We start from the raw sequence: 100,199 nt of genomic DNA on the forward strand, positions 1-100,199 counted from the left end.
AAAGAAAAATGTTAGATTTAATTCTAGAACATAACGACGGACCGTTTGATACGGCGACGTTAAAACATATTTTTAAAGAAATTTTTAAAGCAGGGCTTGATTTGCAAGAAGATGACCATAAAAAGGCGTTGCTTGTATCAAGAAAGAAAAAGCCGGAGGATACGATTGTCGATGTAAAAGGGGAAAAAATCGGCGATGGTAATCAATATTTCGTTATGGGACCATGTGCGGTTGAAAGCTATGAACAAGTAGCGGAAGTTGCACAAGCAATTAAACGCCACGGCTTAAAATTGTTGCGCGGCGGCGCTTACAAACCACGTACGTCACCGTATGACTTCCAAGGACTTGGCGTAGAAGGATTGAAAATTTTAAAGCGTGTAGCAGATGAATTTGATTTAGCAGTCATTAGTGAAATTGTAACGCCAGCAGATATTGAAACAGCGCTCGATTATATTGACGTTATTCAAATCGGAGCGCGCAATATGCAAAACTTTGAGTTGTTAAAAGCCGCGGGTCAAGTGAATAAACCGGTATTATTAAAACGGGGATTAGCTGCAACGATCGAAGAGTTTATTCATGCAGCGGAGTACATTATGTCGCAAGGAAATGGGCAAATCATTTTATGCGAGCGTGGCATCCGCACATATGAAAAGGCGACGCGCAACACGCTTGATATTTCAGCCGTACCGATTTTGAAAAAAGAAACGCATTTGCCTGTTTTTGTCGATGTAACGCATTCAACAGGACGTCGTGACTTACTTTTACCTTGCGCGAAAGCTGCGCTTGCCATCGGAGCAGACGGGGTCATGGCGGAAGTACATCCAGATCCTGCGGTTGCGTTATCTGATTCCGCACAACAAATGGATATTAATCAATTCAATGAGTTTATGGAAGAATTAAAATCATTCCAAAAACAATTTGTCAAAGCATAAGAAAAGCTGGTGATTGTTCACCAGCTTTTCTTATGAATTTATTTGTGAAAACGTTGCACTTAGGCAATCATTTATCGTATGATAATTTTACATAAAATTGCGATGTACGACAGTTTTCGATATATAGAGCGTAAAAAAGGAGTGTATGTGATGAATGTAACAATTTATGATGTAGCAAGAGAAGCAAACGTGTCGATGGCAACCGTTTCACGTGTTGTGAATGGGAACCCAAATGTAAAGCCTTCGACGCGCAAAAAAGTGTTGGAAGTGATTGAACGGCTTGGTTATCGTCCGAATGCGGTAGCGCGCGGATTAGCAAGTAAAAAAACGACAACAGTCGGCGTCATTATTCCGGATATTTCGAGCATCTTTTTTGCAGAAATGGCACGCGGAATTGAAGACATTGCAACAATGTACAAGTATAACATCATTTTAAGTAACTCGGATCAAAATAAGGAAAAAGAATTGCATTTATTAAACACGATGCTCGCTAAACAAGTTGATGGTATTTTATTTATGGGTGGCGACGTAACGGAAGAACATGTCGAGCAGTTTAAAAAGTCAGATGTACCGATCGTATTAGCTGCCACAATTGAAAAAAATAATATTATTCCGTCCGTCAACATTGACTACGAGCAAGCAGCGTATGATGCGGTACATATGTTAATCGAAAAAGGGCATAAACGCATCGCTTATGTAACAGGCCCTTTAAATGATCCAATTAACGGATTAAAAAAATTAGCTGGCTATCGTCGTGCCTTGGAAGAAGCGAGTATTGCTTATGATGATGCGCTTGTTGTTGAAGGGGATTACACATATGACTCTGGCATCGAAGCGTATGACAAGTTAGCCGAACTTGCAGAGCGTCCAACAGCGATCTTTGTTGGAACAGATGAAATGGCTCTCGGGGTCATTCATGGTGCGCAAGATCGCGGCGTACGCATTCCTGATGAATTGGAAGTTGTCGGTTTTGATAATACACGTTTAGCAACAATGGTTCGTCCAAAGTTGACGACGGTTGTACAGCCGATGTACGATATTGGCGCTGTGGCGATGCGTTTATTAACGAAATATATGAATAAAGAACATGTTGACAATCATATCGTTGTGTTGCCGCATCGCATTGAATATCGTGATTCGACAAAATAGGCGGCGCAGCTAACTGTGCGTACGAACATAGAAAAGGGTGTTCGCTACTTTCGGAACACCCTTGTTATTTTGTTATAAGTTTAATCGTTGTTTATTACTTCGAATAGGATGAAGTGCTTTCATGACAGTTTGGGCATTTTTTTCTGTAATTTCAGCCTTTCTCGGAATAGGTGGGTATAAGTCTTCTGGATCGTCCCACTTGAGTGGTAAAGAAACGGGAGCGTGCCGTTGCCAGCGGGCAATCCATTCCTCCGGTAAAGCTCCAGAAATATCGGATTGTTCTGTCATTTCAAGCCATAATAACGCCCATGCACGTGGAACAACGCGCCAAATGTCATACCCTCCTCCTCCGACCGCAATCCAACGGCCGTTGCAATATTGATGCGCGATTTGATGCGCGATTTTTGGAATTTCGCGATAAATACGCATCGTTGCACACAAATGTGTTAATGGATCATAATAATGTGCGTCCACTCCATTTTGAGTCAAGATGACGTCCGGACGGAAAAAGTCAGCAATTTCGATTAGCGCTTCTGTATATGCTGCTAACCACGACTCATCTTCTGTAAACGCATCAACGGGAATGTTGAAAGAGTAGCCATATCCTTTTCCTTGTCCTCGTTCATTCACATTTCCTGTTCCCGGAAATAAATAGCGTCCTGTTTCATGAATCGAAAATGTACACACATTCGGATCATCATAAAACGTCCATTGTACTCCGTCGCCATGGTGGGCATCTGTATCCACATATAAAACACGCACACCGTACTTTTCTTGCATATATTTAATGGCGACAGAGCTATCATTGTAGATGCAAAAACCTGATGCTTTGCCACAAAATCCATGATGGAGCCCTCCCCCTAAACTGAGCGCATGCTCAGCCTTGCCGGAAAGTACGTAATCAACTGCTGTTAATGTTCCGCCAACAAGAAGAGCGCTCGCTTCATGCATATTTGGAAAAATGGGTGTATCTTCTGTACCTAATCCATAATTGAGGGCAACTTCTTCTGGCAGTTGTCCTCTTCCTGCTTTTTTTACTGCTTCAATGTAATCGGTATCATGAACAAGTGCCAGCTCTTCGTCTGTTGCTAGACGTGGTGCTACAATTTGTGAATCATGAAGCGCGCCCAGCGTCTGTAATAAGTCGTACGTGAGTTTGACGCGCAGCTGGTTGAACGGATGGCGATCATGGAACTTGTATGTTTGGAATGCATCAGAATAAATAAATACGCTATTTTTACTCATGATGAAACCCCCGGCAAGTTCGGCCATAAAACGTCGTATCCTTGTGCCTTTAAATCATGAATAATCGCCATCGGGTTCATCGTTTGAATACGAAAAACAAGTACTTTATACATTTCATTTTGATCAGGATAGATGAGAACACTTGAAATATTGATGTTACGTTTTTGGAAAACAGAAGCGACTTCGCTTAACATTCCTGCCCGATTCGGCACTTTAATTTCGATTTGCGATCCAGGTTGGTGAGCCCCTGTCAGTTGCACAAGTGTGTACAACAAATCGCTTTCTGTAATGATGCCGACAAGTTTATTTTCTTTGACAATGGGCATGCAGCTAATGCGGTGTTCGTAAAATAAAGCGGCTATTTCTTCGACGAAGTCAAGTGGATGTCCTGTAATGACGTTTGTTTTCATAATGGTACTTAACGGCTTTTGTAAATCTTCGAGATGTTCATTTGCATGGAAAATCGATGGACTTGCATCGCGCAAATCGCGATCCGTAACGATACCAACAACACGATATTCATCATCAACAATCGGTAAATGTCGAATATTTTTTTGCTTAACAATGTTTAGTGCGTCAGCGATTGTGTTTGACGGCTTTAGTGCAATGACATCCGTTTTCATCATTTGTTCGACAATCATTTCCCCATCCCCTTTATTTTTAATACATGAAACGGTTCATAAAACGTAGCTGATCGAATTTTTGAATCGATTGTTGATCGACCCGTTTTCCAATACGCGCCATTAAGCAGTTCGCTGGATGCGAACAAATTTCCGGGTCATCGGTCGCGTACCAAACAAGCCCACCTGCGTTCATCATTTTCTCCATGACCTTTCGATATTCCCATACGTTTAATCCGGTTCGTTTTAAATCCCAATGCCAATAGTACTCTGTTGTAATAATGATGTAATCTTCCATCGCATCATCCATCATAGCCACTTTCAATAAATTTTTCCCAACCCCGCAACCTCTAAAATCAGGGATGACTTCGATGGCCCCAAGTTCGATTAAGTTTTCCATTTTTCCTTGTGACCATCTTTCAAGTGGATCGGGATATAAAAACGTGACATAACCAACGATCGTATGACCGTGGCGGGCGATAATAATGCGTCCTTCTGGAAGGCCAGCAATCTCGATGAGTGCTCGATGTTGTTGATGCGGTTGCCGAAATGCTGTTAAGTCATGGTGAAATTCATAGCTAGCCAATGTTTTAGGAGAAATTGGTCCCTCAATAATTAACGTTCCTTTTGGCGTTTTTAATTGTTTTGCGTTATATGTTTTTCTATGTTCCATTGCCCCACCGCCTACTGAAATAATCTCACTTCAATTATACATAAAAAAATAAAAATTAAATCGTTTTCATAATAAACATAAATGAAAATTTTTTAAAAATTGAGAAATTGTTTGTAGTATAATATAATACGAGTGTAACAATTCAAACAAGGGGGAGTTTGGGATGATTAAAGTGGAAACGCTACCAGTCATTCAAGGGGATTTCAACCTGAAAAACTATGAAGAAACGTATCAAACGTTTGACTGGGCTGAAGCAGAGAAACATTTTTCGTGGTATGAAACCGGGAAAGTAAACATGGCGTACGAGGCGATCGATCGCCATGCGGAAACGTTCCGAAAAAACAAAGTAGCTCTTTATTATCGTGATGCGACAAGAGAAGAAAAGTATACGTTTAAAGAAATGAAAGAGTTTTCAAATAAAGTAGCCAACGTATTAAAAGAAGTAGCTGATGTAGAAAAAGGTGATCGCATCTTCATTTTTATGCCTCGCTCGCCTGAACTGTACTTCTCTGTGCTTGGTGCAATTAAACTTGGTGCAATTGTTGGCCCTCTTTTTGAGGCATTCATGGAAGGAGCAGTCCGTGACCGTTTAGAAGATAGCGAGGCAAAAGTGATTATTACAACGCCTGAACTTTTACCGCGCGTACCGGTAAATGAGTTGCCAGCATTAAAATACGTATTTTTAGTTGGCGATGACATTAAAGAAGAAGGTCCATTTTTTGATTTGAAAAAACGAATGAACGCAGCAAGCAAACATTTTGATATTGAATGGGTCGGACGTGAAGATGGACTCATTTTACACTATACATCTGGATCAACAGGAAAACCAAAAGGTGTATTGCATGTGCATAACGCCATGATTCAACATTATCAAACAGCAAAATGGGTATTAGATTTAAAAGAAGACGATGTATATTGGTGCACAGCTGACCCAGGTTGGGTGACTGGAACATCATACGGCATTTTCGGTCCGTGGCTTTGCGGAGCTTCCAACGTCATTGTCGGTGGACGTTTTAATCCTGAAGCATGGTATAAAACGATTGAAGATTATGGTGTAACAGTATGGTATAGTGCACCGACAGCGTTCCGCATGCTAATGGGTGCTGGGGACGAGCTTGTGAAAAAATTTGATTTACGTTCACTTCGCCATATTTTAAGTGTCGGTGAACCGCTCAATCCAGAAGTCGTGCGCTGGGGAATGAAAGTATTTAATCGTCGCATTCACGATACATGGTGGATGACAGAAACAGGAGCACAACTCATTTGCAACTATCCGTGTATGGAAATTAAACCAGGATCAATGGGGAAACCGATTCCAGGAGTCAAAGCAGCGATCGTTGACGATCAAGGAAATGAGTTGCCGCCATATCGCATGGGGAATTTGGCGATTAAAAAAGGTTGGCCATCGATGATGCGCGCAATTTGGAATAATCCACAAAAATACGAATCGTACTTTTTACCGGGGGATTGGTACGTTTCTGGAGACTCGGCATATATGGATGAGGATGGATATTTCTGGTTCCAAGGGCGGATTGATGATGTCATTATGACAGCTGGAGAGCGCGTTGGCCCGTTTGAAGTAGAAAGTAAACTCGTTGAACATCCAGCCATAGCTGAAGCGGGTGTCATCGGAAAGCCAGATCCGGTGCGCGGCGAAATTATTAAAGCATTTGTCGCTTTACGTGAAGGGTATGAGCCGTCTGAAGAGCTAAAAGAAGACATTCGCAACTTCGTGAAAAAAGGTTTAGCTGCGCATGCAGCGCCACGCGAAATCGAGTTTCGTGACAAACTTCCAAAAACGAGAAGCGGAAAAATTATGCGCCGCGTCTTGAAAGCTTGGGAGCTAAACTTACCGACAGGTGACTTATCAACAATGGAAGATTAAAAAAATCGGGCATGGCCCGATTTTTTTAGTTTGTTGATGACTGTTCTTCTGCTGGTATTTCTATCGGTTGTTCATCGGTTGATTGCTCAGATGGTGTAGCAGGCAGCATGCGAACGATATTTGACGGATTCGATTCCAATCCAGCAATATCGACAGCAGTAACGTAATATATGCCTTGTTTTAACAGTATGCTCTTTTGTTCTCCTTTACGTATCGTCGCCGTGACTTGAAACGGTGCTGTTTCTGATGCTGTATAATATACGCGATATCCAATGACATCTTGTTCGTGATGTTCGCCCCAGACGAGCGTTGCTCCTTTTTGTTGCACTGCAAGCGGATCTGGTTTTTTACCGTTTTCTTGAAGTGTTTTTGCTACAAATACATGTTTCCACTTGTCGTTTCGAGGAAGCAGTTGGCTCATATCTTTTATATGTTGAATTCCCCATTGTTCAAGCAATGAACCGTCAATCATTACGCCTTCCTTTGTAAATTCCCTCGGTGTTGATGGAAGCGCAACGTATCGTTCTCCGTTTAATTCGACGAAAGCCCCGCTCACTAAATACTGATCTTCTTGTTTCGGTACGAAGGCGGTATTGAATAAATCACTTTCTATAAGTCCGAACCGTTTGCACGTTTTTGACGGAAGTAATCCGGAAATGACACAATATGAACGTTGTACAATGCCACCTGGCATGTGAAATCGCTCTTGTGGCGCAATCAGCTCTGGACGAATGTCGTATGCCCCGTTTATTAATTGCGCCCATAGTAGTAAGTTTCTTTGGGAATATGATAGTCCTTTATAACTTTTTTCGAGTGGCTTTGGTGTATCATATCCCATCCATATACCGAATGTAACATTCGGGTTTGTTGCTACGAACCAAGCATCTTTCGTATTTTGGCTCGTTCCAGTTTTTCCTGCCCAGTCAGCTGAAAACTTTAGCTTACCGTTCAAAAAGGCGGCCGTGCCTGAGCGGATGACATCGCGCATCATATCAATTGTTAAGTAAGCTGTCTGTGGCGAAAATACTTCGACTTGTTTTGGTTCATGTTCATATATGACTTTGCCGTTTTTATCGACAATTTTTTCAATTAAATAGGCGTCAACAAACTTTCCTCCGTTTGCAAACGTAGCATATGCATTTACATTTTCCTCAATCGTTACACCTTTTGTTAATCCGCCAAGCGCAAGCGATAAGTTGTGTCCATCTCCTGTTGTTAAACTTGTAAATCCCATTTTTTCCAAATATGAGATTGGTCGTTGGTCGATGATGCGCGCATATGTCCGAATAGCAGGAATGTTATACGATTTTTTCAGCGCATGACGTACGGATGTTAAGCCATGCGTTTTTCCATCCGCGTTTTTCGGTCGGTACGGACCTTGTTTCGTTGGGATTTCCAACGCGACATCTGGAATAACGGACCCCGGCTGAACGATCCCCATTTCCATTGCTGGTGCATAAACAAGAAGCGGCTTCATCGTTGATCCGTTTGAGCGATATGCTTGTGTAGCGTGATTTAGCTGCTCGCGTTTATAATCTCTTCCTCCAACAAAGCTAATGATGCGTCCCGTTTTGTTTTCGATGAGCATCGCACCGACTTCTACCGGTTGACGTACGGAAACGATTTGTCCTGTTTTTTCGTCTTTTTTTCGTACGAGTGTATCGCTTCCGAAGTAAGGATATTTTTCTACGATTGCTTGCATGCGCTCATATATATCTTTGTCGATCGTTGTGTAAATCGTGTAACCGTTTTGTCGTAATTGTTTTTCAGCCTTTTCCGCATATTCCCTATATAGTTGATCGTTCAAACGCACATCTTGCCGTTCATAGCCATCTTTTTTAGCTAGTAAATCAATGAAAATGTCTTTTGCACGACGCTCAATTTCAAACGTTAACCACGGGTATTTCTCTATTGGAGAAGGTAAGGAAGAAACAAAATCTTTCGTAATGTCGTATGCAATCGCTTCCTCATACTGCTCTTTTGAAATATACCCTGCTTTTTTCATGCGCGATAATACAGTTTTCATCCGATTTAACGCTGGGGATAAATCGTTTTTCAACTCCCCTTTGCTTGTAAACGGCGTATAGCGAAACGGACTTTGTGGCAATCCTGCTAAAAATGCAGCTTGCGGCAATGTTAATTCTTTTGCATCAACACCGAAAACGCCTTTTGCGGCAGCTTGAACGCCAGCAATATTTCGTCCAGATGCGTTTCTACCGAAAGGTACGACGTTCATGTATGCCTCTAAAATTTCATCTTTTGAAAAAAATTTCTCAAGCCGTAAAGCAAGTAATACTTCTTTTGCTTTTCGTTCAAATGACACTTCATTTGTTAAAATTTGGTTTTTAACAAGCTGTTGTGTTAATGTACTCCCACCGCTACGTGTTGAGGAGTTTGTTGCTTCTTGAAAAATGGCACGTATAATTGCTTTTGGTACAACCCCTTTATGCTCATAAAAATGTTCATCCTCCGTCGCGATAATCGCTTGAATGAAATAAGGGGAAACTTCTGAAAGTTTAATTTCGTCTCGCTCTAAATCGGATCGAAAATAACCAAGATATTGATGATTAGCAAAATAAATATGTGTCGTTTCTTCGTAGTTATAAATATCTTTTTTCATTTCTTTGTAAGGAATCGGTTCGGCATCTTTCACAAGCGAAGCGAAATACCCGGCCCCGACACCAAAGGCAAAACTGAACGCACATAAGCTAGCAATGAATATAATTAAACATACGTTCCAAATGACTTCATATGTAATTGTGAAATGGCGCCATAGCTTTTGCCAAGAAAATCTGACTTGTTTTTCAGACATAGTGACCTCCCATCCGTATTGTATTTTCATTATTATATCATAATTTGTCTTTTCATATCGGTAAATGTCTAAATTTGTTTCAATATCTTGACAACGATGAATGTTTTATGATAAAAGAGGATATACCGACATGTAAATAATTGAGCGATGATCGGAATGAGTAGTGCTTATCTCCCTGCGACCAGAGAGCTAGTGGTTGGTGCGAACTAGCGCATAGATGAGCATGAATTACCTCCGGGAGCATCTTTTGCGAACGGCGTGTGCCAAGTAGCAAAAGACGGTGTCGACCGTTATGGCAATGAAGTGAGAGAACATAGGTGTTCTCTAAGTAGGGTGGTACCGCGATATAAACTCGTCCCTTCATGTGAAGGACGAGTTTTTTTGTTGTGACTATAGACTAGAAAGGGTGATTGCAATGGATTTGCTCCAAGATTTACAATTTCGCGGTTTAATTAATCAAATGACGGATGAAGAAGGTCTGAAAGCATTGCTATCAGAAGAGCAAGTAAAAGTATATTGCGGTTTTGATCCGACGGCGGATAGTTTGCACATCGGTCACTTGCTTCCGATCTTAATGTTGCGTCGCTTTCAACAGGCGGGACACCAACCGATTGCGCTCGTCGGTGGAGCGACGGGGCTCATTGGGGATCCGAGTGGGAAAAAAGCGGAGCGAAAGTTGAATGAAAAAGAGACAGTTGCTCATTACAGTGAACGAATTAAACAGCAGTTAAGTCGTTTTTTAGATTTTGAAAAAGAAAATAACCGAGCGATTATTGCGAATAACTACGAGTGGATCGGATCGCTTGATGTCATTACCTTTTTGCGTGACGTTGGAAAAAACTTCGGTATTAACTATATGCTTGCGAAAGAGTCTGTTCAATCACGATTGGAAACAGGAATTTCGTTTACAGAATTTAGCTATATGATTTTGCAAGCATACGATTTCTTAAAGTTATATGAAATGTATGGTTGTAAATTGCAAGTTGGTGGAAGTGACCAATGGGGGAATATTACAGCAGGGTTAGAGCTCATCCGAAAAACAGAAGAAGATGCCAAAGTATTTGGACTAACTGTCCCACTCGTAACGAAAGCGGATGGAACGAAGTTTGGGAAAACGGAAGGTGGAGCAGTATGGCTTGATGCTGATAAAACATCCCCATATGAATTTTACCAATTTTGGATTAATACAGATGACCGTGATGTCGTAAAATATTTGAAATACTTCACGTTTTTATCACATGAAGAAATTATCGAATTGGAAAAGCAAACAGCTGAAGCGCCAGAAAAACGGGCAGCGCAAAAAGCGCTAGCTGCTGAGATGACGCGCCTCGTTCATGGGGAAGAAGCGTTGCAGCAGGCGATCAACATTTCTGAAGCGCTCTTTAGCGGAGATGTAGCCAAACTAACAGCGGATGAAATTGAACAAGGGTTTAAAGATGTGCCATCGTACGTCTGCGATGAAAAAGAGATGGCGCTTGTTGATTTACTTGTAGCAAGCGGTATTTGCCCATCGAAGCGTCAAGCTCGTGAGGATGTCACAAACGGAGCGATTTATATCAATGGTGAGCGTGTGCAAGATGTGAATAAAATGATGACAGAAGAAGACCGTATGGAAGGACGTTTTACCATCATTCGTCGTGGTAAGAAAAAGTATTACTTAATTCGTTATGCATAAAAAATCCTCTCTGCCGAAGCAGAGAGGATTTTTTCATTAACGAGAGTAGAACTCAACGATTAATGCTTCGTTAATTTCCGCAGGCAACTCAGAGCGTTCAGGTAAACGAGTGTAAGTACCTTCTAATTTGTCTGCGTCAAGTGTTAAATAGTCAGGTACGAAGTTGTTCACTTCAAGCGCTTCTTTAATGATTTGAAGGTTGCGAGACTTTTCGCGAACAGAAATCGTTTGGCCTGGCTTTACACGGTAAGAAGGAATGTCAACGCGGCTGCCATCAACTAAAATGTGACCGTGGTTAACTAACTGACGAGCTTGACGGCGAGTGCGTGCGAAACCTAAACGGTAAACAAGGTTGTCTAAGCGAGACTCAAGTAAGATCATGAAGTTTTCACCGTGTTTACCAGCCATTTTACCTGCTTCTTCGAACGTTTTACGGAATTGACGTTCGTTTACACCGTACATATGGCGAAGTTTTTGCTTCTCTTGAAGCTGAATGCCATATTCAGATAGTTTTTTGCGTTGTCCTGGACCATGTTGACCTGGTGGGTAAGGACGTTTTTGTAACTCTTTACCTGTGCCGCTTAATGAAATGCCAAGGCGGCGAGAAATTTTCCATGTTGGACCTGTATAACGAGCCATAAATGCTCCTCCTTTGTTTTTATTTTTGGTAAAATAAAAACAGTCGTGCCTCACTATTTATCGCCATTTTGTTTTCATGTATCCTCGCCCTAGCAGCTGAGAGTTACACGATACAACCTCCAATTAGAGACGCACGTCTCTAAGGGGAACAAAATGGACATACAAATGTGAGCACAAAGGCTGCAATATTTTACACAAAGGCTATTATAGTTTTTTTTTGCGTCTGAGTCAATCATTTTTGTATGGTCTTTGTAATAAGGATTATGGTATGATATAATTAATAGGTCTTAAGTTTTAGGGATATTACAGAAACTCTCATTTTTTTATTTATATGGTTTGTACATATAAAGAGAGGAAGTATGTGCGGGTGAGTGAAAAAAATGGACGTTCAAGAGCGCGATCAATACGCAATATTTAAACAAAAGTTTTTTGATTGGTTTTTAAGTGAAGAAGATTTTACCGATTTACCTCGCATCATTCAAGCGCTCATCACCTTATTGCAAAAAGAGTTTCATTTGTTAGATGTCACCTTTTACGTACTTAACCCGTTTAAACATGCTTTTGAGCCTGAAGTGACGACTGACTGTATGATTAAGCAGCGCCGGGAACATGCCTCGATTCCATTTGATAGTCATCTAAAAGAACAGTTTGACGACGTTATGATTATTGATGACGGAAGCGAGATTAAAACGGTGCAGTTCGGGGTGTATTTTTCAGAAGATTCATGCAGTCTCGTTCGTTTTCGCATACATGAGCGGGATATGCTACCAACATCGTCTATTAAACAAATGAAACACGATTTTTTAAAAGTGTTTGCCCGTATTCGTAAAGTATCTGAAGTATTGAGTGAGGAAAAAAGATATGAACAGTTGCATCGAGCGACAACAAAAATTCATGCCTCGATGAATATTGGTGATGTGCTTGAAGAAATTGTGAAAACGTTAAAGGACGTGTATCCGGCGTTTACGTGCCATCTATTTTTATCACACGATAGTACAACAGATCGTGATTTGCCGATTAAATTGCTCACATTTGAAAATGAAGATGAGCATATGGGAGCAATGCAGGCGTACGTGACGGGGCAAATTCAGCTCCACGATTCGCTTGTCCATAAAAAGTCTGTCATTTATGCTCCGATTAAAGGGGCGCAAGGGATTTATGGCGTCATCGAAATGATTGCTCCGACAGTTATGGAACTTCCAGAGCGAGAGATGCGTTTTATTTCCTTGCTGGCAAATACAGCTGGTAGCGCCTTAGAAAATGCAAAATTGTACGAACAGTCGAAACGATTAATTGCTGACTTACAACTCATTAATGAAACGATTCACCACTTGAACACAAATTTACGTTTCCAAGACGCCTTGCAGTTTATGATCGAAAAAATCAAAACATCGTTTGATGCGGAAGAAGTCGGTTTTATTATTTTACAAGAAAAAGAGCGAAAAGTGCTTCCGGGTAGTACATCTTTTTTCCAATCGCGTGAAGCAAAAGCATATGTAGATTTCGTTTTTCATCGTATTCAACATCCACGTGATACGTTATTTTTAGGTGATGTGAAAATCCATAGCAATGATACGAAACGTTTTCGCTCGCTTATGGCTGTGCCGATGATGCGTGGTATGATGAAAGGTGTAGCAATTGTATTGCATCAAGAGGCGTATCATTTTTCGTTTGATATGTTTAAATTGTTGCAGTCGCTTATTCATCACTCGACGTTGGCGTTTACAAACGCGGCGTTGCGTGAAGAACTCGAACGGATGGTCATTACCGATCGGTTAACGAATTTATACGCACGTCATTACTTAGACGAACGCATCCAACGTTCGATGGAAGAGGACGGATTAGGTACGTTTATTTTAATAGACATTGATAATTTCAAAAAAGTAAACGACACGTACGGACATCAAGTAGGTGATGAAATCATTATTCAAGTGGCAAACATTATTAAAGCAAACATTCGCCAAAACGATATTGGAGCTCGATGGGGTGGAGAGGAACTTGCTATTTATTTACCGAAAGTGTCCATTCATGCGGGTGTATCGATCGCCAATCGTTTAGTACAAAAAGTTCGTGAACTAACGAATCCACCTGTGACCATTTCTTGTGGCGTGTCGTATTGGAAGAAAAATCGTGTTGACTCTGTGAAAGAGCTATTTAATCGTGCGGATGAAGCGCTGTATACAGCGAAACGGGCGGGAAAGAACCGAGTTGTTGTGCAAGAATATTAAAAGAGGCCAATTCATCGGCCTCTTTCTTATATGTTGAGATGCTGAACAAGCGTTTCAACAAAACGTTGTAAATATTGTTCATCTATTTCATCAAAGCGATTTTTGATCGGGCTGTCAATATCGAGCACACCGATGACAACACCGTTTTTCATCATTGGGACGACAATCTCAGATTGAGATGCCGCATCGCATGCGATGTGACCCGGGAAGGTGTGAACATCGGCAACACGTACTGTGCGCTTTTCAATAGCAGCCGTTCCACATACCCCTTTGCCGAACGGAATGCGCACGCAAGCCGGTAACCCTTGAAACGGCCCGAGAACGAGTTCGTTTCCTTCGGTTATATAAAAACCGACCCAATTAATATCGTGCAGAAAATAATTCAATAAAGCGGAAGCGTTCGCTAAGTTCGCTACAACATTTTTTTCATCTGAAATTAACGCTTTCAGTTGTTCGATGACAAGTGTATAATTTTCCTCTCTTGTCCCTGTGTATGCTTGTGTATGAAACATGTTTTTCACTCCTTATACATCAACATATGTTCAATCCCTTGATGAAGTCCAGCGACTGAATGGGCATCCGAGCCGTAAACGAGCGGAACGCCGAGCTCCAATGCTTTTTTGACGACCCAATGGGGTGGATAAGGCTCTAGACAAAGTGGTTTTACTGCTCCAGCCCCGTTATAATCAAGCTCTAATTGGCGGGATTTCATTTCTTTTAAAATACGTGCGATGATGTTAGATGCATCATATTCACACGGGTATGCCCGATGAAACTTTCGAACGAGCGTGATGTGACCGATCCGTTTTGGTTTGTACGGTCCTAAGTCCGCAACAACGGACGCTAACACGGCGTTATAATATGCGTCGTACACTTGTTCAACGGAACCGAGCGAGGCGACGATTTCACCAAACATCTCCTCGCTGTAATCAACACACATATAGCCGTTGCCGACAGCTAAAAAATGAACAGATAAAATGCTATCGTCCAATTGTGGGCCAACTTCATTTAAAAATGCTGTCGTTTCTCGTTCATAACCGACGATGAAATCAACTTCGAGCCCGATGCGAATACGAATATGTCTTTCGTACTGTTTTTTTAATGATTGTAAAATGGATACGTACGACGCTAGTTGCTCTTCTTTCATTGCACTATCTTGGTAAGGGGTTGGGTCTATAAATCCTTTTGGAAGCGGTGCGTGCTCGGTGAATGAAATGTCTGTATAGCCGAGCGAAATAGCCTTTTCAATATATTCATGTAGCGCATCTTTGCTTCCGTGGGGACAGAAAGGTGTATGAATATGTCCATCGCGCACGTTTTTCCCCCCTTTTTGCATGCACAGTTCGACAAAAATCACGTTTTTTAGGAAAAAAATTAAAATTTTTGCTCAAAAAATGTTGCTAACATGGTATCATAAAATCATTGAAAAGAAAATGCCTTCTCCATAAAAAAAAAGAAAGATTGACAACAAGGAGGCCCATTATGGAATTTGTAGCGATTAGTGCGCTCCTCGTCATCGGAGGACTTACATATACATATGTGCATCGAAAACGTTTATATAAACAAATTGACGAATTAGAACAATGGAAAATTTCCTTGATGAATCGACCTGTGCCAGAGGAACTGTCTAAAATTAAGTCGTTAAATATGATGGGGGAAACAGAGCAGCTGTTTGAAAAATGGCGAAATGAGTGGGACGATATTGTTGCTGTTCAGCTTCCGAATATAGAGGAAAAGTTGTTCGACATTGAGGAAGCGGTTGTCAAATACCGATTTATGAAAGCAAAAGAGGCGTTACGTCAAACGGAGCAACAACTACGAGAAATTGAAGGGAACATTCAACGTATTTTATTAGAGTTGCAAGAATTAGTCGGAAGCGAAGAGAAAAATCGAGAAGAAATTGAGCAACTGAAGGAAAAGTATCGTCAAGTAAAAAAAGCGATGCTTACTCAACGTCATGCATTTGGTTGCACAGAAGTTGCGCTTGAGGAGCGATTAGATGATCTTCAAAACCAATTCCAGACATTTGAACAGTTAACAACGGAAGGGAATTATTTAGCTGCTCGCGAAGTCGTAGTGGTTATTCAAAACGAGCTACATGAATTGAACCGTTTTATTGAACAAATTCCGCTTTTATTAAGCGACGCACAAATTGAAATCCCTGCGCAACTCGACAACATTGTCGAGGGATATCGTGAACTGTTAGAAAAAGGGTATGTGCTTGACCATCTTCCGGTTGATAAAGAGGTTGAAGAGGTTCGAGGAAAAGTGTCTCAAGTGGTTGCATTATTAGAAGAGCTTAAAGTCGATGAAGCAGAAGCGCTCCTTCGTGAAACACAAGAAGATGTCGATACGTTGTACGACTTATTAGAAAAAGAAGTGTATGCTGAACGGTTCGTTCATGATGAAACAGAAAAGATCGAACAAACGCTTTACGATTTGGAAGAAGAAACGAAAGAAACGCGTGATGAAACATTATTTGTGCAACAAAGCTATCATTTATCGCAAAGCGACTTAGATAAATATCGACAAATCGAGAAGCAAGTACAACAACTAATGAAACGTTTTATGCTCATCCAAACGAAAATGGCCGAGGAGCGTTTAGCTTACTCGCTTATTCGTGAAGAGCTTGAAGAAATTTTAGCGCAAATTGCTACAGTAAAAGAGAAGCATGCCCAGTTTCGCGAGCATTTATATGCGTTACGCAAAGACGAATTAGCAGCGCGCGAGAAGCTGTCGGAAATGAAAAAACAGTTATCGGAAGCGATTCGACTTGTGAAAAAAAGCAAGCTCCCAGGTTTGCCAGAGTCTTATATGTTACAAGTGAGTGAAGCGCGCGAAAGCTTAACACGCGTTTCCCTTACGCTAGATGGAAAACCATTGAATATGGAGGCGGTTCATCAAGCGTTAGATGAGGCGATCGTTTTTGTGCAAAACGTGTATGATCAAACAAAAGAAATGATTGAACAAGCCCAATTAGCAGAAAGAGTTATACAGTATGGCAACCGCTATCGTCGACGTTTTCAGGTGGTAAAAGAAGGATTAGACGAAGCGGAACAACTGTTTCGAAGATACGAATACGAACTGGCATTACAAAAAGCAATCGCTGTGGTCGAACAAGTCGAAGAAGGGGCATTTGAACGTATTCGAGAGTGGCTAAAAGAAAACGAGTGAAAGGATGTCCTTTCACTCGTCTTTTAACTTACTTTTCTTTCGGTACGTGTGACACGATTTGTTTTGTTTAGTAATAAACCGATGACCCCGCCAATGAGTGCTGGTGTAAGCCAGCCGATCCCTTGTTCAAAGAGCGGCAATGTTTTTTCGTATACATGTAAGATGGACGATACATCAAATCCTGCTGCCTTCAGTCCATCAACGATGCTGACGAGAAGCGTACCAGCGAGCGCCCCGATGTAAACGGTTTGTTTTCCCCTGAAATAGTCATGGAGAAACGATAGGGCGACGAGGGTAATGGCTAATGGATAAATAATAATAAGCACAGGAACGGATAACGAAATGAGTTTCGTTAAACCGACATTTGCGGTGAATGCGCTAAAGCAGCTCATAACAATGGCGAGCATTCGATAGGAAAGCTTTGGCGAAATTTTCGAAAAATAACTTGCGCAAGAAGATAATAAACCAACTGATGTCGTTAAGCACGCAAGCATAATGATGATCGATAAAATGATTGTACCCGCTTGACCGAATAAATAGGTCGCGGTTTGACTAATGATTTCGCCGCCGTTATTGCGATAACCGATCGCTTGTACGCTCGATGCTCCAATAAAAGCGAGCGATACATACACGAGCGTTAATCCAGAAGCAGCCACGAACCCGGCCTGAATACAAAGCTTCGTTAATTGTTTTTTATTTGTAATTCCTTTTTGTTGAATGGCTTGAATGACGATGATACCAAAAACGAGTGCCGCGATGGCATCCATCGTTAAGTACCCGTCAACAAACCCTTTAAAAAACGGGGCGTCTGTATATGCATCCGTTGGCGGTTGAATGTCTCCCATAGGCGTCCATATGCTTTTGACAAAAAATAAAGCAAGACCGATGAGTAAAAGAGGTGTTAACAACTTGCCAATTCGGTCAACTAATTTCGAAGGGTTTAACGCTAACCAAAGGGATATGCTAAAATAAACAACAGTATACACCGCTAACATGACGGATCGATCGACCGTTTCAGGTAAAAATGGTGTCACACCAATTTCAAATGATACCGTACCTGTTCGTGGAATACCAAAAAACGGACCGATCGCTAAATACATAACGATCGTAAAGATGACACCAAATACTGGATGTGCTCGGCTAGCTAATTGTTGCAAGTCGTTCCCTGTTCTTGCAATCGCGATTATTGCTAAAACTGGCAATCCGACACCGGTAATTAAAAAACCTACGATGGCAAGCCACATGTTTTCCCCTGCTGCTTGCCCGAGAGCTGGAGGGAAAATCATGTTACCAGCGCCAAAAAATAAAGCAAATAACATAAAACCGACAGCTATTAAATCTTTTTTCGACATGCTGATCCTCCTTTGTTGTCTCCGTACCAGCATATATACTACCATACAAAATAAAAATTTTGTCGTTTTTATAAAAAGTTTCAATCTTTAAAATATTCTTTGATTATTTCTTTTTTGAATAAAGATGTGATAATATAAGAAGGCTGTTTGTATACGAACGTAATGGAGGTTTGGGCGATGATATATTTAGATAATAGCGCCACAACAAAACCGTTTCCAGAAGTGCTACAATCTTTTTTAAAAGTCGCGAGCGATTATTTTGGCAATCCGTCTTCGCTACACGGACTAGGTATGCAAGCCGAGCGACTGCTCACGCAAGCGAGAGAACAAATCGCACGTTTGCTCGAGGTGAAGCCGACCGAAGTGATTTTTACATCAGGTGGGACGGAAGGAAACAATTTAGCCATTAAAGGTGCGGCTTGGCAACATCAGCAGCGCGGCCGCCACATCATTACAACAGCGATTGAACACCCATCTGTCACCGAGGCGTGCAGACAGCTAGAACAACTCGGTTTTCAAGTTACATATGTACCTGTTGATGAACGTGGTATCGTTTCTCCAACACATATTGAACAAGCGTTGCGCGATGATACAATTCTCGTTTCTGTCATGCATGTAAATAACGAAGTAGGCTCTATTCAACCGATTGAACAAATTGGTGCGATGTTGAAAAAATATCCGAAAGTGCTATTTCATGTTGATGGGGTGCAAGGTGCGGCGAAAGTACCACTTCATTTGAAACAGGCAAACGTTGATTTATATACGGTATCGGCGCATAAATTTCACGGTCTAAAAGGAGCAGGAGTTTTGTACGTTCGCGAAGGTGTGCGCCTTTCTCCGCTTTTATCGGGAGGGGCACAAGAAATGCAATTGCGCTCAGGAACAGAAAATGTCGCTGCTATTGTTGCGATGGCGAAAGCGTTACGATTATCGGTGGAAAAGTATCATGAGGCATATGATCGACTTGAGAAAATGAAACGAGCGCTCATCGAACGCTTACAAACGATTGAAGGTATTCGTGTTCACACGCCATTTGAACAATCAGCTCCACATATTATTCATTTTTCACTAGAAGGAATAAAATCAGAAACGTTTGTTCACGAATTAGAAAAGCAACATATATACGTATCGACAACATCAGCTTGTTCATCCCGTAAAAAAGCGCCAAGTAAAACATTGTTAGCGATGGGAATCGAAAAAACGCGGGCGGAGCGTTCGATTCGCATAAGTTTATCATACGAACAACAAATGGAGCATGTCCCAATCATTATTGAAGCCATTGAGCAAGCATATGAACGATTAAAAATAGTAGTGAGGGGAACGAAATGACGTATGATCATATTGTAATTCGTTACGGTGAAATGTCGACAAAAGGAAAAAATCGTTTACAATTTGTACGATGTTTAAAACGAAATATAGCAAAAAAATTGAAACATTTTCCGAACCTTCAAATTGAAGCGTTGCGCGATCGGATGTACATTCGACTACATCATACACCACCGCAACCTGTCATCGAAAAATTGCAAGAAGTGTTCGGTATTCAATCCTTAAGTTTGGCATTAAAGACAGAGAACGACTTGCAAAAAATAAAAGAAGCAACATTATTTTTCGTGAAACAATTTCCATACGAAGGGAAAACATTCAAAATATCAGCAAGAAGAGCAGATAAACAATTTCCGATCACAACAAATGAATTAAACTATGAGCTCGGTAGTTATGTGCTGAAAAACACAACGGGCTTAACGGTCGACGTCCATCATCCAGACATTGACGTTCGTGTTGAAGTACGAAAGGAAGGAACGTACATTACTGCATATGACGTACCAGGAGCGGGTGGTTTACCTGTTGGAACGAGTGGGAAAGCGATGCTTATGCTTTCTGGTGGAATTGATAGTCCAGTAGCTGGATATTTGGCAATGAAGCGAGGCTTGCAAATTGAGGCTGTTCACTTTTTTAGCCCCCCATTCACAAGTGAGCGAGCGAAGCAAAAAGTGATCGACTTAGCGCAGCGTTTAACGGAATTTGGTGGTACGATTCGTCTTCATATTGTACCGTTTACCGAGTTGCAACAAGCGATTTATAAACAAGTGCCGGAAAATTATTCGTTGATCGCTACGCGGCGTGCGATGTTGCGCATTACAGATGAAATTCGCAAAAAAGAAAATGGATTGGCGATTGTAACTGGGGAAAGTTTAGGGCAAGTTGCTAGTCAAACACTTGAAAGTATGGTCGTTGTCAACGATGTTACAACGACGCCAATTCTTCGTCCGCTCGTCTCAATGGACAAAACGGAAATTATTGCGATTGCTGAACGAATTGGTACACATCACATTTCTATTCGTCCATATGAAGATTGTTGTACGATTTTTACGCCAAAAGCACCGAAGACGAAGCCAAAAAAAGAAAAAATTATCCAATACGAAAAGTTTTTGCCTTTAGATGAAATGATTACAGAAACGGTTGCGCGTGTTGAAACGATCACGTTAAAACCGAATGAGCCATTGGACGAGCTCTTTTAGACGTATGAAGTTCATTTGTTTTGCACAACCTATAGTTGCGAGGGGGTGAAAACAAATGGCAAATCGAAATCGATTGCTCGTCCCTGGTGTGCAACAAGCGATTGATCAAATGAAATATGAGATTGCTCAAGAGTTTGGCGTGCAGTTAGGCTCAGATACAACTGCGCGAGCAAACGGTTCTGTCGGTGGCGAGATTACGAAACGCCTCGTGAAAATGGCAGAACAACAATTGAGTAGCCAAAAATAAATGTTAGGTGACAAAACTCGGTAGTTGACCCTACCGAGTTTTTTATTTTTAAAAATTTTTAGAAAAGTTATACAAAATTATTCGATTTTTTTGTATAATTTTTTTGTATCATACGGTAAGGGGGAGAGGAAAATGAATTTAATTGCACCAGAAAAGTACAATTTAACAAGCGAGTTTGAAAAGTATGCGGACGATCCAAACCGAATGGCGTTGAAATGGGAGAGTGAATCGGGAGAAACAAAAGAGCTTACATATGTTGAGCTAATGAAACAGGCGAATAAAATTGCAAACGCTTTCGTTAATCATGGATTGCAAAAAGGAGATAAAGTGCTTGTGATGCTCCCGCGTTTGTTAGAAGCATATGCGGTATATATAGGTGCGTTGAAAGCCGGGCTTGTCGTTATTCCGAGTTCCGAGATGTTGCGTACAAAAGATTTGCAATATCGGATTTCGCATGGGGAAGTGAAAGGGGTTATTGCTTATTTTCCATATGTTGAGCAATTCATTCCTATTGAGGGTATGGAAAATATGGTCGCATTTTCGGTCGGCGGTTCGACTGAGCGATGGCTCGATTTACATGAAGAAATGGCAAAACAAAGTGATGCATTTGTTGCTGTAGAGACGTCTCGTGAAGATATGGCATTTTTATCTTATACATCGGGGACGACAGGAAATCCGAAAGGTGTAGTGCATACGCACGCTTGGGCATATGCTCACTTAAGAACAGCAGCAAAAAATTGGCTTTGTATTGAAGAAGGGGATCTTGTTTGGGCAACAGCAAGTCCAGGGTGGCAAAAATGGGTATGGAGCCCGTTTTTATCAACGCTTGGATGCGGGGCGACAGGTTTTGTGTACCATGGCCGCTTTGAGCCGGAAAAATATTTGCATCTGCTAGAGAAGTACCGTATAAATGTACTTTGTTGTACACCAACCGAATATCGTCTTATGGCGAAGGTGCCGACGATTTCTCAATATAAGTTGCCGCACTTGCATAGCGCTGTATCAGCAGGTGAACCGTTAAACAGAGAAGTCATTGATACGTTTGAGCGGTATTTTGGTGTTCAAGTTCGCGATGGATATGGACAAACAGAAAATACGTTGCTTGTCGGCGTGATGAAAGGAATGAACATAAAGCCAGGTTCGATGGGGAAACCGACACCAGGGAATCGTGTTGAAATTATTAATGAGTTCGGTGAGCCTTGTGCGGTTGGAGAAGTCGGAGATATTGCGGTTCACGTCGAAACGCCAGCTTTATTTAAGTGTTATTATAAAGACCCGGAACGAACAGCGATGCAGTTTCGTGGAGAATATTATATTACTGGCGATAAAGCGAAAAAAGATGAGGAAGGGTACTTTTGGTTTGAAGGTCGTGGCGACGATATTATTATTAGCTCAGGTTACACAATTGGTCCGTTTGAAGTGGAAGATGCATTAGTGAAACATCCATTTGTGAAAGAATGTGCGGTTGTCGCTAGCCCGGATGAAATTCGGGGGCACGTTGTTAAAGCGTTTATTGTGCTACGAGAAGGGGTAGATAAAAACGACCCGAATTTAATTCCGCAGCTTCAAGAGCACGTGAAACAACTAACAGCGCCGTATAAATATCCGCGCAAAATCGAGTTTGTTGATGATCTACCAAAAACAACTTCTGGGAAAATACGTCGTGTTGAATTGCGTGAGCGTGAAATGAAAGCTATGCAAAAGTAATATATTCCGCTCCGATTTATTCGGAGCGGAAAAAAGCTTGACGAACAAAAAAAATTTTTGTATTATTCTTTTTAGAATTTTCTTAAAATTAAGAAAATGTTTTTATCTCTCTTTTTGGTAACGCTTACATTTTGGTTTTTCGATGTGTAAAGTCATAAACATATGAAAACGCCCATAAAGTGTTATCGAAAGAGAGAGAAATAAAGAAAAAAAGGGGGGGATGAAATGGGCATATTAAACGTGCAAAACGTATCTATTCGTTTTGGTGGTGTTTTAGCGCTTGATGCTGTTTCTTTCGAAGTAAAAGAAGGGGAGATTTTTTCCCTTATTGGACCAAATGGAGCCGGGAAAACGAGCATGTTGAACTGTATTAGCGGCTTGTACAAACCGACAGAGGGGGACATTTTTTTCAAAGGTGAACGGATCACGCATGTCAAACCACATAAACGTGCAGCTTTAGGGATTGCACGGGCGTTTCAAAACATTGAATTGTTTCCTCATTTATCTGTTTTGGACAATCTTATGCTTGGCAGACATGTGCGTATGAAAACAGGCGTGCTTGCGGGGGGATTGTACTGGGGAAAAGCGCAAAAAGAAGAAGTAGAGCATCGTTATAAAGTCGAAGAAGTGATCGATTTTTTAGAGCTTGAACATGTACGCAATGTGCCTGTTGGTACGCTATCTTACGGTTTACAAAAGCGGGTAGAAGTCGGTCGGGCATTAGCGATGGAACCAGATTTACTGTTGCTCGATGAACCAATGGCCGGCATGAACAACGAAGAAAAGGAAGATATGGCGCGCTATATCATCGATATTCACGAAGAAAAAAAGACGACAATTATTTTAATTGAGCACGACATGGGTGTTGTCATGGATTTATCCAATCATATTGCTGTGTTGGATTTTGGAAAATTGATCGCGTACGGAACGCCAAAAGAAGTACAAACAAATCCGCGCGTCATTGAAGCGTATTTAGGAGAAGAACATGCGGTGTAAAGGGGGAGTTTTATGGAACAAATGACGTTTCCGCAACTATTAACCGCTCGTGCGCGGCAAAAAACAAATCAAGTCGCATTGCGCGAAAAAGATTACGGCATTTGGAACGAATATACGTATGGCGATTATTATGAACAAGTGAAAGCGCTCGCATTAGGGCTTGCTTCGCTCGGTTTTCGACGTGGAGATAAACTTGCGATCATTGGGGATAACCGTCCTGAGTGGGTGTTTAGTCAGCTTGCAACGCAAAGTTTAGGAGGGGTGTCGGTCGGCATTTATCAAGAGTCGTTGCCGAATGAACTTGCTTACATTATTGACAATTGTGATGCGACGTTTGTCGTCGTTGAAGATCAAGAACAAGTGGATAAGGTGCTTGAAGTAGAAAAAAATCTTCCAAAAGTGAAACATATTATTTACTATGATCCACGTGGTATGCGAAACTACAAGCACGATAAACTATTGTACTTTCAAGATGTGCAAGCGCTCGGTTGCCAATTTGAACAAACGCATCCGACATATTTCGATGACGAAGTACAGAAAGGATGCTACGATGATATCGCTATTTTATCGTATACATCTGGAACGACAGGCAATCCAAAAGGGACAGAACTTTCTTATCGCAACTTATTTGAAATGGCAAAGAACCTCGCAAAAATCGACCCACTTGACGAACAAGACGAATACCTTTCATTTTTACCACTCGCTTGGATAGGCGAACAAATGATGACCATTTCCATGGCATTCCACTGCAACATAGTTGTGAACTTTCCAGAAGAACCTTCAACGGTGTTTGAAAATTTACGAGAAATTGGACCGCATGTGATGTTTTCACCACCGCGCATTTATGAAGATATCGTTTCAAAATTTCAAGTACGCATTCAAGATGCAAGTTGGCTCAAAAGAAAAATATACGAATGGTGCAAACCAATCGGAGAAAAAGTAGCAGAAGCTCACTTTACAAAAAGCGATGTTTCATTTTGGACGAAATGTTTGTATAAATTGGCTGATTATTTTGTGTTTAGTGCCATTCGGGATCATTTTGGATTGTTGCGTCTAAAACGCGCATACACGGGCGGTGCGCCGCTAGGTCCAGATGTATTTCGCTTTTTTCATAGCATTGGTGTGAATGTGAAAAGTATTTATGGTCAAACCGAAGTATCGGGCATTGCGATCGTTCATCGCGATGGGGACATTAAAGTGGATAGCGTTGGCATGCCAATCCCAGAAACGGAAGTGAAAATTTCTGAGCAAGGTGAAATTTTGTTAAAAAGCCCTAGTGTATGTTGTGGTTATTATAAAAACGAAAAAGCAACGAAAGAAACGATTGAGGACGGCTGGTTGCATACAGGCGATGCAGGGTATATAGATGAAACCGGTCATTTGTATGTTATTGATCGTTTAAAAGATGTCATTCGTTTACAAACGGGTGAGATGTTTTCGCCACAATTTATTGAAAACAAATTGAAATTTAGCCCGTACATTCAAGAAGCTGTGGCCATTGGGCGCGATCGCCCGTACGTTGTGGCGATCATTAACATCGATATGGCGAACGTCGGACGCTGGGCAGAAAAAAATCAACTCGTTTATACGACATATTCCGATTTGTCTGCGAAACAAGAAGTGATTCAGCTTATTCAAGAACAAGTAAACGAAATTAATCAATCGCTTCCGGAGAAAGCGCGTGTGAAAAAGTTTGTGTTGCTTTATAAGGAGCTTGATGCGGATGATGAAGAGCTAACGAGAACGAAAAAAGTGCGCCGTCAATTTATCGCAAAAAAATATGCTCTACTTATTGAAGGGATGTATTCAGAAACAGATCACATTGCTGTAGAAGGAACAATCAAATATCGCGATGGCAAAGAACAAGTGATTAAAACGACATTAAAAGTCGTCTCGATTGATGAAGGGGAGGGAGCGGCGTAAATGGCTTTTTTCTTACAAATGCTTGTAACCGGCATCGTTGTCGGCAGCGTATATGCACTTGTTGCGCTAGGGTTTGTACTCATTTACAAATCGAGCGACGCCATTAATTTTGCGCAAGGTGAGTTTTTACTTATCGGGACATACGTTTGTTTAACGCTTGTTGCTAGCTATAATGTTCCGTTTATTGCAGCGTTATTGCTTGCATTAGCATTTAGTGCATTGCTCGGTTGGAGTGTAGAAAAAGTGGTGTTGCGTCCTTTCATTGGAAAACCGGTCATTTCTATGATTATGGCAACGATCGGGCTATCAAGTGTACTTGCAGGAATCGTCCATATCATTTGGGGACATGAAACGCGTGTATATCCACCTGTTTTTTCTGAAAAGCCATTGCAGTTTGGTGAAGTCATTATTGCTCCTGTATATGCATGGTCGTTTGTCATCGTAATGATTTGGCTCATCATTTTTACGTTATTTTTCAAATATTCACGGTTTGGGATCGCGATGCGGGCGACGGCAGACGATCAACAAGCAGCTTTGTCTATGGGAATTAGCGTAAAAACGATTTTCGCGATTGCATGGGCGATTGCAGCAATTGTATCAGCAGTTGGCGGAGTGCTATTAGGAAATATTAATGGAGTGAACTCTTCGCTTTCGCTGATCGGATTGAAAGTGTTACCTGTCGCCATTTTAGGTGGGCTTGACAGCATTCCTGGGGCGATTATCGGTGGGATTTTCATCGGGATCATTGAAAGCATGACAGGAGGATATTTAGATCCGCTTGTCGGCGGCGGTTTGAAAGAAGTCATTCCGTTTGTCATTCTCGTCATCATTCTTATGGTCAAACCATACGGACTATTCGGTAAAAAAGAAATTGAAAGGGTGTGAGAAATGGTGCGAAATCCGTTTGTAATGCAATGTGGTGAGTTCCATGTCGATTATAAGCAAGATATGACGATTTGGAAAATTGCACGTGTGCGCTGGCGTATTGTAACGATTGTTGCGCTATTTGCACTTTTTCCTATGGTCGCGACAGACTGCGTAGTCGGTTTGGCGACATTATGTGGTATCGCAGCCATTGGGGCCATCGGATTAAATATTTTGACAGGGTTTACTGGTCAAATTTCAATCGGGGTTGGTGCATTTTTAGGAGTAGGAGGATATACATCCGCCATCTTAACGACAAAGCTAGGCATTAGCTTTTGGATCGCTTTCCCGCTTGCTGGTCTCATTACAGCGCTTGTCGGTGCTTTATTTGGGATCCCGTCATTGCGCTTAAAAGGTTTATATTTAGCTATCGCGACATTAGCTGCGCAAGTGATTATTTTGTTCGTTATTTCTCGTTGGGATTCGTTAACAGGAGGAACAGCGGGGCTTGTATTAAGTCGTCCGCAAATCGGTTCGTTTACGTTTATGAGTGAAACGAGCTATTACTATTTAATGTTTGTCGTCTTACTCATCACGATTGTTTTTTCGCTTAATTTATTTCGCACGCGTGTCGGACGCGCATTCATCGCTGTGCGCGATCGCGATATTGCTGCCGAAGTGATGGGGATTGATTTATTTAAATACAAAGTGCTTGCCTTTTTCGTTAGTTCATTTTTCGTTGGTATTGCTGGCGCGCTTCTTGGGCATTACACGATGATCGTTAGCCCAGAACTTTATAGCATTTCCGTTTCAATTGAATATTTAGCGATGATTTTAGTCGGTGGCTTAGGAAGTGTGTTTGGTTCATTGTATGGGGCTGTGTTTATTACACTTATGCCAGTTGTTTTACGGAGCGTTGTCGATGTATTAAGCGGTACGTTTCCTGGGTTAGAAGCTGTTCTCATTGGTATGAAAGAAGTTGTCTTCGGGGTTGTGATCATCTTATTTCTCGTGTATGAGCCAGATGGACTAAATAAAATTTGGTCCAATATAAAAAATTATTTTCGCCTCTGGCCATTTTCTTATACGAAGTAATAAAGCGGGATAACCGCTTTATATAAAAATGAGAAAACATAAGGGGGGATGAATGAATGAAGAAAAAAGGTGCGTTACTCGCCACATTGCTTCTTGGGGCAAGCATGTTGTTTGGATGTTCAGGAGGTGACAAGGCAGCGACAGAACCGACAAAAGAGGGTGGAAAAGAGCAAGGAACGATTAAAATTGGTGCACTGTTTGATATTACGGGTGCAACCGGTGATGTTGGTACACCGTATGCAGAAGGAGAGAAAGCGTATATTGAATACATTAACTCAAAGGGGGGAATAAACGGCTACAAAATTGAGCTTGTTGGTCAAGATTATGCGTATAAAATTCCTGAAGCACAAAAGTTGTATCAAAAATACAAGTCAAGCGACAAAGTATCCGCCATTTTAGGATGGGGAACAGCCGATACAGAAGCGTTACGACAACAAGTGACAGCGGATGAGCTACCGTTTTTTTCCGCTTCTTATTCAGAAAATTTAAAAAATATGAAAGAAAGTCCATACAACTTTTTAACAGCTGCATCGTATTCCGATCAAGCTCGTTCGGTGCTCCGTTGGATTAAAGAAAATCATACAGGCGGCACGCCAAAAGTTGCGCTCATTTACAACGACACCGCATTTGGAAAGTCGCCAATTCAAGATGCAAAAGATTTCGCGAAAGAAATTGGAGTAGAGATTGTGGATGAACAAATTGTTGACTTAAAAGCGCTTGATGCCACATCTCAACTGTTGAACATGAAGAAAAAAGCACCGGATTATGCGATTATTCAACAAACATGGGGAGCGACAGCAACGATTTTAAAAGATGCGAAAAAACTAGGCATTGAAACACAATTTATTGGTTTAAACTGGGCAACTGGTGAAGGATTGCTTCCAATTGCAGGGGATGCGGCAGAAGGGTTTATCGGTGTTGTTACACATGCGTTTCCATATGAAGATTTACCAGGCATGGCTGAAGTGAAAGAGTACTTAGCTAGCAAAGGTGAAAAGTTAGAGGATAAAAACCAAAAGTTTATTCAAGGATGGGTGACAGCAAAAATTTTAGTGGAAGGAATTAAGCAGGCGGACGATCCAACGAGTGGAGAAGGCATTCGTCAAGGATTAGAAAAAATAAAAGATCTTGATTTGGGAGGCTTAGCTGCACCAGTTACGTTTACGGCTGACAACCATGCGGGAACAAATCAAATTCGTCTAGCAAAAGTAGAAAACGGACAGTTTAAAGTGTTTACAGACTACTTCGGATATTAAAGTGAATGAAAGGGTGTTTTCAACGGGAAGCACCCTTTTACTTTCAGAAAGGGGGAGACGGATGCTTACGTTAAACAACGTGGAAGTGATGTATAATCGCGTCATTCTCGTGCTTAAAGGAATGTCGATGGTCATTCCAGAAGGAAAAATTGTCGCGTTGCTTGGCAGTAACGGGGCAGGAAAAACAACAACGCTAAAAGCAATTTCGGGACTGTTAAGAAGTGAAGACGGTGAAGTGACTGATGGTTATATTGAGCTATATGGGGAACGAATCGAAGGAAAAGATGCAGAAGAAATTGTGAAAAAAGGTATTTTTCAATGTATGGAAGGAAGGCGGGTGTTTGAACATTTGACGGTAGAAGAAAATTTAATCGTCGGTGCTCATACGCGTAAAGATCGCCAAAACATAAAAGCTGATTTGCAAAAGGTATATCATTACTTTCCGAAGCTTCATATGTTACGTCATCGACAAGCTGGATATTTATCAGGTGGAGAACAACAAATGTTAGCGATTGGTCGAGGAATGATGGCAAAACCGAAAATTTTATTGCTTGATGAACCGTCGTTAGGAATTGCTCCGCTACTTGTGAAAGAAATTTTTTCGATCATTAAACGAATTAACGAAGAAGAAGGAACGACCATTCTCGTTGTTGAACAAAATGCCAATATCGCGTTGTCGATTGCGCATTACGGATACATTATGGAGAACGGTCGCATTGTCATGGATGGTCCTGTTGAGAGACTGCTTGAAAATGAAGATGTAAAAGAATTTTACCTCGGCATAAGTGAAAAAGGACGAAAAAATTATCGGGAAGTGAAGTCGTATAAACGGAGAAAGCGGTGGTTGTAGTGGAAAGATGGAAATCATTTTTAATTGAGGCGTATGAGCAGTCGCCTGCATTGCGCAAGCGATTAGACGCTGAAAATATCGATCCGTATGAACTAGAAGCGATTGAACAACTTCATCGTATTCCTGTATTAAAAAAGGAACAATTGCCTATTTTCCAAAAACATGCGTTGCCATTTGGAAATATGATTACAAAACGATCGAATGAATTGGCGCGCATATTTATGTCTCCAGGACCGATTTATGATCCACAAGGAGACGATCAAGACGTTTGGGGATTTGCAGAGGCGCTTCAAGCAGCAGGTTTTACGAAAGATGATATTGTTCAAAATACGTTTTCTTATCATTTATCTCCAGCAGGTTTTATGTTTGATAGCGCCCTTCGTCAGATCGGAGCGACAGTCGTTCCTGCAGGACCGGGCAATCGCGAACTGCAAGTGCAACTTATGAGCGATTTACAAGTGACGGGATATGTCGGTACACCAAGTTTTTTACATTTATTGTTGCAGTACGCGGATGAAAAGAGAGTGCGTGTCGCAGTAGAAAAGGCGTTTTTTACCGCAGAGAAGTTAACAGAAAGCATGCGTGAACAGTTTGAACAAAGAGGTATTCGCGTTTTTGAAGGATATGGCACAGCTGATTGCGGATGTATCGCGTTTGAAGATCGAGAGGGATCGGGCTTAAAAATTAGTTCACGTGCGATCGTGCAATTATGCGACCCGATTACAGGCGTACCGCTTGATGAAGAAGGGGAAATTGTTGTTACGATATTTGATCGGACGTATCCGCTCGTTCGGTTAGGTACGGGAGATGTTTCACGGTGGGTTGATGGCTACAAAGGAGAGCGTATCGTCGGTGTGCTTGGACGTGTCGGAACTAGTGTAAAAGTGAAAGGAATGTTTGTTCATGAACAACAGTTAAAGCAAGTGATGACGGAAGTGGGGTGTCCGACATTCCAAGCCATTGTGACAAACGAAAACGACCGTGATCAATTAACGATTTACACCGAAAAAGAACTGGGTGAAGAAGCGAAGCAAAAAATTAACAACGTCATTCGTGTGACTCCAACATTCGTTTCTGTACATCGTATAAACGAAGAGGAACGGTGTCTTGTTGATCGAAGAAAATGGTAAAAAGAGGCGTTATGCCTCTTTTTACAAAAATGTTCGTTTTACTTTTTCCCAAAAAGAGTTATCTTTTAACTTGACCGTTTTTATGACTTTTCCACTTAATGCAATATCAATTTTTTCAACATGTTGAATGCTTAATGCTTCATTATCCATCCCGATAATTGGATAGTCGTTTCCGTCTTGTACGACTTTTAATGTAAGTTTTCGGTTTCCGCTTAAAATAAATGATGAACCGAGGGTGCGATAAAGATTGTTGTTTAGCGATGCTAATTCGCTTACTTGAAAGCAAGGAAGCATCGGGTCTACGACTGCTCCATTGACCGATTTGTTGTAGGCAGTACTTCCCGTCGGTGTAGCAATGATCATGCCATCCCCGCGGAATGTTTCAAAATGTAAATCGTCAATAAACACGTCCATGACAAATGTTTTAATAATACTTGAACGAATCGTACATTCATTTAAACAATAAAATGATGTAGAGTCATTTACTGTAACGTAAATCGTTGGATATTTACGCACTTCAATTTGTTCGGTTGTCATCGCCTCAATCATTTTGTCCGTATCATGAATATGAAAATCGCAATACATACTTAATGAACCCGACGTTGAAATACCGGCATATAAGCAGTCGTCACGGAAGCCTGTTTTTCTGACGGCTTGTAAAAATGTCCCATCGCCACCTACGCTTACAATAATGTTTGCGTGCTTCGCATCGTCCATGACTTGAAATCCATACTGTTTGGCGAGTTCAATAAGCGGTTGGACTTGCTTTGTCGTTTCTTCATCATGTTTATGAAAAAAGTACATGCGATTACGGCGTTCAGTCATCGTTTTCCCTCCGTTAAAATGTCCTCACGTTTATTTTATCATTTATTTTCCATTCATTGCGAATTTATTCGTTTAATTTTGCTCGTTTTTGTCGAAAATGTCATCGGGAAGGAAGTGAAAAACCGATGATTTTTATTATTGCCATCATCTTTATTGCCTTCTTAACGTTTATTCCTTTTTTACATGTATACATGACGATTCAATTTCAACATGCACAAGATAATGATCAATTCACCATTGATGTTCGTATCCTTCGCATATTTCATTATCGATTTGTTGTTCCGCTCATTGAAATATCGAAAAAGGAAGCTGGAGTAGTGACAGAGCAAAAAACAACAACAGGAAAAGACGAAAAAACAACGTTTACTGTCACCGACGCTCGCGAACGTCTAGCGCAATTGAAACAATGGCTAAACCAAATCGTTCATTTACATACAATCATGAAAAAGTTTTTGCAACATGTGTCGGTTTTACAGTTTCAATGGCATACACAAATTGGTGTCGGTGACGCGGCAAAAACCGCCGTGCTTGTCGGGGTTGGATGGTCGGTAAAATATTATATGGTGGCAATGATAAGTAAATATATGAACGTTTGTATCACTCCTTCCATTTCTATCGTTCCTTTTTTCCAAGGAGCTGTATCGCGTACGTCATTTACATGTATGATCCAATTTCGAATTGGTTACGCTATATTAGCAGGACTGAAGGTCGTTAAACATTGGAAAAAAGACATGTGAGTCACAAATGATGTGGACAGTTGTTAGGAGGAATGAAAATGAATGGACATCCAATTGAAGGATTAATGACGACGGCGATGGAAAATTTAAAAGAAATGATCGATGTCAATACAATTATTGGTGATCCTGTCGAAACACCTGATGGAAGTGTCATTTTAACTGTTTCAAAAGTCGGATTTGGCTTCGCTGCAGGCGGTAGTGAGTTTATATTAAACAATGGAAACGAACAACAAAAAGAAGCACATCCGTTCGGTGGGGGAAGTGGTGGCGGAGTATCGATCACACCGATTGCTTTTTTAATTGTTAACAGTTCCGGTGTGAAATTGTTGCATGTGGACGAAAGCACGCACTTATACGAGAAAATTTTAGACTTAGCTCCACAAGCGATTGAAAAGATCCAGCATATGTTTGAGAAAAAAGAAAAGCCGAAGCAACAACATAACGGAGCGCCAGACTTTGATATTTAGTATCAATCGAAATAATTGAATTTTTCATCTAATTACGTTATGATGAGCCTGTATCTTATATAAAGAGGAGGCTTACTATGGCGAAGGTTACATTTAAAGGAAATCCTGTCACGTTAGTTGGCAATGAAGTGAAAGTCGGTGATGCAGCTCCTAATTTCACGGTGCTTGCAAACGACTTATCGCCGGTGACATTAGACGATACAAAAGGATTTGTTCGGTTAATTAGCGTTGTACCATCAATCGATACAGGAGTTTGTGATGCGCAAACGCGTCGTTTTAATGAGGAAGCAGGTAGCATTGAAGGAGTAAAAGTATTAACGATTAGCGTTGATTTACCATTTGCGCAAAAACGTTGGTGCGCTGCAAACGGGTTAGAAAACGTTGTCACACTGTCTGATCATCGCGACGTATCGTTTGGCCAAGCATATGGTGTGCTTATTCAAGAATTGCGTTTACTTGCTCGCGCTGTATTTGTCGTTGATCGTAACGATCGTGTGACATATGTTGAGTATGTATCTGAAGCGACAAACCATCCGAACTACGAAGCGGCAATCGAAGCGGCAAAACAAGCCGCGCAACAATAATTGTTTGAGGCTATCTCAAAAAGGGATAGCCTTTTTCGTTTACATTTTCTAAAATAAAATGTCGGACAGAAAGGAGTGAAGTGTATTGGAAAAGCTATTTACAGTCATTGATGAAACGGCGACATGGTTACAAGAAGAATTAAAATGTTCGTATTTAGAGGCAGTTGCGGAAACAGGTGAAAACTTATTTCATGAGGATGTCTTGCAAGAAGAAGTGAGCGAGTTGTTAAAGAAACGGTTACAAAAGGAGTATGCATCTGTTCATTTGCACGAATGGAAAAATGAACACATCCGTAAAGCGTTGCAATTAGCGATGTTGAAAGGAATGAAGGAGTACGTACAGCCACACCATCAAATGACACCGGATGCGGTCTCAGTATTTATTGGCTATTTAGTTGATGAATTTACAAAAACGTATTTTTCGTTATCGCTTCTCGATCCTGCTATTGGTACAGGAAATTTAATGACAGCTGTGTTGAATCAACTGACGAATAAAAAAGTAAGAAGTTATGGGGCGGATGTAGACGATTTACTATTAAAGCTCGCTTATGTGAATGCAAATTTACAACAACATGAAATTCAATTATTTCATCAAGACAGCTTAAAGCCGTTGTTTATTGAGCCGGTTGATGTAGTTGTGTGCGATTTGCCGATCGGATATTATCCAGACGATGAAAATGCCAAGTCATTTCGTTTACATGCAAAAAGCGGTCATTCATACGCTCATTATTTGTTTATTGAGCAAAGTATTCGTTATACGAAAGAAGACGGGTATGTATTTCTCGTAATTCCAAATACGCTGTTTACATCAGACGAATCAAAACAACTGCATGCTTTCATCAAAGAAGAAACGTTTATTCAAGGCTTGTTGCAACTTCCGCTTTCGATGTTTAAAAATGAAAAGGCAGCGAAAAGTATTTTTATTTTGCAAAAGAAAGGCGCGCATGCAAAAGCACCGAAACAAGCATTGCTCGCACAGCTCCCTAGCTTCTCAAATAAAGAGGCGATGCAAGCGATGGTCGTGAAGCTTGAACAATGGCTGAAAGAAAATCGTTCATAACCTTCTGAATATAACAAATATGTGAAGAAAACGTTTTCGTCCAATTTGTATACTTGAAAAGGGCGATGAACGACCCGTAAAATGAGAGACGTACCGATGAAATTCGCATATTTGCATACAATAATTGTGAACGATGTTAAAGGAGCTGTTTAATCAAATGCCAAAAGTCATTGCGATCAATGCAGGAAGTTCTTCGTTAAAATTTCAATTGTTCAACATGCCGAGCGAGGAAGTATTAACAAAAGGTGTTGTTGAGCGAATTGGTTTTGAAGATGCGATTTTTAATATTACAGTCAATGGTGAAAAAATAAAAGAAGTAACGCCAATTTCGGATCATGCGGTTGCTGTAAAAATGTTGCTTGATAAATTAATTGAACTTGGTATTATTCAATCGTTTGACGAAATCGAAGGAATTGGTCATCGTGTGGTACATGGTGGAGAGAAATTTAGCGACTCCGTTTTAATTACAGATGAGACGTTAAAAGAAATTGAAGACTTATCTGATTTAGCGCCATTGCACAACCCAGCAAACGTTGTCGGCATCAAAGCGTTTCGTGAAGTGTTACCGAACGTACCAGCGGTTGCAGTATTTGATACAGCATTCCATCAGACGATGCCAGAACAGTCGTTTTTATATAGCTTGCCATATGAGTATTACGAAAAGTTCGGCATTCGTAAATACGGGTTTCACGGCACATCACATAAATATGTGACACAACGTGCAGCTGAGCTATTAGGCCGCCCAATTGAGCAACTTCGTTTAATTTCTTGTCATTTAGGAAATGGAGCAAGTATTGCAGCGGTAGAAGGCGGGAAATCGATCGATACGTCGATGGGCTTTACACCGCTTGCAGGTGTAGCGATGGGGACGCGCTCAGGAAACATCGACCCAGCGCTAATCCCGTACATTATGCAAAAAACAGGGAAAACAGCCGAGGAAGTCATTGATATTTTAAATAAAAAGAGCGGTATGCTTGGTTTAACTGGTTTTTCAAGCGATTTACGCGATATTGAAGAAGCAGCTGCAAAAGGTGATCAACGCGCAGAATTAGCGCTCGAAGTGTTTGCTGGGCGCATTCATAAATACATCGGCTCATACGCAGCGCGCATGTGCGGCGTCGATGCGATTATTTTCACAGCAGGCATTGGAGAAAATAGTGATGTCGTCCGTGCAAAAGTATTGCGTGGTCTTGAATTTATGGGCGTTTACTGGGATCCGGCATTAAATAAAGTGCGCGGCAAAGAAGCGTTTATTAGTTATCCGCATTCTCCGGTAAAAGTATTAGTCATTCCAACGAATGAAGAGGTTATGATCGCCCGTGATGTGATGAGATTGGCGAATTTAGCGTAAAAAAGGTGTCCGTATGGGCACCTTTTTTATTGATGTATGCGATTTGTAACGGTTTGATTCATTCGATACCAAATCCATAAATCGTTAATGATGGACGCGAGCGCTGCAATTTCAGAGTTGAGCGTGCATGAGCGAGCGAAATCATTTTCTTCTCCAAGCTGTCGTTGCTTTTCATTAATTTGTTGTTCTAGCTCGATAATTCGATCAGGAATTTTGCCACGAATCGTCTCCCATTCTAATAAAATTTCTGCTTGTTCTTCTTTTGTGTACATGTCCCATTCTTTTTGTAAATGTGGCAGGCGAATGCCAAGGCGTTCATCATATATAAAATGTGCACTCATATTATTCTCCCATCCTTTTCGCTTATTAATTTTTATTTTAATCAAAATAGTTATTGAAAAAAAGAAAAATAGCTGTTACATTATTAATATGCGAAATGAATAAATATAAATATATAAGTATTTTTATTCTTCAAGGAGGAACGATTATGGCAAATCCAAAAGTGGTGCTCGCTTATTCAGGAGGTTTAGATACATCGGTAGCGATTAAATGGCTACAAGAACAAGGATATGATGTTGTTGCTTGTTGCTTAGATGTGGGTGAAGGAAAAGACTTAGAATTTGTAAAAGAAAAAGCGCTAAAAGTTGGTGCTGTCAAGTCATACATGATTGACGCAAAAGAAGAGTTTGCGAATGAATATGCGTTAATTGCTTTACAAGCCCATGCGCTATATGAAGGAAAATACCCACTTGTCTCTGCGTTGTCCCGTCCGTTAATTTCAAAAAAGCTTGTTGAAATTGCTGAATTAGAAGGAGCGGTTGCTGTTGCGCACGGTTGCACAGGAAAAGGAAATGACCAAGTGCGCTTTGAAGTATCGATTCAAGCATTAAATCCGAATTTAAAAGTGATTGCACCTGTTCGGGAGTGGAAATGGTCACGTGAAGAGGAAATCGAATATGCGAAACAACATCACATTCCGATTCCAATCGATTTAGATAGTCCATTTTCCATCGATCAAAACTTATGGGGAAGAAGTAACGAATGTGGCATTTTAGAAGACCCGTGGGCTGCGCCGCCAGAAGAAGCATACGAGTTAACAGTTGCGCTTGAGCATACACCGAATGAACCAGACATCATTGAAATCGGCTTTGAGCAAGGGATACCGAAAACAATTAACGGAAAAGCATATGCGCTTGCAGAGCTCATCTTACAATTAAATACATTAGCAGGGAAACATGGCGTCGGCCGCATCGATCATGTTGAGAACCGACTCGTTGGCATTAAATCGCGTGAAGTGTACGAATGTCCTGGCGCGATGACGCTCATTAAAGCGCATAAAGAGTTAGAAGATTTAACACTTGTTAAAGAAGTCGCTCACTTCAAGCCGATCATTGAGCAAAAAATCGCAGAAGTCATCTATAACGGCCTTTGGTTTTCACCACTAAAAGATGCGCTCGTTGCATTTTTAAAGGAAACACAAAAAAATGTTACAGGCGTTGTACGCGTGAAATTGTTTAAGGGCCATGCGATTGTAGAAGGTCGGAAATCTCCGTTTTCGTTATATGATGAAAAATTAGCGACGTATACAGCAGAAGATGAATTCGATCATCAAGCGGCTGTCGGATTTATTTCCCTATTTGGCTTGCCTACAAAAGTATATAGCATCGTCAATGGAGAAAAGAAGGTGAACGTGTGAGAAAGTTATGGGGGGGACGATTTACAAAAACAGCAGCACAATGGGTCGATGACTTTGGTGCATCGATCCATTTTGATCAACAACTTATTGAAGAAGATATCGAAGGAAGTATCGCGCATGTGACGATGCTTGGTGAATGTGGCATTTTGCCAAAAGAAGATGTTGAAACGATCAAACAAGGATTAACAAAACTATTAGAAAAAGCGAAACGAGGAGAGCTTTCTTTTTCTGTTGCTTATGAAGACATTCATTTAAACATTGAAAAAATGTTAATTGATGAAATCGGTCCTGTTGGGGGTAAGCTTCATACAGGGAGAAGCCGAAACGATCAAGTGGCGACAGATATGCATTTATATTTACGAAAACGAGTGATGGAGATTATTGAACTGATTCGGCAATTGCAACGTGTGCTTGTCGAAAAAGCAGAACAACATATCGAAACGCTTATTCCGGGTTACACACACTTGCAACGGGCGCAGCCGATTTCGTTTGCCCATCATCTCATGGCGTATGTATGGATGTTTGAACGGGATCGCGAACGTTTTACCGAATCGCTCAAACGAATTAACAAATCACCCCTCGGTGCTGGAGCGCTCGCAGGGACAACGTTTCCGATCGATCGCCATTTAACAGCACAACTTCTCGGTTTTGATAGCATATATGAAAATAGTTTAGATGCGGTAAGTGATCGCGATTTTATTATTGAATTTTTAAGCAATAGCTCTATTTTAATGATGCATTTATCTCGTTTTTGTGAAGAGCTCATTCTTTGGTCGAGCCAGGAGTTTCAGTTTATCGAAATGGATGATACGTTTGCGACGGGAAGCAGCATTATGCCACAAAAGAAAAATCCAGATATGGCTGAGCTCATTCGCGGGAAAACGGGGCGAGTGTATGGGAACTTAATGGCTTTATTGACCGTTATGAAAGGGCTACCGCTTGCTTACAATAAAGATATGCAAGAAGATAAAGAAGGAATGTTTGATACCGTTCAAACGGTGATCGGCAGCTTAAAAATTTTTGCTGGTATGATTGAAACGATGACAGTCCGCACAGATGTGATGGAAAAAGCAACGAAACAAGATTTTTCAAATGCAACGGAACTAGCTGATTATTTAGCGAAAAAAGGTGTACCGTTTCGCGAGGCGCATGAAATCGTCGGAAAACTTGTGCTGACATGTATTGAACGAGGTGTTTTTTTAGCTGATTTACCGCTTGATGTGTATCAACAAGCTTCCCCTCTATTTGAGGAAGACATTTATGAAGCGCTGAATCCGTATACAGCTGTCAACCGTCGCACGAGCGCAGGAGGAACAGGGTTTACGGAAGTGAAAAAAGCGATTGAGAAAGCAAAACAAATGATAGAGGCATAAAAGCAAACGCTTTTATGCCTCTGTTTGTTCAGGTGTGCGTACGACGAGTACGTCGCATTTCGCATATCTTGTAATATGTTCGGAAACGCTTCCGATGAAAAATCGTTCCACAGCGCTCATTCCTGTGGCGCCACAAACAATTAAATCTACTTCATATTTCGGAGCGACTTCTTTCGAAATTTTTACTTTTGGGGAACCGTACTCAATATCTGTGACGACTTCTTTCACGCCCGCATCGACTGCTTGCTTTTCGTATGATTGCAACAATTCTTTTGCGAATTTTTCCGCTCGTTCTGCCACTGTTCGATCGTATGCTTCGATCGTCGCGAATGAACGAACGTCGATAATGTGCGAAAGAACGAGTGAAGCATCGTTCCGTTTAGCAATTTCAATTGCTTTTTTAAACGCCCATTCTGCTTCTTTTGAGCCGTCGACTGCTACTAAAATTTTTTTGTACTTGTACATAAACACTCCCCCAATAAAAAATTTTCCTTCCAATTCAAGTATATCATTTTTTGTAAAACAAACACTACGTATTGTCGAAAAATTTATGACGAAAGGAGTAGAACGATGCGTGATAAGGAACAAAAAGAACAACTTTATTATGATGAAAATGGCGTTTCAGAAGTGACTGAACAAATTACAGACGCCTACATTAGCGGGGTCATTGAACAAGAGGAGGAACAAAAGAGGCGATGATGCCTCTTTTGTTTCTAACAAGCATAATAAGTGTGTTCCTCCGCCTGTTTGTAGTACGATAAACATAGTAAAGCATGGATGGAGGGATGAATGTGAGGCATGCTATTGTAACGGCAGGGGCAAAAGGGCTCGGAAAAAAAGTAACGGAACGATTTTTAAACAAAGGATATGCTGTTACCGTCCATTATCGGAGCGACATAAAGGCTGTTGAAGCGTTAAAAGAAATGTATCGTGGCTGTCATGAGCGTCTTCATTTTGTCCGAGGCGATGTGACGAAGAAAGAAGATTTAATTCGCATTGTTGATGAAGCTGTTGCCAAATTCGGACGCATCGATTATTTAATTCATAATGCAGGTCCTTACATATTTGAGCGAAAAAAGTTAGCCGATTATACGGATGACGAATGGTATGAAATGATTGAAGGAAATTTAAGTGCGATGTTTCATTTATTTAAGCGAGTTGTACCAATTATGCGAAATCAACGTTTTGGGCGCATTGTGACATACGGTTTTCAAGGAGCAGATCACGCACCAGGATGGATGTACCGTTCAGCATTTAGCGCGGCAAAAGTTGGGCTTGTTTCATTAACAAAAACGATTGCACTTGAAGAAGCGGAGTATGGCATTACAGCGAATATGGTATGTCCGGGGAATATTATTGGAGAAATGAAAGAAGCAACAATTGCATATGCTCGCCAGATGAAAGACGATATAACGCCGATTGGCCGTTCAGGGACGGGAGAGGATATTGCTCGTGTTGTGGAGTTTTTATGTGATGATTGTTCTGATATGATTACAGGAGCAGTCATTGAAGTGACAGGTGGTCTTGATGTCATTCATCGTTATCGAAAATAGGCTGCCATTGTGACAGCCTATATAATTTGTAGTTCTTTTGGATATGTTGTTAAAAGAAGAGGTCCTTTTTCAGTCATATATACATCGTCTTCAATGCGTACGCCACCGACTGATGGGACGTAAATACCGGGCTCAATTGTAAATACCATTCCTGCTTGAAGTGGCATGGTATTTGTTGCGTTCATTGACGGATATTCATGAACATCAATACCGAGGCCATGACCAATTCGATGTGGGAAGTACGCCCCGTAACCTTCTTGTTCAATTCGTGAACGAGCTGCCTTGTCAATGCTTCCGATGGATGCACCAATTTGACATGTATGAATCGCAGCTTGCTGTGCTTGTAAGACGGTGTTGTATATGCGTTTTTGTTCTTCTGTTGGTTGCCCGAATACGACCGTGCGCGTAATGTCGGAACAATATCCATCAAGCACGATACCAAGGTCAAACAAAACAAAATCCCCCGATTGAATGCGATTCATTCCTGGGACACCGTGAGGATGTGCGCTATTTGTTCCAACGAGAACCATCGTATCAAATGCCATCGTGCGCACTCCTTTTTTCTTTAACTCGTACTCAATTGTAGCAATGATTTCTAATTCTGTTCTTCCTTCTTTTATGGAATGAACACCGATATCGACAGCAAAATCGGCTAATTCAGCCGCTTGACGAAGTGTTTGTAGCTCTTTTTCATCTTTGATCATTCGTAACTCATGAAGCGTATCGGTCAAATCGACAAATGAGGCATGAGGAAAATATGATTGAAGTTGTTCAAGACGACTTACTGTCACATGGGATTTCTCGATGCCGATTTGTTCTGTTTGTACATTTCTCTTGTTCAATTCATTGCTCAACATACGCCACGGATTATGTACATCATCATAGCTGACGATCGCATATGGCCAACCCGCTTGCTTTGCTTGATTTGCATCCATTTCTGGACAAATGAGAAACGGTTCGTCATTTGGAAATATAACAATAGCTAACAATCGTTCATGTGGATTGCTGTAAAAGTTGCTAAAATAAAAAACGTTTGCTGTCGATGTAATGAACGCCCATGACGCGTTTGTTTCTTTCAATTTTTGTTGGAGTTTACTTATTCGTTCCATCCTGTTCACATCCTTTCTTTTTCAGCTTATCACGAATGAAAAAAGAAGGAAATAGTGCAAAAACGAAGAAACAAAATCATGTAAAAAACGAAGAAAGGAGAAGGAAAGATGAAGCTCACTTATCACGGACATTCTGTTGTAAAAATTGAAACGAACGGCAAAACAATTTTCATTGATCCTTTTATTACAGGAAATCCGCTAACCGACTTAAAAGCAGAGGACGTTCATGTCGATGTCATTTTATTAACACATGGCCATAATGATCATGTCGGTGATACGGTCTCATTAGCGAAAAAGAACGATGCCCTCGTCATTGCTCCGTATGAATTAGCTACGTATTTGAGCTGGAAAGGTGTTCGCATCCATCCGATGCATATTGGTGGATCATTTACGTTTGATTTTGGAAAGATCAAATTCACCCAAGCATTTCACGGCTCTAGCTACGTAGAAGAAAATGAAACGATTGTGTATACAGGAATGCCGAGCGGTATTTTATTTCAGGCCGAAGGAAAAACGATTTATCATGCCGGGGATACAGCGTTATTTTCTGATATGAAACTTATTGGTGAAATGAATGATATTGATGTGGCGTTTTTACCAATTGGAGATAACTTTACGATGGGACCGGAGGATGCGGCGATCGCAGCAAAATGGTTAAAGGCGAAAATGGTTGTTCCAATTCATTACAATACATTTCCTGTCATTCAACAAGATCCACAACAGTTTGTGTCAATGATTGAAGGGATTGGTCGCGTCTTACGAATTGGCGAAAGTATCGAACTGTAAAAACGTTCATTGAATGCCAACATGCACACCCTTATAATATAAAGTAAGAAACTGTCGAAAAAGGGTGGGACAACTTGACGATTACGAAGCACGAACAAATTTTACAATATATCGAAAGCTTACCGGTTGGAGAGAAAATATCTGTTCGTCAAATCGCGAAAGAAATGGGAGTAAGTGAAGGAACGGCTTATCGTGCCATTAAAGACGCTGAAACAAAAGGGTATGTAAGCACGATTGAGCGTGTTGGAACGATTCGAATTGAACAAAAAAAGAAAGAAAATATTGAAAGGTTAACGTATGCCGAAGTCGTTAATATCGTGGATGGGCAAGTGCTCGGTGGGAAAGAAGGATTACATAAAACGTTAAATAAATTTGTGATCGGAGCAATGAAGCTCGAAGCGATGATGCGCTATACAGGTGCAGGGAATTTGTTGATTGTTGGGAACCGAACGAAAGCGCATGAATTAGCACTTGAAGCTGGGGCAGGTGTGTTAATTACAGGTGGTTTCGATACCGAAGAACACGTGAAAAAATTAGCGGATGAGCGACAGTTGCCGATCATTTCGACAAGTTACGATACATTTACGGTTGCCACGATGATTAATCGCGCCATTTATGACCAGTTGATTAAAAAAGAAATCGTGCTCGTTGAGGATATTTTAACACCATTTGAAAAAACGGCATATTTGTATGTGACCGACCAAGTTGAGAGGTGGTATGAGCTCAATCGTGAAACGAATCATAGCCGTTTTCCAGTCATTGATCAACAATTAAAAGTGCAAGGAATTGTGACGGCGAAAGATGTGATGGGGTATGAGCGCGATGTGCTTATTGAAAAAGTAATGACGAAACATCCGATTACGGTAAGCGGGAAAACGTCAGTCGCTTCCGCTTCACATATGATGGTGTGGGAAGGCATCGAAGTGTTGCCGGTAGTCGATGAATATGATCGGCTCCAAGGAATTATTAGTCGCCAAGACGTATTGAAAGCGTTGCAAATGGTGCAACGTCAGCCGCAAGTGGGCGAGACGATTGACGATATTGTAACGACCCAATTTTTAACTGAAACAGTTGACGGCGTTTTTCGCTGTAACATTACTCCGCAAATGACGAACCATTTAGGAACGTTATCATATGGTGTATTTACGACAATTGTAACTGAGGCAGCTACGCGCGCGCTTCGTTTACATAAACGAGGTGATTTGGTGGTAGAGAACATTACCATTTACTTTATTAAGCCTGTACAAATTGATAGTGTGATCGATATTAAACCGAAATTGTTAGAAATTGGACGGAAATTTGGGAAAGTCGACGTTGAAGTGTTTAACGAAGGGACGCTTGTCGGAAAGGCATTAATGATGTGTCAGTTGCTTGAACGACAATAGGCTGCGTACGGCAGCCTATTTCGTTTCTTCCGCTTCTTTTACAGCAAGCGGAAAATAATAGCGATGAGCTCGGTATCCTGCCCATATGCTCCCTGCACCGACGAGAAGAAGCACAATGCCAACGATGAGAGATACTGTCGACCGATGAATGAAAAATTGGTTGATCGCAAAGAAAAATACAAACGACCCGAGCGCCATGCTTGATTTTGCGCTAATCCATTTTTGTTCCATCGGCTTTTTACTGCGGACATATTTTATTTTGTAATACAAATAAAACGAAAGCGAAAAAACGATAAGTATAACAAATATTGGCATATTCAGTCCTCCAAAAGAAAAAATTGTTGCGTGATTATTTTACATCTTTTCGAATCATAATAAAATATGTTTTAATGGAGAAAAAAAGGGAGAAGAGCCATGGAACAAAAAGTGCTGGAAATTATTGATCATATTCGACAATTTGATACGATTATTATTCACCGTCACGTCCGTCCTGATCCCGACGCGTACGGTTCACAAGGAGGATTAGCGGAGCTTATTCAAGCGTCGTTTCCAGAAAAAAGAGTATATACGGTTGGAAAAGATGAGCCGTCGCTTGAATTTTTACGTAAGATGGATGTTGTTCCGGATGAAATGTATAACGATGCACTTGTCATTGTTTGCGATACAGCAAACGAAGAACGGGTATGCGATCAACGCTATAAGCTAGGGAAAAAGATTATTAAAATCGACCATCATCCGAATGAAGATCCGTACGGTGACATCTTATGGGTAGATACAAATGCAAGCTCCGTTAGCGAAATGATTTATGAGTTATACTTAATTGGAAAAGAACATGGTCTCATTTTAACGAAAGAAGCTGCTCGGCTCATTTACGCGGGCATTGTCGGTGATACAGGTCGCTTTCTTTTCCCAAGTACAAATCCGAAAACATTTAAATACGCAAGCGAGTTAGTTGAATACGGGTTTTCGTTTGTCGATTTATATGATCAACTTTATCGAACGAAATTATCGATTGCACATTTAAGCGGATATGTGTTGCAAAATTTCGAGCTATCTGAATATGGGGTGGCTCATATTGTATTAACAAAAGAGTTGTTGAAGCAGTATGATGCAACGCCATCGGAGGCTTCACAACTTGTGAGCGTGCTTGGAAATATTGAAGGGATTAAAGCATGGGTGTTTTTTGTGGAAGAAGATGATCAAATTCGTGTCCGTCTTCGTTCAAGAGGTCCGATTGTCAATGAAGTGGCGAAAAAATACCGTGGCGGAGGTCATCCGCTAGCAGCAGGTGCGTCGATTTATTCGTGGGAAGAAGTTAAACACGTATTGGCAGATTTAAACGAAGTATGCAAGCAACAGTAGAACGCTTTCTACTGTTGCTTTAATTTTAGTTCAATAGATATATTAGTGAAAAATAAAATCGTTTCGATATCGAGATGGTATTTCTGATTGTCGATGATGTACGTTTTATTTTCAATTGCTTTTTTTAATAGTTCTCTACTTTTATATACTGTTTCAATATCTTTTGCGGTGATATGTTGAATATCTTTTTTTATATCTTCCTCTATACGAAAAGTTGTATACGTATCGATACCATAAGATTTGGCATTGATCACTTTTACATCAATTGATTGGATTGTTAGTCGCTTTTTATTTTCTTTGTTTAGCTGAATGTAATCTTGTTGCCAAATGTTTAAATCGTGTTTTAATTGAGCAATAATTTCTTGTTGCATTTTGAGCAGGCGCACTTGTTTTTCTTGTAAAATGCCAAAAATTTGTGAGAAAACGATCCAACTGATAAGTGCACCAATTGCCGCTCCAGCGAAAAAGCGTTGCCAGCCTGGATCGCGTGTGTACGGTGGAACTCTCATGCGCCATGCTCCTGTGTAAACCAGCGAATGAATGTCATACCTGTTTGTGCGCCGCCGGTTGCCGATAAAATAAGTAAAAATTGTTTAATGACATCACGTGTTTCTCCTTGGAAAAATCCGCGTTCTACGCTGTAAAACGTATCAAACGTACCGCCAATAGCTGCAATTAACGCCCAAATTTTTAAACTGCTTGCAAAGCGATACATCATCGTCAGGGGCGGTTCGCCAGACAAAAAAGCCCCGAATCCTCCGATGAGTGCTCCTCCAACTAACACGCCTAAAGCAATGAAATAGCTTTGAATAAAAGCAGGTAAAAACGCCGTTTTCATCTCCATCTCTCTCACTCCTTCTGTATACTATGTATATGGGACAAATAAACAAGGTATGTTTTGCTTTTCGGCTTTTATAGAGCATATAATAGAAAAAAATAGAAAAGGTGGGAGACACATTGTCGTTTATCCATCTACAAGTGCGGAGTGGTTATAGCTTATTAAGTAGCACAGTCAAAATAGAGGAACTTGTCACGCGCGCACGTGAACTTCAATTTCCAGCAATCGCTTTAACAGATGAAAACGTCCTCTATGGCGTTATGCCTTTTTATGAGGCGTGTCAAGCGCATGGAATTAAGCCGATTATCGGCATGATGGCAACGATTATGGATGAACATGGCCATACTGATCAGCTCGTGCTGTTAGCAAAAAATAACGACGGGTATCGTCAACTTGTCCATATTGCTACAGCCATTCAAATGAATGATGGAAAGGGCATTTCTTTACTTGATTTCTCACATCATACGAGCGAACTCATCGGTATGACAAGTGGGGTATACGGTCGGGTGGAGCAACATTTATTGAACGGCGAAATTGAGCAAGCCGAGGCGATCGTTCAAACGTATGCGAAGCTGTTTCACCGTGGCGATTTTTATATAAACGTGCAGCGACATGGCTTACAAGAACAAGAGCATTTGTTGTCACTACTTTTTGAACATAGTAAGCGATGGGACATTCCGCTCGTGGCGACAAACGATGTACGCTACATGTATAAAGAAGATGCACTTGCTTTTGAATGTTTACTTGCGATGAAACACGGAAAGAAAATGGCTGACCCGACACGTCCGCGTTTAGCAACAAATGAATATCATTTAAAAAGCGCTCACGAAATGGCCGCGTTATTTTCAAATTGTTATGAAGCGGTCGAGGAGACGGTACGCATTGCCCAACGATGTCATGTGACGTTTGAGTCTAAAAAATGGTTTATGCCGCGCTATCCTGTTCCTTCGGGGAAAACAGCTGACGAATATTTGCAAACGTGGTGTTGGGAGCAATTCACGAAACGGTTTCCTGATCTACCAAAAGCATATGTCGCTCGATTGCAATATGAACTGCAAATCATTCAACAGATGAATTTTAGTGACTATTTTTTAATCGTTGCTGATTTTGTGCGTTTTGCTCGTGGGCGAGGCATGTTAACGGGACCAGGACGTGGATCAGCCGCTGGATCGCTCGTCGCTTATATACTCGGTATTACCCAAGTCGACCCTTTGCAATATGGGTTATTGTTTGAGCGTTTTTTAAATCCAGCACGTTTATCTCTCCCAGATATTGATATCGATTTTCCTGATGATCGTCGTGAAGAAGTGATTCGTTACATTGAACAAAAATACGGACCCGACCACGTTGCACAAATTGTGACGTTTGGAACTTTCGGGATGCGTTCTGCTGTTCGTGAAGTTGGTCGTGTTTTTGATGTCGATGAAAGCGAAATCCAACAAACGCTAGCAACCGGAAGCTTTGATCATACGCGCCCATGGCACTACGTTGCACAACGAATTGAAGGATTACCGAAGCATACGTCCGTTCATGCTGCCGGTATTGTGATCAGCCCACGTCCATTAATGGACATCATTCCTCTTCAAAGCGGGCAGACGACAACATATGTGACACAATATGCAATGGATGCGCTTGAACGACTAGGACTACTAAAATTCGATTTACTTGCGCTTAAAAATTTAACGATGATCGAACAAATGATTCAAAGCATTGAACAACGTACAGGTCATCGTTTGAGTTTTGAAAACATGCCAATTGATGATCAAAAAACGTATGCACTTTTAAGCCGAGGAGATACATTTGGTGTGTTTCAGCTTGAGTCAGAAGGGATGAAGCGGGTATTGCGCGAATTACAACCGACAACGTTTGAAGATATTGTTGCAGTAAACGCTTTATTTCGTCCAGGACCGATGGAACAAATTCCAACATATATTGCTCGTAAACATGGCCGTGAACCGATCCGTTACATGCATGATGATTTGCAGTCGATTTTGCAATCGACATATGGCGTCATCGTGTACCAAGAACAAATTATGAAAATCGCTGAACAAATGGCGAAATTTTCATTAGCTCAGGCAGATTTATTACGTCGAGCAATAAGTAAAAAAGACGTTGGACAAATGGAAAAAGAGAAAAAACACTTCATTGAGGGATGCATACAAAATGGGTATGATGCGCATCTCGCAAACGAATTGTATGAGCTTATCGTTCGTTTTGCTGGATATGGGTTTAACCGTAGCCACGCGGTAGCATATAGCTACATCGCATATATGCTTGCGTATATTAAAGCACATTATCCGCTTGATTTTTATGCTGCTGTACTAACAAACGTAAGTGGGCAAAAAGAAAAAATGATGCAATGTGTACACGAACTTCGGAGCAAAAAAATACGGCTACTCCCTCCTTCCATTGCACGGAGCGAAGGGCACTTTACCGTTGATGATAACGGTATTCGCTTTGGATTGTTAGCGATTAAGCAAGTGAGCGTTGCTTTTGTCAAAGAAGTGATTCGAGAGCGTCAAAAACGTCCATTTTCCGATTTTTTTGATTTTGTTTCACGGCTACGTATGGAATCTTCACAAAAAAAAGTGGTCGAGGCGCTTATTTTTTCAGGTTGTTTTGACGAGTTTCATATTGAACGTGCCACCCTTTACGCAAGCATCGATGTTGCGATTGAGCATGCGGAGTTGATGAATTTCTCTCTTCATGTACAGCCAAAATACGTTCATGCTGAGCCGTTATCGCTTATCGATCAACTAAAATATGAAAAACAATGGCTGAACGTATACGTGTCCCCTCATCCGGTTGAATCATTTTCACATTTTTATTCGATGTGGGGAGCAAAGCGCATGTATGAATGGACGAAAGAAAATGTGAATCATGGCAAAGTAATTGTATATGTTGAGGAGGTGACGAGAAAACGGACGAAAAAAGGGGAAGAAATGGCGTTTGCTACAATTTGTGATGATAGCGATGAATGGCAAGCGGTCGTATTTCCGACGAGTTATCGGCGGTTTCATGATTTATTGCAACAAGGAAGCATACTGTATATGGAAGGAAAAATAGAACAGCGATCGAGCGGGTGGCATCTCATTGTACAACAAGTGAGAAAACCAGTATGTGTGTATATCAAAATTGATGAACAGCATGCATCGCCAGTTGTGTTAAAGCAGTTGAAGGATGTGCTAACCACTCATCGTGGACATGCACCTGTCATTTTGTATTATGAAACGGAACGAAAAAAAGTGCAGCTCTCCCATGAGTACGCAGTATCCCCAAACGATGAGAGCATTCGGCAATTGACAGCATTGCTTGGCGATGGGAATGTCGTTGTGAAATAAAAATGCTTTACTATTTCTCATTTTTATTATATTTTTATAGAAGTTAAGTGGTCAGACCAGTGACCACTTGTTAGGGAGGAATATGTCGTGTCTTTGTTTAAAGAAGCGCTCCATATGCATGAGCGCTATCAAGGAAAATTAGAAGTAAAGGCGAAAGTGCCGTTAAAAAATGCTTACGATTTAAGTTTAGCTTATTCTCCCGGTGTAGCAGAACCGTGCAAAGTGATCCATCAAGAACCGAGCAAAATATACGATTATACGTTAAAAGCGAATACGGTGGCGGTTGTATCGAATGGAAGCGCAGTATTAGGACTTGGAAATATTGGAGCAGAAGCAGCGTTACCAGTCATGGAAGGGAAAGCAGTCCTTTTTAAAAGTTTTGCTGGAGTTGATGCGTTTCCGATTTGTTTAAATACATCAGACGCGGAACAAATCATTCAAACAGTAAAACTACTTGAGCCGACATTTGGTGGCATTAACTTGGAAGATATCGCGGCTCCGCATTGTTTTATCATTGAAGAACGCTTAAAGCAGGAATTAAATATCCCTGTTTTTCATGACGACCAACATGGAACAGCGATTGTAACCGTTGCTGGTTTAGTAAATGCATTAAAGTTAGTGAATAAAAAAATAGAAGACATTCGAGTTGTCATTAACGGGGCAGGGGCGGCAGGAATAGCGATTATTAAATTGCTTCGCTGTTATGGCGTTAAACATATGATCATGTGCGATTCCAAAGGGGCAATTTATGAAGGACGTCCGTACGGAATGAATGACATCAAACATGAAATTGCGCAATGGACAAACGTGGAGAAAAAATCAGGGACGTTACAAGAAGTGATTGTTGGTGCAGATGTATTCATTGGTGTGTCGGTTGCAGGGGCATTGACAGCTAGCATGATCGAAACGATGAATCGAGATGCAATTATTTTTGCGATGGCAAATCCAACGCCAGAAATTATGCCGGAAGACGCGTTACAAGCAGGTGCAACTGTTGTTGGCACCGGGCGTTCTGATTATCCGAATCAAGTGAATAATGTTTTAGCATTTCCAGGTATTTTCAGAGGAGCGCTTGATGTGCGCGCCAAGCAAATTAATGAACAAATGAAAATGGCAGCCGTTGAGGCAATCGCCAACTTAATTACAGAGGACGAGCTACGTGCGGATTATGTCATCCCTGCTCCGTTCGATCCGCGTGTCGCTCCAGCCGTTGCCGCTGCTGTGGCGAAAGCGGCGATGGAAACGGGGGTTGCGCAAGTGATTGTTGATCCAAAAGAAGTAGAAAAGCGAACACGACAATTAGCTGTGATTGCAGGTGAGCATGAACATGACTACTTCTAAAGTGTACATCGAAACGTTTTGGCAAATTCATCGCATGATTGAAGAAGCAGGTCTTCAACCTGGAGACCGGTTGCCATCTGAACGAGAGCTAGCCGACCGATTAGGAGTCGGACGCTCTTCTGTTCGTGAAGCGTTGCGGGCGTTGGAGTTGCTCGGATTAATTGAAACGCGTCGTGGGGAAGGAACGTTTATGAAACCGTTTGGTGACCATCAGCTTATTCAGCTTCTCGGCTCGTTTATTTTACAAGGAAATCGGGAAAAACGAGATTTAATCGAAACAAAAGTTCTTATCGAACGAATATGTTTGCAGCTTGCCTGCGAACGACTGACGGATGAGAAGCTTGAGCGTATCAAACGGGAGGAACATACGTATCATTCATTTTTTCGGCGAATTGTAGAAGCGACGGATAACTATTTGTTGCTACGCATTTGGCTCGTATTAACCGACTTTTTTAAACACATCTATACGTTGACTCTCCCTTCCGAATTTTATGAACAAATGTGGGTGGCGTTACAAAAACGGTCGTGCGAAGAAGCAATAGCGATGTATGAACAATACGTGATGCAAAAAATGTCGAAAGAGAACTGACACAATATGACAAACAAAGTTGTTTTTATTCGGTAAAGTAGAAATGGACTAAGTAGGGGAGGGAAACATGTGCTGAAAGATTTGTTCTCCAAAAAGAAGAAATATGCTACCATTCCATCTGAACAAGCGAGGCAAGACGTGCCAGAAGGCATTATGACGAAATGTCCGAAGTGTAAAAAAATCATGTATACGAAAGAACTAGTGAAAAATTTACGCGTTTGTATATCGTGCGGCTATCATCATCCGATGTCTGCTCCTGAACGCATTGCGTGTTTGTTAGACGAAGGAACGTTTCATGAATACGATCGTCACCTTCTTTCTAAAAACCCGCTCGATTTCCCTCAATATATGGAAAAAGTTGAGGAGGATCGCGAAAAAACAAAATTAAATGAAGCAGTCGTGACCGGTGAAGGAACAATAAACGGTTTCCCTATCGTTATTGCCGTAATGGATTCCCGTTTCCGTATGGGCAGTATGGGATCAGTTGTCGGAGAAAAAATTGCACGTGCTATTGAGCGAGCGATGGAAAAATCGGTACCTTTTATTATTTTTACCGCTTCCGGTGGAGCGCGGATGCAAGAAGGTGTATTAAGTTTGATGCAAATGGCGAAGACAAGTGCTGCGTTAAAACTGTTTAGTGAACAAGGCGGGCTTATTATTTCAGTGATGACTCATCCGACGACAGGTGGTGTATCAGCAAGTTTCGCCTCGCTTGGAGATTACAATTTTGCTGAACCAGGGGCGCTCATCGGTTTTGCAGGACGGCGCGTCATTGAACAAACCGTTCGTGAGGAATTGCCAGATGACTTTCAAACAGCGGAATTTTTATTGAAACATGGACAACTAGATGCGGTGATCCCGCGTCATGACCTAAAAGACACGTTAACGAATGTATTAGACATTCACCAATCGCGAGGTGGAGACGAATGGCATACGAATTAGAATTTGAAAAACCACTTGTAGAATTGCGAAAAAAAATTAGTGAATTAAAAGAATTTACAAAGCATCGCGATGTTGACTTTTCCGATGAAATTAATAAATTAGAAGCTCGACTTGAAAAGCTGGAAAACGACATTTATGCGAACTTAAGCCCGTGGGATCGTGTGCAAATTGCGCGCCATCCGAATCGACCGACAACGCTTGATTATATTGAACGATTGTTTACAAACTTTTTCGAATGTCACGGTGACCGTTGTTTTGGGGATGATGAAGCGATCGTAGGAGGAATTGCAAAATATCATGGATTACCTGTGACTGTCATCGGTCATCAACGTGGGAAAGATACGAAAGAAAATATTCGTCGTAATTTTGGTATGCCACATCCAGAAGGATATCGAAAAGCGCTTCGTTTAATGAAGCAAGCTGAAAAATTTGGGCGTCCGATTATTTGTTTTATTGATACGAAGGGGGCGTATCCAGGAAAGGCTGCTGAAGAACGGGGGCAAAGCGAAGCAATCGCACGGAACTTATTTGAAATGGCAGGGTTGACAGTTCCAGTTGTATGCGTTGTTATTGGCGAAGGAGGAAGCGGTGGTGCGCTTGCCCTCGGTGTCGGAAACTACGTTCACATGCTTGAAAATTCGACGTATTCCGTAATTTCACCAGAAGGGGCAGCAGCAATTTTATGGAAAGATGCATCGCTTGCAAAAAAAGCTGCCGAAACGATGAAAATTACAGCAAAAGATTTAAAACAGCTTGGTGTTATCGATGAAATTATTCCAGAAGTGCGCGGTGGTGCGCATCGAAATGTCGATGAACAAGCGAAATACATTGACGATGTGCTTAAACGTTCCTTGCGTGAATTGCTCCCACTACATGCTGAACAGTTGATTGTGCAACGATACGAAAAATATAAACAGATTGGCGATTTTATCGAATCTCAACAACATGTATCGGTTATGTAAAAAGGTCATCATCGGATGGCCTTTTTACATGAAATAAATGATTTTGAGCAAACTTGTTGTAGTGAGAAAAATCAACGTTTTGTGAAACATTTCATTATGTATTGTGTTCCATATACCTTCATGTTATCTTAAAGTAAGAGGTCATACTTCTTATTTTATTTTTTTAAAGAGGTGAAGAGCGATGAAAAGAATTGGTGTGCTTACGAGCGGTGGCGATTCGCCAGGAATGAATGCCGCTATTCGTGCGGTTGTTCGGAAAGCGATTTACCACGGCTTAGAAGTGTACGGCGTTTATCACGGATATGCTGGATTAATTGCTGGTCAAATTAAAAAGCTTGAAATCGGGGATGTTGGCGATATTATTCATCGTGGCGGAACGATGTTATATACTGCTCGTTGCCCAGAATTCAAAACGTTAGAAGGGCAGTTAAAAGGAATTGAGCAGTTGAAAAAACATGGGATTGAAGGACTTGTTGTCATCGGTGGTGACGGCTCTTATCAAGGCGCGAAAAAGTTAACAGAACACGGTTATCCGTGTGTCGGTGTGCCGGGGACGATTGATAACGACATTCCAGGAACAGATTTTACGATTGGTTTTGATACAGCGTTAAATACGGTTATTGATGCCATTGATAAAATTCGCGATACAGCGACATCTCATGAACGTACATATGTGATTGAAGTCATGGGACGTCATGCGGGAGATATTGCTCTTTGGGCAGGTCTTGCAGGCGGGGCAGAAAGTATTTTAATCCCAGAAGCAGATTATGATATGGACGAAATAGTCGCGCGTCTCAAACGTGGACATGAGCGCGGTAAAAAACATAGTATTATCATCGTTGCAGAAGGGGTTGGCAGCGGTGTTGATTTCGGTAAACGCATTGAAGAAGCAACAGGATTTGAAACGCGTGTAACTGTGCTAGGGCACGTACAGCGCGGTGGATCACCGACAGCGTTTGACCGTGTACTTGCTAGCCGTTTAGGTGCGCGCGCAGTGGAATTGTTACTCGAAGGAAAAGGTGGACGTTGCGTTGGCATTCAAAACAATCATCTCGTCGACCACGACATCATTGAAGCGTTAGCACAAAAACATACAGTTGACCAAAAAATGTATCAACTATCAAAAGAACTTTCAATTTAGTGGTTATTTATGGTATCGTTTCCATATGCAAAGTGTAGGAGGGTATTTATGCGCAAAACGAAAATTGTTTGTACGATCGGTCCAGCGAGCGAAAGTGTAGAAAAGCTTGTGCAACTCATTGAGGCAGGGATGAATGTTGCCCGCCTCAACTTTTCGCACGGAAGTCATGAAGAACATGCAGCGCGCATTCGCAACATTCGCGAAGCATCGAGAATGACTGGAAAAACGGTTGCGATTTTATTGGATACGAAAGGTCCAGAAATTCGTACACATGACATGGAAAATGGTGCGATTGAATTGAAAGCGGGCGCTGAAGTCACTATTTCGATGACGGAAGTGCTCGGTACGCCAGAAAAATTTTCGATTACGTATGAAGGGCTAATTGACGATGTGCATGTCGGCTCAACGATTTTGTTAGACGATGGTTTAATTGGTTTAGAAGTATTGGCTGTTGATAAAGAAGCGAAAGAAATAAAAACAAAAGTATTAAACGGTGGCGTATTAAAAAATAAAAAAGGTGTAAACGTTCCGGGCGTCAAAGTAAAATTGCCAGGTATTACAGAAAAAGATGCTGCTGATATTCGTTTCGGTATCGAGCAAGGTATTGATTTTATTGCTGCATCATTTGTTCGTCGCGCTTCAGATGTGCTCGAAATTCGGGAATTGCTTGAGGCGCATGACGCGTTACACATTCAAATCATCCCGAAAATTGAGAATCAAGAAGGCGTAGACAATATTGATGAAATTTTAGAAGTAGCAGACGGTTTAATGGTTGCTCGTGGCGACTTAGGCGTCGAAATTCCAGCGGAAGAAGTGCCTCTCGTCCAAAAAGAGCTAATTAAAAAATGCAATGCGCTTGGAAAACCTGTTATTACAGCGACACAAATGCTTGATTCCATGCAACGAAATCCACGTCCAACTCGCGCTGAGGCGAGCGATGTAGCGAACGCCATTTTTGACGGAACAGATGCGATTATGCTTTCAGGTGAGACAGCGGCAGGGGCTTATCCAGTCGAAGCGGTACAAACGATGCATCGCATTGCTTTGCGCACAGAACAAGCGTTACAATATCGCGACTTATTATCGAAACGAAGCAAACAGAGCGGTACGACGATTACAGATGCAATCGGGCAATCAGTTGCTCATACCGCATTAAATTTAGATGTCGCAGCGATTGTGACGCCGACAGTAAGCGGTCATACCGCCCGGATGATTTCGAAATATCGCCCAAAAGCGCCAATTATCGCTGTGACATCGAATGAAGGTGTTTCGCGTAAATTAGCGCTCGTTTGGGGTGTTTATCCACGCGTCGCTCAACACGCAACGTCAACGGATGAAATGCTCGATATTGCTGTTGAGGCAGCCCTTGACACAGGCATCGTGAAACATGGTGATCTCGTTGTGATCACAGCGGGTGTTCCAGTTGGAGAAACAGGTTCAACAAACTTAATGAAAGTGCATATGATCGGTGATATGATTGCAAAAGGTCAAGGGATTGGCCGTAAATCAGCATTCGGGAAAGTTGTTGTAGCCAAAACAGCAGAAGAAGCGCTTGGAAAAATGGTTGAAGGCGGTATTTTAGTTGCTCCAGCAACGGATGCAGACATGATGAAAGCGTTAGAAAAAGCTGCGGCGATCATTACAGAAGAAGGCGGCTTAACAAGCCATGCGGCTGTTGTTGGTTTAAGCTTAGGGATCCCGGTAATTGTTGGGGTAAACCATGCGACATCTATTTTAAAAGATGGACAAGACATTACGGTAGATGCAAGCTTCGGTGCTATTTATCGCGGTCATGCGAGCGTGCTATAATAAAGAAGGGGGACATCCCCTTCTTTATTATTTTGGAGGGATGTGTGTGCGAAACATCTTTTTTCTTCTTTTTATCGTTATTCCAGCGCTAGAAATTGTCGTTCTTGTTTTGTCGGGAAAAGCAATTGGCATATGGCCAACATTTACATTGATTGTGACAACAGGTATCATCGGTGTCTTTTTAGCGAAAAAACAAGGACTATCCACGTTTCAACGAGCAAAATATGAGTTCATGAACGGGCGCATACCAAGCGATGCGCTATTAGATGGTGTTTGTATTTTAGTTGGTGGGACGTTATTGTTAACGCCAGGGTTTATTACTGATACAGTAGGTTTTATTTTACTTCTCCCATTTGCGCGTGAAAAAATAAAACCGTGGCTTGTGCGCCTATGGAAGAGGATGTTCTATGAAAAAACATGGATTTACATTCGAAAATAAAAGCATAAGCTCGCCGCTTATGCTTCTTTTTTTCCGATAATAAAGTTCCAAATATCTTGAAAGACGCCAGCATGATGCAATGTTCGCCCAATGACGAGCAATACCGGCCCAACGATTAAACCGAGAAACCCGATCAATTTAAAACCGACGAATAAAGCGATCAACGTTGCTAACGGATCGAGTCCGATATTCGAGGAAAGGAGCTTCGGTTCCATCACTTGACGTTGTACGAGAACAACGACATACAGCACACCTAGACCGATCGCAAAATGAGTATCGCCGCTCATCGCAGCGTACACAATCCATGGAACAAATACTAATCCTGTCCCTAAATACGGTAAAACATCGACCATGCCGATAATAAGAGCGATCGTAATTGCGTATTCTACTCGCAACACAAGCAAGCCGACTAATACAATAAGTGTTGTAATAGAAATGAGTGTCGCCTGTGCTTTAAGAAAGCCAAATAGCGCCTTTTTTAATTCGGCAAATACTTTTGTCGTACTCGTCTGCACTTTGGTTGGTAACAATTTTTGAAACAATGCTTTTAGACGATACCAGTCTTTGCTTATAAAAAACGTGGCAAGCAACGAGAAAATAAAAATTGTTGCAAAATTAGGCAACCATCCAATGATTGAAGGAATATTTTGTAATATATTTTGGATGAATTGCCCGACCGTTGTAGCAATTTTTGTTCCAACGGATTGAATGTTTGCCATAATCGTGTCTTGTTGAGACGTGTCTAAATTTTTAAAGAGTGTCGCTAGTTGGTTATAGATCGGAATGATTTGGCTTGCCACAAACTGCTCTATATAAATGACAAGCTTTTGAAAATGATTTGGCACAACTGTCGCTAAATATTGTGTTCCAGTCACGATTTCCGCAACAAGGAGGGTAACGAGCCCAGCAACGAGTGCAAGTAAAAGAATTAAAACAACGATGACCGCCAACGCCCTTGGCATTTTCGCTTTCTTCTCTAATACATCAACGACCGGGTTAATAAAGAAAGCAATCGCTAACGCAATTAAAAACGGATATGTTAGCGTTGATACATAGTATAAGCTCGCTAACCCGGCAATGATGACAAAGATGACAAATAAAAAGCGAAGGGAGCGATATACGTAGTGAGTTGACATGTCCTCACCTCCCGTCTTTTGTCATTTATGACTATTATAATATACAATGCAAAGAAAGAAAAAGTTTCAAAGAAGGGGGCGTATTTCATGCAGCCATTTATTTTTTTATTTATTCTTTTCGTTGTCGGTATCATTGCGAAAAATCAATCCCTCATAATCGCTGTACTATTTTTACTTATTGTGAAAAGTATCGGATTAAGTTCTAAAGTACTGCCGTATTTAGAGCAAAAAGGAATCCATCTTGGTGTAACAATCATTACGATTGCGGTCTTAGTTCCGATTGCAACTGGAAAAATAGGATTTAAAGAACTAACGGACTCTGTTCGCTCAATTTATGCTTGGATTGCGATGTTATCGGGTATTGCTGTTGCTTTGTTGGCAAAAGGAGGCGTGACATTGCTTGCGAAAGATCCGCATGTAACGACTGCGCTCGTTCTTGGTACTATTTTAGCCGTATCTTTATTCAAAGGAGTGGCTGTCGGCCCGTTAATAGGCGCAGGTATTGCTTATGTAATCATGAAAATAGTGGATATATTTTCATGATTGATTGCTTTTTTATAATAATATTTTTGAATTATGATGTCTTTTAGTTCACAAAAGTCTGATAATTGTTTATAATAATAGTGGAGCATGTACGAAACTATCGTGTATATTCCCCTGCTCGCTTCGTGAAGCGACTAGGTGAATATATAACAAAATGTAAGCATTTTCTTTGCATTTTTATTCAGCCGTTTTGAGCAATCGCTCGACGACGCGTTTTAACATGGGAAAAGGGGAATAAAAGAAAAAAAGGAGAGATGTAAGATGACAGTAACTCGCGGTCTCGAAGGGGTTGTAGCAACCACTTCCACAATTAGTTCAATCATCGATGATACGCTCACATATGTTGGGTATAATATCGATGACTTAGCAGAACATGCTACGTTTGAAGAGATCGTTTATTTGCTTTGGCATCGCAAATTGCCAAACAAAGAAGAGCTAGAAACGTTAACAAAGCAGTTGGCGGAACATGCCGATATTCCGCAACAAATCATTGATCATTTTAAAATGTATCCGCTTGATCAAGTTCATCCGATGGCAGCGCTTCGTACAGCGATTTCATTTCTTGGCTTATACGATGAAGAAGCGGAAGCAATGAATCCCGAAGCGAACTATCGCAAAGCGATTCGTTTACAGGCGAAAGTATCAACAATTGTTGCTGCGTTTTCGCGTATTCGCAAAGGATTAGAACCTGTGCCACCGCGCAAAGATTTAAGTTTCGCGGCAAACTTTTTATATATGCTAACGGGTAAAGAGCCAGATCCAATTGCTGAGGAAGCGTTTAATAAAGCACTCGTGCTTCATGCGGATCACGAGTTGAATGCTTCAACGTTTACTGCGCGTGTCTGTGTTGCGACTTTATCAGATGTGTACTCAGGTATTACAGCAGCGATTGGAGCATTGAAAGGCCCGCTTCATGGTGGAGCAAATGAAGCGGTAATGAAAATGTTGACGGAAATCGGCACACTTGAAAATGTGGAAACATACATTCACAACAAATTGAATAACAAAGAGAAAATTATGGGGTTCGGTCATCGCGTTTATCGCCAAGGTGACCCACGTGCGAAACATTTGAAAAAAATGTCTGAGAAATTGACGAAGTTAACAGGTGAACCACACTGGTATGATATGTCGGTGAAAATTGAGGAGATTGTTACATCGACGAAAGGTTTGCCGCCAAATGTTGACTTCTACTCCGCTTCTGTTTACCATAGTTTAGGAATTGATCATGATTTATTTACACCAATTTTTGCGATTAGTCGCATGTCTGGATGGCTTGCGCACATTTTAGAGCAGTACGAAAACAACCGTCTCATCCGTCCACGTGCCGAATATACAGGACCTACGAGACAAGTATACGTGCCGCTTGAAGAACGTGCATAACATGCATAACAGTGGTTGCTCAAGGTGAGAAACTCGCCTTTCTCACCTTTTTACACTACATGATTTGGAGGTCGTTATTGTGATGCAAGGTGAAAAAATTACGGTTACAAACGGGGTATTAAACGTTCCAAACTATCCGATTATTCCATTTATTGAAGGGGACGGGACAGGTCCAGATATTTGGGCAGCCGCATCTCGCGTATTAGAAGCGGCTGTGGAAAAAGCTTATAAAGGGGAGCGCAAAATCGTTTGGAAAGAAGTGCTTGCTGGTGAAAAAGCGTTTAAGTTGACTGGTGAATGGTTGCCACAAGAAACGCTTGATACGATTCGTGAATACATAATTGCGATTAAAGGACCGCTGACAACACCAGTAGGCGGTGGAATTCGTTCATTAAACGTTGCGCTTCGTCAAGAGCTCGATTTATTTGTGTGCTTACGCCCAGTTCGTTATTTTAAAGGAGTACCGTCTCCGGTCAAGCGTCCTGAAGATACAGATATGGTGATTTTCCGTGAAAATACGGAAGACATTTATGCGGGGATTGAGTATGCAAAAGGAACACCAGAAGTGAGAAAGTTAATTGATTTCTTGCAAAATGAAATGGGTGTGCGTAAAATTCGCTTCCCTGAAACATCGGGAATCGGTATTAAGCCAATTTCAGAAGAAGGTACGAAACGATTAGTGCGCGCAGCAATTAAATACGCCATTGAACATGGTCGCAAATCTGTCACGCTCGTTCATAAAGGAAACATTATGAAATATACAGAAGGTGCGTTCAAAAACTGGGGCTATGAATTAGCTGAGCAAGAATTCGGCGATCAAGTGTTTACTTGGGCGGAGTATGACCGCATCGTTGAAACGCACGGAAAAGAAGCTGCAAACCGCGCGCAAGCGGAAGCAGAAGCAGCAGGAAAAATCATTGTGAAAGATGCGATTGCAGATATTTTCTTGCAACAAATTTTAACTCGTCCGCGCGAGTTCGATGTTGTTGCAACAATGAACTTAAACGGTGACTACATTTCTGATGCGTTGGCAGCACAAGTAGGTGGCATCGGTATTGCACCAGGTGCAAATATTAACTATGAAACAGGCCATGCAATCTTTGAAGCAACGCACGGAACTGCACCAAAATATGCGGGATTGGATAAAGTAAATCCATCGTCGGTCATCTTATCTGGTGTCATGATGTTTGAACATCTTGGTTGGAATGAGGCAGCAAAACTGATCGTTGACTCTATGGAGAAGACGATTGCCTCAAAAGTCGTCACATATGACTTTGCACGTTTAATGGAAGGCGCAACAGAAGTGAAATGTTCGGAATTCGCAGATGCTCTCATTCAAAACATGGGAGAATAAAATAAAAAAGGGGATGGAAGAACGTGGGTATGAAACGAAAAAAAATCTCAATTATCGGTGCTGGATTTACGGGAGCGACGACGGCGTTCATTTTAGCGCAAAAAGAGCTTGGAGACATCGTTCTTGTCGACGTTCCACAATTAGAAAATCCGACAAAAGGAAAAGCGCTCGATATGCTTGAGTCAAGCCCTGTTCTCGGATTCGACGCTAACATTATTGGCACGTCGGATTATGCGGATACCGCTGATTCGGATGTTGTTGTTATCACTGCGGGCATTGCGCGCAAACCAGGCATGAGCCGCGATGACTTAGTCACGACAAACCAAGGAATTATGAAGGCGGTCACGAAAGAAGTAGTCAAGTATTCGCCGAACTGCTTTATTATCGTATTAACAAATCCTGTTGATGCGATGACATATACGGTTTTTAAAGAATCTGGCTTTCCGAAAAACCGCGTCATCGGTCAATCTGGAGTATTAGATACCGCACGTTTCCGTACATTTGTTGCACAAGAGTTGAATTTATCTGTGAAAGATATTACAGGGTTTGTCTTAGGTGGTCATGGAGATGACATGGTGCCGCTTGTGCGCTATTCGTATGCAGGTGGCATTCCGCTTGAAACGTTAATCCCAAAAGAGCGGTTAGATGCCATTGTTGAACGTACGCGCAAAGGTGGCGGTGAAATTGTCAACTTACTTGGTAACGGTAGTGCCTATTATGCGCCAGCTGCATCCCTTGCTGAAATGGTTGAAGCGATCGTAAAAGACCAGCGCCGAGTTCTTCCAGCCATCGCTTATTTAGAAGGCGAATACGGATATGAAGGAATTTATTTAGGTGTGCCAACCATTTTAGGTGGCAATGGAATCGAAGAAGTTATCGAATTAGAGCTAACAGAAGAAGAGAAAGCGGCGTTAGCAAAATCTGTAGAGTCAGTGAAAAATGTGATGAAAGTGTTACAATAGTAAAAAATTCGGGGTGATTCCCCGAATTTTTGTATATGGTCAAACAAAGGGGAGATGGGTATGCTGAGCAAAAAACGCAAAATTGGACGTTTAATTTCGGACATTTCCGTTGGTGAGAAGCTCGTCTTAACGGAAGCGATCGAAGATAAAGATTTATTGTTATACTTAGGGCTCACAAACGATGCCAATCCGCTCTATATTCAACATGACTACGCATCGCAAACGCCATGGAAACGTCCGATCGTACCAGCTATTATGTTAACAGGTATTATTACATCGGCTGTTTCAAAATATTTACCGGGACCGGGAAGTCATATTGTTTCGCAAACGATTGAATTTAAACGACCAGTATATCATTATGAGCATGTTGAATTTTTATTTGAAGTGACATCTGTTGATGAAGAAAATAATGAAATTCATATCTCCGTTCAAGCGATCCGCGATGGTGAAGAAATATTAGTTGGGTCATTGCGTGTCGTTCCGCCATATCCGTTTGTTGAAGAGAAAGCGTTAGATAACTTTTAAAAAGGGGCTTTTGCCTCTTTTTTGTTTTTTTTCTTTTCACATAACTCGTTATAATAAAAATGTAACAAATTTACGTTGTTGGAGGATGGCTATGTCGAAACGTGTGTTAGTTGTCGATGATGAGCAGTCGATCGTCACGTTGCTAGAGTACAATTTAAAGCAGGCAGGGTTTATTGTATTGACAGCTTATGATGGAGAACAAGGACTTCATAAAGCGTTAGAGGAACGCCCTGATTTTATCATTCTCGATTTAATGTTACCGAAATTAGATGGGATTGAAGTATGTAAACAGCTACGACAACAAAAAGTGATGACCCCTATTTTAATGTTGACAGCAAAAGATGACGAATTTGATAAAGTGCTTGGTCTTGAATTAGGTGCCGATGACTATATGACAAAGCCGTTTAGCCCACGTGAAGTAGTAGCACGTGTGAAGGCGATTTTACGTCGAACGGTGATTCATGAGCAAGAGGAAAAGCAAAATCATAGTGACGATTCGCTCGTTGTCGGACAACTAAAAATTTTCCCTGATCGTTATGAAGCTTATTTTGCACAACAAAGATTAGAACTCACCCCGAAAGAATTTGAACTACTAGCATACTTAGCGAAATATAAAGGTCGTGTCTTAACACGTGATCAATTATTAAGTGCAGTATGGAACTACGATTTTGCTGGGGATACACGCATTGTCGATGTGCATATTAGTCATTTGCGTGACAAAATCGAACATGATACGCGAAAGCCTGTGTATATTAAAACGATACGTGGCTTAGGGTATAAACTGGAGGAGCCGAAAGCGGATGAATAAATTTCGCTCTCGCCTACTGATTGGGCTTGTTTCCGTCATTTTATCCGTGTTGTTTGGCCTAGGTTTGTTATTAGGTCAATTGTTTCAAAAATTTTATGCAGACACGGTACATGATCGAATAGAGAAAGAGGCAAAACTTTTGGCTTTATACATGGAAAATAAATCGTTCCAATCTAATATGTTTAAGCAACAATTACACGCAATTAGCGACATGTTGTCGGCGCGCATCACGATTGTTGATCGTGAAGGACAGATCATGTTTGATACAAACAATTACGTATCAATTGATGAAAAACGTCATAAAACATTCATTCGAACGTTACTAAAACAAGAAGATCGTCCTGTTATTTTTCAAGAAGAACAAAATGTATATTATTATGCTGTACCATTTTGGCAGCGTGACCAGAAGCTCGGACATATTGTCATGAGTTTATCTATGGATGCGATCGAGCGGGTAGATGAACAAATTTGGCTGTTGCTTACGCTTAGCTTAAGCATTGCTTTTTTCATTATTCTTTTATTAGGTATTAAAATTACAAATCAATATACAAAGCCGATTGAAGCGGCAACAAAAGTAGCGATGGAGTTGGCGCGCGGCAATTATAAAGCGAGAACGTATGAAAGTAGAGACGATGAAACAGGGATGCTCAGCCAGTCATTAAACATTTTGGCGCGGAATTTACAAGAGATGGTGCGTACACAAGAAATGCAACAAGATCGTTTGCGAGCCCTTATTGAAAATATAGGGAGCGGTTTAATTTTAATTGATCAACGTGGCTATATTTCATTAATGAACCGCGCATATAAAGAAATGTTCCATATCGATCCGTCTGACTATGTTCATCGTTTATATTATGAGGCGTTCCCATATAAAGAAGTGATTGCACTTGTAGAAGAAATATTTATGACAGAGGTAAATGTACGTAAACAAATGCTCCTTCCGATCGATATTGAACGGAAACATTTTGAAGTGTACGGAACGCCAATTATTGGGACAAACGACGAATGGAAAGGAATTATCGTTGTGTTCCATGATATTACTGAGCTAAAAAAACTTGAACAAATGCGCAAAGATTTTGTCGCTAATGTTTCTCACGAGTTAAAAACACCGATTACGTCCATTAAAGGTTTTGCAGAAACGTTGTTAGACGGGGCGATGCACGATGCTCAAACGCTTGAATACTTTTTAACGATTATTTTAAAAGAAAGTGAACGACTTCAACATTTAATTCAAGATTTGCTCGATTTGTCAAAAATCGAACAGCAAGGATTTACGTTAAATATATCCGTTGTTGACTTGCATGAAGTATTGAAGGAAGTTATCGTCATGCTTGAAGCGAAAGCAAACGATAAACAAATCACATTGGAATGTACATCGAATACACCGCTTTGTTATATGTATGGCGATTTACATCGTTTAAAGCAAATTTTTATTAATTTAATTAATAACGCGATCGCTTATACGCCAGCTGGTGGACGCGTAACGGTTTATGTGGAGAAAGATAATAAAGAGCTACACGTTCATGTAAGTGACACAGGAATTGGAATTGAACAAAAAGAAATTCCACGTATTTTTGAACGATTTTATCGTGTGGACAAAGCACGAAGTCGCAACTCAGGTGGTACGGGTCTTGGATTAGCGATCGTGAAACATTTAGTGGAAGCACATCATGGAACAATTTCAGTAAAAAGTGAAGTGGGGATAGGGACGACATTCACTGTCCATTTTCGTGCAGACGCTTGTGCAGACGAATAATTTTAACGATATATTTACAATCGATTTACCATATATTAAAAAAATATTGATAACATAAAAGGTGAAAACCCCTTCATCCAAGAAGCCGATTGTCTTGGAATAGGCGAGGACAGCGAACGTTCTCGTCTTTTTTCTTTTTTGGAGGCAATCATGGTAAAATAAGCGTAAATGAATACAAGAGGAGGTTTTCGGTTTGGCAAACAAACTCGTTTTAATTGATGGCAATAGCATCGCTTATCGCGCTTTTTTTGCATTGCCGCTCTTACATAACGATAAAGGCATTCATACAAACGCTATTTATGGTTTTACAATGATGTTAATGAAACTCATTGAAGAAGAAAAGCCGACGCATATGCTCGTTGCGTTTGACGCAGGAAAAACGACATTTCGTCATGAAGTATACACAGAATATAAAGGTGGGAGACAAAAAACGCCACCGGAATTATCGGAACAGTTTCCGTTTTTACGCGAACTGCTTGATGCATATAACATTCGTACGTACGAACTTGAAAATTATGAAGCAGACGATATTATCGGAACGCTTGCCACCAAAGCAGAAAAAGAAGGGTTTGACGTCGTCATTATTTCGGGAGATCGCGATTTAACACAATTAGCGTCGGAACGTATTCATGTTCATGTCACGAAAAAAGGCATAACAGACATGGAGCGATATACACCGGAATACGTATTTGAGAAGTATGGACTAACGCCTGCACAAATTGTTGATTTGAAAGGATTAATGGGCGATGCATCAGATAATATTCCAGGCGTTCCGGGAGTCGGAGAGAAAACAGCATTAAAATTATTAAAAGAATATGGAACGGTTGAACATGTACTTGCCTCACTTGAACATATTTCTGGGAAAAAATTGAAGGAAAACTTACAAACGTACCGTGAACAAGCGTTACTAAGTAAACAGTTGGCAACCATTCATCGTGATGTTCCATTGACACTATCGCTCGATGAGTTAGCATGGCAGTCGTATGATGCAGAACGGGTAGCAGCGCTATTTCAAGAGCTTGGTTTCACTTCGCTTATGGACAAAATTGGTCAAATTTCACAAGAACAACTATCATTAACCGATATTTCGTTTGTTACGGTTCAAGCGATTGATGAGCACATGTTGACAAAAGAAGGTGCACTTGTTGTTGAAGTGATGGATGCGAATTATCATCAAGCACCAATTATTGGATTTGCACTTGTAAATGAGCGTGGACACTTTTTTATTCCGACGGACATAGCTCTCGCTTCATCACGATTTAAAAGATGGCTTGAAGATGAGCAATGTAAAAAAAGTGTGTTTGATGCCAAACGAGCGATCGTTGCGCTGAAGTGGAACGGTATTGAACTTAAAGGTGTCGATTTTGATCTATTATTAGCTGCATACTTGCTCAATCCGACCGATGCGAATGGGGATGTGGCGGCCGTTGCAAAAACGAAGCAATATACGGATGTACAAAGCGACGAAGAAGTATATGGAAAAGGAGCGAAACAAGCTATTCCGCCGACAAATGTATTAGCTGAACATCTCGTACGAAAGGCGAAAGCGATCGCTTCGTTGAAAGAAACATATATTCAAGAACTAAAGCGAAATGAACAATTTGAATTGCTTGTACATTTAGAATTACCGCTTACGTTTATTTTAGCACAAATGGAATTTTACGGTGTGAAAGTGGATGTTGATCGTTTGGAACAGATGGGAAAAGAGTTTACTGCCCAACTCGAACAAATTGAGCAACGCATTTATGAACTTGCAGGAACAACGTTTAACATTAATTCTCCGAAACAACTAGGAACGATTTTATTTGAAAAACTTCAGTTGCCGATTGTGAAAAAAACGAAAACAGGTTATTCTACCTCCGCGGACGTTCTAGAAAAGTTAGCGCCATACCATGAAATTATTGAGCAAATTTTACACTATCGTCAGCTCGGAAAATTACAATCCACATATGTCGAAGGATTAATGAAAGTCGTCCGAAAAGATACAGGAAAAGTGCATACGATTTTTCAACAAGCGTTGACTCAAACGGGACGTTTAAGCTCTACAGAGCCTAATTTACAAAATATTCCTATTCGTATTGAGGAAGGAAGAAAAATTCGTCAAGCGTTTGTCCCATCCTCAGACGATTGGGTTATTTTTGCAGCTGATTATTCTCAAATCGAGTTGCGCGTTTTAGCGCATATTGCTAATGATGAAAATTTAATTGCCGCGTTTCACCACGACCTTGATATTCATACGAAAACGGCGATGGATATTTTTCATGTCAAGGAAGACGAAGTGACCGCTCATATGCGCCGTCAAGCGAAAGCAGTCAATTTTGGCATCGTTTACGGGATTAGCGACTACGGATTATCGCAAAACTTAGGCATCACGCGCAAAGAGGCAGCCGAATTTATTGAACGATATTTTCGAAGTTATCCGGGTGTAAAGCGGTATATGGAAGAGATCGTACAAGATGCAAAACAAAAAGGGTATGTGACGACATTGCTTCACCGCCGTCGTTATTTGCCGGATATTACAAGTAGTAATTTTAATGTTCGTAGTTTTGCGGAACGGACAGCGATGAACACGCCAATTCAAGGAAGTGCGGCCGATATTATTAAAAAAGCGATGATTGATTTGGCTAATCGTTTACATGAAGAACGACTGCAAACTCGTTTGTTGCTGCAAGTACATGACGAATTGATTTTAGAAGCACCAAAAGAAGAAATTGAATTGTTGAAAAAAATCGTACCAGATGTGATGGAGAACGCAGTATCATTACGTGTTCCGTTAAAAGTCGACTATCATTTTGGCCCAACATGGTATGATGCGAAGTAACGAAAGGGGGGAGCAACCATGCCAGAATTGCCTGAAGTCGAAACGGTACGACGTACACTTCTTTCTCTTGTTGTTGGTAAAACGATCGAACGTGTGAAAGTGCGTTGGCCAAAAATCATTCAGCACCCTGATGTAGCTACGTTTTGTGAGCGTCTGAAAGGACAGACGATTCACAATATCGGGCGGAGAGGTAAATTTTTGCTTTTTCAATTGGATGATGTCGTCCTCGTTTCTCATTTGCGGATGGAAGGACGTTATATATATGAAAAAGAAGATGCTCCATTTGATCAACATACACACATTTTTTTTACATTCACAGATCAGACGGAACTTCGTTATCGCGATGTGCGCAAATTTGGTACGATGCATTTATTTAATAAAGGTGAAGAATTACGTGTCCCTCCTTTATCAAGTATTGGGGTTGAGCCGTTCGATGAGCAATTTACGGTTGCATGGCTTACAGATCAACTTCAACGAACAAAACGTACAATAAAAGCGACATTGCTTGATCAAACGATTGTCGCAGGATTAGGCAATATTTATGTCGATGAAGTATTATTTCGTTCGTCCATTCATCCAGAGCGGACAGCAACGACGTTAACGATACGGGAAATCGAAGCATTACATGAGGCAATTGTTCAAACGATACAAGAAGCGATTGAAAAAGGTGGGAGTACCGTTCGAACATATGTGAATACGCAAGGGAAGACAGGGACGTTTCAAACGCAATTGTATGTATACGGTCGTGCCAACATGCCGTGCCGTCGTTGTGGAAATCCCATTTCCAAAACAACTGTAGCCAATCGCGGCACACATTATTGTAAACATTGTCAAACGTAGTGTAAGAACATTGCCTAGACCTCTTCCATATACTATGGTAGCTTTTCAAGGAAGGGGCGGGCGTATATGATTACATGGTCTTTATTTTTGCTTGCGTTTGCTGTAAGCATTGATGGGTTGACTGTCGGTATTACGTATGGTATGCGGAATGTACATGTTCCGCTTCGTTCGTTGCTGATTATTTCGTTTTTTTCATGCATGACATTTTTAGTAGCGATGGGCATTGGTCGCATGTTATATATGTTTTTTTTGCCAACCGTTGCCAACGCAATGGGTGGGGGGATATTAATCATATTAGGATTATGGATGCTCATTCAATTTATGCTTAAAAGCGATGATAAGGAAGAAAAATTTTTAATGAACGTAGAAATTCGTTCGCTCGGCATTGTCATTCAAATTTTGCGCAAACCAACGATGGCTGATTTTGACCGTTCAGGAACGATTACAGGGATGGAGGCTGTATTTTTAGGAATCGCCTTGTCGCTCGATGCGTTTGGAGCAGGCGTAAGCGCGGCGCTTTTAAACTATTCGGTAGCGTTTACTACATTTCTCGTTTGCTTGCTTAGCTTTAGTTTCTTATTTAGCGGGTTGAAAATTGGAAAATCGTTTAGAAAGTATGACTGGCTACAAAAATACTCGTTTTTACCTGGGATTATGCTTATTGTCATTGGTATTTTTAAAATGAGATAGGGGTGAAGGTGGTGTTAACGATCGGATTAACAGGGGGCATCGCAAGTGGAAAAAGTACGGTCGCGGCGATGTTCCGTGACTTACATATCCCTGTCATTGATGCAGATGAAATCGCTCACCGTGTCACAGCCATCGACGGTGAAGCGTATCAACTAATTGTTGAGACGTTTGGAAGCGACATTTTAGACTCAAATGGTGCGATTGATCGACGTAAGCTTGGTGCGATCGTATTTCATGATGAACAAAAGCGAAAACAGTTAAATGCCATTGTTCATCCGCTCGTACGTAAACATATGCTACAACAAAAAGAGCAATATGCAAGAAAAGGGGAAAAAGCTGTTGTTCTCGATATTCCGCTTTTATTCGAAAGTAATTTAGAACATCTCGTTGATCGTATTCTCGTTGTGTATGTAGATGAACAAATTCAACTTCGGCGCCTTTGCGAACGCAATGGCTTTTCGTTTGAAGAAGCATGGGCGCGTATAAAATCGCAAATGCCGCTCGAACAAAAACGAAAAAAAGCAGATGCTGTCATCGATAACAATGGAACGATCGAACAAACGAAACGACAACTATACGAACGCTTAGTTGAGTGGGGTATCCTTGAAAAATAGGATGCCCTTTTTTTATTTTTTTATAGCATAAACACTTTAAAAATGTTATACTATTTTTGTGTATAACAGATAAACAGTATAACACATATATTGAAAGGGGCTATATAATGAAAGCGAGAGTAGCGATTAACGGGTTCGGACGCATTGGACGTATGGTGTTCCGAAAAGCTATTATGGACAATGATGTTGACATTGTAGCCATTAATGCGAGCTATCCGCCTGAAACGTTAGCTCATTTAATAAAATATGATTCGAACCATGGTAAATTTGATGGGGATGTCGTTCCTGTTGAAGATGGTTTAATTGTAAATGGAAAAAAAGTACAACTATTAAATTCACGTGATCCACGACTATTACCGTGGGGAGAGCTTCAAATCGATATCGTTATCGAAGCAACGGGAAAGTTTAACGCAAAAGAAAAGGCGATGATGCACGTCGAAGCGGGAGCAAAGCGTGTTATTTTAACTGCACCAGGAAAAGATGAGGATGTCACGATTGTAATGGGAGTCAATGAACATATGCTTTCTCCAGAGCACGTCATCATTTCAAACGCTTCATGTACAACAAACTGTTTAGCGCCCGTTGTGAAAGTGCTTGATGAAGCGTTTGGCATCGAAAATGGACTTATGACAACTGTTCATGCCTACACAAACGATCAAAAAAACATCGACAATCCACATAAAGATTTACGTCGAGCACGTTCATGCGCACAATCGATCATTCCGACAACAACAGGTGCGGCTAAAGCGTTAGCACTTGTATTGCCACATTTAAAAGGAAAAATGCATGGTATGGCATTGCGCGTTCCAACACCAAACGTTTCACTTGTTGACGTCGTTGTCGATGTGAAAAAAGATGTCACAGTCGATGAAGTGAATGAAGCGTTTATGCAAGCAGCTCGTGGGGAGTTAAAAGGCATTTTAGACGTGACGATGGAACCGCTTGTATCCATTGATTTTAATACAAATCCACATTCTGCGATTGTTGATGGGTTATCGACAATGGTGATCGAAAATCGAAAAGTAAAAGTGCTAGCGTGGTATGATAATGAATGGGGCTATTCATGTCGCGTTGTTGATTTAACAAAACTAGTTGCGAAACAATTGTTAAAAAATGAAACGGTTGCGATGTCATAACGCTGGGGTTCCCAGCGTTATTTTTCTGCCCATTTGATAAAAAAATAAAAAACGATATTGAAAAAAATATATAAACGAAGTATACTATGTTTCGTGAACTTCTTGAACGCGTGGTAATGTGACTACTTAAAGGGTTAGGACCTCTTTGGACTAACTTTCCCCCGTGGTAGTTATACATTCCAGAAAGCAAAAGAAATTCATCGTTTATTTTTTTAAAAATTTATAAAAGGGGGATACGATCATGGATACAATGGGTCGTCACGTTATCTCAGAACTTTGGGGATGCGATTTTGATAAGTTAAATGACATGGAGTTTATTGAAAAAACATTTGTTGATGCAGCGTTAAAGTCTGGTGCTGAAATTCGTGAAGTTGCGTTTCATAAATTTGCACCACAAGGTGTTAGTGGCGTTGTTATTATTTCTGAATCACATTTAACTATTCACAGTTTTCCAGAGCATGGTTACGCGAGCATCGACGTGTACACATGTGGGCATCTAGATCCAACGATTGCAGCTGACTATATTGCAGAAGCATTAGGTGCACAAACGCGTGAAACAATTGAATTGCCTCGTGGTATGGGTCCAATTGAAATTAAACAAGCAAAAGCTTTATAATAAAGTGTAAGAGGAAAAGAGGTGTAGATTCTGCACCTCTTTTTTATCATTCATTGAAAAGTGAGGAGACGAACAGTGAAATGGAAGCATATATTAACAAATCATAATGAAACATCTGAACGTCATCCGGATGAGCAGCTAAAAAGCCGTTATTACAAAACGACACAATCCACTGCATTACAAGTAGTGAAAGAAATGTTTGAACAGATGGACGGGTGTCACATTGTTGCCGTCTCAGCAGAACGAGGAGAAATAAGTGTATCACTCACGAAAGGAAGAAAAGTATTTATCGTCGCAACTATTGTTTCTGTTCGTCCATTTGAAACAGCTATTGATTTTTCAGTTACGACAGAAACAAAATGGTTTCCAATTGACTTCGGATTTAGTCGCCAACTCATTATTCGTTTATATGATCAATTAGAGAAAAGACTCCCATATATCGGATCGGGAATATATGGGGATAAGTAGTTGTATATCCGCCTTGTTTTGTCTACTATAAAAGTAAAATTACTGCTAGGGAGCTGATACATATGAAATGCCCGTCGTGTCACCACAACGGAACGCGTGTGCTCGACTCGCGTCCTGTTGATGAAGGGCGTTCTATTCGTCGCCGTCGTGAATGTGAACGTTGCCATTTTCGATTCACAACGTTTGAAAGGGTGGAAGAAACACCGTTAATTGTTGTGAAAAAAGAAGGAACGCGAGAGGAATTTAGCCGTGAAAAAATTTTGCGTGGTCTTATTAAAGCGTGTGAAAAGCGACCGGTTGCGCTTGAACAGCTAGAGGAAGTCACGCAACAAATTGAACGAGAGTTGCGCAATAGCGGGATCAATGAAGTGAAAAGCGAAACGATCGGTGAAATGGTGATGGAACGCTTGTCCAAAATTGACGAAGTCGCTTATGTTCGTTTTGCTTCTGTATACCGCCAGTTTAAAGATTTAAACGTCTTTATCGAGGAATTAAAAGAACTAATAAAAAAAGAACAAGGAGAAAGGGCATAATATGCTCTTTTTCATATGAAGAAGGTCGATAATATGGAATATAGCTGGAAAGAATTAATTGCGGTCGACCGATATATTGTCCACGCCAATGGTGTTTTAAGTGAACTAGATCGGAAAGTATTGACACTTTTATATCAACCGTTAATTGGTGCGCAAGCGTATAGTTTATATATGACGTTATGGAGCGAACTTGAGCAAACACGCTTATGGAGTGAAGAGACGACACACCATAGTTTAATGGCAATTATGCAATGCAGTTTGCCAACGATATACGCTGAACGTTTAAAACTTGAGGGAATCGGGTTGTTAAATACGTATATGAAGCGAACGAATGCAGATGATGAACGCGTATTTATTTACGAGCTTCGCCTTCCCCTTACACCAGAACAATTTTTCACTGATGGTGTGTTAAATGTATTTTTATATGATCGTGTAGGAAAAACGAAATTTCAAAAGTTGAAAAAGTTTTTTTCTGATCGTGCTATCGATCGCACTTCTTTTGTACCTGTGACGCGCTCATTTCACGATGTATTTTCATCGATCCAGCCTGAAAAAATGATTCATAAGTTAGGCGACGAAGCGAAACAAGAAGTAACGCTCCAAGACGGGCATCAGTATATAGGAAAAGAACAAGCGATGTATACGATGCAAGATGATATATTTGATTTTGACGCATTTTATGCAGGACTGTCTCATCATCTCGTCCCACGTCGTGCGATTACTGCAAAAGTGAAAGATGCGATCAAAAAGCTAGCTTTTTTATATGGCATTGGCCCGCTTGACATGCAAAAAATTGTGATGAGCGTCATCGATCCCGCAGAACAAATTGATATCGAATCATTAAGAAAAGCGGCGCAAGAATGGTATCAATTTGAACGTGGTGAGGCGCTTCCGCGGCTATATGATCGCGTGCAACCGTTAGCGGAGCGGACGATGGCGCATGTCGAGCCAAAAAACGAAGAAGAATATTTAATGAAACAGCTCGAAACCGTTTCACCGAGACAATTACTCATGGACTTTTCTGGTGGAGCTGAACCAGCGTTAGCGGATTTGCAGCTAATTGAAGAAATGATGTTTAAGCAAAAACTGCCACCAGGCGTCATGAATGTACTTATTTATTACGTTATGTTGCGTACAGATATGAAGCTTCCGAAAAAATATGTAGAAAAAATTGCTAGTTCGTGGGCGAGAAAAAAAGTGCGTACGGTCAAACAAGCGATGGAATTGGCGAAAAAAGAAGCGCGTGAATACGAAACATTTATGAAAGAAAAAGAGAAAAAAGGGTCGAAAAAGCCGATTCGTACTGAGATGTTGCCAGATTGGTTACAAACAGACTATTCACAATTTGAACGAAAACAAATGAAATCGGAAGAAGAGCTAGAACAAAAACGGCGCGAGTTGGAAGAACGGTTGAAAAAGCCGAAAAGTTAGGGGATAAATGATGAAACCAATTCGGGAAACTATCCACCATTTGATGAATCGTCATGATTTTAAAGAGCGATATGAGGCGATGAAACGCGATATTTTAAACGATCCACACGTTCAATCGTTTTTACGTGGTCATGATGTGACAGATGCGATGTTAAATCGCCATCTTGGCAAATTGTATGAGTTTGTACAACAAAGTAAACATTGTGAGCGTTGTTCAAGTTTAGAACAGTGTCCTAATTTGCTGAAAGGTTATACACCACATTTAATTTGGCAAGGGAAAAACATTGATGTGCAATACGAGCGCTGTGCTCGCAAAGTGCAAGAAGATGAACGAAAAAAACAACAGTCGCTCATTCGTAGTTTGTTTATCCCGCGTGATATGTTACAAGCATCATTTGATAAGCTAGAAACGGACGATCTTGGACGTATTGAAGCGATCGAACTTGCGAATACATTTGCATCGACGTATGAAGTAGGTAAACGAATAAAAGGGTTATATTTATATGGGTCATTTGGAGTAGGAAAAACATACTTGTTAGCAGCGATGGCGAATGAATTAGCTCAAAGACATATTGCTTCATTTCTTGTGTACGTGCCGGAATTTGTTCGTTCATTAAAATCATCTCTTCAAACGGATGCGTTTCAAGATACGATTGAATATGCAAAACAAGTCCCTGTGCTTATGCTCGATGATTTAGGGGCAGAACTTATGTCAAGCTGGTGGCGCGATGAGGTTCTCGGACCAATTTTACAATATCGCATGCTTGAACATTTACCGACATGTTTTACATCGAATTTCGATTTAAAACGTCTGACGCATCATCTTGCCCACTCACAACGAGGAGAAGAAGAACAAGTGAAAGCGGCGCGAATGATTGAGCGAATTGTCTATTTAGCTACTCCGATCGAAATGAAAGGAAAAAATCGACGAATCGAAATGTGATAAACGTTCGGTGTTCCCCATATATATAAAACAAGCATGTTTTTGGAAAAGGGGGGGCACCGTTGATTTATATCGTATTTCAAGATGGACAAGATGCACAACGGTTATTTACGGAATTAAACAAAGCACCGCAACCATATGGGAAGTTGCTTTACGATGACAAGACGATTACCGTTTTTTTTCATGAATCAGATGCGTCGCACATGCGGGCATTATTCATTCCGATTTTGACTTCATGTATCATTCGTGCATTTGAAGCACGTTGGATTTTATCAATTATTTCACGCACGTTTTTTTATGAAAATGAAGAAGAACAACAACAAATTTTACAGCTTACTTACTCGTTTATTGACGGGGAAAGGTACGACTATCGTCTCGGAAAAAAAATGAGTACGCCGCGCGAACAACTTATTGCTAAATCTCTACATGAATGTTTACATGAAGGCGTATTTTCATTTGAGTCGCTTATGACTTTTCGTTTAAAGCCATATTATGATCGGCTTATGCATTATGTTGAATTAGCGATTGATGAATACAAACTAGAACAAGAATATCAAGCGTTCGTGCAATTGCTGCGCGAAATTGTTTCATCACGACAGCCACAAATGAACGTCCTTCATTTAGTATATGAAAATGATACGTTTCAATTTTTCGACGATTGCTTTTTTCACTTATCTTCTCAACAATTAAAGCAGTTTATTGATCGTCGTCTCATGGTGAGTCAGCCGATGTACATTGATACATCTGTATTAGCACCACTCGTGTCGATGGCACCGGAAAAAATATATATGTATACAGATGTCACAGATGTAGGGATGATTCAAACGATTCAAAATGTGTTTCAAGAGCGAATAGAGCTTCGAACACCTCTTGATTTTCCAAAAAAATATGCTTATAATGACATACATAATGAATAAGGTCAAAAGTGATGATGAGGACATGGGTGTATTTTTACGGTTCACAGAGAGGGAAGGCATAGGCTGAAACCTTCCTAACACGAAAAATGCACTTACCACCTCTAAACTTCAGCAGTGAACAATGGGACGATTACCCGTTTAGTAATTGCTGACGGTTTGCGCCGTTATCGAAATGAAGCCGTTTATACGCTCGTTTTGTATTTGTATAGACGGAAAGAAGGGTGGAACCACGAAGCCAACTCGTCCCTCGTTTTTGGGACGAGTTTTTTATTTTTAAAAAAGGAGTGAGTTGTTTTGGAAGATGTAGTAAAAATCACATTTCCAGATGGGGCAGTAAAGGAGTTTCCAAAAGGAGTAACAACGGAGGATATTGCAGCATCCATTAGCCCAGGCTTGAAGAAAAAGGCGATTGCAGGAAAGCTAAATGAGCGCATGATCGATTTACGCACACCGATTGAAGAAGATGGCGCCATTTCAATTATTACACAAGATATGCCAGAGGCGCTTGACATTTTGCGTCATAGCACAGCGCACTTAATGGCGCAAGCGGTGAAACGACTATATAAAAATGTAAAACTTGGCGTTGGACCTGTTATCGAAAATGGTTTTTACTATGATATTGATGTCGATGTCCCAATTACAGCAGAAGACTTACCAAAAATCGAACAAGAAATGAAAAAAATTGTAAAAGAAAACTTAGACATCGTTCGTAAAGAAGTAAGCCGTGAAGAAGCAATTCGTCGCTATGAAGAAATTGGCGATCCGTTAAAAATTGAACTGATTAACGATATTCCAGAAGGAGAAGTTGTCTCTATCTACGAACAAGGCGAATTTTTTGATCTTTGTCGCGGGGTGCACGTGCCGTCCACAGGAAAAATAAAAGAGTTCAAACTGTTAAGTGTAGCAGGCGCGTACTGGCGTGGCGATAGTAAAAATAAAATGTTGCAACGCATTTACGGAACAGCCTTTTTCAAAAAAGAAGACTTAGACGAATATTTACGTCTTTTACAAGAAGCAAAAGAGCGCGATCATCGGAAGCTCGGAAAAGAACTTGATTTATTTATGACATCACAAAAAGTTGGACAAGGATTGCCACTTTGGCTTCCAAAAGGTGCGACGATTCGGAGAACGATCGAACGTTACATCGTTGATAAAGAGCTATCCCTCGGTTATCAGCACGTATATACACCGGTGCTTGGTAGCGTGGAATTATATAAAACGTCTGGCCATTGGGATCATTATAAGGATGGCATGTTCCCACCGATGGAGATGGATAATGAGCAGCTCGTATTACGCCCAATGAACTGTCCACATCATATGATGGTATATAAACATAAAATTCATAGCTATCGCGAGTTACCAATTCGTATCGCGGAGCTCGGTACGATGCACCGTTACGAAATGTCAGGAGCGCTTACAGGCTTGCAACGGGTGCGTGGCATGACATTGAATGATGCACATATTTTCGTGCGCCCAGATCAAATTAAAGATGAGTTTAAGCGCGTCGTGAATTTAATTTTAGACGTATATAAAGACTTTGGTTTAACAGACTATTCATTCCGTCTATCGTATCGCGATCCGCAAGATAAAGAAAAATATTATGATGACGATGCGATGTGGGAAAAAGCACAAAGCATGCTAAAAGAGGCAATGGACGAGCTTGGGCTTGACTATTACGAAGCGGAAGGTGAAGCGGCGTTTTACGGTCCAAAGTTAGATGTTCAAGTGCGTACGGCGCTAGGAAAAGACGAGACGTTATCGACTGTTCAGCTTGACTTCTTGTTGCCGGAACGTTTTGATTTAACATATATCGGTGAAGACGGAAAACCGCATCGTCCTGTTGTCATCCATCGCGGTGTCGTATCGACGATGGAACGCTTCGTTGCCTTTTTAATTGAAGAGTACAAAGGAGCGTTCCCAACATGGCTAGCACCTGTACAAGTACAAGTGATTCCAGTCGCTCCATCTATCCATATGGACTATGCGTATGAGGTGAAGCATGCGCTACAAGCTGCAGGTATTCGTGTTGAAGTCGATGAGCGTGAAGAAAAAATCGGCTATAAAATTCGTGAAGCGCAAATGCAAAAAATCCCGTACATGCTCGTTGTTGGGGATAACGAAGTAAGTGAAAGAGCGGTAAACGTGCGAAAATACGGGGAACAAAAGAGCGAAACGATGCCGCTTGATGCGTTTGTTGATTTCATCGCAAAAGAAACGCATAAATAAATAGTTGCAATTTTTTTCGATGTTTGTTATAGTGTTACTTGTTGTGAGAAACGAACGTTAGTTGACAATGTATTCCCGTTTATGGTATATATGTTAGAGTAAAAATAAATACTTGTTTGACACAAGCAGAAGCACCCGCTTCTCACCTGATGGACGCCGTAAGGCTGTTAACAGGTTCATGACAAAACAAATGTTGTGAGTGAGACGTGTGGGTGTATTGTGCCCACACGTTTTTTGTTGTGTGCGTTCTGCTTTAACAAACAAGTTTGAAAAAACCGTGGAGGTGGCTAGTTATTAGCAAAGATTTTATTATTAATGAAAACATTCGGGCACGTGAAGTTCGTTTAGTCGATCCAAACGGCGAGCAGCTTGGGATTAAGACGAAACAAGAAGCGTTAGAAATTGCAGCGCGTTTAAACTTAGACTTAGTGATGGTTGCACCAAATGCGAAACCGCCAGTATGCCGCATTATGGATTACGGTAAATTCCGTTTCGAGCAACAGAAGAAAGAAAAAGAAGCGCGCAAAAAGCAAAAAGTAATCAACGTGAAAGAAATTCGTTTAAGCCCAACGATCGAAGAACATGACTTCAACACAAAATTGCGCAACGCGCGGAAGTTCCTTGAAAAAGGAGATAAAGTGAAAGCGACAATTCGCTTTAAAGGACGTGCGATTACGCATAAAGAAATTGGTCAGCGTGTGCTTGATCGATTTGCTGAAGCGTGCGCGGATATTGGTACGGTTGAGACGGCTCCAAAAATGGATGGCCGCAGCATGTTTTTAGTGCTAGCACCGAAAAACGACAAATAACAAAAGGGAGGAACACCTTATGCCAAAAATGAAAACTCACAAAGGCTCAGCGAAGCGTTTCAAAAAGACAGGAACAGGTCAATTAAAACGTTCACACGCATTCACTAGCCACTTATTCGCAAATAAAACACAAAAACAAAAACGTAAACTTCGCAAAGCAACACTTGTATCAAAAGGCGATTTCAAACGCATTCGTCAATTGTTAGATAACGTAAAATAATTTTAGGAGGGAAATGTTATGCCACGTGTAAAAGGCGGTACAGTCACACGCAGACGTCGTAAAAAAATTCTTAAACTAGCAAAAGGATATTTCGGTTCAAAACATCGTTTATATAAAGTAGCAAACCAACAAGTGATGAAATCGTTAATGTACGCGTATCGCGATCGTCGCCAACGCAAACGCGATTTCCGTAAACTTTGGATTACGCGCATTAACGCTGCAGCGCGCATGAACGGTCTTTCTTACAGCCGTTTAATGCACGGATTAAAGCTTGCAGGAATCGAAGTAAACCGCAAAATGCTTGCTGATTTAGCAGTAAACGATGCAGCAGCATTCACACAACTTGCAAACATCGCAAAAGAAAACTTAAACAAGTAATAAAAGAAATGACCATTCTCCCTTGAGGGGATGGTCATTTTTTATAAGAGGGGGAGAAAAAATGGATATAAAAAAATTATTTTCTATGCAACGACAATTAGATGAGCGAATTGAGACGGAGCGCGGATTGCGCGGTGAACGTTTAGTTGAACGGAAATTGTTAGCTCTTCTTGTTGAAATCGGGGAACTTGCGAATGAAACGCGTTGCTTCAAGTTTTGGAGTTCAAAGCCACCAGCAGCAGTCGAAACGATTTTAGAAGAATATGTCGACGGTCTTCATTTTATTTTATCGCTCGGACTAGACCTTTCTCTTGATAAGCATGTTCAATGGCCAAACGTTGAAGAAAGCGAACCGCTTGTTGATCAATTTTTACGCGTATTTGAGGCGGTTCACGCGTTTCGGATGAAGTTAGACATCGAGGCATATAACCAATTAGTATATGCGTACGCTAAGCTCGGTCATGCGCTTCAATTCACTGCTGAGCAAATCGAACGAGCGTATGTCGCAAAAAACGAAGTGAATCATGAACGGCAAAGTCACAATTATTAACAACTGTCAAAATGTTTAGTATAATGAATGTTGTACATAGAGAGGAGTGACATACGTGAAAAAATTAGATGAAACGTTAACGATGTTGAAAGCGTTAACGGATGCGAAAGGTGTTCCAGGGAATGAGCGAGAAGTGCGCGAAGTAATGAAGTCGTACATCGCTCCGTATGCGGATGAAGTGACGACTGATCGTCTTGGGAGCCTCATTGCGAAAAAAGTAGGAAAAGAAAATGGACCAAAAGTGATGATTGCCGGTCATTTAGATGAAGTAGGCTTTATGGTGACGCAAATTGATGAAAAAGGTTTTATTCGCTTCCAACCGCTCGGTGGCTGGTGGGGGCAAGTCATGCTTGCTCAGCGCGTGACGATCGTGACGAAAAAAGGCGACATTACAGGTGTTATCGGATCGAAGCCGCCACATATTTTACCTGTAGAAGCAAGAAGAAAGCCTGTTGAAATAAAAGATATGTTTATTGACATCGGAGCTTCGAGCCGTGACGAAGCAGTCGAGTGGGGGGTGCGCCCTGGCGATGCGATTGTACCATATTTTGAATTTACGGTTATGAACAATGAAAAAATGTTGCTTGCGAAAGCATGGGATAACCGCATCGGTTGCGCAGTTGCTATTGATGTGTTGAAACAATTAAAAGACGTTGAGCATCCAAACGTCGTATACGGCGTCGGAACCGTACAAGAAGAAGTAGGCTTGCGCGGGGCGCGAACATCCGCTTTTGCGATTGAACCAGATATTGCGTTTGCGGTAGACGTCGGCATCGCTGGCGACACACCAGGTGTATCAGAAAAAGATGCTATGGGGAAACTTGGCGGGGGCCCACATATCGTCTTATACGATGCAACGCTCGTTTCTCATAAAGGATTGCGTGAATTTGTCATTAGTGTCGCAGAAGAAATGAACATTCCATACCGTTTTGACGCGATGCCAGGTGGTGGAACAGATGCTGGTGCGATCCATATGACGATGCGCGGCGTTCCAGCGTTAACGATCTCTATCCCAACGCGTTACATTCACTCTCATGCTGCGCTTCTTCATCGTGATGACTACGAACAAACGGTAAAACTATTAGTCGAAGTCATTAAGCGTCTGGATGAAGAAAAAGTGAAAGAAATTACGTTTGATTAAGAGAAGCCGACTCGAATAGGGTCGGTTTTTTGTGTTTTTTTCAGAAAATTTTTATTGACTAAAATAAAAAAATTTACTAAAATTTTTACTAGTAGACGAAAACGCTTACTAAAATAAAACTTAGTTCTAGGGGGAGATAATCATGGAAAAGAAAAGGTTAATTGTGTTTGGAAATTTAATTGTTTCTATGATTTTATTTTTTTTGGTTGGATGTAAGGCGGAGGAGGTAGATGAAAAAGATAGTTCGAGTGGAAAAGTAAAAATCGAATTTTTCCATTACAAATCTGAAGCGAAAGATACGTTTGATAAATTAATTGCCAAATTTGAAAAAGAAAACCCAAATATCGACGTTGTTAACGCCAATCCGCCAGATGCTGAAACGGTTTTGAAAACTCGCGTTGCTAAGCGGGATATTCCAGATATCGTCGCTATTGGAGCAAACTCTACATTCGCTGAACTGTCCAAAGCAGGTGTATTTGTCGATGTAACGAACGCACCAGAACTTGATTCCATTCAACCTGCTTATATTGATATGTTACGCGATGTTACTGGATTAGAAAAAGTATACGCCATTCCATATGCAGCCAATGCAGATGGAATTATTTATAATAAAACGATATTTAACGAACTTGGTTTAACGGTTCCAAAAACATGGGACGAACTAATCGCTGTAGCTGAAAAAGTGAAAGCAGCTGGTAAAACGCCATTCTATTTCACATTCAAAGATGCTTGGACTACCTTGCCAGCCTATAATGCACTCGCTGCCAACACGCAAGGAGAGAACTTCTTCGATCAGTTGAATGATGGAAAAACAACTTTCCAAAAAGGATATAAAGAAGCAACTGAAAAATTTGTCCAATTACTAGAATATGGTCATAAAGATAACTTTGGCAAAGGTTATGCAGATGGGAACGTCGCTTTTGCCAAAGGTGAATCAGCGATGTACTTACAAGGAATTTGGGCTATACCGGAAATCCGAAAAGCAAATCCTGATATTGAACTAGGCGTCTTCCCTTATCCAGCTACAAATGATCCTGAAAATACGAAACTCGTTTCTGGTGTCGATTTACTTTTAGCTATTTCTAAAACGTCAAAACATACAGAAGAAGCAAGAAAATTTGTAAACTTCTTACTTGATCCGGAAAATGCAAAATTTTACTTAAGCGAACAAAATGCATTCTCTGCCATTAAAGGTATTACACAAGACGATCCTGCTTTAGATGGATTGAAAGAAAGTTTTGAAAAAGGAGCTCTCGTTGACTTCCCAGACCACTATATCCCACTTGCAGTCGGTTTAGAAAAACTTTTACAACAGCTTACGCATGATAAGGATGTAGAAGAATTCCTTAAAAACTTAGACGCCGAGTGGGAAAAAGTACAGGGTCGTAAATAAACGCATTTTGAGAGGGGATTAGGATTCATCCTAATTTCCTCTTCCCCTACATGAGGAGGAAGCCATATGAAGAAGAGGGATCTCGCACTTTCAACAAACAAACATATTCCTTTACCTGTAAAAAGCATGAAAAAGCCGAAAAATATTGTGATTTATCTTATGACGATACCCGCTGTTGTTCTATTTGCAACATTTCACACATTCCCAGCTATTCAAGGAATTTTCTACTCGTTTACAAACTGGGATGGCTTAAGTTTTGATTACGATTTTGTAGGATTAAAAAATTATTACTATTTATTTCAAGACGAAAATGTGCTCAACTCTTATCTTTTTACGTTTAAGTTTGCTTTTGTTTCAACTATTTTAGTAAATGTGTTAAGCCTATTAATCGCGATGGGGCTCAATGCAAATATTAAGTTTAAAAACTTTTTTAAGGCTGTCTACTTTCTGCCAAATATTTTAAGCGTCCTCATTGTTGGTTATATTTTTAACTACTTATTCGCCAATGTTATTCCTTTATTAGGAGAAAAATTAGGAATCGACTTTTTATCTACCAATATTTTAGGAAAAGAAAAATGGGCTTGGATCGGAATCGTCATTGTCGCTGTTTGGCAAGCTTGTGCGTTTAATACCATTTTATATCTAGCAGGCTTACAAACGGTTCCTGCAGAGTTGTATGAGGCTGCAAGTATTGATGGCGCTAATAAATGGCAAAGTTTTTGGCATATTACATTTCCAATGATAGCCCCTTTCTTCACAATTAATATGGTTTTAGCTATGAAAAACTTTTTGATGGTCTTTGACCACGTTGTAGCTCTTACTGGCGGCGGACCTGGCCGATCAACTGAATCGATTTCGCTTTTAATTTATAATGGCGGATTCCGAGGCGGTGAATTCGCTTACCAATCTGCAAACGCTGTCATCTATTTCATTGCCATTATGGTCGTATCGTTATTGCAAATTAAATTTCTACAAAAACGGGAAGTGGATATGTAATGAAAAAGAAAACAAATTGGTTCGTCATATGTTTAATCGCCATCGGGTCATTGTTCATTTTGTTTCCTTTGTATATGGCCATTTCAATCGCTTTAAAAACACCAGAAGAGTTAGCACATTCCGTCTTTTCGCTGCCAACCGGACTACACTTTGAAAACTTTACAAAAGCAATCGAAGCAACGAACTTTTTTCAAGCATTTAAAAATAGTGCGTTTATTACCATTACCACTGTCATTTTTACCATTTTAACAAACTCGATGGTGGCCTACGCCATCGCTCGAAACATGCATCGCAGATTTTTCAGAATCTTGTATTACTACTTTGTCAGCGCATTATTCATCCCGTTTCCGATCATTATGTTACCGATCGTCAAGCAAACATCTGCGTTCGGTATGAATAATCCAAGCGGTTTAATTTTTCTTTATATCGTTTATGGAATTGCCTTTAACATTTTTATCTATGTCGGATACATTCGTTCCATTCCAAAAGAACTCGAAGAAGCTGCCATCGTGGATGGATGCAGTACGTGGGGCGTTTTTTGGAAAATTGTCTTTCCGCTTCTAGCACCAATTAACGCAACCATCGGTATTCTTACTTGTCTATGGGCATGGAACGACTTTTTATTGCCTTTAGTCGTATTAAGCGACCAAGACGATATGACTTTACCATTAGTCCAATACGTGTTTCAGTCTGAATTTGGCACAGATTATAACTTGGCATTCGCCTCCTACTTAATGGCTCTTTCACCGATGATTATCGTTTACTTGTTTGCGCAAAAATGGATTATCAGCGGAGTAACAAGAGGCGCAATTAAATAAAAAATAACGGGGGATTACCATGGCGATTACGTTCGATTCTATAAACAAAACATTTCATTTACAAGCAAAAGACACAAGCTATGTTATGCAAATTTTCCGCGACGGGTATTTAGCCCATCTTTATTTCGGGAAAAAAGTTCGCAACTATCATCATTCGAATAAATTACAGTTTTTAGATCGAGGATTTTCTCCTAATCCTGACCCATCTGATCGAACATTTTCATTAGATACATTGCCGCAAGAATATCCAGCATACGGCAATACAGACTTTCGCACACCGGCTTATCAAATACAACTTGAAAATGGGTCTACCGTATCGGATTTGCGTTATAAAACATATAAAATCTACAAAGGCAAGCCGAAATTAAATGGATTGCCAGCGACTTATGTCGAAACAGAAGATGAAGCGGAGACGCTGGAAATCGAGTTAGAGGATGATATCACCAAGCTAAAAGTAATCCTTTCTTATACCGTATTTGAACATTTCAATGCGATTACACGTTCCGTTCGCTTTGAAAATCAAGGTTCAGAAAATATAAAAATTTTACGTGCGTTAAGCATGAATATCGATTTTCGCGATGCGAACTTCGATTTTCTGCATCTTTCAGGCGCACATTGTCGAGAGAGATATATGGAAAGAAAACCACTTTTTGTAGGTACTCAATCGATCGAAAGCCGAAGAGGGGCAAGCAGTCATCAACAAAACCCATTCATCGCGCTGTTAAGAAAAAATGCCAATGAAGACGAAGGCGAAGTATTTGGCTTTAGCCTCGTGTACAGCGGCAATTTCCTTGCTCAAGTGGAAGTTGATCAATTTCACACAGCACGTGTGTCGCTAGGAATTAATCCGTTTGATTTTACTTGGCTATTAGAGCCTGGCGAAGCGTTTCAAACACCGGAAGTGGTGATGGTCTATTCCGATCAAGGACTAAACGGGATGTCGCAAACGTTTCATCGACTATACCGAACTCGTTTAGCCCGCGGACCATTCCGATACAAAGAACGTCCAATTCTTATTAACAACTGGGAAGCTACCTATTTTGATTTTAACGAAGAGAAAATTTTGGAAATTGCGAAAGCAGGTAAAGAATTAGGAATCGAGTTATTTGTATTAGATGACGGTTGGTTTGGTAAACGGGACGATGATAAAAGCTCTTTAGGAGATTGGTTCGTTGACAAAAGGAAGCTTCCAAATGGATTAGCAGGACTAGCTACAAAAATCCGAGAGATGGGAATGCAGTTTGGACTATGGGTTGAACCGGAGATGATTTCGGTCGATAGCGATTTATATCGCAAGCATCCAGACTGGTGCCTCCATGTTCCAAAACGGCCGCGTTCAGAAGGACGTAATCAGCTTATTTTAGATTACTCACGTAAAGAAGTGTGTGATTACATCATCAAAGTAATGTCCGATATTTTATCAAGCGCCCCCGTTTCCTATGTGAAATGGGATATGAATCGTCACATGACCGAAATCGGATCTGCTGCCTTGCCGCCAGAAAGACAAAGAGAAACAGCCCACCGTTATATGTTAGGGTTGTATCGCGTAATGGAGGAAATCACCTCCAAGTTTCCGCACGTTTTATTTGAAAGTTGTTCAGGTGGAGGCGGGCGTTTTGATCCAGGGATTCTTTATTACATGCCGCAAACGTGGACGAGCGACAATACAGATGCGATCTCTCGTTTAAAAATTCAATACGGCACAAGTATCGTTTATCCAATCAGCGCAATGGGAGCGCATGTGTCAGCAGTTCCAAACCATCAAGTTCATCGCATCACTTCACTGGATATTCGCGGGCGTGTGGCGATGTCAGGAAACTTTGGCTATGAACTCGATTTAACTAAATTAACCGATGAAGAGAAGGAAAAAGTAAAAGATCAAGTGGTTTTTTATAAAGAAATTCGCCGTTTGGTGCAATATGGAAACTTTTATCGAATCCTAAGCCCATTTGAAGGAAATGAAACGGCGTGGATGTTCGTTTCAGAAGACCAATCCGAAGCGTTTGTCGCTTACTTTAGAGTATTAGCGGAGGCGAATGCACCGCTTTCCTCAGTTCGTCTAAAAGGATTGGATCCGAATAAACAATATTATTTAATTGGGAAAGGAGAGGTATATGGTGGCGATGAGTTAATGTATGTAGGATTGAATGTTCCATATCTTAAAGGGGATTTTGTAAGTTTTATGTGGATATTAAAAGAATGGAAAAGTATTTCCGATTCTTGTAATTAAGGTACTATTCACTTAAATGCTATACACATCCAAATTGATACTTTAACCTCTAGTTTACACAGCATACACGATGTGGTGTAACACCTCATCTGGGTATTGTAAGATTATTGTCCAAATCGATTGATGGACTGTGTAATGTCGTTTTGATCTTTATGCAAGACGTTGGCAATCACCTCTCTCCTTCAGAAGATGCGCCGTCATGCGTTTTGACAGTTTGTTTAATAGCGAATAGAAATGTATGCCCTTGCTCCATGAACCCTTTTCAATCACTTAAATGATGGGCATGACGAAGCGCATGAAATGCTTGTGGGAATGTATGATACGTATCGAACGTATCATACATTATCGTTCCTTTATATTGTGGGAAAATCCCGATGGCATTGGTTACTTTTTCCCACGAGAAACATGAGGAGCAAGATATGTATATGTTGATGTACGTGCCATATGCCCCATGCAAGCTTGTCATCGATGTGCAAGCTCGTTTCACCGACATACAAGATGTCGGGGGTAATGATGTTCATATTGGATTGAAGGGATTTATGTATGTACGAACGGGTGCTCTTGTATTTTTCGAGTGTTGATATAATTCTCCAAATCATATTACTTAAACGCTTTTAAGCGATCCATTGAATGTTGTGCAAATAAGTGACAAGTACAGCGAGTCGTGAACCATATTGCACATGGTTCGTTACATGTGGTTTCGAGTTGTGTCACTTTGATCGTTACAGGAGGAAGACTGAATAATTGACGGACATCGACTTTGAATAGTTTGACTTCACTCAAAGAATCCCCTCAATCCTTGGCACGTATTTACATGATGAACGATGCGATGATGTAGATGCTCGACCTGACGAAGCGTCGTTCTACCATGTCCTTTTTATACGTTCGGCTTTTCACTAGATGGCTGGCAATAAGAAAGAATATTTGTTAGGAAAATAGTGGTGATACAAAGATAGATGATTATCGGAGCGATTTTTTGGTACGTGCTTCAAATTCTTGAGTGTGATACTTCAATTGTTCACTTTCTTTGCGTAGTTGTTTGATTTCTGTCAAAAGCTGATCGATCACTTGTTGTTGGTGAGCAATTAGATGCTTTTGTTGTTGGATTTTGCATATTAAACTCTCTGTTATAAATATAGCTTGTTGTACCGTCAACATTCGATTCATCTCCTTGTCTACTATTATTCACAGGATAGACAAGCAAAACAAAAACTATTCCGTTCACTTTATAATGCCGCTGAATAGTTGCAAATGAAGAATGTTAAAACCAATAAATTTAAGCAAAGTGGTGTTCTAGAATGATTGAACAATTAAAAAATGAATATATAAAAGTGTTTCAAAGCCGATATAACAAACCTTTCACTTTCTTCGCCCCTGGTCGCGTCAATTTAATCGGTGAACATACTGATTATAACGGAGGATATGTGTTGCCGTGTTCATTGCATATCGGAACGTATGCGGTTGCTCGATTAAATGATGAGGGGATTATTCGATTGTATTCGAAAAATTTTCATGAAGATGGAATTGTCTCCGTCACAAAAGATGAACTTGCATATGACGAACGTCATGGATGGGCGAATTATCCAAAGGGAATCATTCGAGCGCTTATGCCGAGAGATGCACAAAATGGGATTGACGTCTTATACTATGGCAATATTCCGAATGGGGCAGGCTTGTCTTCGTCCGCGTCGATTGAGCTCGTTACTGCTGTCATGTTAAACGAGTTGTTTCGACTTCATATCGAGATGCTGGAATTAGTAAAAATTAGTAAAAAGGTTGAAAATGAATATATCGGTGTGAACTGCGGGATTATGGATCAATTTGCGGTTGGAATGGGGAAAGCAGAGCATGCGCTACTACTCGATTGCCAAACGCTTCAATACGAATATTTGCCACTTTCTTTGGAAGATTGCTCGATCGTCATTGCCAATACAAATAAAAAGCGCGGATTAGCGGATTCAGCATATAACGAACGCCGTACGACATGTGAACAGGCGCTTGTGAAATTACAACATTATGTACGTATCCATTCACTTGGAGATTTAACGACCGAGCAGTTTCACCAATATGCGCACGTTTTGTCACCGATAGAACAAAAGCGAGTGCGTCATGTCGTTTCAGAAAATGAACGAACGAAGCAAGCGGCTCTTGTTTTGCGCCAAGGGGATTTGCATACGTTTGGACAATTAATGCGCCAATCACATGAATCGTTGCGTGATGATTATGAAGTGACCGGGAAAGAATTAGATACGCTTGTTGAAGCAGCATGGAAACATAAAGGGACGATTGGGGCACGTATGACGGGAGCTGGCTTTGGTGGTTGTACTGTAAATATTGTAAAGGACGATCATATTCCATCGTTTATCGAGGAAGTTGGTCGAGTGTATGAAATGGAAGTCGGTTATGCGCCAAGTTTTTACGTAGCGAAAATTGGTGGTGGGGCCAAACAGCTTACAAAAGAAGGAGAGAGCTTGTAATGATTCTTGTTTGTGGTGGGGCAGGCTACATTGGAAGTCATGCGGTGTATCGTTTTATTGAAAAAGGGGAACAAGTCGTTGTCGTTGACAATTTACAAACGGGACATCGAAAAGCTGTTCACCCAGATGCGCTGTTTTACGAGGGAGATATTCGTGATCGTCACTTTTTAAGCGACATATTTAAAAAGCATGAAATAGATACAGTGGTTCACTTTGCGGCTCATTCTCTTGTTGGAGAAAGCGTGAAAGCTCCATTAGCGTATTACAACAACAATGTTTATGGAACAGAAGTGTTACTTGATGTGATAAATGAACATGGTGTAAAACAAATTGTTTTCTCATCAACGGCTGCTGTATATGGAGAACCAAAACAAATTCCGATTCAAGAGGCAGATGAAACAAATCCTGAAAGTCCATACGGTGAAACAAAACTAGCGATGGAAAAAATGATGAAATGGGTGAACATGGCACACGGTATTCGTTATATTTCTTTACGATATTTTAATGTTGCTGGGGCGTATGGAACAATAATTGGCGAAGATCATCGTCCGGAGACCCATTTAATTCCGCTTATTTTACAAGTACCGTTACGGAAACGAGAAGAGATTCATATTTTTGGAGATGATTACGACACGCATGATGGTACGTGCATTCGTGACTACATTCATGTGTTAGATTTAGTAGATGCCCACATGTTAGCGGTAGAAAAACTAAGAAACGGTGGAGAAAGTAACATATACAATTTAGGAAATGGCAACGGATTTTCTGTCAAAGAAGTCGTGGAAGCAGCACGGCGTGTCACAGGACATCCGATTCCTACAAAAATTGTACCAAGACGACCTGGAGATCCCGCACGTTTAGTTGCTTCATCGGAAAAAGCAAAACGCGAACTCGGCTGGCAGCCGAAATACACAGCGATTGAGGAAATTGTTGCTTCCGCATGGGAGTGGCATGAAGCGAATCCGAACGGATATGAAGAGGTGTAAGCGATGGTAAACATTTATGAAGAAATTGAAGCGCTTATTCAATATGCGCTCCATCATCGTTTAATTGAACAAGAAGATGTCATTTATACACGCAATCGTATATTAGCCTTGTTAAAGTTGGACGAATGGCAACAAGTTAACGTGATGCCTTCCTCGGATCGCCCACTCGTTTCCATTTTACAACGCATAATCCATTGGGCTGAAGCGCATGGACGATTTGCTGGAAAGACAGTAACCGAACGTGATTTATTTGATACAGAAATGATGAATTGTTTTGTGGCACGTCCGTCTACAATCATTCAAACATTTTATGAAAAATACAAACGCAATAAGCAAGAAGCAACAACTTGGTTTTATAAGCTTAGTCAAGCATCCAATTACATTCGCGTAGACCGGGTGATGAAAAATAGACAATGGAAAGCGCGTACGAAATACGGAGATATGGATATTACAATCAATTTATCTAAACCCGAAAAAGATCCTCGCGATATTGCGCGCATGAAGGAAACAAAAGAGCAACATTATCCTCCTTGCTTGCTATGTATTGAAAATGAAGGGTATGCAGGGACCATTCGTCATCCTGCCCGAGCGAACCATCGGATTATTCCTGTTGAGTTATGTGGGGAACGTTGGTTTTTTCAATATTCACCTTACGTTTATTACAACGAACATTGCATCGTACTGCGTGATAAGCATGTGCCAATGAAAATGGAAAGAAAAACGTTTGAACGGTTGCTTGATTTTGTCGATCAATTTCCGCATTACTTTATCGGCTCCAATGCTGATTTACCTATTGTAGGAGGATCGATTTTATCGCACGATCATTTTCAAGGTGGAAAATATACATTTGCGATTGAAAAAGCTTCACCAGATTTTACGTTTACATTACAAGCTTACCCAAACGTACAAATGAGCATCATTCGTTGGCCAATGTCAGTCATACGTGTACGCGGGGCAAAACAAGATGTGTTAGAAGTGAGTGATTTTATCTATAGAGAGTGGCAAACGTATAGCGATCCGAAAGTAGGTATATATGCACAAACAAATGGTGTACCGCATAATACAGTCACACCAATTGCTCGTAGACGAGAGGAATTATACGAGATGGATATCGTGTTAAGAAACAATCGTACATCAGAGAAATATCCGTACGGTATTTTTCATCCGCATGAGGAATTGCACCATATTAAAAAGGAAAATATCGGTTTAATTGAAGTCATGGGGTTAGCGGTATTGCCTAGTCGATTAGCGGATGAATTAGAGAGTGTAGCGATATATATGACAAACAAAACGCCGAAAGAACAATGGGAACCGACATTATTGAAGCATTGGGAATGGGTGCAGGACATGATGGAAAGAAACCTTGTCATCAATGACGTGCATGAGCTATTAAAAGAAGAAGTAGGAAAACGATTCGAACAAGTGCTTGAACATGCAGGTGTATTTAAACGAACGGAAGAAGGAAAGGAAGCGTTTCATCGTTTTATTCGTCATATGCAAGAACGAAATAACTAAAGACGGAGGAGAAAACATGTATGTAGGAGTGGACTACTATCCAGAATATTGGCCAAAAGAAATGATCGATGAAGATATTCAAGGAATTAAAGCGCTTGGGGCTAACATCGTTCGCATCGGAGAATTTTCTTGGCATTTAATGGAGAGAACAGAAGGGAATATTGACTTTTCTTTTTTTGATGAAGTAGTTAAAAAGTTGAAAGAAAACGGACTTTCGATCATGTTTGGTACGCCGACCGCAACGTTTCCAGCATGGTTAGCAAAAAAGCACCCAGATATTTTATCGAAAGACGAATATGGACGTACACGTGTATTTGGGGGGCGACGACAATATTGTTTTAACTCGAAAACATATCGCTCATATGCAGCCAATATAACGGAACAACTTGTTAAACATTACAAAGATGAGGAAGCGATCGTTGCTTGGCAAATTGATAATGAATTCGGACATGAAGGAAGCGATATGTGTTATTGTGAGCAGTGCCATCGTGAGTTTCAACAATTTTTGCAAGAGAAGTATAAACAAATTGACGCATTGAATGAAGCGTATGGAACAATTTTTTGGGGACAGACGTATAACGATTTTTCAGAAATTCCGATACCAACGAAAACCATTACAACGCATAATCCATCTTTGCAGTTAGATTGGGCTCGCTTTCGTTCGTTTTCTGTCAATCGTTTCGCTCATGAGATGACAAACATCGTGAAAAAATATAAAGGTTCGCATCAACAAGTCACGACGAACGTATCTGGTGGTTTTTTTAATAAATGGTTTGATCATGAAGAAAATGTACGCGACATGGATTTTGTATCGTACGATAACTATCCGGTATGGGGGGGACTAGATGAACCGATTTCTCCTGCGGCGATTGCGATGAGTCATGATTTTAATCGCGGGTTGCTTGGGAAAAATTATTGGATTGTCGAAGAGTTAATGGGAGCTCAAGGGCATGAGATGATCGGATATTTACCGCGGCCGAATCAAGCAAAAATGTGGTCGTATCAAGCGTTCGCGCATGGATGTACGAATATGTTATATTTTAGTTGGCGCGGAATGGATCGAGGAGCTGAACAATTTTGTTACGGAATTGTAGACCATAGCAATATACGCGGAAGAAAGTACAAGGAAGTGCAATCTGTTTTTTCACATATTCCGACATTTGAACACGTATTGCAGTCACCGATTCAAGCAGATATTGCGGTTTTGTATGATTACGACAATATTTGGTCGTGGCGTTTTCAGCCACAAAGTAAAGCGTTTGATTTTACAACGGAGCTTCTTCGGTTGTATGAGCCGTTTTATCGTTTAAATACAACTATCGATGTCATTCCTGTGTCACGCGAGTTTTCAACATATAAGGTACTCATCGTTCCCGTATTACAAATCATTGACGAACAATTAGCAGAAAAATTGAAAACGTTTGCTCGGTCTGGTGGAACGATTATTTTTTCTTTCCGAACCGGATTAAAAAACAAACAAAATAACATTCATTTCAAACATGTATTACCTGCGCACGTGAGCGACCTTGTCGGTGCGCATATTCACGAAGTAGAATCGCTTGCATATCGTCATGTTCCAATCATCGGTGAAGGACGATGGCAAGGTAGAAAGGCGATGTGTTCTGTGTGGCGCGATTTGCTTGAACCAACAACGGCTACTGTGTTATATCGATATGATGATCCATTTTATCCGCTCGCCGCGATAACTGAAAATGAATATGGTGATGGGAACGTTTATTATATTGGTGGGGGCATAGATGACGATGTGCTGAATGACCTTGCAAAGGAAATTGTGCAAAAACATCACATATGGCATGTAGAAAGCGACGAAGGTATTGAAGTATATCGACGTGTATGTGAAGATGGAGAGTATATGTTCGTCCTCAATCATACAGATCAAGAAAAACAATTTCGCGACTTGATCCTCAAACCGTACGATAGTCAAATCATTAAAATTTAGCATAAATAAAGGGGGGACATCGATGGCTACATTGAAAGAAATTGCTGAGAAAGCAGGGGTTTCGGTCGCCACTGTATCGCGCGTACTAAACTACGATACAACGTTATCTGTCACGGATGAAACGAAAAAGCGCATTTTTGAAATTGCCCAAGAGCTGAACTATAAAACGCCTAGAGAACGCAGTCAAATGAGTGCAAAAGACCGACTTCGCTTTGGGGTGGTGAACTGGTATTCGGAATCTCAAGAACTTGACGATCCATACTACATGGCTGTGCGCCTTGGTGTTGAAAAGGAATGTTTTCGCCGCCAAATTGAGTTAGTCAAGTTATTTAAAAAAGAAGGCTCGTATGAATCGGAGTGGTTGACAGGGTTAGATGGGATTATAGCGGTCGGGAAGTTTGGAAAAAGGGAAATTGACTTGTTTGCATCTGTTACCGACCATATCGTTTTTGTTGATTATTCGCCTGATGAAGATCGCTTTGATTCTGTCGTTGTCGATTTTCGAAAAGCGACAGCTCGCGTTCTTCAATATTTAATTGATCTCGGTCATAAACATATTGGATATATTGGCGGACGCGAATATGTTGATGACGGTCATTTAATTCAAGATGAGCGTGAACGTACATTTTACGAATATTTATATTTGCGAGGCATGTTCATTCCCGAATATGTTTTCACCGGGCGTTTTATTGCAGAAGATGGATATATGTTAATGAAACAAGCACTTCAGCTGCCGAATCGGCCAACTGCGTTTTTTATCGCAAGCGATTCGATGGCGATTGGAGCGTTGCGGGCGCTACATGAAGCTGGAATTGATGTGCCAAATGAAGTGGCCATCGTAGGCTTTAACGATCTTCCTACATCGAAATTTGTTCAACCACCGTTATCTACCGTGCAAGTTTATACCGAATTTATGGGAGAAACAGCAGTTGAATTGCTTGTTGAACAAATTCAGACGAAAAGGGAAATTCCGAAAAAAATTGTTGTTCCAACGAAACTTGTCGTAAGAGAAAGCAGCTGTGCCCATACAGTAAAGAAATAGCTTCCACTTTGGTGAGAGATATTTCTTTTATGATGTTACCAAAAAGGAGAAGAAGCATGAAGCTTGTACAAGAACAACGAACAGAAATCAATGGTCAACCGATCATCGCATTTACACTTGCCAATGATCATGGAATGGAAATCACTTGTTTAAACTACGGTTGTATTATTACAAGCATACTCGTGCCTGATAAAAACGGAAACGTTGAAAATGTCGTTTTAGCATTTGATGATTTTTCTTCTTATTTGACAAACTATCCATACTTAGGAGCTGTTATCGGGAGGGTAGCTGGAAGAATAAAAAATAGTTCTTTTCAGTTAAATGGAAAAACATATAAGCTACATGCAAATGAATATAAAAACCACTTGCACGGTGGAGAAAAAGGATTCCACCACGTGATTTGGCGAGCAGTAGGATTTTCACAAAAAGAAGAAGTCGGTGTCCGTTTTTCGCATCGAAGTGTTGATGGGGAAGAAGGATATCCAGGAAATGTTGATGTTCAAGTCACATATACACTAAATAATCAAAATGAGTTCATCATTTCTTATCACGCCATTTCGGATCAGGACACTCCGTTTACATTAACAAATCATACGTATTTCAATTTAAGCGGTAACGTAAAAAGAGATATTTTGCAACACGAATTAAAAATAAAAAGCGATCGCTTTTTACCGTTGGATCATGAATTTATCCCGACTGGGGAAATAAAAGATGTAGCGGGTACATTTTTTGATTTGCGTCTAGGAAAAGTGCTAAAAGAAGTAATCGATTCAACAGATCCGCAAATTGTTTTAGTCGGGCAAGGATATGACCATCCATTTGTGTTAAATACTCATCATGATGAAGAAATTGTTTTATGTGACAGAGAAAGTGGGCGAGCACTGATTGTCGAAACAGACGAACCAGCGGTAGTCGTGTACACAGGGAACCAGCTTCCTAATGAAGAAACGATAAACGGTGTACCATCGCGAAAATATTTAGGGATTTGTTTGGAGACGCAAGCATTGCCAAATGCCGTGAATTATTCTCACTTCCCATCTTGCATATTGCGTGCAGGAGAAGTGTATTTATCAACGACAAAATATAGGTTTTGTGTTGTTGACGGAAAATAGCCTTCAATGCGAAGGCTATTTTTTTACGGCTTCTTCTAATGTTTCAAGCATCGATTGTTTTTGTTCCTCTGTTGCGTGATTCCATAACGCTTCAAATAAAACGCCAAGACCAGGTAAATATTTTTCTTCACCTTGTTGAATCGCATCGACGATCGTATGTTCTAATTGGTCTTTTGAGCTGTTTGCCACGTTTGCCATCACGGCACCACGTAAATTAAAATCCATTTGACTCACTCCATTCTTTATGTATTGCGTACGTAGTTTTTGCTATAATGGTAACTACTATTCATAAAAGAGGAGAGAGAAACATGGAAAAAGCAACATTTGCTGGCGGATGTTTTTGGTGCATGGTCACTCCGTTTGAAGAACTTGACGGTATTTATGGCATTGTTTCTGGATACACAGGCGGTCATGTGGAACATCCGACGTATGAACAAGTGAAAACAGGAACGACAGGACATTATGAAGCGGTACAAATTACGTTTGATCCCGATGTATTTCCGTACGAAAAATTGTTAGAGTTGTATTGGTGTCAAATTGATCCAACGGATGACGGGGGGCAATTTCACGACCGTGGCCCACAATATCGAACAGCGATTTTTTATCATAACGAAAGACAAAAAACATTAGCGGAGCAATCGAAAAAACAATTAGAAGAAAGCGGTCGTTTTTCTAAGCCGATTGTGACAGAAATTTTACCAGCGACAACGTTTTATCCAGCAGAAGACTATCATCAAAATTACCATAAAAAAAATCCGAAACATTATAAAGAAGACCGTGCGGCATCTGGACGTGATGAATTTATTGCGAAACATTGGGGGAACAACGAGTGAAACGAATTGAATCGCCAAAAAATGAACGAGTGAAGCAATGGAAAAAACTGCTCACGAAAAAAGAACGCGAGAAAACGGGGCTATTTTTAGTAGAAGGATTTCATTTAGTTGAAGAAGCTTTAAAAAGCAACATCGTTGAACTTCTTATTTTATCAGAAACGAAAACGATTCCGACAAGCTGGAAGGTAGATCATATTCCGATGGTGATTGTCACGGAAGCGGTGATCGGCGAATTAAGCGATACGGAAACACCGCAAGGAATTGTTGCAGTGTGCAAGCATTTGCATTGGAACGTCGATAGTGTGCAAACGGCGCTGTTCATCGACGCGGTTCAAGATCCAGGAAACTTAGGAACGATTATTCGTACCGCAGATGCTGCTGGAATAGACGCCGTTGTCGTCGGAGAAGGAAGCGTCGATATATATAACGCAAAAGTGATTCGTGCAACACAAGGTTCGTTGTTTCATTTCCCTGTGATAAAAGGAGATATTGGACAATGGATCGCCCATTTTCAAAACAGGCATATTCCGATTTATGGAACATCGCTTCAAAACGGAGTAGACTATCGATCTGTATCCCCTTCGTCATCGTTTGCATTAATCGTTGGAAACGAAGGAAGCGGTGTGAACGATAAGTGGCTACAGCAAACAACTGCCAACTTATATGTGCCGATTTACGGGAAAGCAGAATCGTTAAACGTAGCCGTTGCGACAGGAATTTTACTTTACCATTTACAGAAAAAATAAACGCAACCTTGCACGTTATTCCCCATTTGCTTATAATAAATGAAGAATTTCATCATACAAAAAACGATGATCGAGAAGAGTAGCTTGCCGATCGCCATTCAGGGAGAAAACGCCATAGACTGCGAGCGTTTTTATGGCTCAAGCAAGTGAATTCACCTCGGGAGTTGGCGCTTGGACCATTTTGCGCGTGCAAAATGTAAAGGCGTTCCGGTGTAGACCGTTATCACAATGAAGTGAGCTATGTTGATCGCATAGCTAACAAGGGTGGTACCGCGAGTGCACTCGTCCCTTATGTGAGGGGCGAGTTTTTTATTTTTTATACATAACAAGGAGGGATTTCCATATGAAGGAGCGGTTACAACAGCTTCAACAAGAAGCGCTTGAAAAAATTGAACAAGCAAACGATTTAAAAACGCTCAATGAAGTGCGTGTGGCGTATCTCGGAAAAAAAGGCCCAATTACAGAAGTGTTGCGCGGCATGGGGGCGCTGTCGCCTGAAGAGCGTCCGATCATGGGAGCGCTTGTCAACGACGTACGCGAAGCGATTCAACAAGCGTTAGAGGCAAAACAAGCAACACTTGAACAAGCAGAAGTCGAGAAAAAACTAGCGGCGGAAGCGATTGATGTGACACTTCCAGGGCGTCCGATTAGACGTGGCAATCATCATCCACTCACGCGCGTTATTGAAGAAATTGAAGATTTATTTATCGGCATGGGATATACGATTGCTGAAGGTCCAGAAGTAGAGCAAGATTATTACAACTTTGAAGCGCTCAATTTGCCAAAAGGTCATCCGGCGCGCGATATGCAAGATTCGTTCTACATCACCGAGGAGATTTTGTTGCGCACGCATACGTCACCAGTGCAAGCAAGAACGATGGAAAAACATCAAGGGCGAGGCCCTGTAAAAATCATTTGCCCGGGAAAAGTGTACCGCCGCGACAACGACGATGCAACGCATTCCCATCAATTTACGCAAATTGAAGGGCTCGTGGTGGACGAAAACATTCGCATGAGCGACCTAAAAGGAACGTTACGTGAATTTGCCCGCAAAATGTTTGGTGAAGATCGCGACATTCGCTTCCGTCCAAGCTTTTTCCCATTTACCGAACCGTCTGTTGAAGTCGACGTATCATGTTTTAATTGCGGCGGGCACGGCTGTAACGTATGTAAAGGAACAGGTTGGATTGAAATTTTAGGGGCAGGGATGGTCCATCCGAACGTGCTCGAGATGGCGGGATTTGACTCGAAAAAATATACAGGTTTTGCGTTTGGTATGGGTCCAGAGCGTATCGCAATGCTCAAATATGGCATTGATGATATTCGCCATTTTTACCAAAACGATCTTCGTTTCTTGCAACAATTTAATCGGGTGTAAAGGGAGGTTTCATGGATGTTCGTTTCATATAAATGGCTACAGGAATATGTGGATTTAACAGGCATTACCGCAAAACAATTAGCCGATCGCATTACAAAAGCAGGGATTGAAGTAGAAAGCGTCGAGGTACGGAATAAAGGAGTACAAGGAGTTGTCATCGGACATGTGCTCGAGCGTGAACAACATCCGAACGCCGATAAACTAAGTAAATGTCTTGTCGATATCGGGGAAGGGGAGCCAGTGCAAATTATTTGCGGGGCGCCGAACGTCGCAAAAGGACAAAAGGTTGCCGTTGCTAAAGTTGGTGCTGTATTGCCTGGCAACTTTAAAATTAAACGCGCGAAATTGCGCGGGGAAGAATCAAACGGCATGATTTGTTCGTTGCAAGAGCTTGGCGTGGAGTCGAAATTAGTACCGAAAGAATACGCCGATGGCATTTTCGTTTTCCCAAGCGATGCACCGGTCGGAGCGGATGCGCTACAACTCCTTTACTTGGATGACGAAGTGTTAGAACTTAGTTTAACACCAAACCGCGCCGATTGTTTAAGCATGATTGGCGTCGCTTATGAAGTGGCAGCGATTTTAGGAAGAAGCGTGAAGCTTCCGACCATCGAACTTCACGAAAACAATGAAAGTGTTCATGATTATATTTCTGTCCGCGTCGATGCACAAGAAGATAATCCTTTATATGCAGGGCGCATCGTGAAAAACGTAAAAATTGGCCCATCGCCTCTTTGGATGCAAGCGCGTTTAATGGCAGCTGGCATTCGACCGCACAACAATGTCGTCGATATTACGAACTACATTTTACTTGAATACGGCCAGCCGCTTCATGCGTTTGACTACGATCGCCTCGGCTCAAACGAAATTGTCGTTCGCCGTGCAAAAGCCGGTGAAACAATCGTGACGCTTGATGATGTAGAGCGCACGTTGACAGAAGATCATCTTGTCATTACGAACGGGAAAGATCCTGTCGCCTTAGCTGGTGTGATGGGCGGTGCCAATTCGGAAGTATGTGATGAAACAGTAAACGTATTTATTGAAGCTGCATATTTTAACGGGGCGACGATTCGCCAAGCGGTTAAAGATCATGGATTGCGCAGCGAGTCGAGCACACGGTTTGAAAAAGGCATTGATCCTGCGCGCACGAAAGAAGCGCTTGATCGCGCAGCTGCGTTGATGGCGGAATATGCTGGCGGAGAAGTCGTTGGCGGCGTTGTGGAAGTCAACACACTGACAAAAAAAGAAGTCGTCG

General features: G+C 40.9%; 92 protein-coding genes, 1 pseudogene and 3 other annotated features (1 of these 96 cut by a window edge). Of the genes and pseudogenes, 75 read left to right on the plus strand and 18 right to left on the minus strand.

Annotated elements, in window-relative coordinates; genetic code table 11:
- Both BO219_RS08895 and ccpA read left to right on the plus strand, forming a co-directional pair.
- Positions 1-932, plus strand: partial view of a bifunctional 3-deoxy-7-phosphoheptulonate synthase/chorismate mutase gene (locus tag BO219_RS08895; RefSeq protein WP_004889001.1) — the 3' portion only. 151 nt of this gene lie to the left of the window's left edge; only the last 932 of its 1,083 coding nucleotides appear in the window; the start codon falls outside the window, past its left edge; it ends in the stop codon at positions 930-932.
- 150 nt (positions 933-1,082) lie between these two features.
- Positions 1,083-2,081: a catabolite control protein A gene (gene ccpA, locus BO219_RS08900; RefSeq protein WP_077429268.1), complete on the plus strand. Its 999-nt coding sequence runs from the start codon at positions 1,083-1,085 to the stop codon at positions 2,079-2,081.
- Positions 2,082-2,153: 72 nt separating this feature from the next.
- Here ccpA and BO219_RS08905 read toward each other — a convergent pair whose 3' ends face one another.
- The 3 genes from BO219_RS08905 to BO219_RS08915 are packed head-to-tail and all read right to left on the minus strand — an operon-like array spanning position 2,154 to position 4,619.
- Positions 2,154-3,326, minus strand: a complete 1,173-nt coding sequence (locus BO219_RS08905; protein WP_077429336.1) for an acetoin utilization protein AcuC — start codon at positions 3,324-3,326, stop codon at positions 2,154-2,156.
- Positions 3,323-3,967 carry an acetoin utilization AcuB family protein gene (locus BO219_RS08910; protein WP_077429269.1) on the minus strand — a complete coding sequence of 215 codons (645 nt, stop codon included), beginning with the start codon at positions 3,965-3,967 and terminating at the stop codon, positions 3,323-3,325. Before BO219_RS08910 ends, BO219_RS08905 begins: the two co-directional genes overlap by 4 nt.
- A 19-nt stretch (positions 3,968-3,986) precedes the next feature.
- Positions 3,987-4,619 carry a GNAT family N-acetyltransferase gene (locus BO219_RS08915; RefSeq protein ID WP_077429270.1) on the minus strand — a complete coding sequence of 211 codons (633 nt, stop codon included), beginning with the start codon at positions 4,617-4,619 and terminating at the stop codon, positions 3,987-3,989.
- A 166-nt stretch (positions 4,620-4,785) separates the two neighbouring features.
- On the opposite strand from BO219_RS08915, the gene acsA reads away from it, so the two are divergent.
- On the plus strand, positions 4,786-6,504 hold the full coding sequence (gene acsA, locus BO219_RS08920) for an acetate--CoA ligase (RefSeq protein WP_077429337.1): 1,719 nt from the start codon (positions 4,786-4,788) through the stop codon (positions 6,502-6,504).
- 25 nt (positions 6,505-6,529) lie between these two features.
- Here the strand turns inward: acsA and BO219_RS08925 are convergent, their stop codons facing one another.
- Positions 6,530-9,316 carry a transglycosylase domain-containing protein gene (locus BO219_RS08925; protein WP_198936679.1) on the minus strand — a complete coding sequence of 929 codons (2,787 nt, stop codon included), beginning with the start codon at positions 9,314-9,316 and terminating at the stop codon, positions 6,530-6,532.
- A 138-nt stretch (positions 9,317-9,454) separates the two neighbouring features.
- Positions 9,455-9,679, plus strand: a binding site (T-box leader).
- Between the two features lie 52 nt (positions 9,680-9,731).
- On the opposite strand from BO219_RS08925, the gene tyrS reads away from it, so the two are divergent.
- On the plus strand, positions 9,732-10,991 hold the full coding sequence (tyrS, locus tag BO219_RS08930; protein ID WP_077429272.1) for a tyrosine--tRNA ligase: 1,260 nt from the start codon (positions 9,732-9,734) through the stop codon (positions 10,989-10,991).
- Positions 10,992-11,027: 36 nt separating this feature from the next.
- On the opposite strand, the gene rpsD is transcribed toward tyrS, so the two are convergent.
- The gene (gene rpsD, locus BO219_RS08935; RefSeq protein WP_077429273.1) at positions 11,028-11,630 is read right to left on the minus strand and encodes a 30S ribosomal protein S4; all 603 of its coding nucleotides are present in this window, start codon (positions 11,628-11,630) and stop codon (positions 11,028-11,030) included.
- A 380-nt stretch (positions 11,631-12,010) separates the two neighbouring features.
- Here rpsD and BO219_RS08940 point away from each other — a divergent pair, with 380 nt between their 5' ends.
- A complete protein-coding gene (locus tag BO219_RS08940; RefSeq protein WP_226373801.1) occupies positions 12,011-13,858 on the plus strand; it encodes a sensor domain-containing diguanylate cyclase in 1,848 nt (615 codons plus the stop codon).
- Between the two features lie 26 nt (positions 13,859-13,884).
- On the opposite strand, the gene BO219_RS08945 is transcribed toward BO219_RS08940, so the two are convergent.
- Entirely contained in the window at positions 13,885-14,370 is a 486-nt protein-coding gene (locus BO219_RS08945; protein ID WP_077429275.1) for a GAF domain-containing protein, read from the minus strand.
- A 5-nt stretch (positions 14,371-14,375) separates the two neighbouring features.
- The gene (gene hisJ / locus BO219_RS08950) at positions 14,376-15,173 is read right to left on the minus strand and encodes a histidinol-phosphatase HisJ (protein ID WP_077429276.1); all 798 of its coding nucleotides are present in this window, start codon (positions 15,171-15,173) and stop codon (positions 14,376-14,378) included.
- Between the two features lie 167 nt (positions 15,174-15,340).
- On the opposite strand from hisJ, the gene ezrA reads away from it, so the two are divergent.
- Positions 15,341-17,032 carry a septation ring formation regulator EzrA gene (gene ezrA, locus BO219_RS08955; protein WP_077429277.1) on the plus strand — a complete coding sequence of 564 codons (1,692 nt, stop codon included), beginning with the start codon at positions 15,341-15,343 and terminating at the stop codon, positions 17,030-17,032.
- A 23-nt stretch (positions 17,033-17,055) separates the two neighbouring features.
- Here ezrA and brnQ read toward each other — a convergent pair whose 3' ends face one another.
- Entirely contained in the window at positions 17,056-18,384 is a 1,329-nt protein-coding gene (brnQ, locus tag BO219_RS08960) for a branched-chain amino acid transport system II carrier protein (protein ID WP_077429278.1), read from the minus strand.
- A gap of 177 nt (positions 18,385-18,561) precedes the next feature.
- Here brnQ and BO219_RS08965 point away from each other — a divergent pair, with 177 nt between their 5' ends.
- The 11 genes from BO219_RS08965 to BO219_RS09015 all read left to right on the plus strand — a co-directional run bounded on the left by BO219_RS08965 (position 18,562) and on the right by BO219_RS09015 (position 30,971).
- Complete coding sequence (locus BO219_RS08965) at positions 18,562-19,713, plus strand: cysteine desulfurase family protein (protein ID WP_077429279.1); 1,152 nt, start codon at positions 18,562-18,564, stop codon at positions 19,711-19,713.
- On the plus strand, positions 19,710-20,903 hold the full coding sequence (gene thiI / locus BO219_RS08970; RefSeq protein WP_077429280.1) for a tRNA uracil 4-sulfurtransferase ThiI: 1,194 nt from the start codon (positions 19,710-19,712) through the stop codon (positions 20,901-20,903). Before BO219_RS08965 ends, thiI begins: the two co-directional genes overlap by 4 nt.
- Before the next feature lie 55 nt (positions 20,904-20,958).
- Positions 20,959-21,150: an alpha/beta-type small acid-soluble spore protein gene (locus BO219_RS08975; RefSeq protein WP_077429281.1), complete on the plus strand. Its 192-nt coding sequence runs from the start codon at positions 20,959-20,961 to the stop codon at positions 21,148-21,150.
- A gap of 132 nt (positions 21,151-21,282) precedes the next feature.
- On the plus strand, positions 21,283-22,857 hold the full coding sequence (gene mbcS, locus BO219_RS08980) for an acyl-CoA synthetase MbcS (RefSeq protein ID WP_077429282.1): 1,575 nt from the start codon (positions 21,283-21,285) through the stop codon (positions 22,855-22,857).
- Positions 22,858-23,082: 225 nt separating this feature from the next.
- Positions 23,083-23,853: an ABC transporter ATP-binding protein gene (locus tag BO219_RS08985; RefSeq protein WP_006320796.1), complete on the plus strand. Its 771-nt coding sequence runs from the start codon at positions 23,083-23,085 to the stop codon at positions 23,851-23,853.
- 12 nt (positions 23,854-23,865) lie between these two features.
- Positions 23,866-25,776 (plus strand): AMP-binding protein, encoded by a 1,911-nt coding sequence (locus tag BO219_RS08990; protein WP_077429283.1) that lies wholly within the window; start codon positions 23,866-23,868, stop codon positions 25,774-25,776.
- Positions 25,777-26,661 (plus strand): branched-chain amino acid ABC transporter permease, encoded by an 885-nt coding sequence (locus tag BO219_RS08995; protein ID WP_006320798.1) that lies wholly within the window; start codon positions 25,777-25,779, stop codon positions 26,659-26,661. It begins immediately after the preceding gene.
- Positions 26,662-26,664: 3 nt separating this feature from the next.
- Complete coding sequence (locus BO219_RS09000; protein WP_198936680.1) at positions 26,665-27,735, plus strand: branched-chain amino acid ABC transporter permease; 1,071 nt, start codon at positions 26,665-26,667, stop codon at positions 27,733-27,735.
- Positions 27,736-27,791: 56 nt separating this feature from the next.
- Positions 27,792-28,991 carry an ABC transporter substrate-binding protein gene (locus BO219_RS09005; RefSeq protein ID WP_077429284.1) on the plus strand — a complete coding sequence of 400 codons (1,200 nt, stop codon included), beginning with the start codon at positions 27,792-27,794 and terminating at the stop codon, positions 28,989-28,991.
- Positions 28,992-29,052: 61 nt separating this feature from the next.
- A complete protein-coding gene (locus BO219_RS09010; protein WP_035020094.1) occupies positions 29,053-29,841 on the plus strand; it encodes an ABC transporter ATP-binding protein in 789 nt (262 codons plus the stop codon).
- Complete coding sequence (locus tag BO219_RS09015) at positions 29,841-30,971, plus strand: phenylacetate--CoA ligase family protein (protein ID WP_077429339.1); 1,131 nt, start codon at positions 29,841-29,843, stop codon at positions 30,969-30,971. Before BO219_RS09010 ends, BO219_RS09015 begins: the two co-directional genes overlap by 1 nt.
- 21 nt (positions 30,972-30,992) lie before the next feature.
- Here BO219_RS09015 and BO219_RS09020 read toward each other — a convergent pair whose 3' ends face one another.
- Positions 30,993-31,796, minus strand: coding sequence for an NAD kinase (locus tag BO219_RS09020; RefSeq protein WP_077429285.1), 804 nt, complete (start codon positions 31,794-31,796; stop codon positions 30,993-30,995).
- Positions 31,797-31,921: 125 nt separating this feature from the next.
- Between BO219_RS09020 and BO219_RS09025 the strand changes: the two genes are divergently transcribed.
- From BO219_RS09025 to BO219_RS09045, 5 genes are all read left to right on the plus strand, one after another.
- Positions 31,922-32,533, plus strand: a complete 612-nt coding sequence (locus BO219_RS09025; RefSeq protein ID WP_077429286.1) for a DUF2953 domain-containing protein — start codon at positions 31,922-31,924, stop codon at positions 32,531-32,533.
- A 38-nt stretch (positions 32,534-32,571) separates the two neighbouring features.
- Positions 32,572-33,000 carry a GerW family sporulation protein gene (gene ytfJ / locus BO219_RS09030; RefSeq protein ID WP_003398006.1) on the plus strand — a complete coding sequence of 143 codons (429 nt, stop codon included), beginning with the start codon at positions 32,572-32,574 and terminating at the stop codon, positions 32,998-33,000.
- Positions 33,001-33,077: 77 nt separating this feature from the next.
- Entirely contained in the window at positions 33,078-33,584 is a 507-nt protein-coding gene (gene tpx / locus BO219_RS09035; protein WP_003398004.1) for a thiol peroxidase, read from the plus strand.
- Between the two features lie 85 nt (positions 33,585-33,669).
- Positions 33,670-34,644 (plus strand): class I SAM-dependent methyltransferase, encoded by a 975-nt coding sequence (locus BO219_RS09040; RefSeq protein ID WP_077429287.1) that lies wholly within the window; start codon positions 33,670-33,672, stop codon positions 34,642-34,644.
- A gap of 157 nt (positions 34,645-34,801) precedes the next feature.
- Positions 34,802-35,995 (plus strand): acetate kinase, encoded by a 1,194-nt coding sequence (locus BO219_RS09045; RefSeq protein ID WP_077429288.1) that lies wholly within the window; start codon positions 34,802-34,804, stop codon positions 35,993-35,995.
- Positions 35,996-36,021: 26 nt separating this feature from the next.
- Here the strand turns inward: BO219_RS09045 and BO219_RS09050 are convergent, their stop codons facing one another.
- On the minus strand, positions 36,022-36,336 hold the full coding sequence (locus tag BO219_RS09050) for a hypothetical protein (protein ID WP_077429289.1): 315 nt from the start codon (positions 36,334-36,336) through the stop codon (positions 36,022-36,024).
- 146 nt (positions 36,337-36,482) lie between these two features.
- Between BO219_RS09050 and BO219_RS09055 the strand changes: the two genes are divergently transcribed.
- Complete coding sequence (locus BO219_RS09055) at positions 36,483-37,691, plus strand: argininosuccinate synthase (protein WP_077429290.1); 1,209 nt, start codon at positions 36,483-36,485, stop codon at positions 37,689-37,691.
- Positions 37,688-39,064: an argininosuccinate lyase gene (gene argH / locus BO219_RS09060; RefSeq protein WP_077429291.1), complete on the plus strand. Its 1,377-nt coding sequence runs from the start codon at positions 37,688-37,690 to the stop codon at positions 39,062-39,064. Before BO219_RS09055 ends, argH begins: the two co-directional genes overlap by 4 nt.
- Before the next feature lie 12 nt (positions 39,065-39,076).
- On the opposite strand, the gene BO219_RS09065 is transcribed toward argH, so the two are convergent.
- A complete protein-coding gene (locus BO219_RS09065) occupies positions 39,077-39,529 on the minus strand; it encodes a universal stress protein (protein WP_009361531.1) in 453 nt (150 codons plus the stop codon).
- Between the two features lie 105 nt (positions 39,530-39,634).
- Here BO219_RS09065 and BO219_RS15035 point away from each other — a divergent pair, with 105 nt between their 5' ends.
- Together BO219_RS15035 and BO219_RS09070 are read left to right on the plus strand one after the other, a co-directional pair.
- The gene (locus tag BO219_RS15035) at positions 39,635-39,763 is read left to right on the plus strand and encodes a hypothetical protein (RefSeq protein WP_006320834.1); all 129 of its coding nucleotides are present in this window, start codon (positions 39,635-39,637) and stop codon (positions 39,761-39,763) included.
- Between the two features lie 74 nt (positions 39,764-39,837).
- Entirely contained in the window at positions 39,838-40,617 is a 780-nt protein-coding gene (locus BO219_RS09070; protein ID WP_171700397.1) for an SDR family oxidoreductase, read from the plus strand.
- 17 nt (positions 40,618-40,634) lie between these two features.
- Here the strand turns inward: BO219_RS09070 and BO219_RS09075 are convergent, their stop codons facing one another.
- Positions 40,635-41,726: a M24 family metallopeptidase gene (locus BO219_RS09075; RefSeq protein ID WP_077429293.1), complete on the minus strand. Its 1,092-nt coding sequence runs from the start codon at positions 41,724-41,726 to the stop codon at positions 40,635-40,637.
- A 108-nt stretch (positions 41,727-41,834) separates the two neighbouring features.
- Here BO219_RS09075 and BO219_RS09080 point away from each other — a divergent pair, with 108 nt between their 5' ends.
- Together BO219_RS09080 and BO219_RS09085 are read left to right on the plus strand one after the other, a co-directional pair.
- On the plus strand, positions 41,835-42,512 hold the full coding sequence (locus tag BO219_RS09080) for a metal-dependent hydrolase (protein ID WP_006320842.1): 678 nt from the start codon (positions 41,835-41,837) through the stop codon (positions 42,510-42,512).
- 74 nt (positions 42,513-42,586) lie between these two features.
- On the plus strand, positions 42,587-43,897 hold the full coding sequence (locus BO219_RS09085) for a CBS domain-containing protein (protein WP_006320843.1): 1,311 nt from the start codon (positions 42,587-42,589) through the stop codon (positions 43,895-43,897).
- A 15-nt stretch (positions 43,898-43,912) separates the two neighbouring features.
- Here BO219_RS09085 and BO219_RS09090 read toward each other — a convergent pair whose 3' ends face one another.
- On the minus strand, positions 43,913-44,212 hold the full coding sequence (locus tag BO219_RS09090; protein ID WP_077429294.1) for a YtpI family protein: 300 nt from the start codon (positions 44,210-44,212) through the stop codon (positions 43,913-43,915).
- 99 nt (positions 44,213-44,311) lie between these two features.
- Between BO219_RS09090 and BO219_RS09095 the strand changes: the two genes are divergently transcribed.
- Positions 44,312-45,259, plus strand: a complete 948-nt coding sequence (locus BO219_RS09095) for a DHH family phosphoesterase (RefSeq protein ID WP_077429295.1) — start codon at positions 44,312-44,314, stop codon at positions 45,257-45,259.
- Positions 45,260-45,267: 8 nt separating this feature from the next.
- Here the strand turns inward: BO219_RS09095 and ytrI are convergent, their stop codons facing one another.
- Both ytrI and ytrH read right to left on the minus strand, forming a co-directional pair.
- Complete coding sequence (gene ytrI, locus BO219_RS09100) at positions 45,268-45,768, minus strand: sporulation membrane protein YtrI (protein ID WP_077429296.1); 501 nt, start codon at positions 45,766-45,768, stop codon at positions 45,268-45,270.
- Entirely contained in the window at positions 45,765-46,103 is a 339-nt protein-coding gene (ytrH, locus tag BO219_RS09105) for a sporulation membrane protein YtrH (protein ID WP_021093776.1), read from the minus strand. Before ytrH ends, ytrI begins: the two co-directional genes overlap by 4 nt.
- 113 nt (positions 46,104-46,216) lie before the next feature.
- Between ytrH and dnaE the strand changes: the two genes are divergently transcribed.
- The 8 genes from dnaE (at position 46,217) to BO219_RS09145 (ending at position 56,661) form a co-directional block, all read left to right on the plus strand.
- Positions 46,217-49,438, plus strand: a complete 3,222-nt coding sequence (dnaE, locus tag BO219_RS09110; RefSeq protein ID WP_077429297.1) for a DNA polymerase III subunit alpha — start codon at positions 46,217-46,219, stop codon at positions 49,436-49,438.
- An 87-nt stretch (positions 49,439-49,525) separates the two neighbouring features.
- Complete coding sequence (gene ystJ, locus BO219_RS09115) at positions 49,526-50,779, plus strand: NADP-dependent malic enzyme (RefSeq protein WP_077429298.1); 1,254 nt, start codon at positions 49,526-49,528, stop codon at positions 50,777-50,779.
- Positions 50,766-51,368 carry a FadR/GntR family transcriptional regulator gene (locus BO219_RS09120; protein WP_171700401.1) on the plus strand — a complete coding sequence of 201 codons (603 nt, stop codon included), beginning with the start codon at positions 50,766-50,768 and terminating at the stop codon, positions 51,366-51,368. Before ystJ ends, BO219_RS09120 begins: the two co-directional genes overlap by 14 nt.
- Before the next feature lie 69 nt (positions 51,369-51,437).
- A complete protein-coding gene (gene accD / locus BO219_RS09125; RefSeq protein ID WP_077429300.1) occupies positions 51,438-52,310 on the plus strand; it encodes an acetyl-CoA carboxylase, carboxyltransferase subunit beta in 873 nt (290 codons plus the stop codon).
- Positions 52,295-53,272 carry an acetyl-CoA carboxylase carboxyl transferase subunit alpha gene (gene accA / locus BO219_RS09130; RefSeq protein WP_077429301.1) on the plus strand — a complete coding sequence of 326 codons (978 nt, stop codon included), beginning with the start codon at positions 52,295-52,297 and terminating at the stop codon, positions 53,270-53,272. The genes accD and accA overlap by 16 nt, the downstream gene beginning before the upstream one ends.
- A 181-nt stretch (positions 53,273-53,453) precedes the next feature.
- Positions 53,454-54,413, plus strand: a complete 960-nt coding sequence (gene pfkA, locus BO219_RS09135) for a 6-phosphofructokinase (protein WP_077429302.1) — start codon at positions 53,454-53,456, stop codon at positions 54,411-54,413.
- Between the two features lie 48 nt (positions 54,414-54,461).
- Complete coding sequence (gene pyk, locus BO219_RS09140) at positions 54,462-56,222, plus strand: pyruvate kinase (protein ID WP_077429303.1); 1,761 nt, start codon at positions 54,462-54,464, stop codon at positions 56,220-56,222.
- Positions 56,223-56,268: 46 nt separating this feature from the next.
- Entirely contained in the window at positions 56,269-56,661 is a 393-nt protein-coding gene (locus BO219_RS09145) for an FxsA family protein (protein WP_309138142.1), read from the plus strand.
- Positions 56,662-56,678: 17 nt separating this feature from the next.
- Here BO219_RS09145 and ytvI read toward each other — a convergent pair whose 3' ends face one another.
- On the minus strand, positions 56,679-57,797 hold the full coding sequence (ytvI, locus tag BO219_RS09150; RefSeq protein WP_077429305.1) for a sporulation integral membrane protein YtvI: 1,119 nt from the start codon (positions 57,795-57,797) through the stop codon (positions 56,679-56,681).
- A gap of 87 nt (positions 57,798-57,884) precedes the next feature.
- On the opposite strand from ytvI, the gene BO219_RS09155 reads away from it, so the two are divergent.
- The 28 genes from BO219_RS09155 to BO219_RS09290 all read left to right on the plus strand — a co-directional run bounded on the left by BO219_RS09155 (position 57,885) and on the right by BO219_RS09290 (position 86,895).
- Positions 57,885-58,340: a DUF441 domain-containing protein gene (locus BO219_RS09155; protein ID WP_077429306.1), complete on the plus strand. Its 456-nt coding sequence runs from the start codon at positions 57,885-57,887 to the stop codon at positions 58,338-58,340.
- 261 nt (positions 58,341-58,601) lie between these two features.
- A complete protein-coding gene (gene citZ / locus BO219_RS09160; protein WP_077429307.1) occupies positions 58,602-59,720 on the plus strand; it encodes a citrate synthase in 1,119 nt (372 codons plus the stop codon).
- Positions 59,721-59,799: 79 nt separating this feature from the next.
- Complete coding sequence (gene icd / locus BO219_RS09165) at positions 59,800-61,074, plus strand: NADP-dependent isocitrate dehydrogenase (protein ID WP_035020117.1); 1,275 nt, start codon at positions 59,800-59,802, stop codon at positions 61,072-61,074.
- 23 nt (positions 61,075-61,097) lie between these two features.
- Positions 61,098-62,036 carry a malate dehydrogenase gene (mdh, locus tag BO219_RS09170; RefSeq protein WP_143271284.1) on the plus strand — a complete coding sequence of 313 codons (939 nt, stop codon included), beginning with the start codon at positions 61,098-61,100 and terminating at the stop codon, positions 62,034-62,036.
- Between the two features lie 54 nt (positions 62,037-62,090).
- The gene (locus tag BO219_RS09175; protein ID WP_077429308.1) at positions 62,091-62,561 is read left to right on the plus strand and encodes a MaoC/PaaZ C-terminal domain-containing protein; all 471 of its coding nucleotides are present in this window, start codon (positions 62,091-62,093) and stop codon (positions 62,559-62,561) included.
- Positions 62,562-62,652: 91 nt separating this feature from the next.
- Complete coding sequence (locus tag BO219_RS09180; RefSeq protein ID WP_077429309.1) at positions 62,653-63,369, plus strand: response regulator transcription factor; 717 nt, start codon at positions 62,653-62,655, stop codon at positions 63,367-63,369.
- Positions 63,362-65,125 (plus strand): two-component system histidine kinase PnpS, encoded by a 1,764-nt coding sequence (pnpS, locus tag BO219_RS09185; RefSeq protein ID WP_077429310.1) that lies wholly within the window; start codon positions 63,362-63,364, stop codon positions 65,123-65,125. Before BO219_RS09180 ends, pnpS begins: the two co-directional genes overlap by 8 nt.
- Positions 65,126-65,318: 193 nt before the next feature.
- The gene (polA, locus tag BO219_RS09190) at positions 65,319-67,946 is read left to right on the plus strand and encodes a DNA polymerase I (protein ID WP_077429311.1); all 2,628 of its coding nucleotides are present in this window, start codon (positions 65,319-65,321) and stop codon (positions 67,944-67,946) included.
- A gap of 18 nt (positions 67,947-67,964) precedes the next feature.
- Entirely contained in the window at positions 67,965-68,786 is an 822-nt protein-coding gene (gene mutM, locus BO219_RS09195) for a DNA-formamidopyrimidine glycosylase (RefSeq protein WP_077429312.1), read from the plus strand.
- A 66-nt stretch (positions 68,787-68,852) separates the two neighbouring features.
- Entirely contained in the window at positions 68,853-69,476 is a 624-nt protein-coding gene (gene ytaF / locus BO219_RS09200) for a sporulation membrane protein YtaF (protein WP_077429313.1), read from the plus strand.
- Positions 69,477-69,484: 8 nt separating this feature from the next.
- On the plus strand, positions 69,485-70,090 hold the full coding sequence (gene coaE, locus BO219_RS09205; protein WP_006323530.1) for a dephospho-CoA kinase: 606 nt from the start codon (positions 69,485-69,487) through the stop codon (positions 70,088-70,090).
- Between the two features lie 107 nt (positions 70,091-70,197).
- A complete protein-coding gene (locus BO219_RS09210; protein ID WP_006323528.1) occupies positions 70,198-71,226 on the plus strand; it encodes a glyceraldehyde-3-phosphate dehydrogenase in 1,029 nt (342 codons plus the stop codon).
- A gap of 241 nt (positions 71,227-71,467) precedes the next feature.
- Positions 71,468-71,842: an adenosylmethionine decarboxylase gene (speD, locus tag BO219_RS09215; RefSeq protein ID WP_012574217.1), complete on the plus strand. Its 375-nt coding sequence runs from the start codon at positions 71,468-71,470 to the stop codon at positions 71,840-71,842.
- A 75-nt stretch (positions 71,843-71,917) separates the two neighbouring features.
- Positions 71,918-72,310 (plus strand): cytosolic protein, encoded by a 393-nt coding sequence (locus BO219_RS09220; RefSeq protein WP_077429314.1) that lies wholly within the window; start codon positions 71,918-71,920, stop codon positions 72,308-72,310.
- A gap of 62 nt (positions 72,311-72,372) precedes the next feature.
- A complete protein-coding gene (gene nrdR / locus BO219_RS09225) occupies positions 72,373-72,843 on the plus strand; it encodes a transcriptional regulator NrdR (RefSeq protein ID WP_077429315.1) in 471 nt (156 codons plus the stop codon).
- Between the two features lie 33 nt (positions 72,844-72,876).
- Positions 72,877-74,274, plus strand: coding sequence for a replication initiation and membrane attachment family protein (locus BO219_RS09230; RefSeq protein WP_077429341.1), 1,398 nt, complete (start codon positions 72,877-72,879; stop codon positions 74,272-74,274).
- A 10-nt stretch (positions 74,275-74,284) separates the two neighbouring features.
- The gene (gene dnaI, locus BO219_RS09235; protein WP_077429316.1) at positions 74,285-75,217 is read left to right on the plus strand and encodes a primosomal protein DnaI; all 933 of its coding nucleotides are present in this window, start codon (positions 74,285-74,287) and stop codon (positions 75,215-75,217) included.
- Positions 75,218-75,279: 62 nt separating this feature from the next.
- Positions 75,280-76,134 carry a putative sporulation protein YtxC gene (gene ytxC, locus BO219_RS09240; protein WP_006323522.1) on the plus strand — a complete coding sequence of 285 codons (855 nt, stop codon included), beginning with the start codon at positions 75,280-75,282 and terminating at the stop codon, positions 76,132-76,134.
- Between the two features lie 294 nt (positions 76,135-76,428).
- On the plus strand, positions 76,429-78,360 hold the full coding sequence (gene thrS / locus BO219_RS09245) for a threonine--tRNA ligase (RefSeq protein ID WP_077429317.1): 1,932 nt from the start codon (positions 76,429-76,431) through the stop codon (positions 78,358-78,360).
- A 117-nt stretch (positions 78,361-78,477) separates the two neighbouring features.
- Positions 78,478-78,601, plus strand: a sequence feature (ribosomal protein L20 leader region).
- Positions 78,602-78,626: 25 nt separating this feature from the next.
- Positions 78,627-79,169, plus strand: a complete 543-nt coding sequence (gene infC, locus BO219_RS09250; RefSeq protein ID WP_006323512.1) for a translation initiation factor IF-3 — start codon at positions 78,627-78,629, stop codon at positions 79,167-79,169.
- Between the two features lie 19 nt (positions 79,170-79,188).
- Positions 79,189-79,389: a 50S ribosomal protein L35 gene (gene rpmI, locus BO219_RS09255; RefSeq protein ID WP_003397838.1), complete on the plus strand. Its 201-nt coding sequence runs from the start codon at positions 79,189-79,191 to the stop codon at positions 79,387-79,389.
- An 18-nt stretch (positions 79,390-79,407) separates the two neighbouring features.
- On the plus strand, positions 79,408-79,767 hold the full coding sequence (gene rplT / locus BO219_RS09260) for a 50S ribosomal protein L20 (protein WP_003397837.1): 360 nt from the start codon (positions 79,408-79,410) through the stop codon (positions 79,765-79,767).
- 61 nt (positions 79,768-79,828) lie between these two features.
- Complete coding sequence (locus BO219_RS09265; RefSeq protein ID WP_077429318.1) at positions 79,829-80,317, plus strand: dUTP diphosphatase; 489 nt, start codon at positions 79,829-79,831, stop codon at positions 80,315-80,317.
- A 55-nt stretch (positions 80,318-80,372) separates the two neighbouring features.
- Positions 80,373-81,458, plus strand: coding sequence for a M42 family metallopeptidase (locus BO219_RS09270; RefSeq protein ID WP_077429319.1), 1,086 nt, complete (start codon positions 80,373-80,375; stop codon positions 81,456-81,458).
- Positions 81,459-81,600: 142 nt separating this feature from the next.
- Entirely contained in the window at positions 81,601-82,851 is a 1,251-nt protein-coding gene (locus BO219_RS09275) for an ABC transporter substrate-binding protein (RefSeq protein ID WP_077429320.1), read from the plus strand.
- A gap of 126 nt (positions 82,852-82,977) precedes the next feature.
- A complete protein-coding gene (locus BO219_RS09280) occupies positions 82,978-83,847 on the plus strand; it encodes a carbohydrate ABC transporter permease (RefSeq protein WP_077429342.1) in 870 nt (289 codons plus the stop codon).
- Positions 83,847-84,665 carry a carbohydrate ABC transporter permease gene (locus BO219_RS09285; RefSeq protein ID WP_077429321.1) on the plus strand — a complete coding sequence of 273 codons (819 nt, stop codon included), beginning with the start codon at positions 83,847-83,849 and terminating at the stop codon, positions 84,663-84,665. Before BO219_RS09280 ends, BO219_RS09285 begins: the two co-directional genes overlap by 1 nt.
- A 19-nt stretch (positions 84,666-84,684) precedes the next feature.
- A complete protein-coding gene (locus BO219_RS09290) occupies positions 84,685-86,895 on the plus strand; it encodes an alpha-galactosidase (RefSeq protein ID WP_077429322.1) in 2,211 nt (736 codons plus the stop codon).
- 175 nt (positions 86,896-87,070) lie between these two features.
- On the opposite strand, the pseudogene BO219_RS15110 reads toward BO219_RS09290, so the two are convergent.
- A pseudogene (locus BO219_RS15110) lies at positions 87,071-88,053 on the minus strand (IS66 family transposase); the annotation flags it as partial.
- Positions 88,054-88,193: 140 nt separating this feature from the next.
- Between BO219_RS15110 and BO219_RS09300 the strand changes: the two are divergent.
- From BO219_RS09300 to BO219_RS09325, 6 genes are read left to right on the plus strand one after another with little or no spacing between them, the layout of a single operon-like run.
- Entirely contained in the window at positions 88,194-89,372 is a 1,179-nt protein-coding gene (locus BO219_RS09300) for a galactokinase (RefSeq protein WP_077429324.1), read from the plus strand.
- Positions 89,372-90,358 carry a UDP-glucose 4-epimerase GalE gene (gene galE / locus BO219_RS09305; RefSeq protein ID WP_077429325.1) on the plus strand — a complete coding sequence of 329 codons (987 nt, stop codon included), beginning with the start codon at positions 89,372-89,374 and terminating at the stop codon, positions 90,356-90,358. The genes BO219_RS09300 and galE overlap by 1 nt, the downstream gene beginning before the upstream one ends.
- 3 nt (positions 90,359-90,361) lie before the next feature.
- Positions 90,362-91,873: a UDP-glucose--hexose-1-phosphate uridylyltransferase gene (gene galT, locus BO219_RS09310; RefSeq protein WP_077429326.1), complete on the plus strand. Its 1,512-nt coding sequence runs from the start codon at positions 90,362-90,364 to the stop codon at positions 91,871-91,873.
- Between the two features lie 16 nt (positions 91,874-91,889).
- A complete protein-coding gene (locus BO219_RS09315; protein WP_077429327.1) occupies positions 91,890-93,833 on the plus strand; it encodes a beta-galactosidase in 1,944 nt (647 codons plus the stop codon).
- Positions 93,834-93,855: 22 nt separating this feature from the next.
- Positions 93,856-94,875, plus strand: coding sequence for a LacI family DNA-binding transcriptional regulator (locus tag BO219_RS09320; RefSeq protein ID WP_077429328.1), 1,020 nt, complete (start codon positions 93,856-93,858; stop codon positions 94,873-94,875).
- Between the two features lie 56 nt (positions 94,876-94,931).
- On the plus strand, positions 94,932-95,987 hold the full coding sequence (locus BO219_RS09325) for an aldose epimerase family protein (RefSeq protein WP_077429329.1): 1,056 nt from the start codon (positions 94,932-94,934) through the stop codon (positions 95,985-95,987).
- A 15-nt stretch (positions 95,988-96,002) separates the two neighbouring features.
- On the opposite strand, the gene sspI is transcribed toward BO219_RS09325, so the two are convergent.
- Positions 96,003-96,212 carry a small acid-soluble spore protein SspI gene (gene sspI / locus BO219_RS09330; RefSeq protein WP_077429330.1) on the minus strand — a complete coding sequence of 70 codons (210 nt, stop codon included), beginning with the start codon at positions 96,210-96,212 and terminating at the stop codon, positions 96,003-96,005.
- An 83-nt stretch (positions 96,213-96,295) separates the two neighbouring features.
- Between sspI and msrA the strand changes: the two genes are divergently transcribed.
- The 4 genes from msrA to pheT all read left to right on the plus strand — a co-directional run.
- Positions 96,296-96,820, plus strand: coding sequence for a peptide-methionine (S)-S-oxide reductase MsrA (gene msrA, locus BO219_RS09335; RefSeq protein WP_021093804.1), 525 nt, complete (start codon positions 96,296-96,298; stop codon positions 96,818-96,820).
- Entirely contained in the window at positions 96,817-97,566 is a 750-nt protein-coding gene (locus BO219_RS09340) for a TrmH family RNA methyltransferase (protein WP_077429331.1), read from the plus strand. Before msrA ends, BO219_RS09340 begins: the two co-directional genes overlap by 4 nt.
- A gap of 57 nt (positions 97,567-97,623) precedes the next feature.
- Positions 97,624-97,859 (plus strand) — a binding site (T-box leader).
- 50 nt (positions 97,860-97,909) lie between these two features.
- Positions 97,910-98,944 (plus strand): phenylalanine--tRNA ligase subunit alpha, encoded by a 1,035-nt coding sequence (pheS, locus tag BO219_RS09345; RefSeq protein ID WP_077429332.1) that lies wholly within the window; start codon positions 97,910-97,912, stop codon positions 98,942-98,944.
- A gap of 15 nt (positions 98,945-98,959) precedes the next feature.
- Positions 98,960-100,199, plus strand: a 1,240-nt coding sequence (gene pheT, locus BO219_RS09350; RefSeq protein ID WP_077429333.1) for a phenylalanine--tRNA ligase subunit beta, incomplete at its 3' end; no start/stop codon positions are given.

The sequence above is a fragment of the Anoxybacillus kestanbolensis genome, assembly GCF_001996285.1.
Classification (GTDB): Bacteria; Bacillota; Bacilli; order Bacillales; family Anoxybacillaceae; genus Anoxybacillus; species Anoxybacillus kestanbolensis_A.

What these genes read in the sequence shown, in the direction of transcription:
- BO219_RS08990 (WP_077429283.1), top strand. Translation starts at nt 23,866, where the DNA reads ATGGAACAAATGACGTTTCCGCAACTATTAACCGCTCGTGCGCGGCAA.
- rpmI (WP_003397838.1), top strand. Translation starts at nt 79,189, where the DNA reads ATGCCAAAAATGAAAACTCACAAAGGCTCAGCGAAGCGTTTCAAAAAG.
- BO219_RS09280 (WP_077429342.1), top strand. Translation starts at nt 82,978, where the DNA reads ATGAAAAAGCCGAAAAATATTGTGATTTATCTTATGACGATACCCGCT.
- BO219_RS09230 (WP_077429341.1), top strand. Translation starts at nt 72,877, where the DNA reads ATGGAATATAGCTGGAAAGAATTAATTGCGGTCGACCGATATATTGTC.
- rpsD (WP_077429273.1), bottom strand. Translation starts at nt 11,630, where the DNA reads ATGGCTCGTTATACAGGTCCAACATGGAAAATTTCTCGCCGCCTTGGC.
- BO219_RS09315 (WP_077429327.1), top strand. Translation starts at nt 91,890, where the DNA reads ATGTATGTAGGAGTGGACTACTATCCAGAATATTGGCCAAAAGAAATG.
- ytfJ (WP_003398006.1), top strand. Translation starts at nt 32,572, where the DNA reads ATGAATGGACATCCAATTGAAGGATTAATGACGACGGCGATGGAAAAT.
- tyrS (WP_077429272.1), top strand. Translation starts at nt 9,732, where the DNA reads ATGGATTTGCTCCAAGATTTACAATTTCGCGGTTTAATTAATCAAATG.
- pfkA (WP_077429302.1), top strand. Translation starts at nt 53,454, where the DNA reads ATGAAAAGAATTGGTGTGCTTACGAGCGGTGGCGATTCGCCAGGAATG.
- BO219_RS09010 (WP_035020094.1), top strand. Translation starts at nt 29,053, where the DNA reads ATGCTTACGTTAAACAACGTGGAAGTGATGTATAATCGCGTCATTCTC.
- BO219_RS08915 (WP_077429270.1), bottom strand. Translation starts at nt 4,619, where the DNA reads ATGGAACATAGAAAAACATATAACGCAAAACAATTAAAAACGCCAAAA.
- accA (WP_077429301.1), top strand. Translation starts at nt 52,295, where the DNA reads ATGGCATACGAATTAGAATTTGAAAAACCACTTGTAGAATTGCGAAAA.
- BO219_RS09055 (WP_077429290.1), top strand. Translation starts at nt 36,483, where the DNA reads ATGGCAAATCCAAAAGTGGTGCTCGCTTATTCAGGAGGTTTAGATACA.
- dnaI (WP_077429316.1), top strand. Translation starts at nt 74,285, where the DNA reads ATGAAACCAATTCGGGAAACTATCCACCATTTGATGAATCGTCATGAT.
- BO219_RS09075 (WP_077429293.1), bottom strand. Translation starts at nt 41,726, where the DNA reads ATGGAACGAATAAGTAAACTCCAACAAAAATTGAAAGAAACAAACGCG.
- BO219_RS09000 (WP_198936680.1), top strand. Translation starts at nt 26,665, where the DNA reads ATGGTGCGAAATCCGTTTGTAATGCAATGTGGTGAGTTCCATGTCGAT.
- BO219_RS09025 (WP_077429286.1), top strand. Translation starts at nt 31,922, where the DNA reads ATGATTTTTATTATTGCCATCATCTTTATTGCCTTCTTAACGTTTATT.
- pyk (WP_077429303.1), top strand. Translation starts at nt 54,462, where the DNA reads ATGCGCAAAACGAAAATTGTTTGTACGATCGGTCCAGCGAGCGAAAGT.
- thiI (WP_077429280.1), top strand. Translation starts at nt 19,710, where the DNA reads ATGACGTATGATCATATTGTAATTCGTTACGGTGAAATGTCGACAAAA.
- BO219_RS09275 (WP_077429320.1), top strand. Translation starts at nt 81,601, where the DNA reads ATGGAAAAGAAAAGGTTAATTGTGTTTGGAAATTTAATTGTTTCTATG.
- galT (WP_077429326.1), top strand. Translation starts at nt 90,362, where the DNA reads ATGGTAAACATTTATGAAGAAATTGAAGCGCTTATTCAATATGCGCTC.
- BO219_RS08910 (WP_077429269.1), bottom strand. Translation starts at nt 3,967, where the DNA reads ATGATTGTCGAACAAATGATGAAAACGGATGTCATTGCACTAAAGCCG.
- rplT (WP_003397837.1), top strand. Translation starts at nt 79,408, where the DNA reads ATGCCACGTGTAAAAGGCGGTACAGTCACACGCAGACGTCGTAAAAAA.
- BO219_RS09095 (WP_077429295.1), top strand. Translation starts at nt 44,312, where the DNA reads ATGGAACAAAAAGTGCTGGAAATTATTGATCATATTCGACAATTTGAT.
- BO219_RS08995 (WP_006320798.1), top strand. Translation starts at nt 25,777, where the DNA reads ATGGCTTTTTTCTTACAAATGCTTGTAACCGGCATCGTTGTCGGCAGC.
- citZ (WP_077429307.1), top strand. Translation starts at nt 58,602, where the DNA reads ATGACAGTAACTCGCGGTCTCGAAGGGGTTGTAGCAACCACTTCCACA.
- tpx (WP_003398004.1), top strand. Translation starts at nt 33,078, where the DNA reads ATGGCGAAGGTTACATTTAAAGGAAATCCTGTCACGTTAGTTGGCAAT.
- BO219_RS09210 (WP_006323528.1), top strand. Translation starts at nt 70,198, where the DNA reads ATGAAAGCGAGAGTAGCGATTAACGGGTTCGGACGCATTGGACGTATG.
- BO219_RS09155 (WP_077429306.1), top strand. Translation starts at nt 57,885, where the DNA reads ATGCAGCCATTTATTTTTTTATTTATTCTTTTCGTTGTCGGTATCATT.
- ytrI (WP_077429296.1), bottom strand. Translation starts at nt 45,768, where the DNA reads ATGAGAGTTCCACCGTACACACGCGATCCAGGCTGGCAACGCTTTTTC.
- msrA (WP_021093804.1), top strand. Translation starts at nt 96,296, where the DNA reads ATGGAAAAAGCAACATTTGCTGGCGGATGTTTTTGGTGCATGGTCACT.
- BO219_RS09180 (WP_077429309.1), top strand. Translation starts at nt 62,653, where the DNA reads ATGTCGAAACGTGTGTTAGTTGTCGATGATGAGCAGTCGATCGTCACG.
- BO219_RS08985 (WP_006320796.1), top strand. Translation starts at nt 23,083, where the DNA reads ATGGGCATATTAAACGTGCAAAACGTATCTATTCGTTTTGGTGGTGTT.
- BO219_RS09325 (WP_077429329.1), top strand. Translation starts at nt 94,932, where the DNA reads ATGAAGCTTGTACAAGAACAACGAACAGAAATCAATGGTCAACCGATC.
- BO219_RS09090 (WP_077429294.1), bottom strand. Translation starts at nt 44,212, where the DNA reads ATGCCAATATTTGTTATACTTATCGTTTTTTCGCTTTCGTTTTATTTG.
- BO219_RS09020 (WP_077429285.1), bottom strand. Translation starts at nt 31,796, where the DNA reads ATGACTGAACGCCGTAATCGCATGTACTTTTTTCATAAACATGATGAA.
- pheS (WP_077429332.1), top strand. Translation starts at nt 97,910, where the DNA reads ATGAAGGAGCGGTTACAACAGCTTCAACAAGAAGCGCTTGAAAAAATT.
- mutM (WP_077429312.1), top strand. Translation starts at nt 67,965, where the DNA reads ATGCCAGAATTGCCTGAAGTCGAAACGGTACGACGTACACTTCTTTCT.
- BO219_RS09290 (WP_077429322.1), top strand. Translation starts at nt 84,685, where the DNA reads ATGGCGATTACGTTCGATTCTATAAACAAAACATTTCATTTACAAGCA.
- nrdR (WP_077429315.1), top strand. Translation starts at nt 72,373, where the DNA reads ATGAAATGCCCGTCGTGTCACCACAACGGAACGCGTGTGCTCGACTCG.
- ccpA (WP_077429268.1), top strand. Translation starts at nt 1,083, where the DNA reads ATGAATGTAACAATTTATGATGTAGCAAGAGAAGCAAACGTGTCGATG.
- BO219_RS08940 (WP_226373801.1), top strand. Translation starts at nt 12,011, where the DNA reads ATGGACGTTCAAGAGCGCGATCAATACGCAATATTTAAACAAAAGTTT.
- ytrH (WP_021093776.1), bottom strand. Translation starts at nt 46,103, where the DNA reads ATGGAGATGAAAACGGCGTTTTTACCTGCTTTTATTCAAAGCTATTTC.
- BO219_RS09080 (WP_006320842.1), top strand. Translation starts at nt 41,835, where the DNA reads ATGAAGCTCACTTATCACGGACATTCTGTTGTAAAAATTGAAACGAAC.
- BO219_RS09070 (WP_171700397.1), top strand. Translation starts at nt 39,838, where the DNA reads ATGGATGGAGGGATGAATGTGAGGCATGCTATTGTAACGGCAGGGGCA.
- BO219_RS09175 (WP_077429308.1), top strand. Translation starts at nt 62,091, where the DNA reads ATGGGTATGCTGAGCAAAAAACGCAAAATTGGACGTTTAATTTCGGAC.
- BO219_RS09005 (WP_077429284.1), top strand. Translation starts at nt 27,792, where the DNA reads ATGAAGAAAAAAGGTGCGTTACTCGCCACATTGCTTCTTGGGGCAAGC.
- mbcS (WP_077429282.1), top strand. Translation starts at nt 21,283, where the DNA reads ATGAATTTAATTGCACCAGAAAAGTACAATTTAACAAGCGAGTTTGAA.
- ytaF (WP_077429313.1), top strand. Translation starts at nt 68,853, where the DNA reads ATGATTACATGGTCTTTATTTTTGCTTGCGTTTGCTGTAAGCATTGAT.
- BO219_RS09300 (WP_077429324.1), top strand. Translation starts at nt 88,194, where the DNA reads ATGATTGAACAATTAAAAAATGAATATATAAAAGTGTTTCAAAGCCGA.
- galE (WP_077429325.1), top strand. Translation starts at nt 89,372, where the DNA reads ATGATTCTTGTTTGTGGTGGGGCAGGCTACATTGGAAGTCATGCGGTG.
- BO219_RS09050 (WP_077429289.1), bottom strand. Translation starts at nt 36,336, where the DNA reads ATGAGTGCACATTTTATATATGATGAACGCCTTGGCATTCGCCTGCCA.
- BO219_RS09065 (WP_009361531.1), bottom strand. Translation starts at nt 39,529, where the DNA reads ATGTACAAGTACAAAAAAATTTTAGTAGCAGTCGACGGCTCAAAAGAA.
- sspI (WP_077429330.1), bottom strand. Translation starts at nt 96,212, where the DNA reads ATGGATTTTAATTTACGTGGTGCCGTGATGGCAAACGTGGCAAACAGC.
- BO219_RS09265 (WP_077429318.1), top strand. Translation starts at nt 79,829, where the DNA reads ATGGATATAAAAAAATTATTTTCTATGCAACGACAATTAGATGAGCGA.
- BO219_RS08945 (WP_077429275.1), bottom strand. Translation starts at nt 14,370, where the DNA reads ATGTTTCATACACAAGCATACACAGGGACAAGAGAGGAAAATTATACA.
- BO219_RS08965 (WP_077429279.1), top strand. Translation starts at nt 18,562, where the DNA reads ATGATATATTTAGATAATAGCGCCACAACAAAACCGTTTCCAGAAGTG.
- brnQ (WP_077429278.1), bottom strand. Translation starts at nt 18,384, where the DNA reads ATGTCGAAAAAAGATTTAATAGCTGTCGGTTTTATGTTATTTGCTTTA.
- BO219_RS09320 (WP_077429328.1), top strand. Translation starts at nt 93,856, where the DNA reads ATGGCTACATTGAAAGAAATTGCTGAGAAAGCAGGGGTTTCGGTCGCC.
- BO219_RS08975 (WP_077429281.1), top strand. Translation starts at nt 20,959, where the DNA reads ATGGCAAATCGAAATCGATTGCTCGTCCCTGGTGTGCAACAAGCGATT.
- ezrA (WP_077429277.1), top strand. Translation starts at nt 15,341, where the DNA reads ATGGAATTTGTAGCGATTAGTGCGCTCCTCGTCATCGGAGGACTTACA.
- BO219_RS15035 (WP_006320834.1), top strand. Translation starts at nt 39,635, where the DNA reads ATGCGTGATAAGGAACAAAAAGAACAACTTTATTATGATGAAAATGGC.
- BO219_RS08925 (WP_198936679.1), bottom strand. Translation starts at nt 9,316, where the DNA reads ATGTCTGAAAAACAAGTCAGATTTTCTTGGCAAAAGCTATGGCGCCAT.
- ytvI (WP_077429305.1), bottom strand. Translation starts at nt 57,797, where the DNA reads ATGTCAACTCACTACGTATATCGCTCCCTTCGCTTTTTATTTGTCATC.
- pnpS (WP_077429310.1), top strand. Translation starts at nt 63,362, where the DNA reads ATGAATAAATTTCGCTCTCGCCTACTGATTGGGCTTGTTTCCGTCATT.
- BO219_RS09285 (WP_077429321.1), top strand. Translation starts at nt 83,847, where the DNA reads ATGAAAAAGAAAACAAATTGGTTCGTCATATGTTTAATCGCCATCGGG.
- speD (WP_012574217.1), top strand. Translation starts at nt 71,468, where the DNA reads ATGGATACAATGGGTCGTCACGTTATCTCAGAACTTTGGGGATGCGAT.
- BO219_RS09045 (WP_077429288.1), top strand. Translation starts at nt 34,802, where the DNA reads ATGCCAAAAGTCATTGCGATCAATGCAGGAAGTTCTTCGTTAAAATTT.
- BO219_RS09120 (WP_171700401.1), top strand. Translation starts at nt 50,766, where the DNA reads ATGACTACTTCTAAAGTGTACATCGAAACGTTTTGGCAAATTCATCGC.
- BO219_RS08905 (WP_077429336.1), bottom strand. Translation starts at nt 3,326, where the DNA reads ATGAGTAAAAATAGCGTATTTATTTATTCTGATGCATTCCAAACATAC.